Source organism: Coleofasciculus sp. E1-EBD-02 (assembly GCF_040218245.1).
In the GTDB taxonomy this organism is placed as follows: Bacteria; Cyanobacteriota; Cyanobacteriia; order Cyanobacteriales; family Coleofasciculaceae; genus Coleofasciculus.
On record NZ_JAVJQN010000037.1, the window covers coordinates 1 to 104676 of the forward strand.

The 104676-nt window shown below is 45.6% G+C and carries 90 protein-coding genes and 3 pseudogenes; 41 read left to right on the forward strand and 52 right to left on the reverse strand.

Translation table 11 applies throughout. From position 1 onward, the window contains the following. Both RIC07_RS06380 and RIC07_RS06385 read left to right on the forward strand, forming a co-directional pair. Positions 1 to 130: pseudogene (locus RIC07_RS06380) on the forward strand (IS607 family transposase); the annotation flags it as partial. Between the two features lie 10 nt (positions 131 to 140). After that, positions 141 to 1217, forward strand: coding sequence for an RNA-guided endonuclease InsQ/TnpB family protein (locus tag RIC07_RS06385; protein ID WP_446393866.1), 1077 nt, complete (start codon positions 141 to 143; stop codon positions 1215 to 1217). Between the two features lie 5 nt (positions 1218 to 1222). Here RIC07_RS06385 and RIC07_RS06390 read toward each other — a convergent pair whose 3' ends face one another. The 10 genes from RIC07_RS06390 to psbP form a co-directional block, all read right to left on the reverse strand. Beyond that, positions 1223 to 1885 carry a DUF928 domain-containing protein gene (locus RIC07_RS06390; RefSeq protein WP_446393792.1) on the reverse strand — a complete coding sequence of 221 codons (663 nt, stop codon included), beginning with the start codon at positions 1883 to 1885 and terminating at the stop codon, positions 1223 to 1225. Between the two features lie 124 nt (positions 1886 to 2009). Further along, positions 2010 to 4583, reverse strand: a complete 2574-nt coding sequence (locus RIC07_RS06395; protein ID WP_446393793.1) for a CHAT domain-containing protein — start codon at positions 4581 to 4583, stop codon at positions 2010 to 2012. Beyond that, on the reverse strand, positions 4552 to 4713 hold the full coding sequence (locus RIC07_RS06400; protein WP_446393794.1) for a hypothetical protein: 162 nt from the start codon (positions 4711 to 4713) through the stop codon (positions 4552 to 4554). Before RIC07_RS06400 ends, RIC07_RS06395 begins: the two co-directional genes overlap by 32 nt. A gap of 290 nt (positions 4714 to 5003) precedes the next feature. Beyond that, entirely contained in the window at positions 5004 to 7952 is a 2949-nt protein-coding gene (locus RIC07_RS06405; protein WP_446393795.1) for a two-partner secretion domain-containing protein, read from the reverse strand. 290 nt (positions 7953 to 8242) lie between these two features. Next, positions 8243 to 8995 carry a hypothetical protein gene (locus tag RIC07_RS06410; RefSeq protein ID WP_446393796.1) on the reverse strand — a complete coding sequence of 251 codons (753 nt, stop codon included), beginning with the start codon at positions 8993 to 8995 and terminating at the stop codon, positions 8243 to 8245. A 45-nt stretch (positions 8996 to 9040) separates the two neighbouring features. Next, a complete protein-coding gene (locus RIC07_RS06415; protein ID WP_446393797.1) occupies positions 9041 to 9841 on the reverse strand; it encodes a hypothetical protein in 801 nt (266 codons plus the stop codon). A gap of 261 nt (positions 9842 to 10102) precedes the next feature. Next, positions 10103 to 11593 carry a hypothetical protein gene (locus RIC07_RS06420; RefSeq protein ID WP_446393798.1) on the reverse strand — a complete coding sequence of 497 codons (1491 nt, stop codon included), beginning with the start codon at positions 11591 to 11593 and terminating at the stop codon, positions 10103 to 10105. Positions 11594 to 11664: 71 nt separating this feature from the next. After that, positions 11665 to 12090 (reverse strand): hypothetical protein, encoded by a 426-nt coding sequence (locus RIC07_RS06425; protein ID WP_446393799.1) that lies wholly within the window; start codon positions 12088 to 12090, stop codon positions 11665 to 11667. Positions 12091 to 12369: 279 nt separating this feature from the next. Then, entirely contained in the window at positions 12370 to 12954 is a 585-nt protein-coding gene (locus RIC07_RS06430) for a Maf family protein (RefSeq protein ID WP_446393800.1), read from the reverse strand. Between the two features lie 54 nt (positions 12955 to 13008). Further along, entirely contained in the window at positions 13009 to 13548 is a 540-nt protein-coding gene (gene psbP, locus RIC07_RS06435; protein WP_446376612.1) for a photosystem II reaction center PsbP, read from the reverse strand. A 405-nt stretch (positions 13549 to 13953) separates the two neighbouring features. On the opposite strand from psbP, the gene iscB reads away from it, so the two are divergent. Both iscB and RIC07_RS06445 read left to right on the forward strand, forming a co-directional pair. Next, positions 13954 to 15228, forward strand: coding sequence for an RNA-guided endonuclease IscB (gene iscB, locus RIC07_RS06440; RefSeq protein ID WP_446393801.1), 1275 nt, complete (start codon positions 13954 to 13956; stop codon positions 15226 to 15228). A gap of 81 nt (positions 15229 to 15309) precedes the next feature. Then, positions 15310 to 16116, forward strand: a complete 807-nt coding sequence (locus tag RIC07_RS06445; RefSeq protein WP_446393802.1) for a tetratricopeptide repeat protein — start codon at positions 15310 to 15312, stop codon at positions 16114 to 16116. A 131-nt stretch (positions 16117 to 16247) separates the two neighbouring features. Here RIC07_RS06445 and psb34 read toward each other — a convergent pair whose 3' ends face one another. The 6 genes from psb34 to RIC07_RS06475 form a co-directional block, all read right to left on the reverse strand. Beyond that, positions 16248 to 16427 (reverse strand): photosystem II assembly protein Psb34, encoded by a 180-nt coding sequence (gene psb34, locus RIC07_RS06450; RefSeq protein WP_446393803.1) that lies wholly within the window; start codon positions 16425 to 16427, stop codon positions 16248 to 16250. A 280-nt stretch (positions 16428 to 16707) separates the two neighbouring features. Beyond that, the gene (locus RIC07_RS06455) at positions 16708 to 17394 is read right to left on the reverse strand and encodes a Uma2 family endonuclease (protein WP_446393804.1); all 687 of its coding nucleotides are present in this window, start codon (positions 17392 to 17394) and stop codon (positions 16708 to 16710) included. A gap of 155 nt (positions 17395 to 17549) precedes the next feature. Next, positions 17550 to 19493: a glycine oxidase ThiO gene (gene thiO / locus RIC07_RS06460; protein WP_446393805.1), complete on the reverse strand. Its 1944-nt coding sequence runs from the start codon at positions 19491 to 19493 to the stop codon at positions 17550 to 17552. Between the two features lie 58 nt (positions 19494 to 19551). After that, positions 19552 to 19905 (reverse strand): hypothetical protein, encoded by a 354-nt coding sequence (locus RIC07_RS06465; RefSeq protein WP_446393806.1) that lies wholly within the window; start codon positions 19903 to 19905, stop codon positions 19552 to 19554. 559 nt (positions 19906 to 20464) lie between these two features. Next, a complete protein-coding gene (locus RIC07_RS06470) occupies positions 20465 to 20899 on the reverse strand; it encodes a DUF4079 domain-containing protein (RefSeq protein ID WP_446376602.1) in 435 nt (144 codons plus the stop codon). Between the two features lie 105 nt (positions 20900 to 21004). Then, positions 21005 to 21406, reverse strand: a complete 402-nt coding sequence (locus RIC07_RS06475) for a DUF1830 domain-containing protein (RefSeq protein WP_446393807.1) — start codon at positions 21404 to 21406, stop codon at positions 21005 to 21007. Positions 21407 to 21909: 503 nt separating this feature from the next. On the opposite strand from RIC07_RS06475, the gene RIC07_RS06480 reads away from it, so the two are divergent. From RIC07_RS06480 to RIC07_RS06500, 5 genes are all read left to right on the forward strand, one after another. Next, on the forward strand, positions 21910 to 23493 hold the full coding sequence (locus RIC07_RS06480; protein ID WP_446393808.1) for a photosystem II high light acclimation radical SAM protein: 1584 nt from the start codon (positions 21910 to 21912) through the stop codon (positions 23491 to 23493). Positions 23494 to 23662: 169 nt separating this feature from the next. Further along, positions 23663 to 25048, forward strand: coding sequence for a DICT sensory domain-containing protein (locus tag RIC07_RS06485; protein ID WP_446393809.1), 1386 nt, complete (start codon positions 23663 to 23665; stop codon positions 25046 to 25048). 24 nt (positions 25049 to 25072) lie between these two features. Continuing rightward, complete coding sequence (locus RIC07_RS06490; protein WP_446393810.1) at positions 25073 to 25711, forward strand: pentapeptide repeat-containing protein; 639 nt, start codon at positions 25073 to 25075, stop codon at positions 25709 to 25711. A 1031-nt stretch (positions 25712 to 26742) separates the two neighbouring features. Beyond that, positions 26743 to 27726 carry an RNA polymerase sigma factor, RpoD/SigA family gene (locus RIC07_RS06495; RefSeq protein WP_446393867.1) on the forward strand — a complete coding sequence of 328 codons (984 nt, stop codon included), beginning with the start codon at positions 26743 to 26745 and terminating at the stop codon, positions 27724 to 27726. Positions 27727 to 28309: 583 nt separating this feature from the next. Beyond that, positions 28310 to 28900 carry a hypothetical protein gene (locus RIC07_RS06500; RefSeq protein ID WP_446393811.1) on the forward strand — a complete coding sequence of 197 codons (591 nt, stop codon included), beginning with the start codon at positions 28310 to 28312 and terminating at the stop codon, positions 28898 to 28900. Between the two features lie 22 nt (positions 28901 to 28922). On the opposite strand, the gene RIC07_RS06505 is transcribed toward RIC07_RS06500, so the two are convergent. The 4 genes from RIC07_RS06505 to RIC07_RS06520 form a co-directional block, all read right to left on the reverse strand. Then, entirely contained in the window at positions 28923 to 29105 is a 183-nt protein-coding gene (locus tag RIC07_RS06505; RefSeq protein WP_446373289.1) for a hypothetical protein, read from the reverse strand. Between the two features lie 320 nt (positions 29106 to 29425). Then, a complete protein-coding gene (locus RIC07_RS06510) occupies positions 29426 to 31681 on the reverse strand; it encodes a sensor histidine kinase (protein ID WP_446393812.1) in 2256 nt (751 codons plus the stop codon). 128 nt (positions 31682 to 31809) lie between these two features. After that, a complete protein-coding gene (locus RIC07_RS06515) occupies positions 31810 to 31962 on the reverse strand; it encodes a hypothetical protein (protein WP_446393813.1) in 153 nt (50 codons plus the stop codon). A 68-nt stretch (positions 31963 to 32030) separates the two neighbouring features. Next, the gene (locus tag RIC07_RS06520; protein ID WP_446393814.1) at positions 32031 to 32642 is read right to left on the reverse strand and encodes a DUF3318 domain-containing protein; all 612 of its coding nucleotides are present in this window, start codon (positions 32640 to 32642) and stop codon (positions 32031 to 32033) included. 175 nt (positions 32643 to 32817) lie between these two features. On the opposite strand from RIC07_RS06520, the gene RIC07_RS06525 reads away from it, so the two are divergent. Together RIC07_RS06525 and RIC07_RS06530 are read left to right on the forward strand one after the other, a co-directional pair. Beyond that, positions 32818 to 33078 (forward strand): hypothetical protein, encoded by a 261-nt coding sequence (locus tag RIC07_RS06525; RefSeq protein ID WP_446393815.1) that lies wholly within the window; start codon positions 32818 to 32820, stop codon positions 33076 to 33078. Between the two features lie 57 nt (positions 33079 to 33135). Continuing rightward, positions 33136 to 33702, forward strand: a complete 567-nt coding sequence (locus tag RIC07_RS06530) for a DUF2808 domain-containing protein (protein ID WP_446393816.1) — start codon at positions 33136 to 33138, stop codon at positions 33700 to 33702. Positions 33703 to 34022: 320 nt separating this feature from the next. Here the strand turns inward: RIC07_RS06530 and RIC07_RS06535 are convergent, their stop codons facing one another. Continuing rightward, positions 34023 to 38219: a CHAT domain-containing protein gene (locus tag RIC07_RS06535; protein ID WP_446393817.1), complete on the reverse strand. Its 4197-nt coding sequence runs from the start codon at positions 38217 to 38219 to the stop codon at positions 34023 to 34025. Between the two features lie 870 nt (positions 38220 to 39089). Continuing rightward, complete coding sequence (locus RIC07_RS06540; RefSeq protein ID WP_446393818.1) at positions 39090 to 42314, reverse strand: CHAT domain-containing protein; 3225 nt, start codon at positions 42312 to 42314, stop codon at positions 39090 to 39092. 663 nt (positions 42315 to 42977) lie between these two features. On the opposite strand from RIC07_RS06540, the gene RIC07_RS06545 reads away from it, so the two are divergent. Beyond that, complete coding sequence (locus RIC07_RS06545; RefSeq protein ID WP_006104592.1) at positions 42978 to 43139, forward strand: ribbon-helix-helix domain-containing protein; 162 nt, start codon at positions 42978 to 42980, stop codon at positions 43137 to 43139. Positions 43140 to 43724: 585 nt separating this feature from the next. Here the strand turns inward: RIC07_RS06545 and RIC07_RS06550 are convergent. Further along, a complete protein-coding gene (locus RIC07_RS06550) occupies positions 43725 to 44168 on the reverse strand; it encodes a hypothetical protein (RefSeq protein ID WP_446393819.1) in 444 nt (147 codons plus the stop codon). Positions 44169 to 44414: 246 nt separating this feature from the next. On the opposite strand from RIC07_RS06550, the gene RIC07_RS06555 reads away from it, so the two are divergent. The 3 genes from RIC07_RS06555 (at position 44415) to RIC07_RS06565 (ending at position 48410) form a co-directional block, all read left to right on the forward strand. Then, positions 44415 to 46397, forward strand: coding sequence for a caspase family protein (locus tag RIC07_RS06555; RefSeq protein ID WP_446393820.1), 1983 nt, complete (start codon positions 44415 to 44417; stop codon positions 46395 to 46397). Positions 46398 to 46617: 220 nt separating this feature from the next. Beyond that, positions 46618 to 47340 (forward strand): Uma2 family endonuclease, encoded by a 723-nt coding sequence (locus RIC07_RS06560; protein WP_446393868.1) that lies wholly within the window; start codon positions 46618 to 46620, stop codon positions 47338 to 47340. Positions 47341 to 47639: 299 nt separating this feature from the next. Beyond that, positions 47640 to 48410: a sporulation protein gene (locus RIC07_RS06565; protein ID WP_446393821.1), complete on the forward strand. Its 771-nt coding sequence runs from the start codon at positions 47640 to 47642 to the stop codon at positions 48408 to 48410. A 115-nt stretch (positions 48411 to 48525) separates the two neighbouring features. Here the strand turns inward: RIC07_RS06565 and RIC07_RS06570 are convergent, their stop codons facing one another. The 3 genes from RIC07_RS06570 to RIC07_RS06580 all read right to left on the reverse strand — a co-directional run bounded on the left by RIC07_RS06570 (position 48526) and on the right by RIC07_RS06580 (position 55141). After that, positions 48526 to 50166: an amidase family protein gene (locus tag RIC07_RS06570; RefSeq protein WP_446393822.1), complete on the reverse strand. Its 1641-nt coding sequence runs from the start codon at positions 50164 to 50166 to the stop codon at positions 48526 to 48528. A gap of 170 nt (positions 50167 to 50336) precedes the next feature. Continuing rightward, positions 50337 to 51431, reverse strand: a complete 1095-nt coding sequence (locus tag RIC07_RS06575) for a hybrid sensor histidine kinase/response regulator (protein WP_446393823.1) — start codon at positions 51429 to 51431, stop codon at positions 50337 to 50339. Positions 51432 to 51490: 59 nt separating this feature from the next. Further along, positions 51491 to 55141 carry a PAS domain S-box protein gene (locus RIC07_RS06580; protein ID WP_446393824.1) on the reverse strand — a complete coding sequence of 1217 codons (3651 nt, stop codon included), beginning with the start codon at positions 55139 to 55141 and terminating at the stop codon, positions 51491 to 51493. Positions 55142 to 55224: 83 nt separating this feature from the next. Here RIC07_RS06580 and RIC07_RS06585 point away from each other — a divergent pair, with 83 nt between their 5' ends. The 4 genes from RIC07_RS06585 (at position 55225) to RIC07_RS06600 (ending at position 56982) form a co-directional block, all read left to right on the forward strand. Beyond that, the gene (locus tag RIC07_RS06585) at positions 55225 to 55587 is read left to right on the forward strand and encodes a hypothetical protein (RefSeq protein ID WP_446393825.1); all 363 of its coding nucleotides are present in this window, start codon (positions 55225 to 55227) and stop codon (positions 55585 to 55587) included. Positions 55588 to 55851: 264 nt separating this feature from the next. Further along, positions 55852 to 56043, forward strand: a complete 192-nt coding sequence (locus tag RIC07_RS06590) for a hypothetical protein (protein ID WP_446376545.1) — start codon at positions 55852 to 55854, stop codon at positions 56041 to 56043. Positions 56044 to 56051: 8 nt separating this feature from the next. After that, a complete protein-coding gene (locus tag RIC07_RS06595; RefSeq protein WP_446393826.1) occupies positions 56052 to 56525 on the forward strand; it encodes a hypothetical protein in 474 nt (157 codons plus the stop codon). A gap of 67 nt (positions 56526 to 56592) precedes the next feature. Beyond that, positions 56593 to 56982 carry a hypothetical protein gene (locus RIC07_RS06600; RefSeq protein WP_446393827.1) on the forward strand — a complete coding sequence of 130 codons (390 nt, stop codon included), beginning with the start codon at positions 56593 to 56595 and terminating at the stop codon, positions 56980 to 56982. A gap of 461 nt (positions 56983 to 57443) precedes the next feature. Here the strand turns inward: RIC07_RS06600 and RIC07_RS06605 are convergent, their stop codons facing one another. Together RIC07_RS06605 and RIC07_RS06610 are read right to left on the reverse strand one after the other, a co-directional pair. Beyond that, positions 57444 to 59885 (reverse strand): WD40 repeat domain-containing protein, encoded by a 2442-nt coding sequence (locus RIC07_RS06605; protein ID WP_446393828.1) that lies wholly within the window; start codon positions 59883 to 59885, stop codon positions 57444 to 57446. Positions 59886 to 60184: 299 nt separating this feature from the next. Then, positions 60185 to 61180, reverse strand: a complete 996-nt coding sequence (locus RIC07_RS06610) for a methyltransferase domain-containing protein (protein ID WP_446393829.1) — start codon at positions 61178 to 61180, stop codon at positions 60185 to 60187. 283 nt (positions 61181 to 61463) lie between these two features. On the opposite strand from RIC07_RS06610, the gene RIC07_RS06615 reads away from it, so the two are divergent. Next, complete coding sequence (locus RIC07_RS06615; RefSeq protein ID WP_446393830.1) at positions 61464 to 62003, forward strand: pentapeptide repeat-containing protein; 540 nt, start codon at positions 61464 to 61466, stop codon at positions 62001 to 62003. A 38-nt stretch (positions 62004 to 62041) separates the two neighbouring features. On the opposite strand, the gene RIC07_RS06620 is transcribed toward RIC07_RS06615, so the two are convergent. Both RIC07_RS06620 and RIC07_RS06625 read right to left on the reverse strand, forming a co-directional pair. After that, a complete protein-coding gene (locus RIC07_RS06620) occupies positions 62042 to 64699 on the reverse strand; it encodes a CHASE2 domain-containing protein (RefSeq protein WP_446393831.1) in 2658 nt (885 codons plus the stop codon). Positions 64700 to 65087: 388 nt separating this feature from the next. Next, positions 65088 to 65297, reverse strand: a complete 210-nt coding sequence (locus RIC07_RS06625) for a hypothetical protein (protein ID WP_044210115.1) — start codon at positions 65295 to 65297, stop codon at positions 65088 to 65090. A 277-nt stretch (positions 65298 to 65574) separates the two neighbouring features. Between RIC07_RS06625 and RIC07_RS06630 the strand changes: the two genes are divergently transcribed. The 7 genes from RIC07_RS06630 (at position 65575) to RIC07_RS06660 (ending at position 71761) form a co-directional block, all read left to right on the forward strand. Beyond that, a complete protein-coding gene (locus tag RIC07_RS06630) occupies positions 65575 to 67227 on the forward strand; it encodes an ABC transporter substrate-binding protein (RefSeq protein WP_446393832.1) in 1653 nt (550 codons plus the stop codon). Between the two features lie 80 nt (positions 67228 to 67307). Then, entirely contained in the window at positions 67308 to 67574 is a 267-nt protein-coding gene (locus RIC07_RS06635) for a BrnT family toxin (protein WP_446393869.1), read from the forward strand. A gap of 5 nt (positions 67575 to 67579) precedes the next feature. Beyond that, the gene (locus RIC07_RS06640; RefSeq protein ID WP_446393833.1) at positions 67580 to 67837 is read left to right on the forward strand and encodes a BrnA antitoxin family protein; all 258 of its coding nucleotides are present in this window, start codon (positions 67580 to 67582) and stop codon (positions 67835 to 67837) included. A gap of 228 nt (positions 67838 to 68065) precedes the next feature. Continuing rightward, the gene (locus RIC07_RS06645) at positions 68066 to 69091 is read left to right on the forward strand and encodes an ABC transporter permease (RefSeq protein ID WP_446393834.1); all 1026 of its coding nucleotides are present in this window, start codon (positions 68066 to 68068) and stop codon (positions 69089 to 69091) included. Positions 69092 to 69486: 395 nt separating this feature from the next. Beyond that, positions 69487 to 70521, forward strand: a complete 1035-nt coding sequence (locus RIC07_RS06650) for a PstS family phosphate ABC transporter substrate-binding protein (protein ID WP_446393870.1) — start codon at positions 69487 to 69489, stop codon at positions 70519 to 70521. Between the two features lie 98 nt (positions 70522 to 70619). Beyond that, complete coding sequence (locus RIC07_RS06655; protein ID WP_446393835.1) at positions 70620 to 70751, forward strand: hypothetical protein; 132 nt, start codon at positions 70620 to 70622, stop codon at positions 70749 to 70751. Between the two features lie 59 nt (positions 70752 to 70810). Next, positions 70811 to 71761, forward strand: a complete 951-nt coding sequence (locus tag RIC07_RS06660; RefSeq protein WP_446393836.1) for a phosphate ABC transporter substrate-binding protein — start codon at positions 70811 to 70813, stop codon at positions 71759 to 71761. 188 nt (positions 71762 to 71949) lie between these two features. Here the strand turns inward: RIC07_RS06660 and RIC07_RS06665 are convergent, their stop codons facing one another. The 3 genes from RIC07_RS06665 to RIC07_RS06675 all read right to left on the reverse strand — a co-directional run bounded on the left by RIC07_RS06665 (position 71950) and on the right by RIC07_RS06675 (position 75000). Then, a complete protein-coding gene (locus RIC07_RS06665) occupies positions 71950 to 73308 on the reverse strand; it encodes an AAA family ATPase (RefSeq protein ID WP_446393837.1) in 1359 nt (452 codons plus the stop codon). A gap of 397 nt (positions 73309 to 73705) precedes the next feature. Next, the gene (locus RIC07_RS06670) at positions 73706 to 74245 is read right to left on the reverse strand and encodes a Uma2 family endonuclease (RefSeq protein ID WP_446393838.1); all 540 of its coding nucleotides are present in this window, start codon (positions 74243 to 74245) and stop codon (positions 73706 to 73708) included. Positions 74246 to 74292: 47 nt separating this feature from the next. Further along, entirely contained in the window at positions 74293 to 75000 is a 708-nt protein-coding gene (locus RIC07_RS06675) for a Crp/Fnr family transcriptional regulator (protein ID WP_446375952.1), read from the reverse strand. A 110-nt stretch (positions 75001 to 75110) separates the two neighbouring features. Between RIC07_RS06675 and RIC07_RS06680 the strand changes: the two genes are divergently transcribed. Further along, the gene (locus RIC07_RS06680; RefSeq protein WP_446393839.1) at positions 75111 to 76190 is read left to right on the forward strand and encodes a DALR anticodon-binding domain-containing protein; all 1080 of its coding nucleotides are present in this window, start codon (positions 75111 to 75113) and stop codon (positions 76188 to 76190) included. Positions 76191 to 76452: 262 nt separating this feature from the next. Here RIC07_RS06680 and RIC07_RS06685 read toward each other — a convergent pair whose 3' ends face one another. The 3 genes from RIC07_RS06685 to csaB all read right to left on the reverse strand — a co-directional run bounded on the left by RIC07_RS06685 (position 76453) and on the right by csaB (position 79998). Beyond that, a complete protein-coding gene (locus tag RIC07_RS06685) occupies positions 76453 to 77304 on the reverse strand; it encodes a Cof-type HAD-IIB family hydrolase (protein ID WP_446393840.1) in 852 nt (283 codons plus the stop codon). Positions 77305 to 77322: 18 nt separating this feature from the next. Then, positions 77323 to 78666, reverse strand: a complete 1344-nt coding sequence (locus tag RIC07_RS06690; RefSeq protein WP_446393841.1) for a hypothetical protein — start codon at positions 78664 to 78666, stop codon at positions 77323 to 77325. A 279-nt stretch (positions 78667 to 78945) separates the two neighbouring features. After that, positions 78946 to 79998, reverse strand: coding sequence for a polysaccharide pyruvyl transferase CsaB (gene csaB, locus RIC07_RS06695; RefSeq protein WP_446393842.1), 1053 nt, complete (start codon positions 79996 to 79998; stop codon positions 78946 to 78948). A 160-nt stretch (positions 79999 to 80158) separates the two neighbouring features. Between csaB and RIC07_RS06700 the strand changes: the two genes are divergently transcribed. The 6 genes from RIC07_RS06700 to RIC07_RS06725 all read left to right on the forward strand — a co-directional run bounded on the left by RIC07_RS06700 (position 80159) and on the right by RIC07_RS06725 (position 85167). Then, entirely contained in the window at positions 80159 to 81076 is a 918-nt protein-coding gene (locus tag RIC07_RS06700) for a nucleotidyltransferase domain-containing protein (protein WP_446393843.1), read from the forward strand. Between the two features lie 77 nt (positions 81077 to 81153). After that, on the forward strand, positions 81154 to 82089 hold the full coding sequence (locus tag RIC07_RS06705; protein WP_446393844.1) for a C69 family dipeptidase: 936 nt from the start codon (positions 81154 to 81156) through the stop codon (positions 82087 to 82089). Positions 82090 to 82256: 167 nt separating this feature from the next. Beyond that, on the forward strand, positions 82257 to 82826 hold the full coding sequence (locus tag RIC07_RS06710; protein WP_446393845.1) for a hypothetical protein: 570 nt from the start codon (positions 82257 to 82259) through the stop codon (positions 82824 to 82826). Between the two features lie 31 nt (positions 82827 to 82857). Then, positions 82858 to 83607, forward strand: a complete 750-nt coding sequence (locus RIC07_RS06715; protein ID WP_446393846.1) for a nucleotidyltransferase domain-containing protein — start codon at positions 82858 to 82860, stop codon at positions 83605 to 83607. Positions 83608 to 83814: 207 nt separating this feature from the next. Then, a complete protein-coding gene (locus RIC07_RS06720) occupies positions 83815 to 84561 on the forward strand; it encodes a phosphatase PAP2 family protein (protein WP_446375954.1) in 747 nt (248 codons plus the stop codon). 150 nt (positions 84562 to 84711) lie between these two features. After that, the gene (locus RIC07_RS06725; protein ID WP_446393847.1) at positions 84712 to 85167 is read left to right on the forward strand and encodes an AAA family ATPase; all 456 of its coding nucleotides are present in this window, start codon (positions 84712 to 84714) and stop codon (positions 85165 to 85167) included. A gap of 203 nt (positions 85168 to 85370) precedes the next feature. Here the strand turns inward: RIC07_RS06725 and rpiA are convergent, their stop codons facing one another. After that, the gene (gene rpiA, locus RIC07_RS06730) at positions 85371 to 86081 is read right to left on the reverse strand and encodes a ribose-5-phosphate isomerase RpiA (RefSeq protein WP_446393848.1); all 711 of its coding nucleotides are present in this window, start codon (positions 86079 to 86081) and stop codon (positions 85371 to 85373) included. 276 nt (positions 86082 to 86357) lie between these two features. Then, positions 86358 to 86801, reverse strand: coding sequence for an RNA recognition motif domain-containing protein (locus tag RIC07_RS06735; RefSeq protein WP_446393849.1), 444 nt, complete (start codon positions 86799 to 86801; stop codon positions 86358 to 86360). A gap of 348 nt (positions 86802 to 87149) precedes the next feature. Here RIC07_RS06735 and RIC07_RS06740 point away from each other — a divergent pair, with 348 nt between their 5' ends. Beyond that, entirely contained in the window at positions 87150 to 87404 is a 255-nt protein-coding gene (locus RIC07_RS06740) for a hypothetical protein (RefSeq protein WP_446393850.1), read from the forward strand. 33 nt (positions 87405 to 87437) lie between these two features. On the opposite strand, the gene rsmG is transcribed toward RIC07_RS06740, so the two are convergent. Both rsmG and RIC07_RS06750 read right to left on the reverse strand, forming a co-directional pair. After that, a complete protein-coding gene (gene rsmG / locus RIC07_RS06745) occupies positions 87438 to 88127 on the reverse strand; it encodes a 16S rRNA (guanine(527)-N(7))-methyltransferase RsmG (protein ID WP_446393851.1) in 690 nt (229 codons plus the stop codon). 56 nt (positions 88128 to 88183) lie between these two features. Beyond that, on the reverse strand, positions 88184 to 88852 hold the full coding sequence (locus RIC07_RS06750) for an ABC transporter ATP-binding protein (RefSeq protein WP_446375966.1): 669 nt from the start codon (positions 88850 to 88852) through the stop codon (positions 88184 to 88186). Positions 88853 to 88980: 128 nt separating this feature from the next. Here RIC07_RS06750 and RIC07_RS06755 point away from each other — a divergent pair, with 128 nt between their 5' ends. After that, positions 88981 to 89907, forward strand: a complete 927-nt coding sequence (locus RIC07_RS06755; protein WP_446393852.1) for a Sll0314/Alr1548 family TPR repeat-containing protein — start codon at positions 88981 to 88983, stop codon at positions 89905 to 89907. 121 nt (positions 89908 to 90028) lie between these two features. Here RIC07_RS06755 and RIC07_RS06760 read toward each other — a convergent pair whose 3' ends face one another. Both RIC07_RS06760 and RIC07_RS06765 read right to left on the reverse strand, forming a co-directional pair. Then, positions 90029 to 90844 carry an SDR family oxidoreductase gene (locus RIC07_RS06760; protein ID WP_446393853.1) on the reverse strand — a complete coding sequence of 272 codons (816 nt, stop codon included), beginning with the start codon at positions 90842 to 90844 and terminating at the stop codon, positions 90029 to 90031. Positions 90845 to 90886: 42 nt separating this feature from the next. Beyond that, positions 90887 to 92278, reverse strand: coding sequence for a pentapeptide repeat-containing protein (locus tag RIC07_RS06765; RefSeq protein ID WP_446393854.1), 1392 nt, complete (start codon positions 92276 to 92278; stop codon positions 90887 to 90889). 162 nt (positions 92279 to 92440) lie between these two features. On the opposite strand from RIC07_RS06765, the gene RIC07_RS06770 reads away from it, so the two are divergent. Continuing rightward, the gene (locus RIC07_RS06770; protein WP_446393855.1) at positions 92441 to 92716 is read left to right on the forward strand and encodes a TRADD-N-associated membrane domain-containing protein; all 276 of its coding nucleotides are present in this window, start codon (positions 92441 to 92443) and stop codon (positions 92714 to 92716) included. Positions 92717 to 92945: 229 nt separating this feature from the next. On the opposite strand, the gene RIC07_RS06775 is transcribed toward RIC07_RS06770, so the two are convergent. After that, positions 92946 to 93407, reverse strand: coding sequence for a hypothetical protein (locus RIC07_RS06775; RefSeq protein ID WP_446393856.1), 462 nt, complete (start codon positions 93405 to 93407; stop codon positions 92946 to 92948). A 393-nt stretch (positions 93408 to 93800) separates the two neighbouring features. Here RIC07_RS06775 and RIC07_RS06780 point away from each other — a divergent pair, with 393 nt between their 5' ends. Further along, on the forward strand, positions 93801 to 94040 hold the full coding sequence (locus RIC07_RS06780; protein WP_446393857.1) for a helix-turn-helix transcriptional regulator: 240 nt from the start codon (positions 93801 to 93803) through the stop codon (positions 94038 to 94040). A 101-nt stretch (positions 94041 to 94141) separates the two neighbouring features. After that, positions 94142 to 94399 (forward strand): annotated as a pseudogene (locus tag RIC07_RS06785) (GNAT family N-acetyltransferase); the annotation flags it as partial. A gap of 502 nt (positions 94400 to 94901) precedes the next feature. Here RIC07_RS06785 and RIC07_RS06790 read toward each other — a convergent pair. Then, on the reverse strand, positions 94902 to 96659 hold the full coding sequence (locus tag RIC07_RS06790; RefSeq protein WP_446393858.1) for a peroxidase family protein: 1758 nt from the start codon (positions 96657 to 96659) through the stop codon (positions 94902 to 94904). 823 nt (positions 96660 to 97482) lie between these two features. Next, positions 97483 to 97638: a hypothetical protein gene (locus RIC07_RS06795; RefSeq protein ID WP_446393859.1), complete on the reverse strand. Its 156-nt coding sequence runs from the start codon at positions 97636 to 97638 to the stop codon at positions 97483 to 97485. On the opposite strand from RIC07_RS06795, the gene RIC07_RS06800 reads away from it, so the two are divergent. Next, positions 97624 to 98037, forward strand: a complete 414-nt coding sequence (locus RIC07_RS06800) for a hypothetical protein (RefSeq protein ID WP_446393860.1) — start codon at positions 97624 to 97626, stop codon at positions 98035 to 98037. The genes RIC07_RS06795 and RIC07_RS06800 overlap by 15 nt on opposite strands. A 102-nt stretch (positions 98038 to 98139) precedes the next feature. Here RIC07_RS06800 and rimM read toward each other — a convergent pair whose 3' ends face one another. The 7 genes from rimM to RIC07_RS06835 form a co-directional block, all read right to left on the reverse strand. After that, entirely contained in the window at positions 98140 to 98751 is a 612-nt protein-coding gene (rimM, locus tag RIC07_RS06805; RefSeq protein ID WP_446393861.1) for a ribosome maturation factor RimM, read from the reverse strand. Positions 98752 to 98965: 214 nt separating this feature from the next. Beyond that, on the reverse strand, positions 98966 to 100981 hold the full coding sequence (locus tag RIC07_RS06810) for a ribonuclease catalytic domain-containing protein (RefSeq protein WP_446393862.1): 2016 nt from the start codon (positions 100979 to 100981) through the stop codon (positions 98966 to 98968). Positions 100982 to 101287: 306 nt separating this feature from the next. Then, entirely contained in the window at positions 101288 to 101503 is a 216-nt protein-coding gene (gene rpsR / locus RIC07_RS06815) for a 30S ribosomal protein S18 (protein ID WP_006106620.1), read from the reverse strand. 64 nt (positions 101504 to 101567) lie between these two features. Next, entirely contained in the window at positions 101568 to 101762 is a 195-nt protein-coding gene (gene rpmG / locus RIC07_RS06820) for a 50S ribosomal protein L33 (RefSeq protein WP_446355835.1), read from the reverse strand. A gap of 54 nt (positions 101763 to 101816) precedes the next feature. Then, the gene (locus tag RIC07_RS06825) at positions 101817 to 102362 is read right to left on the reverse strand and encodes an RDD family protein (protein ID WP_446393863.1); all 546 of its coding nucleotides are present in this window, start codon (positions 102360 to 102362) and stop codon (positions 101817 to 101819) included. 295 nt (positions 102363 to 102657) lie between these two features. Further along, the gene (locus tag RIC07_RS06830; RefSeq protein ID WP_446393864.1) at positions 102658 to 103074 is read right to left on the reverse strand and encodes a hypothetical protein; all 417 of its coding nucleotides are present in this window, start codon (positions 103072 to 103074) and stop codon (positions 102658 to 102660) included. A gap of 509 nt (positions 103075 to 103583) precedes the next feature. After that, positions 103584 to 104225, reverse strand: a complete 642-nt coding sequence (locus tag RIC07_RS06835) for a hypothetical protein (RefSeq protein WP_446393865.1) — start codon at positions 104223 to 104225, stop codon at positions 103584 to 103586. A 20-nt stretch (positions 104226 to 104245) separates the two neighbouring features. Here RIC07_RS06835 and RIC07_RS06840 point away from each other — a divergent pair. Beyond that, positions 104246 to 104456 (forward strand): annotated as a pseudogene (locus RIC07_RS06840) (Uma2 family endonuclease); the annotation flags it as partial. Positions 104457 to 104676 lie beyond the last annotated feature (220 nt).

Genomic DNA, 104676 nt, shown 5'->3' on the forward strand with positions numbered 1-104676 from the left:
TGTATACTGTCCGCAATCAGAGCTTACCCAGGATTTACTCTCCATTGTCCATGTCTTCTCTTGCCGAATGCAGGACTGGAGAAAGTACGGTAAGAAAATCAAAGAAGATCCGAATCTACCTAAACCCTGAGCAGAGAAACCTGGTCAAAAGATGGATGGGAGTATCAAGGTTTGTTTTTAACAGAACTGTTGAATATTTGCAGCAACCCGACACTAAGGCTAACTGGAAGGCAATCAAGGGAGGGTTATTGAACTCATTGCCAGAGTGGTGTTCAAGTGTTCCCTATCAAATTAAGTCAATAGCTATTAAGGACGCTTGTGCAGCCGTAAGAGAAGCCAAGAAGAAATACAAGAAAACGGGGCAAGTCCAAAAAGTTAAGTTTCGTTCCCGTAAAGACAGAATTCAGTCTTGTTATATTCCTAAATCAGCCGTAACCAACTTAGGAATATACCACACAATATTGGGTAAGATACGCTACACAGAACAGTTACCCGATAATATTGGGGATTGTCGATTGGTGTTCCATCACGGTCAACACTACATCTGCGTTCCCCATGACGTGCCACGAATTAAATCCGAGAATCAAGGACGGGTCGTGGCACTAGATCCCGGTGTTCGGTCTTTCCTGACTCTGTTTACCGAAGATAGCTTTGGTTGGATAGGGACAGGAGATATTGGACGCATCCAACGACTCTGTTATTACCTTGATGATTTAATTTCCCGTATAACTAAAGCCAAAGCCAAACAACGTCGGAGATTAAAAAAGGCGGCTGACCGATTGAGGTTGAGAATTCGCCATTTAATTGACGAGATGCATCACAAAGTTGCTCGATTCTTAGTCGATAATTTTGATGTCATTTTGCTCCCGACGTTTGACGTATCTCAAATGGTGGTTAAGTCCACAAGAAAACTCAGATCTAAGTCAGTTAGGCAAATGTTGTCTTGGGCGCATTACCGCTTTGAGATGTTTCTGAAGCACAAAGCGTTTGAGGCAGGCAAAGTTGTAATTGATTGCAATGAAGCCTACACCAGTAAAACCGTAAGCTGGACAGGTGAAATCATTTCCAATCTCGGTGGAAAAAAAGTCATTATTGGTGGTGATGGATTTCGGATGGACAGGGACATCAATGGCGCTCGTGGGATTTTCCTGCGGGCTTTGGGAGATATCCCCTCTCTAAGAGCTTGTCTTTTAGAGTGCATTGTTAGCAAATGTTAGCAAAATTACATCGGTATAGTTAAGCTGATCTCCTCCAATCCCACGGATTGCATTAATTCCGTCCAACTGGTAGCCACGGCGGGATTATTGGGTTGGCTGCGCTGAAGTTCCACTAATATAGTGAGGGCATCGTACCAAAACCCTTCTTGGGCATAGAGGGACACTTTTTCTAAGGCAGTGACATTCTCTAACTGTTGCTGTAACGGGTTACTAATTGGGATATGTTCCACCCAACCGCCCACAACCCAGTCTTCCATGCGATCGCTCGGATTACAAACAAGGGCAACTGTCCAGTAGTAGGGCTGATCCGGCGCTAGAGAGGGTGCTGTATCCGGTAAGCCAACTCTAACCAAACCCGTTTGAGACACCGGAATACTCACCTGATAAATCCCGTTCATTTCCTCGTCAAACAGGCTAAATTCCATGGTTTGGGCAGTGGTTTGGGGGATAGACACGAAGAAATTGGGGCGATCGCTTTGAGATAACCCGATATGAGATCCGGGCGCTACAGCCGTCAAAGAACGCGAGTTTGCCGATGGATTGGCTAAACAGGTGAGCTGCACGGGACGAGAACCGCCGCCAACTGTACCGCCACGGGGCATATTCCTACCGGGAGGAGGGTTAAAGCTAACGGTAACCGGAGAATCTGCCCAAACTTTCGCTGTCATAAATGGCGCTACCACTACTGACAAGGATAAGAATACAGATATCATTCTCCAGGAGGATGTAGTCATCATTATAAATTTTGTAAGGGTTTTAAATCTAGTTTGACATATCAAGTTTTTTTCTGGACTAGAGCCAATTCCCGACCAAAATAAATGATGCCCAAAAGTAAGGATGACTTGACTCTGGTTGTTTGAGTAAATGCAGTTGAGCGCGTCTTACCGCTTCGGCTTTTGTGATGTTGGGAGTAAAAAGCTCTTTGTAGAACTGTTTCATAAACGTTGCGGTCGATTCATCATTAACCGTCCAAAGAGTCGCCAGGGTACTACGCGCCCCAGAACGCACCGCGACCCCTGCCAATCCCAACGCGGCTCGTGTATCTCCTTTCGCCGTTTGGCAAGCACTTAGGACTAAAAGTTCCAAGGGAGGCGAGTTCGATAATTCGCGGTTGGTTAATAATATATTTAATTGTTGAACATCCAACCGCCCATCCCAAGTAAGGATAAAGGTGTCTTCAGGTTTAGAGCTAAACTGACCATGAGTGGCGAGGTGAACAATGGAATAGGGTTGAGTTTTGACACGAGTTTCTAGCGCCTGAGTAGTGAACTGTTGATCCAGTAAAACGGTTGCTGAAACAGTGGCGTCAATGTCCTTAACTTCTTGCTTCACTCCCGGTAGAGGCGAAAAGTTGGGTTTTCCTTCACTTAAACCCCCCAGTAAGGCTTTAGACTGGCGTCTTGCCCAGGGTTCAGTTGTTAAAAGTTGTAAACTGGGCGCGATCGCAATTCGATACTGTTCAATTAAATACTGTTTCCCATCATGTAAAGCTGCCATCGGTAGATTCCGCAGGGAACCATCCAGAACAAACACTAATGTTTTAATTGACTGGCGATTTAAATCCTCGGCGGCGGGTTGTACCAACCAGCTATAAATTTCTTGGGCAATAGATAATCGTTCTTCGGCAAAAGATGTGCGTCTAAAGGATTGGCGCATTCGGTTAATTGCCTCATCGACTTGGGCTTGAGATAGATTTGTGCTGTAATGTTTCAATGATTGATCCGGTAGGGAAAGGATTACTTCCAAGCGAGAATTAGAACTATCCCGCAGGGAATCGGGTAGAATAATCGGATAAATAACAGCCGCCGTTGGATCGATGCGATCAATAGCTTCCGACTGAGTATCTAAGCAAGCTTCCCGAAAGAAATTAGCCAGTTCCGCCAATTGGAGAGATTCAATCGTGGTTCGCGCTTGTTTGAGGTTAGCTTGACTGACTTCTTCCGCTTTTCCGGGAATCGGTTGTAAAAGTAAATCCACCAATTCCCGATAAACGGGTTCAACCTGTTCCTGAAATGAAAACTGCACATCTGGGTTAATTGCCACTAAATCTTGGCGTAGGGATTGTAGGGTATTAACGGCTTCTGTGTACGAGGCGATCGCGCTGTTTATATCCCCAGTTTTAAACAGCAATTTTCCCATTTGCCACTGCCATTGATAGGCAATTTCCTCAGCATGAATTGCCTCGGTTAAACGGAGGGCTTTTTCCGTTAACTGTTTCGCCTCGTCCCACTGTTTTGTTTGCAAATAAACTTGTCCTAAACGACCCAAAGCATAAGATTCAGCACGAATATTTCCTAACTGTTTTGCCTGTTTTTGAGCCATTGCTAAGAGTTGAGCGGCTTTAGTAAAATCCTGAGAATTGAGTTTAACCAGACTATCAGCTAGTTCAATTTGAGCGTAAATAGTGGTTTGACTTGGCGGTAAATTCGCCAGTTGTGTTTGAATCAGGGAAACTAAGTTTTGAGCCTCTTGCAAGCGATTGAGTTGAACCAAAAGCTTAAGTTGATGGATTTGGGCTTGTAGCTGAACCGGACTATTTTGGGCGGCAACTTTTTGGTAATAGTCGAGTGCTATTTGAGGTAGCTGTTGAGCTTCGGCAAGATTTCCTAAACTCAGCCAAGCCACCTGAATATCCCCATCCGATTGCAGTTGTTGCGCTACAACTAAACCTTGTTCAAGAATATTTTGAGACGTGGCAAAATCGCCAGCAACGCGCAGCACGTTCCCCAAATTCAGTAGCCCAACCAGTTTAAGGTGGGAGTCAGCTTGGCGGCTCAGCGAAGCCTCAACTTGTTCTAACATTGTTCTGGCACGTAAATAAAACCCTAGGGCTTGTAAGGCTCTGGCTTGGTTGATTTGAGTGCCAATCTCACCCGTGGAATCGCCTAATTCTCGATAGAGCTTTTCCGCTTTTTTCCAAGTTTCCAGAGCCGTTGTATATTTTGCCTGGTTAAATTGTAGTTGTCCTTGATTGTTGAAAATTTGGGCAATGATAAATTGAGAAGATGGTGAGGTTTTATTTTTGATCAACGTCAAGGCTTGATTTATCGTAGCTTCCGCTTCCGGGAATTGTCCCAGTTGTTGATAAGCCAGTGCCAAATAACTGAGAATTAGTCCTTGATGCAGTTTATCCCCTTGAGACTCAAACTCAGAAGCGGCTTCTTTCCAAACATTGGCGGCGGCTGAATATTGTCCAGTTTGATAGAGGATTTGTCCCGTTTGGAGGTGAGAATCAGGTTGAGCTGCTATTATTTTTGGTGAAGGGAAGAAAACACGCGATCGCTCAACATCCATGTTAACCTTGTCGGTTGGATTTAGTATCTCAACCCCACTCTCACTTGTCGCGCCATGAACACCCACAGCCATCAGGAACCCAAGCAGCGTACAAAGAATGAATATAACTACTAGGTTTCTGGCAATTATTTTGTGCGGTAATCGTAATAAGTTCATGAGTGACTAAGTAGGAAAAATTCAAGTTAACAGTGAGAATTGTCATTTGTCATTTGTCATTTGTCATGATTTGAGTCCCGACACCCGCCCGACGCCCGACGCCCGGAGTTCAAACTCCGGGCTAATAGCTCAAGTCCACTAAAGTGGACTGAAACTTTTATCCAGTTGTCTTTAGATGAATTTCGCGTTTACTTGAGTTTAAACCAAAGGTGATTGGTGAGACTTGTACTTCAATTCAAGGCTTAATTAGGGTCTGCTGAATAAGTCTTGTGGTGGGGAGAGGCAATAGGGAATAGGCAATGGGCAATGGTTTCAACCCTATTAATTCAGCAAGGCTTAATTCTTAATAGCGTGATTTTCCTGACACGGTTGTGAATAGGAAGAATTAGAGGATATTTCCGCCGACGTTTCCGCCACCAATTCCATCGTTCCATCTGGCTGTGTTATCCAACCTGTAGCCTCAACCAAAGGAGTTTGAGTATTAAGTGTTGAGCTAACTTCCTCAGCTTCCCCAGCTTCCTCTGCTTCCCCAGCTTCCCCAGCTCCCCCAGCTCCCCCAGCTCCCCCAGCTTCCTCTGCTCCCCCAGCTTCCCCAGCTCCCCCAGCTCCCCCAGCTCCCCCACTTCCAGAAACTCGCCAATCAATCCAACCCGGAGCAGAATTCAACGCCTCACCCGGAGTTGGGGGTAATCCCCCTCGCCCAACCACAACCAAGCTATTATTTCGCGCTTGAGATGAACAAGTTTGAGCAATTTGATTACTAGAATCGGTAAGCGTTGTAGGTAACTCTGCTAATCCTTGGGCTGGATCAATTCCTCGGATATCAATTTGCACGGTTCCACTAAACTCAGCACCCAACTCCGAAGTCGCTGTAATATCACTGAATCGGGTTAATTTCTCGCGAAACTGAATACCGAAAATCCCTTGAGCGGTAACACTGACTCGACCACCAAATCCTTTTTCGGCATTAGCTGTAATGTCGCTATTTTCTTCAGGTACAGCAGCTAAAGTATCAGTATTAATCGTGATATTACCACCATCCGCATTACCTGCATCCGTACTAATTCGACTCCCACGACGCAACAAGATATTCTGCGCTTGCAGGTTAATATTTGCGCCTCCACCCGATGCTGTTGTGCCATCAATGCTGCTTTGATTATCAAGTGCGATCGCGTCGGCTAAAACATTAATATTTCCCGCCTGTCCCGAACCCAATGCTTGCAAATTCAGTGTTCCGCCCTTGTCCAGAGTTAATTCTCCCACATTCAGATTCAATGACCCTCCATTCGCCGTCGCATTCGGATTAATTACGCGAGATGCAATCCCTACAGAGGTTTGAATTTGACTGTTAAATTCATCTTGACCCTGATTGCCAATTACCTCGACGCGATCGGCATCAATGGTGATACTTCCAGCATCGCCTCTCCCTAATGATGCCGTAGTAATCACGCCTCCATCTCGGAGAGTGAGTACAGGCGTAGAAATCATCATACTCCCTCCCCGATTCGCCGCATTCGCATCAGCAGAAATGAAACTCGGACCCCGACTTCCATTTGCCAAGACTCCAGAAATTCCCTCGATTGTGACTGATTCAGTCGCCTTAACGGTTAAATTTCCTCCAGATCCCCCCGTTGTATTTAAAGGTTGGTTGCCAATCACTGCACCACTGGATAAACTAATGCCACTTCCTCCAGCAATCCTCAACCGTTTTGTGTCAATCGTAATATCTCCAGCTTGACCATTGATTCCGCCTGCGGTAGAACCAATTAAAGTAGCGACAGGACTACCATCAGGAGTACGCAGCACGTCTACCGATTCTGACGCTTTCAGGTAAATATCCCCCGATGCACCGCGATCGCGCGTCACGCTAATCAACGCCGCACCATCACGCACAGTTAAACGTTTTCCCTCAAAGGTAATATTTCCTCCTGTACCCGTACTGCCTGCAATTGTGCCACTGTTCATGACAGAACCAACTAAATCGAAAACCTCAGCACGGATCATTATATTTCCCGCGTTACCTGTACCCGACGTAGGACTACCAAAAACACCTCCATTCTCGACCAACAATTTACCTGTATCAATCGTGATGGTTCCAGCTTTTCCTATACCAGTTGTGCCAGTTATTAGCAAAATTTGGGGGTCAAACGGGTCGATCACGCCAAACTGTAAATACTGACCCACAAACAGTCGATAACGATCCGCTCCAATTCCCCTCATTTCTACGGAATCGGTAGCATGGATATTAACTGCACCACCTCTACCTTTTCCTAGTGTCAGTGTAGAAATTTGTGAGCCACCGTAAACCCGAAATGTTTTAGCGTTAATATCAATACTTTGACCGTCCCGATTTCCCAAGGTTAAGGCATAGATTTTACCCCCATTGAGACTGACCGTTTCGCCGCTAATCTCTACGCTGCCACCTCCCTCTCCCGTCGTATTAAGCATGGCTCCGTTTGATAGTTTAATCGTGCCGAAACTCGGACTATTTTCATAGTTTAAACGCAATCCCTCAGCCGTGGATGTCAACCCAACAAACCCAGCACTAGCAATGCTACCTAGGAGAATTTTTCCCTCATTCGCGGTTAAATTGCCCCCATTGAGGAAAATATCACCGCCAATTAAAGCTAATGTTTTACCGGGTTGTACGGCTAACCCAACGTTATCGGAAATAGGAATATCTTTGGCAGGAGTGGGCAGATTAGGTGATGCCAATGCCGTTGATTGATTGGTAATACTTTTAGGATTTGACCCAAACTGCAAGCCAATGGGAGTATTGATCGTCAGTAGGGGCGGTGCTTGGGGATTGGTGGCACTAAAAGAACTCCCATCCGCCAACTTAATACTATTCGCTGTTGAAGCAATAAACGAACCCCCGATATTTAACTGAGCATTATCGCCAAAAATAATTCCACTGGGATTAATCAGAAAGAGATTAGCATCAGAGTTAGCCTTGATTATGCCATCAATCGTGGAGATTTCTCCCCCGGTGACTCGCGTCAGGATAGTCTGTACATCCTGGACATTGTTAAAGTAAGCAGTTTGTCCGCTAGGGATTGAAAACTGCTCAAAACTGTGAAATAAATTACTCCCTGATGCCGTACCCCCTGTAATCGTGAAGGTATCGCCATTAGGAGTAACGACAGAATTATCGGGTAACGTTCCATCCGGCACGATTTGCGCTTGCACGCTCAAGCTGGATACCAAGCAACAAGACGTGACTGATGTCAGCGCCCAACAGGTACGGAGCGCGATCGCACCAAAATAAGTTGAATAAAACTTCATTGACTGTTTATCGGTTACATCTGAGGATTCGGTAGATTCACCTCAAACAAACCGATCATTCCTTTCAGGGGAATGAATAGGCTTAAAATGCTGTTCGTAGCGTCTATTATTATATCAAATCCACTTTGATAGCCGTCTTCTCTTTGCTGAAAATAAAAAACAACAGCCTCTAGGGATACTGTAGGTTAGCTTGAAGCATGAAACCCAACATCCACAACGCTTACAGAGAATAACACGATCCTTTCAACAAGATAGGGCGTGGGAAATGGAGAATGGTAACGCTAAGATCATCAAGAAGAAAACAATCGGGTTAAAAGTCGCTTAGCGAAACGCTTGGAGCCAGGTTTGGAAGATAGAAATCCGCCTAAAATTCGCCGGATAATCCATTGGTTTGCTGTTGGACGTAATAAATGAAGCAAGTGTCGAAATCCAAAGAAAAATAATCCAATCATTACCAAAGCAGCGATCAGCATGAAAGGGGTTTTCAGGAAAACTGGGATAAAGGGAATCACTAGCAGCATAGCAATCAGCAACGCCAATCCCAAAGCGAGTCCATTGATTAACCGAGTTAACGGCAAAAATGTACCCAAACGCAACTGACCCATGATTTGTTCAATTAACCAATAATGCGCCGCTGAAATCTGATGGGAAAACTTGGGACGTTCTAGACAATTGCGCTGGATTTGATGCATAATATCACCATCCATACCAATCACACTTCGCATTAGCGCCTCTTGGGAGTTTCCGCGCTGATAGTACGTACAAAACGTTAATCCCGATTGCCAACGGTTTTCGTCATCAATGAGAGCGTAATATCGCAAATCTGTGAGTAATTGGCGGGAAAGCTTCAAGGAATCCCCCATCTGTTGAGCCTGTTGAATCTGATGTAAAATTTCTTTATCTAACGTGAAGCGAACTCCGTGAAACAGAACCTGAGAGCGAGAAATGCGTTCTACCTCCACTTGAATACAAGAGGCGATCGCTAAATTCTGACGTGGAGAAAGCAGGTGAGACGGTGATGCTAAACGAGGATGCTGATTCATAAACGTCAAACCCTGTTTCCTTTGCCCTGCGTGCAGCGCTATACCTTATGACTTATGCAGTGTAGCTTTGATTAGACCAATAATAAACTCCAACAGTCCGCGCCATTGTCGTTCACTGGCGATTACTCCCTCTCGATGAATTTGCAAAATAACCTCTTTCTGGGGATGGTGAAACAGGGATTGATCATAACGGTTGATCACATCACCATCAAGTTGAATCACGGTTTGAGCGCAAATCGTATCCGTGGTGATCATCCGTTGAATCATCTCAACTTGATCGGGTTGTTGAGAGACTAAACGTAGCACCGTTTGATTCCGATCATCCAAAGCGGCTTTGAGTTCCGCCAGTTTACGCAACCCCCGTAAAAAACGACAGTTCCCTAACAGTCGTTGAATAGCAACAATTGTCTCTGGACTTTTCAGATCCAGGGGATTGGGGAGACGAGTGGGAGTACGCTCAAAGTCATGGGCGAAACTGGAGTTATCCTGCTCATACACCGTCGGATCATGAAGTTCCGAGGTTGGATCATTCAACAGTCCCCGATACTCCCGTTCTAGACTGGTGCGTAACTCCAAGTAGCGATCGCGTAATGACTCGTGGATACCTTGTTGTTCTAAATACCCTGGCGAAATCGGATAAATATCCCGGTAGGCTTCCCAGGCAATAAACTTATGACCACTAATATGATCCACCACTATCGTATTCACTTCCAGCGCCGTGAAGTCGATCAGTGTGTCACCTAACGACTGCAAGAAATGATTAATGTTTCGATTCACACCCGAATTATTGCCTCGGGTTTTAGAGACGGGTACATCTGAATGCTCTTGTCGATTGCGATTGGTCATCAACCCACACCTTTTTAGAACACCTGTTCAGTCATCCAATCATCTACCGAAATTTCCCAAAAATGGAAACCTTCGTGACTCAACATTCAATTGTATCGCTCTACGGAATCTCTCCCCCATCTCCCTCTGCTCCCCCATCTCCCCCAGCTCCCTCTGCTCCCCCAGCTCCCCCAGCTCCCCCATCTCCCTCTGCTCCCCCATCTCCCTCTGCTCCCCCAGCTCCCCCAGCTCCCTCTGCTCCCCCAGCTCCCCCTGCTTCCCCTAAGGTTCCTGATGTTTATCCTGAAAGGGGCTAGGAGGTGGAGGCGGTGGTGGTTCTCCTTGCTGCGTTGATTTGGGTTTCTTCTCCCAATTCTCCTCCTCTGGATGGCTTAGGGGATCAAAATCATCTAGGGAAAATTCGTCCAAGGAGAGTTCCTCGAATTCATAATCCGGCTCATTCACATTTTCGGCGGCTTGGTTTTGATCCCCCAACAAATCCATGGGATCACTTGATGATTCTGAATTCAGTTCTTTTTCCTCAGACTCTTCGGGTAAAGCACCTAAGCCTTCCAGGGGATCGCTAGTAGACTCAGACGTTTGGCTTTCACCCAAGTCTGACCATTCAATCTCACTATCAACCTCAGTTAAATCAGAATAGGGTTCAAGTTCCTCAACGGCAAATTCATCCCAGTCTTCCTGAATATTTAACGCTGAGGGGGACTCCTCAACAGGTGGAGGGGCGGCGAAGGGGTCAAAGTCTTCTACTAAGTCACCCCAGTCTTCATCCTTATCCATCTGGGCAAAAGAGCGATCGCCTAATTCTGGTTCATCTACTACCCAGTCATCCCAGTCGGTATCGTCGTCAGTATCCTGGTTTAGTTCTTCTAAGGAGTCCAAACTGGGCATTTTTTTAGCCGATTCCGGTTCCCTCGGTTTGGGTTCAATGTCTGTCTGGGGTGGGATATCCGGTTCAGCCGAGGGGGGTGACTTCAATTCCTCAAGTTCCAATGTTCCCCAGTCTTCGTTGAGAACTTGCCAGTCTTCCTCATCTAACTCCGCTTCGTGGCGATCCGATAGCGGTTCTGGTTCTGCTTCAATGAATTCATCTCTCGCATCCTCCTCAGGGATTGAGGACTCTTCATCCTCTAGCGGTGGGGGTGGAGGAGGGGGTAATGACTCAAGCAAATCTAGCACCGAGTCATCCTCATCTTCCTCATCTTCTTCCTCTTGTTCCTCCCAAGCTGTTGTCTCTGGCGAGGGAGTCGATTCAGGAGATACCTGTTCCTGAATATCCGGAGTCGTCAAATCTGGCGTTTGGGCGGTCAATTCGGCGGCGGCTACTCCCGCATCCGATGAGGTGGCTGTCTCTTGCGGGGGAATGGATAAGGGCGGGTATTCTATCTCACTCAACCCTGTCTTGTGATGTTGCAGCGCGATTAAAATCTCAAATAGCTTTTGCAAACTTTTAAGATTATTCTCAACAAGCTGATTGCCTTGCGCCACCTGATCTAAATGAAAGGGGAGGAGATCTCGATAGGGACCATTGCCAATAAACTGATCCCCAATCTCATTCGCGATCGCTCCCTCAATCGTATTAATTTGAGTCCGCAGGCGATAACCGGGTTGGGCGGCTGTTTCGGCGTGTTCCTCAGCATCAGCAGCCACCCAGGTGGTAATTTTCAACTGAACGGCTTCCGCTAAAGCCCCAGCAAACGCTTCTTGAACCTTGCCTGCTTTGAGTTGTTGCCTAAAATCCTCACTCGACGCCATAATAAACTCACCTGAATTTGGGCGATAACCAATACAGAAACTGCCAGATTTGTCAACCTCTATCTTCAAGATTAGGGTAAATTATCCTGACTCGAAGGCGACAGAGCTGGATTGCTCTCCCGAAGTTGCTGCTGGGTTGACTGTTGGGGTTGATATTGCACGCGAGTCAACACGGTAAAGAGTTGTTGCAAGTTTTCCAGATTATTCTGGATAATCTGGCGTCCTTCCTGAACTTGCTGGGTATGAAATTGGCGTAGTTCCGTGTAGGGACCATTACCGATAAATTGAGATCCTACCTCATTATCGATGGAGCCTTCTACAATATTAATCCGGGTACGCATACAGGAATTAGCCGCAGGCTTCTCTGTTTGGGGCGAATTGGCGGAAGCCACCCAGGTGGTAATTTCCAACTCCACCGATTCCGACAAGGCTAGGGTAAAGGCATCGCCAATGTTCCCTGCCTTTAGTTTCTGTTTAAAATCTTCGCTGGTTGTCATAGATCCGCTCCAGCTATATCAGCTTAACAATAGACTCAAAGTGCTTTGACTATAACAAACTTCCGCCTCACCTGAACAAATTTTCTCACAAGGGAACAGGGAATGGGAAGCTGGGGGAGATAGGAGAGATGAGAGAGATGGGGAAGATGAGGGAGTCATGTTCCAGACGTACTAGAGCGTGTCTGTCTGTAGGGGCGGGTTTCACTACTATCTTGTCCTTTACACCTATAAGTAACTAAACCCGCCCCGAGCAAATGACAAATGACAAATGACAAATGATTACCAAAAGTCTGTCACCTCATAACCCAGCTCACGCAGCATCTGATACAACAGGGGTAAACTGAGACCAATAACATTACTATGACAACCGTCTAGTTTTTCGACAAATAAGCCGCCCCGCCCTTCCAGCGCAAAGCAACCCGCACACTTAAGTGGTTCGCCTGTAGCCACATACGCTTCAATCGCGCGATCGCTAACATTGGCAAAGTAGACTCGTGTTATCCCACAACGGATAATTGTTTTGTCCTGTAATAAGTCAATTAAGGCATGACCCGTATAGAGTTCGCCCACTCTACCCCGCATCATTTGCCACCGGGCGATCGCCTCTTGGGGATTGGCGGGTTTCCCGTGGATCTCACCCTGAATGCTTAACACTGAATCACAGCCTAACACTAGCGCATCGCTAAATTTAGGCGCAACGGTTTGGGCTTTGTGTAATGCTAACGTCTTGACCAACTCTATCGGATCAGTAACCTTAACCTGAGATTCATCAAAATCACTCTGACAAACGATGGGTTCAATGCCAACATTGTGCAATAAACGGCGGCGTGCTGGCGAAGCGGAGGCTAAAACGAATTTTGTCATTCGTCATTTGTCCTTTGTCATTCGTTACATTTATCTTGACAAATAACCCCTAATCTAGTAAACGTTAAACGAACTAACGACTTGGGTAAACAAGTCTTGCACTTTATCCCAACGTTCTTCAGTGGTTGAAGCATTCAAGGTATAGAGTTTGTCATGACTGATCACGGCTGTGGCTAGGTCATGCCGATTTTGACTGGGAAGTTTGACACTATATTCAAGAAGATAATAGGTTTTGTCTCCCGTATCGCGAGCTTTGGCATCAACTAATTCAACTTGACGATTGGAATTCGCCGCCGAAAGCACATTTTGCTGGAGTTGGTAACCGACTTCCCCAGGCGTTCCTAAATCGGTGAGGGTTGTATTCTCTGGAACGGGGTTAATCACCACGCTGACATTTTCGGTTGGCTCGATCAAATCCCGAAATACAACATCAGGTCCATCAGTGACTTTAATCGGCACCCAACCATTCGGATAGAGAAACTCATAACCGTCAGCCGTATCGACATAGCTTTTCAGTCCACTAACGCCGACAGTGCAGCCATGCAGACTTAAGCTGAATACTAGCAGCAAAATGGCGGCAATGGTCTTGAGCATCTTTTTATCCTTTGAATTGGTGCATTCTTATTGTCTCATCTTCCGGGTACACTAATGATCAAGTATCGGTCATGTTGGCTTGGACAGGGTTAAAGTTAACGAGGAACCACTTTGGGACGGTTTACGTCGCCAGAGTGTAAAACTCTCACGCTAACCGTTCTGAAAAACCTATGCAGAACTATGCAAAACTATGCATATCTGTACATGCGTCGGAACGTGCAGACTAAGATTCACCGCAGTCTACGTTAGACGGGTCACGACACCTTGATATAAACGCCAGTATCAGGCTCTGTCGAATTCAGTTAAGCAATCAGTGAACAGGTTTATAGCTGTAGTGCTGAATTCGTAAAAAGCCTATCTAACATTGTCGAGGCAAACTTTACTTAGTAATAAGGTTGACAGAAGATGTCAAATTACGTTTTTCTCATTGACGCAAACAAGAAACCACTTAATCCAATTCATCCGGCACAAGCCAGGAAGTTATTGGACGCGGGAAAAACCGCCGTATATCGGTGCTATCCGTTCACATTGATTCTTAAACGAGTCGTTGAAAATTCGGTAGTTCATCCGCTTACTCTCAAGATTGATCCGGGTTCAAAAGTTACAGGTATTTCGCTGGTGAGTGACCGAAACGAGGTGATTTTTGCAATGGAATTAGAGCATCGGGGTCAGCAGATTAAGTCAGCCCTCTTATCTCGTCAGGCTCTCAGGAGAGGACGCAGAAACCGGAAGACTCGCTACCGCCAAGCACGGTTTCTTAACCGAAAACGTCCTCAAGGATGGTTGCCACCGAGTTTAATGCACCGAGTTTTAACTACTGAAACTTGGGTAAAGAGGTTGTGTAAATTGGCGCCGATTGGTGAAATCAGACAAGAGTTAGTCCGGTTTGACACTCAAAAAATAGATAACCCCCTTATCTGTGGCACAGAGTACCAACAGGGAACTCTTTTCGGTTATGAAGTTCGGGAATATTTACTAGCTAAATGGGACAGAAAGTGTGCTTACTGTGAGACAGAGAATGTCCCTTTACAGGTTGAGCATATCCACCCTAAAGCCCAGGGAGGAAGCAACCGAATTTCTAATCTGTGTCTGGCTTGTGAAAGGTGCAATATAAAGAAAGGGACAAAACCCATTGAGCAATTCCTCTTTGAAAAACCCGACTTACTTAAGCGAATATTAGCTCAAACCAAACAACCTCATCTAGATACAGCCGCTGTTAATTCTACCCGATGGACGCTGTTTGAGAGCCTCAAGAAAATGGGTTTACCCGTTAGTAGTGGTACAGGTGGACAGACTAAATACAACCGGATTCGATTGGGACTGCCAAAAGAACATTGGCTAGATGCTGCTTGCGTCGGCATAACCGAGACGCTTCATGTGCTGACCAAGCGAATCCTGAAAGTCAAAGCAACCGGGATGGGTGGGCGGCAACGCTGTCAAACCAATAAATTTGGCTATCCGGTCAAGACACGTCCACTACGTCCCATTTTTGGGTTCTGCACAGGTGACATTGTACGTGCCGTGGTTCCCAAAGGTAAGTACAAAGGGACTTTCACTGCTAGGGTTTGCCCGATGTCAGATGGTCGTGGCGAGTTCGTTATTGACAAAAAAAGGAGGTCAATCCGATTGGATTACTGCACACCGATTCACCGTAAAGACGGCTATAGCTATGCATTTTGACCACAATTGCCTAGATATGGAGAGAAATAAAATTACAGTTTCCAACCCTCTTAACCTTAAACCGAAAAACCACAACTAACGATGAACTCAACCTATCGCATACTGACCATTTTTGGATTAATGACTGTCCTGACGGGATTCTCCGAAGCGGTTCACGCCCAACAGCCAATCAGGGTTGTGCAAGAAGCCTCGTCAGAGAAGTTAACAGCCGTGGAACTGTATAACCAAGGCGTCGATAAATTGGAAAAGGGTGATTATGCTGGTGCGATTTCTGACTTCGCCGATGCATTACAACTGAATCCCGAAGATGCGGATACCTACTATAATCGCGGCTACGCTTATCATAGTCTGGGTAATTACGACGCTGCCATTTATGACTATACCCAAGCCATTGAGTTAAATCCCGATTTCAGTCAAGCCTATAGTAACCGAGGCTATACCCATTTTGTGCGCCGGGATTATCAAAAAGCGATCGCGGATTTCACTAAGGCGATCGAAATTAACCCGGAAAATGACACGGCGTATATTAGTCGCGGGAATGTTTACGACGAGTTCGGCAATTCTGAAGCGGCTCTCGACGATTACGCCAAAGCCCTGGAAATCAACCCCGAAAATGCTCGCCTTTATTATAATCGGGGGCTAACCCGCAATCGCTTAGAACAATATGAAGACGCGATCGCTGATTATACTAAATCAATTGAACTCCAACCCACCTTTGCTGAAGCGTATTACAATCGGGGGCTGACTCAATTCCAATTGGAGAACATTGAAGCAGCGACGGCTGATTTGCAGAAAGCGGCTGAACTTTTCCAAGAGCAAGGCAGATTAGACAGTCATCAAACTGTTATGAATGCGTTGCAAGCGATGCAAGGGGAAGCAAACCCCTGACCCTACTGATTTTGGCTTTTTAGGCTAAATCGAACTAATGTTTCGCGTAATCCTTGATCAGATTTCACTTCATTGTTAGTCCAAAATCGCTGGATTAACAGGGGTGTTCCCGATTTAGGGATTCGCAGAACTTAGCTAACGCTTGATACAGAGACAGCGACGAACATTAATCCACTAACTAAAACTAGAGCCGCAATTCCCAGAAATACATAGTTACGTTGCTCGGTTTTGGTTGGTGGTTCTGCTTGGTAAACTTTCGGTTCACGGGCAAAGTTATTTAAACGTCCGCCTTCTTCTGTGGTATATGGCATGAATGATAACCTTCTTTACTTATCTTATATAATCTTAACATCCTCACCGTAAAAATACTCACTTGTTTGGATAAAAAATTGTTATATTCGCTAAAACCATTCTGCACGTCAAGTTGTAGTATGCAAATTAGTACGACAATCGGATGTAGTAATTGCGTATTACAGCATGAATTACGGGCAGTAACTGTAACTTATTGTGCTACATTTTGAAGTGCGGAGTCTGGGCTAGAAACATCTGCTTCACAGGGAAAGCGATCGCACTAAAGGCGGTTGGGTATGATTATTGGTTGGCTAATTTCTGGACAAATGCCGCGTGTTCAGGAGACTGCCAACCCGCTTGCAAAACTGTTAGTACTTGTGGCATATTCCCCGCTAATAACTCAGCAACGGCTAACCACAACCCAGGAAAAACTTGACTTCGGATAATTCCATCGTTATCAGCCGATAATTCCAGATACTCGCCTTGTTCCAGATAGAACCAGCTTAATTGGCGATCAAGAACTTGCCAGACGATATATTCTTTGACTCCATTGCGGCGATATGCCTGTTTTTTAGTATGGAGATCAATGGCAACGCTACTGGCAGCAATTTCGACAATTAACTCTGGCGCTCCTTCGATATAATCATCATCACTTAGCTGTGTTTGACCACCGGCTTCTGGATTGATCAACAGAACTACATCGGGTTGAGGTTCGTTATCGAGATCTAAACGAACGCTTGGGTTGTCTCCCATGGAAATATTTGGCGTCATGGCGGCATAAGTTCCGAGCCAAGTAATAATTTGACCATGAGGTTCACCGTGGCTCTTAAAGCGTAAGGCAGCAGCCATGTAGACAATTCCTTCAATCAATTCCGCTTTTTTCAGATGGGGCATGGCATTGTAGCGACGCTCAAATTCATAACGGGTGAGCTTGTCGCCATTTGCCAAAGGGGGAGTGGTCAAATGCGGTAAGGGTACTTTTACCATGACGATTAGACTTGGGATGATCCTCTAGTAATCCTAGCGAATTAGGAACTAACTGGAAGCCTTTTCATCTCTTGGCAAAGATGTAACGGATACAAACTTAGGAATTTCCAAGTTATCCTTCCAAAGGACGAATGACAAAGGACAAATGACAAAACTTAATTAATCGTCCCCGTCAACGGTGAACTCGCACTGGCATAACTTTTAATCGGAATCCGTCCCGCCAGAAAAGCTAAACGCCCCGCTTCAGTCGCCATACCCATCGCTTTCCCCATCGCCACCGGATTTTTGGCTAGCGCGATCGCACTATTCACAAGTAAAGCATCTGCCCCCATCTCCATAGCTTGCGCCGCTTCACTGGGCGATCCAATCCCCGCATCTACGACTACAGGAATTCCCGCTTCTTCGATAATAATTTGAATATTTGCCGCCGTTTTAATCCCCTGTCCTGAACCAATCGGAGAACCCAAGGGCATCACGGTGACACACCCCACCTCTTCCAATCGTTTAGCTAACATGGGGTCAGCATTAATATACGGCAGTACAGCAAACCCCTCTTTCACCAGTTTCTCGGCTGCTTCCAAAGTACCAATCGGGTCAGGTAATAAATATTTCGCGTCGGGAATCACTTCCAACTTGACAAAATTATTATCCTCTTGTCCTAATAACTTTGCCATTTCCCGTCCTAACCGCGCCACCCGCACGGCTTCCTCTGCGGTTTTACAGCCTGCGGTATTGGGTAACATCCAGATTTTTGTCCAATCCAGCGCTTCTGCCAATCCTTCATGACCCGGGGCTTTGGTTTGCACCCGCCGCACAGCTACGGTAACAATCTGACTCCCACTCGCCGCAATACCCTGTTGCATTTGTTCAATGGTGCTATATTTCCCTGTACCGGTCATCAGCCGGGAGTGAAATGTTCGACCCGCAATGATTAACGGGTCAGTTGTCGCTGGTTCTGTAACCGAGGTGGTTTGGGGAGATACGGGCGTAATCGGAGAACTGATCATTAAATTTGAGGAGGATTGATGATAAAAGCGATCGTATCGAAAATAGTCTAATAGCGGATCAACAGTTTGTGTTTCCATCCAGTCTGCCAATAACTGGGCGGTTATCGGGGCGAGGAGAATACCGTTGCGGTAATGTCCAGTCGCTAGAGTTAGATTTTCACAAGGACTAACGCCGAGGATCGGACATTCATCTGGGGTGGCGGGTCGAAATCCCCACCAGCATTCCCGAATAGACCAATCCTGTAGGGATGGATATAACCGTATTGCCCGTGATAGTAAGGTGTGAATTCCTGCTGGCGTATTATCCGATTGCCATCCCACATCCTCACTGGTGGCACCAATCAGTAATCGCCCATCTCGACGTGGAACTAAGTAGGTATCGGGTCCATACAACACCCGTTGCAGGGGTAAGGGCTGATGGGGATTGGCTGGTATTTGTACCGACAGCATCTGACCCTTTTTCGGATAAACGGGTACAGGTAACAGTTGGTTAGACCAAGCCCCCGTTGCTAAGACATAATGGTCAGCCTGAAATTCACCAATCGAGGTTCTGACGCTACAAACGCGACGATTTTGCTGCTCAATTGCCTCAACGGTTACGCCTTCACGCAGGTCAATCCCTATTTCTTGAGCCGCTAATCGCAGGGCTTGCGCCAAGGCGCGGTTATCGACTTGCCCATCTTCGGGATACCACCAACCGCCAATCACATCTGCCCCTAAACCCGGTTGATATAGATGAATTGCCTGTTTATCTAACCAATTGCCAGCCTCAGGATGAGACGCTGAAACCTCTTCATAAACTGGGGCAAGAATCCCACAGGGCAAATATCCTGTCGCCACACCCGTAAGCTGTTCCAGTTTGGTACACCATTGGGAATAGAGCGATCGCGATCGCCCACATAATTCCCGCATCGGACTTTCGGGAATGGCTTCTGCATGAGGGGCTAACATCCCAGCGGCAGCTAGAGTCGCTGCTTCTTTAAAATTGCGGGTTAATACCGTGACTGTTGCCCCCCGCCACTTCAACTCTAGGGCGAGTGCCAAACCAATCACGCCACCGCCCACAATTAAAATATCACTGGAAAAGTTCATTATGAAGATAAAAATGGAGACGCGCCCTAGCCAGTCCGTACAGATTTAGTCAATCACCTTACCAGAGAGCCGTAATCGGTTCGGACTCCTCAGTCGCTTCACCCGCGCCTGTATCCGCTTGACCCACTGTGGTTTGAGGGGCTTGAGCTGTACCCTGATTAGTTTGGGCTTGATCGACGGTTCCAATCGTCGCCGGAGCCTGAGCCGTTGGCTGAGTTCCTGTTGCTGCTTGAGGTTGTTGTGTTGCCCCTTGGTCGGTTGCCGTGTCTGGAACTGACTCAATGATTTGGTTCGCTGTGCGGTTTTCACCCCCAAAGAGTCCTCCCAAAAACGGAAGGGATACGCCCTGCCAACCTAAAGCTGCTCCGACTACAACGGCAGCAATGATCACTAATCCAATTAATTTGTTCATAGTTTGTTTCCCTGTAAACTCTACAGGACTTATGTCCCACCTATCATATTAGTTAGATAGTTTTTGTACTGGCTTTTTTACTCGACTGACACCCTCTCCAGCTAAACGTTGTCTACTGTGGCAACCTTCTCAGGAGATTATATAGCGCTATGCGCTGGGCAATAGGCAATGGGCAACACCTCGGACTTCGGCGTGAGCGCGGCAACTGAGCCTGTCGAAGTTCAGTCGAACGCTTACCTCGGCTTCGCTCGGTAACACGCTCGGTGTGTCATAGGCAATAGTGAAGAAAAACGCTTACCTTACAAGGGATTGAGCAATTTGATGTTTTCTTCATTTGTCCTAACGAGAGTGCGTAGTGCTATATCTAGCCAAGTGAGCGACCTACATCACATCAGAGATCCTAATGTAGGGCTTCTTGCCGGATAAGCTAACGCTTTCCCAATTATATCGCTCCCTCTGCTCCCTCTGCTCCCTCTGCTCCCTCTGCTCCCCCTGCTCCCTCTGCTCCCCCTGCTCCCCCTGCTCCCCCTGCTCCCCCTGCTCCCTCTGCTCCCCCTGCTCACAAATATTTCTGCACCACCTGCCATCCGGAATAGGACACCCAGGCAAATCCGACAAATAAAGCAATATTGGTTCCCAGATGAACTGCCCGCGCCCAAGGGTGTTGGGGGCTAATCTGGGTGGAACTTGCGGCGGACACCGCAACCAAAGCTACAACAGCTAATCCGGCAATCAAGTGTCCCGAATGTCCGAGATTGCCATAATGACCGATAGTACCCACTACACCAATTCCCAGGAGCAGCAAGACCAAACTGACCATTACCCATCCGATGATGTAGTGTAAAGGTCGCAACCATTTTGGTTTGGGGTGTTGAGAGCGCCGTTTCGTGAACAGAACACTGCCCGTCACCGCCAACAGACTATAAGCCGCGAGGGACAAACCCATTGACCAAGCGGCTATTTTCCACAACCAGATAAAGTCGGGCAGATTCACAACTTGATGCCTCAAATTTAGTCTGTTTACTGCCCCAATCGTAACGTAAGAGGTTGCTCAGTTGAACAACCCCCTTAATCTTTATTTTTTAATTGCTTTTGTTATTTAGTGAGCTGTTGCCACAGCTAAACGCGCTTGGCTGGCTGGGCTATGACTAATTGTTTTTTCACTGGGCTTATTTTCACTGGGCTTATTATCATCAGTCGGTGGTACAACGGCTTTAGCGTCAGAAGACGGCGCCGGATTACCGTCTTGAGCGATAAGCAAGCGAGTACAGGGTATGGTATCCGAGAGAATCGCACTTGCCATCATCCCGGTGTGAATCTCTAATAGCGCCTGGGGTAGGGCTTCAAAGACTAAGCGCTGTCCTGGAAAAACCACGCGCTCAAAATACCAATTGGGAATATTTGTAATCCGAGCAATTTGAATCTGGCTCGTGGCGTTTACATAGCAACAGACAATGTGAGTTTGATTATCAGAGGGTAGGGGATCAAGTATCTGAGTCATAACTGCTGAGTGAGGTACTAAATGAATTCTGTTTGTTATTACTTCACCTAACTTAGCACTTGTGATCCCTTCCCTGTTGTAAACCCGACTACCAATTGTGCGGCTTTTTCGCCAATCGCGTCCCAGCGATCGCCGCTAAATGGCTAATTTGTCCCATCCCTAGGGATGAGAACTTCTACATAAAGTTAAGACCCTCAATTTGAACGCCTTAGGTAATATGGCTTAGACTACCTCGCTCAGACTCTCAACGATGAACCCCACGAAAAAAAATAGCATACGCTTGAGGTCAGAACCCAATCTTGTTAAAGTAAAGTTAAGTTATGTGAAAAAGAAATCCAATATTCTGAGAAAGCTGGGCTGGGGCTGTGTTCTTCTCTCCCGGTCGGTGGGGACTTAAACGTCTGCGTACACCGGGTTTTCATCCAAGTTGGGTTGGAGATTTACCCAGTTCAACCGAGCCAACCCTGTTCATAAAAGCCGATTTACCCCAGATAAAATTTATAATGTCACCAAAAATTCTTTATGTGCGCCTCCCCTGCAACCCGATTTTCCCGATTGGTGTTGTCTATCTAGCCGATCACGTTCACAAACTCTTCCCAGAGGTAGAACAGCGCATCTTTGACTTAGGCACTGTACCTCCCCTGGATTTTTCGCGATCGCTCGACGCCTGTATTGACGAATTCCAACCGACACTGTTGGTATTCTCTTGGCGCGATATTCAAATCTATGCGCCAGTTGGCGGTAGAGGGGGGAACCCCTTGCAAAATGCCTTCGAGTTTTACTACGCCAGTAACCCATTTGTCAAGTTACGCGGGGCGATCGGGGGATTACGCCTAGCCGCCGCGTACTATACTGAACTGTGGCGTAATTTAGGATTGATTCGTCGGGGACTTAAACGCGCCCGTACTTACAACCCAGAGGCACGGGTGATGGTTGGCGGCGGTGCAGTTAGCGTATTTTATGAACAACTGAAGACTAAATTACCCAACGGGACAATTGTCTCCGTTGGTGAAGGTGAAACCCTACTGGAGAAACTTCTGCGGGGTGAATCCTTTGCCGATGAGCGCTGTTATGTCGTGGGTGAAACGCAGCCGCGCGATCGCATGATTCATGAACGCCCAACTCCCCTAGAAAAAACTGCCTGTAATTACGACTATATCCAAAGCATCTGGTCGGCGTTTGATTATTATTTTCAAGAGAGCGACTTTTATATTGGGGTGCAAACTAAACGGGGTTGTCCCCACAACTGCTGCTACTGTATCTACACCGTCGTCGAAGGTAAACAAGTACGGATCAATCCCGCTGATGAAGTGGTTGCCGAAATGCGCCAGCTTTATGACCGAGGTATCCGCAACTTCTGGTTTACCGATGCTCAGTTTATCCCCGCCCGGAAGTTTATCGACGATGCGGTGGAACTGTTGCAGAAAATTCTTGATTCTGGGATGACAGACATTCACTGGGCGGCATACATTCGGGCAGATAATCTCACCCCCCAATTATGTGACTTGATGGTGAAAACCGGGATGAACTACTTTGAAATCGGCATTACCAGTGGTTCCCAGGAATTAGTTCGCAAGATGCGAATGGGGTACAACCTTCGCACCGTGCTGCAAAATTGTCGGGATTTGAAAGCAGCGGGATTTAATGACTTGGTTTCGGTCAACTATTCCTTTAATGTAATAGATGAGCGACCAGACACCATTCGCCAAACCATTGCCTATCACCGGGAGTTAGAGCGAATCTTTGGTGCTGACAAGGTGGAACCCGCGATCTTCTTTATCGGATTACAACCCCATACTCATTTGGAAGCTTATGCCTTTGAGAACGACATTCTCGAAAAAGACTATGATCCAATGAGTTTAATGCCTTGGACAGCGAAAAAGCTACTCTGGAATCCCGAACCCCTAGGCTCTTTCTTTGGCGAGGTTTGTCTGCAAGCGTGGCGGCAAAATCCCGATGATTTTGGTCGCGAAGTGATGAAAATTTTAGAGGAACGTTTGGGCTGTGCGGATTTAGAGGAGGCATTAGCGGCTCCGATTGAAGTTTCAGCTAAGACGCCGCCTAAACAACTGGTTACATCGGGGTAGTTGATTCTATCCGTTTATCGCCAACTCGAACAGCTTGGAGAAATTCAACCCTAAAATGTATCATAATTAACATAAAATAATCGGTTAAAATTCTCCCCTGCTCCCAGACGCGCCATGGCACGTCTCTACACACCCACTTTCCCCTGAACCCCTCAGACAAGGTTTGATCATGCTGCAAGGTTCGATATTACAAAAGTTAGACACAGCTCATCGCGGCGGTAAGCGACCGCTTAATTTTGGTGTTTATCACAAAAACACCCTGATTGCCCTGTGTCATGCCTTGGAAGACTTCATCTTAGAGTCAGAAGGAAAACCTCTGCTAATTGCAGCATTTCAGCAGGGGAAATGGTATATGCAAGAGGCAGAACGCTATGGCGATTTAGCCCAACAGTCGTCTGAAGTGGTAATTCTGGCGACAGCGGAGACTGGTTTTGGGGAACATCCCACCAGCCAACGTTCTAATGTGAGACTATTGAACTTGGATGCTTCTGATCCAGTGGCTCAAGAATGGCATTTGATTATTATGTCAGAGACATACACAGCAATGGTCTTATGTCAAGAGTTATCTGCCGAGGATTACGGCAGCAAAGGACAACCGACAGATGATCGGGAGCGCAAGTTTTATGGGTTCTGGACATTTGAGCCGGAATTGGTTCGGGAAACAGTCGATTTAGCGATCGCCCACATTGGCGGTTACGATCAACAGTTACAACAGCGCCTAACCGACCAAGCACAACAGATCACGGCTGCCTTCGGTAGCAAAAAACGCGATGATATTGGGCAGGTTGTGTCTCGCGTCGTCGATTATCTGGAAAGCTTTGAACAAGAATTACATCAAACTGAGGATGAGCCACTTCAGAACTTGCCCCGTTCCGAGCAAGACTTAGATAATAATCTAGTGTCTAATAAGGTGCAGGCATTTTTGCGGATGGCACAGCTCATCGATCAAGCTGATGTAACCAATCCCATGGCAGCGGCGGAAGTGGCAACCCTGTGTGAAGCGATGGGTCAATTGCTCGATTTACCTGCATGGCAAATCAAACGGCTGCGATTAGCGGGATTGCTGCATCGTCTGGCGCCGTTACAAGCCGTAGATGATGACCTAGAACCAGCAAAATCCACAGTGCAGCAACAGGCGGTTTCTCAACAAGAGACGATGCCCAAATCCTCGGTTTTGCGTGTCATGCCCCAATTACAGGCAATTGCTCACATTATCACCCACCAAAGCGAACATTGGGATGGCTCCGGACAACCGGATGGTTTGGCGTATGATGCGATTCCCTTGGAATCGAGAATTTTAGCACTGATTACCACATTTCAACAGCGGGTGAAGGTTTATCAATCCCAAGAGGCTCCTTTGGCAAAAGCACTCGACGACTGTCAGGCGTCAGCGGGTACAGTATTTGACCCAAAACTGCTTGAGGCTCTAGAACTACTGGTGATGGGAATGCAACAGGGTATGAGTTTACAGGCAAATCAACCTAAAATAGCCGCAGGGATGTGGTTGCTTGATTCCCATTCCCCTCAGGAAGCCCAATCAAATGTTTCGTCTTAAGGTTTAAGTCACGCAGGAAAATTGATGGAAATCGAAGCAATTCGCGCAGGAAAAATCAAGCAGCTCTCAGGTGCTAATCTAGACGACGAAGATTTGTCGGGGAGCCAACTGGAACAGATTAATTTGGCAGGCGCTAGTCTGGTGGGTACGAATTTGTCGAGAGCGAATCTCAACGGTGCTCGTCTTGATGGCGCTAAACTGCTGTGCGCTCAATTGGTGTCGGCTGATGTGCGGGCAAATTGTTTGGGCGCTAATCTGATGCAAGCCAACTTAACTGGGGCGGATTTGCGCGGGAGCAATCTCCGAGGCGCGAATTTAATGGGGGCGAATTTGACACAGGTATCCTTTGCTGGTGCGTTTTTGAGTGGCGCGAATCTCATGGGTGTCAACCTCCAGGGCGTCGATTTTCGAGGCGCTGATCTGCGGGGGGCGAATCTCAACAGTGCTAATCTGAAGGGGGCGGATTTATCGCAAGCGGATTTACAAGGTGCTAGCTTGTGTGACGCCAATTTTGAGGAAGCGGATTTGCGCGGGGCGAATCTGGGAGGGGCAAATTTAACGGGAGCGAATTTGCTTTGTGCTGAACTCGATGAGGTCAATGTAAATGGTGCGACGTTAGAGCGGGCTTGTGTGGTGGGAACGTCTCTGGAACGTAGTTCCTAGGGTGTTGCCTGAGCATCGTGAGTTATTGTTCTTAGAACAAAAGCAATACAAAGGACAAAGAACAAAGAAGCAGCAAATGATAATATTCTGACATAGAGGCTTGGATTTAGGCTTCACTCCTGCTATGATTCATGATTATCGAGTTGCGCCCAAAAAACTCTTCCATCTCGACAGGGTGGAAGAAAATTTGGTATTGGATAAATGGGGAGAATAGGGAAAAAGGGTTAATGAACCTGATATAGCGCTACGCGCTAGGCTTTCTTGCAATAGGCAACACCTCGGCTTACTTCGGCTTCGCTCGGTAACACGCTCGGTGTGTCTTATGGAATAGTGAAGAAAAACACTGACTCATCAAGGGATTGAGGGATTTAAATTTTTCTTCTTTTCTCCTAACCTTAGAGCCTAGTGCTATAAAATTAGGGACGTTTCATCTCCTGGGAATCTGTCCTGGCTCACCTCCTCACCTCGTCAACCGTCCTCGTTAACGAAAAAGGCATCGTGCCAGACTAGGGGGTTGGGAGGATATCTATCCCCAAATCAGTTCGGTTATTTCCCCGATTAAACTCTATCCGTTTCTCGGTGTTTTAGGCGATGATAGTAACTAGGAGAGAATGCCAACCTGTTGAACCCTGTCGGTGTCAGGAGGAAAAGTAGCAGATGCCACAGCCGGATGATTTTTCCGAAATGTTGAACCTTTACCTCTTTACCGTCGTCTAAAGGTGTAATACTATAGAGTTAAGGCAAACTCATAATGACTTCGCATTCGCCTTGTTCCTAGCCCAGAGTTAGTAAGCTAGGAAACGCCGCAGAATCAACGAAGAGACAATTAACTGAGTCAATCGCTTTAACTCCTGATCTACGGTTCGATCTCCTGCCCAACTCAATACAGGTAGGAGTCTATACATCTTTTAGTAGATGTAAACAACCGCTTCGCGCACGTATCCTCAAGGTGAGAGATGGCTATAGCTTTTGCTTTTGAGGTCAAAATCCGCGACAGATTTATTGCTCGTTTACGGAGTCACTACTCACAGATGCCCACTGTTAACACCAAACCCAAAACGACCAAGCCCACATTTTCGGCAGATATGGTTCGCACCTATCTGCATGAAATCGGTCGCGTGCCACTACTGACCCATGAGCAAGAAATTGTCTATGGTAAGCAAGTGCAGCAGATGATGCCGCTCTTGGAGGCAAAAGAAGCCTTAGCGGAAACCTTAGAGCGCGAACCGACGATGCAGGAGTGGGCAGATCACGTTGATTTAGAGGAATCAGCCCTTAAGAAAATTATAAACCAGGGAACGCGAGCTAAGCGTAAAATGATTGAAGCGAATCTGCGCCTAGTGGTAGCGATCGCGAAAAAGTATCAGAAGCGTAACATGGAATTCCTGGATTTGATTCAGGAAGGCACCCTGGGATTAGAGCGAGGCGTGGAGAAATTTGATCCCACGCGAGGGTATAAGTTCTCTACTTATGCGTACTGGTGGATTCGTCAAGCCATCACCCGCGCGATCGCCCAACAAGCCCGTGCGATTCGGTTACCGATTCACATTACCGAAAAGCTGAATAAGATCAAAAAGGTTCAACGGGAACTGTCTCAGAGATTGGGGCGTAACGCCACACCAACTGAGATTGGTCAAGAGTTGGAGTTAGAACCTGCCCAAATTCGCGAATATTTGAGCATCGCTCGTCAACCCGTATCCTTAGATGTGCGAGTTGGGGATAACCAAGATACTGAATTATCTGATCTGTTGGAAGATAGTGGACCAACTCCGGTTCATTACACCACCCAGGAATCCCTGCGCCAAGATTTAGATAATCTCCTGGCAGAATTAACCCCCCAACAACGGGAAGTCTTAGCACTGCGCTTTGGCTTAGAAGATGGGAATGAACTATCTCTGGCAAAAGTCGGACAGAGACTCAATCTCAGTCGCGAACGAGTACGCCAGTTAGAACATCAAGCCTTAGCCCAACTCAGACGACGCCATGCTACGGTGCGGGAATACATCGCCAGTTAGTTGGTTTGTAGTTGCGCTTTAGCGCCCTAAACGTTGGCATCCCCTACGACAACTTTAGCCAAGAACTAAAGTTCTGGCTCAAAGCTTAAACCCGTTAAAACGGGTTCAGAGGCTGTTTGTGAAGGTTCAAGTTGGCGACATTCCATCGAAGTGGTAGCACAATTCGCTACCACTTTTTTTGTAAAAAAATATTAAGTTTTTAGGCAATCCCCAGACTAGCGATTGAAGATCCTGAAAATACTGCGTCCGTAGAAAAACATTCTGCTGGGTGAGTTAACTTTCATTCCTTCGAGGGAATCGCCACTGAAGGATCATCCCTTATTGTTTAACTAGAGAGAGGTGAATACTTCAATCCAATTACAAACCCACGTAATTTTGCCCGTGCGAACTGTGACGGTTGAGAAACCGGATAAAGGCAGCGCAAACCAGAGACAGGTTCACGGTTAGATAGAAAGTAAGGATGCCTGCTAACGTCTACTTTAGCTTAAATCTACTTTAACAAATTAGGGCGGCTACCAACTGTGTACTAAAATTCCAGGTTTTTAAAGGGTGTTTCGATATTATTTTAAAGGAGGTAACCACGGTGATTAGCCGATTCATTGAGTTTTTCCAGTCCCAACGTCAACCGTCTTTTTCTTGGCGTTTACCCCTAACCGGGTTCCTGCTCACAGTCGGACTCACAATGAATGTCTCCAGTAGACCCATCGCCGTCGCTCAACAACTCAAGCAAGCCGTGGACTCTACAGGGGAAACGAATCCATCTACTGTATCCGCTTCAGTCACTTCAATCCCAGATGGCACATACCTTTACGGTCAATCGTCTCAACCGAATCAGATTGGTCAAGAATATATTGTGTTTCAAGCCAATGAAGGACAGCTAGTTGGGGCGCTTTACTTACCTCAATCTGAATTTAGCTGTTTTCATGGCACTCTAGAATCTAAACAGATGAATCTCCGAGTTGTCAACCCCTACGATCAAACAGCTTTAGCTCATACTATTGAGAATCAGCAAGAAACTGCGGTGGCGGCGGCGGGGAGCCAACTTAATCTCGATCGCACTTACGAATCCTTAACCTATCCCTACACCGTTAAGCTTGATCAGTATCAACCTGTGGGTCAACTGAGTGAGAATGATCAGCGGATGTTGAATATCTGTCGGGAAAACTTGCTCTGACAAAGGACAAATGACGGCATTATTAACATCCTACCTCTAATCCCTCTGGCGGTTGGGAATAGAAGGCTTGTTCCTCTGCGGCTGTGGGTGAGTTCGTAAATTGTTCGATTTGAGTCAATAAGGTTTTCGCTTCTAGATCACCATTGTCGGTTCGGTGTTTGAGGTAGAGCTTTAGTTCATTGACTAGGGCAGTGGGGATATTCATGGTTAAACTCCAATGAAAACGCTATATTCCATTTTGGATGATGAATGATCATATGATCATGAGAGGTTGCTGTACCATGCCACTACATTAATGCAGCCAGCCCGATTTAGAGGCAGGGCGGGTTTTGTACTCCAGTTGGAGGAAACCATGACAATTAATCCCTAAACCCGCCCCTACAAATTCATGATGGTGCAGAAGGCTCCAAGGGGGCTGGGGTTAGATGTTGCGACTTTGCCAACAGGAGCATTTAGGCGATCGCGCACTTTAGCTTAATTTATAAGATTTTATCATCACCATTAGTACGGGAGAGCCTGCCCACCTTACACAATACCCACGTTACCCCTATAGAAAGGAAGCGAAAAGTTAAAGGTTGATCCTTCGGTTGGCACACTGGTAACACTAATTTGTCCCCCGTGAGCATTAATAATTTGCCGACATAAATATAAGCCTAAACCAATTCCGGTTAAGTGTTGAGAGTGCAATCCCCGAACATAAAGCTTAAACAGCCGATCGCACTGCTGTTTGCTCATCCCTACCCCATTATCCGCGATCGCACAATGAAGCATATCCCTCTCAACCCTTACTGTCAGCGTAATCTTCACCCCCGGTAGATTGTGTTTAAGGGCATTCGTCAATAGATGATGAAACACACACCGCAGTTGAGTCGGATCAGCTTTAACCGGGGGTAAAGTTTTGGGAATAACCGTCGTTAATTGAGCGTGGTTACTGCTGAATAACGGCTGCAAATCAGCCAGGATTTGGCTGAGGAGTTCATTTAAGCATAAAGGTTGACAGTGGAGTTCTATTTTCCGCCCTTGGTTAAAATGGTCTTCAGATAAGGCATTAATCAACGTCAATTGGCGATCGCTATTTTCAATCAGCCGATCCAGAATTCGGCGTGGCAGGGCAACGGTTTCACCAGGGCTGTTTTGGGTTCCCTTCAACATCAGAATTAAGCCCATCATTGATGTTCGTAGATCATGAGATACCGCTTGTAAAAACACATCTTTGAGTTCGTAAAGCCGTTGCAATTCCTGCATTTTCTCCTCAAGTTGAACGGTACGTTCCGCCACTTGACTTTCCAGGTTACTATTAAGCCCTTGGACTTGTTGGTACAGTTGAGCTTGTTGAATGGCAATAGTGACTTGAACCGCTAATCGTCTTAACCAATCCACCTCAAAGGATTGCCAATGACGGGAATGGTGGCATTGATGGACTGCCAAGAGTCCAAATAGTTGATCATCGAGAATTAATGGAATTGCCAGGGTAGCTTTAATCTGGTAGCACCGATAAAAGTCTTTGAGATAGGGCGTTACATTAACCCGCTCTGTATTATCCCGGATTAAAATTTGACGCTGGGCAAATAATTCTTGGGTTTCCTGTAACAGTTTCTCTGAGGCTTTCCATCCCAACAGAGATTTATAAGCAGAGGCAACAGATTCGGCAGCAATTTTACTGTGGTTATTTTCATCTAGATAACTGATATAGACACGATCTGCCTGTAATAATTGCCGCACTTCCACAACAGTGGTTTGCAAAATCTGGTCTAAATCCAAGGATTGACGAATCCGCAGGGCAATCTCGGCTAACAAGCGATCGCGTTCTAAGGTAGCCCGAAGTCGATGTTCTGCCTGTTGACGCTCTGACATGGCGGCGGCTAAAACTAAAGCGGTTATTGTTACCACTGCCATAAACGTTTGTAGCAGTAGAATTGCCCCTAGAGTACTTCCCGTTTTCACCACAAAGGGTCCGATCCCCTGGAGGACACCGCCAATTGCCATTCCCGAAACGATTAAACTGGCAAGAACCGCACCCCACACCCGAAATCGCAGCGCCGCCCAAACGACAAAGGGAAAGGGTAAATATTCCAGGGGATAGTCGGAGAGAGCAAAGGTAGTTCGAGACTGGAAAACTAGCCAACTCAATACCCCCAGTAGACTCCAGCACAGGACGGCTTCTAAAATCTGTTGAGGTAGATAATTTGGCGGAAAAATTCGCTGAGGAGAGTCCTGAACCATTAATAGCAGTAAGGGGGTAAACACTAAGATTCCCATACTGTCTCCTAACCAAAGCGTTCCCCAATTTAGTCCAAATTGATGCCACGGAATAAAATTTACCCAGCAATTCACTAGCGTACTAATCGTGGCATTAATTGAGGGGGCAATGATCGCGCCGAAGATAATTAGAACATAAGCATCCTTAAGGCATTCTAACGTCGGGTTAAAATTTAGGCGACGTAATCCCATCGCACCGACAACAGCTTGTAACGTGCAGCCGATTACCGAACCCAGAGACACCAAAAATGAGGCTCCCAGAGACAGATTGAGCCAAAATGCACCAATCGCCACACCAACCCACAGCCGTTTTCCCTGCAAAAAAAGGGCAGCCAGAGCAATCCCCGCACTGGGCCACACTGGAGACGCCTCAGCGCCCAATCCCAGCCAAGACAAGGTAAACTGAGCGCTACCCATATAAGCGATCGCCACTAGAGCAACTGTAATCAGGTATCGCCAGAAACGCTGCGGATTCCCAGGAAATATGGACAAAATTAAATCTTCACCGTAACTAATATTCAAGATTTCATGACTCAAAACAATCAGCTTCCATCAACAGGATGCCCAAGGTTATCAAAACTTAACATCCCCTAGGTGGGTGAGTGTTGAGTTGTAGGGGCGGGTTTAGGGACTAATATTGATTGTTATCTCTAGCTTGGCGGCAAAACCCGCCCCAACCATAAGACGAATAACGAATGACTTAGCTTGCTTGGCGCTTCGCGAGTACAACGTAAGCTGTTTTCTTCCCCTGCTCCCCCAGCTCCCCCAGCTTCCCTAGCTCCCCCAGCTTCCAGACGTGCCATGGCACGTCTCTACATTGCTCCCCCAGCTTCCCCAGCTTCCCCTCACCACAACACTTATTCAGCAACGCCTAACTATTCTGTCTCACACTCTCCGGAACCCCCACAGGAGAAATACCCGCGATCGCCCGCAAGTTTTGAGAGCGAATTAATTCGGTAAAGTTTAAACTCAGTCGCCCTTCCATCTCAGCCACGGATTCAATCGCCGCTAATAGATGCTGTGCCGCTTCTGTTTCGGTATAGCCACGCCGCAAAGCAACGTTGAGCGCATCGGTATCCGCATCTAAGTGAGTTTGGCAACTGCGAGAACCCCGCCAAATTTGACTCCCCGCGATCGCACTCAATCCCGTCGCCACGACAACACCCACCGCATCGCCTTGCACAAATTCCACCATTCCCCCTAACAATCCGGCAATGACAACGCCTTGATATAAATCGGGCTTAAACCACCTGATATTCAGCAACCAACTCACGGTACTCAGGAGCAGCATATCCCGTTGCGCTCTGGGTAAGCGACGCCACAGATCAAAGTTAATATAGATTGGACGATCTCTCGACCAAGGCATCGGGAAAGGAGTTTCAATCACCGCCGTCTGTTGCGGTTTACTGATAATTTTGGTCAGCATTCGCCCAGAGGCGGGCATTAGATCACGCAAGCGGCGAATTTCTGGCTCTGGATTCATCAGCCGAGGGACTCAAACTTATAGGATTTATAGGATAAAGTTAAAACACCTATTGTCCCAACTATCTCATGCTTACCTGAAAATACAAAACGCCTGGGCAGGTAAACCCGTAAAATAGGCACAGGAGATAGTCAAGACCAGACTCTCCCCTCTAGCTACCACCCAGCGATAGACTATGGACGCTTTTACCCCATTTCCACCGCCATGGACAAAATCAGCCACTCATGCCTTAGAGTTCTGCTGTCCCACCTGTCATGCTTCTTCGATGGAAGCCCAACGGGTTTGGATTAATCGACAATCGCCAGTCCTGACTGAAGATTATCGTAAAAAGTGGCAAGAGTTCTATCAATGCCAGTGTGGTAAAGTGTGGTGGGCTTGGAGTAGCGATCGCCCTCCCTCGGAATTGACGAACCACGATCAACCCCCAGATTTGTAATGTCGAATACCATAAACAGTAAGTAGCCCATGGCAGTAGCTGGGCAAACATGGAGTTATGCGTGTTTCCACTGTATTAGCCCTAACCCTAAGTACAGCGAGTCTCTGGGGAATGCCAATTGCCCCGATTCATGCTGTACAGCAAGCCGATGGTACCGTTTCCTTTGAAAAATCACCGCGCTTGATTAATGTGTTCACCACGTTTGACCATGTGGGAGTATGGGGGGCTAAATATTATTTCACCCTAGAACTTCCAGAGAATGCGGGTGAACCCTTACAGAAGGTGACGATTAGTCAACGGGAAGGAAGCGAAACTATTCGTTTTCGACTTGATGATACTCTAGCCTTTACCGGAACCGCTCGAAATAAAGGCGAACAATTGCCGTTACAATCGGTGACCAGAGATGATGAAACAAAAACGGTTTCTGTTAGTTTTGCCGAACCGATTTCTCCAGGAACCACCTTTACCATTGGTATTCAGCCACGGCGTAATCCCTATTGGGGTGGAGTTTATTTATTTGGTGTCACCGCTTTTCCGGCAGGAGAAAAACCCTATGGATTATATCTTGGTGTGGGACGGTTGCACTTCTATCGACGAACCTCTTGTCGATGGGGATTCTGCTAGATAGGAGGTGCTGGGAAAGCTGGAGAAGCTGGGGGAGTCATGTTCCAGACGTGATGACACAAGCATCTGTCTGTAGGGGCGGGTTTAGGGACTAATATTGATTGTTATCCCTAGCTTGGCTGCAAAACCCGCCCCGACCAAATGACGAATGACGAATGACGAATGACAAATGACGAATGACGAATGACAAATGACGAATGACAAATGACGAATGACAAATGACGAATGACAAATGACGAATGACGAATGACAAATGACGAATGACAAATGACGAATGACAAATGACGAATGACAAATGACGAATGACAAATGACAACAAATTACCAAGGACTACCAACCATAGTGAACGCACTCCAGTAATAAGGATGTTCAAAGTTGCCATCTCCTAATCTGGCTAATTCAGGAGGTAACGGAACTGACTTATCACCTGCAATCAGTTGACCCCCTTCAATATAAACTTGTCCCTGCAACATTGCCAGTTGAGTTTGTCGCAGTGCTTCTGCTTTAATCGGGGCTTGTTTAAAGGTTTGATAGAGTTGGGTCATTAATCCTAATGTTCCCTCATCACTGACATACCATAAACTTCCTACGGCTGATTTTGCGCCCGATTGAACCGCTAATCCAGCAAACCCTAATTCGGCTTCCTCATTCCCCAAAGCGGTACGACAAGCACTGAGAACTAAAAGTTCGACGGGGGGATTATTCCAATCTAATTGAGGTAATTGATTGAGTCGCAGCTTCCTGTCCCAAAGTTGGATATAGGAGTTATTCGGTTCTCCCGATTGGAAATTAGCATGAGTGGCTAAGTGGATAATACCAAAAGGTTGCTGTTGACGTTGTTCTTTGAGATTTTCTAGAGTAAACGTCTCGTTAAGAAAAGATTTCCCTTGCCACAGCGATTGGGTAATAGCTGATAATTCTACCGGAACAGCAGGTAAAGGTTTTTGATCCGTAAATTGTGCGGCTCCCATTGCTAAAACATCCAGGTTTTCAATGGGGGCGTAGTTCGGATTAACTAGGCTTAAACTCGGCATTAAACCAACACTGTATTTCTCAATCAAAAACTGTTGACCATCGTAAAGAGCCGCTATAGGAACAGAGCGTAAGCCATAGTCTACTAGGAAGGTGACGTTTTCGATACCGAGGGCTTGCAGTTCATCGTCCATGGGAGCCACTAGCCAATCATAAAGTTGTTTTCCCGGAGCAATGTAGCCTTTACGACTGCGAACATTGGTGACTTCTAAGCGAAACTGATCCGCAACGTTGAGAACTTGTTGGCGAGTAATTTCTGGGATTCGTTTGCGAATGGGTAATCCATTAGCTGTAACCAGGAGTAATTCTAATTGATCTTCAGGATTGCGGGTTTTGGTAGGAGAAGTTTGGCTTGAAGATGATGGATTTTCCGCCTGATTAGAAAGCTCTTGCGGGACAAAACTGATATAAAGCAATGCTGGTTTAACTCCTGTAGTTTTCTCGATGTTGCCGAGAATATCTCGGCTTTGGGCGAGAGTAACTAAGGGAATATCAGTGGGTAAGCCTAAATAGTCTACAAATTGCTGGGTAAAGTTTTCCTCTGAGGCGTCAACGGATTGGAGGGATGAGTCAGAAGCACCTGATGATGAGGCTTCGCTGGATGAGTTGTTAGCGGGGGTGGATGAATTGCTATTCGCTTCATTAGATGGGGTTTCAGCGGAGACAGATGGATTACTATTGGTTTCCCTAGGACTAGGATTAGTTGAGTTAATTGGTTGAGTTGTTGGTTCAGAGAGAGTCGTATCGCTGGGATTACTCAGATTATCTTCTGGGTTAAGGGAAGTTCTATCCTCAGGATTTTCTAGATTATCTTCTGGGTTAAGGGAGGTTGTATCTCCAGGATTTTCTAGATTATCTTCTGGGTTAAGGGAAGTTCTATCCTCAGAATTTTCTAGATTATCTTCTGGGTTAAGGGAAGTTGTATCCTCAGAATTTTCTAGATTATCTTCTGGGTTAAGGGAGGTTGTATCCTCAGAATTCTCTAGATTATCTTCTGGGTTAAGGGAAGTTGTATCCTCAGAATTCTCTAGATTATCTTCTGGGTTAAGGGAGGTTGTATCCTCAGAATTCTCTAGATTATCTTCTGGGGTAAGGGAGGTTGTATCCTCAGGATTTTCTAGATTATCTTCTGGGTTAAGGGAAGTTGTATCCTCAGAATTCTCTAGATTATCTTCTGGCTTAAGGGAGGTTGTATCCTCAGGATTCTCTAGATTATCTTCTGGGTTAATGGTATTAGTCTCGTTTGAGTTATCTTGATTACCTTCTGGGTTAATGGGAGTTCTGGCGTAAGTGATAATTGGGATTTTTTCTCCAGAAATAGGTTGCTCCAGATCAATCAGTAGCTCTGCGTCCCTATCAACAATGGTATTAACTTGTAGTATGTCTATGATTAGGTTATTATTTGGCAGAGAAATTGGGGGAGTTGTCCCTGGATTTGTACCGGGGGTTGTCCCTGGATTTATCCCTGGATCAGTGATAACTGTATTGGGGCTGCTAGTAAATTGACCTTGAGAGCCAGGAGGTTGGGCATTTTGATTGATAGATCCATGGGTAATGTTACCCCCAGCAACTAAGGCAATACTACCAGAATCACCCTCTCCAAACTCACCTGTATCTATACTACCCGCGAGAATATTACCCCCAGAGATCAAGTCAATAGAACCTGAATTCCCTTGGCTTTGATCGCTGGTTGAAACATCGCCAATTGTGATATTACCAAACGTCGCAAATAACTCGACAGAACCTGAATCTCCATCACTCTGATCGCTTGTATTAATATTACCTTTGATAGTAATATTGCCAGAAGCATGCAGTCTGACTAAACCCCCATTACCCAGTCCCTGATCGCTAGTGGATATACTGCCCGTCGTAATATCACCAGAAGCCTGCATTATTACAGGACCAGCACCGCCTGAGTTTTGTTGATTCGTATTTGATGTATCGACATTGTTGACATTAATATTTCCGGGCGATGAAGTGACTCCTGTCGAGGTAAAAGCTGTCTGTCCTGGAATATTAGGAGAATTGGTTAATGAGTTCAATCCCGCCCGCAATATTAAAGCCGGAGAACTGGTCAAAATTGCAATATCAGGATCGGAACCGACTAAAGAACCATCGGATTGCTCTGGTCCGGTAATTTTGATATTGTTACCAGTAATACTACCAGTAGACTCTATTTTAAGGGCTACACCCGTATAATTACCGAATGTGACATCACCATTGGAACTAATAATCGGATCAAAATAACTAAAAAAGTTACCCGAATTACCTGCTAAATTCAGCAGCGAGAAATGTCCCCCACTGGTAAAATGAGCATCGCCTGAAATATCCCCATCACTGACTAAGCTGAGATTACCGCCACTTTGAAACGGAGTTTGGGGATGATTTAATGCCAAGATATCAATGGTATTATTCCCTTGAATATAAAGATTGTCCCCAGCTTGGGCGAGGAAGGGATTAGTCACACTATCTCGCACGCGCACCGTATCTTGTGCCAATAAATTTAAGTCACCTGTGGTTTGTAACTGACTTTCAACTAAGGTTAGGTTATGCTGTGCAGATAAGGTTGCTGTCTCAGCAATAACGTTTTTGGCAACAATATCTCCAGATTCAATCGGAATCTTAGAGGCTGAGATTTCTGCTGTTCCACTGCTATTGAATCCAACGTCTGGAACATCAACCGAACCTGTCAGCAATTCCGGTAAAGATAGGGGAGTAATCGATGTTTCTGTTGCCGGAACTTCTAAACTCAGCAAATGTCCAGGTTGACTGAGGCGGATTGTACTTTCACCAGGAACAGTGGTAATGGTAATCTGTCCGTTAGGGGCTTCTATGTTCCCTGTACTCACCACTGTACCGCCAACTAAGCTTAAATCTTTGCCAACCTCAAGATTACCCCCATTGACAATCGCCCCAGGGTTGGATGTGTTAAACGTAAAAGCGTCTGGCTGACCGACAAGAGAGGTATAATCATTAGACGCGATCGCACTAAACCAATTCTCCCCAAACCCAATCCCTGTCGCTGTTGTTGCGGTAAAGGATGCAGGTACATCTAACCGGGCATTTTGACCAAACACAATCCCAGCCGGATTCATCAAAAATAGATTGGAATTACCTCCCGTTACCTGAATTAATCCATTAATTAACGAAGCATTTCCCCCAGTTACACGGGATAAAATAGTTTGTATGTCAGGATTCGTTATAAAATTAGCTGTCTGGTTTGCGTCTAAACCAAACTCACTAAAACTGTGGAAAAGATTAGCACCATCTCCAGAGGTTTGACCACCAGTAATCGTGAATTTATTTCCACTAGCGCCTACTTGAGTATTTGTTCCATCATTCGCTGGCACAACGGGTTGAGCCTCAACGCCAGTGGAAAAGAATCCTAAAACTAACGTTCCTAGTAAAATACGATTGACTTTACGATTTTCAGTTAGCCAAGTTAATAACTTGGTCAGATGCCATCTTTCCTTAGTTAACCCCACAGCTATTTTCCTCTGATTCATGGGTCGCCGCTTGATCAATCAAGCTCAATTGAGTTGGTTAAATTATGATTTATATTGAAATATAAATCGAGTCAAAACATACGTCTTATTCAATAGCTTAAAAACTGTTTATGAAATTAATGCAGTGCGATTTTATTTTGTTCAATTACTTAGTCTAAATTAGAGATTATGAATAACAAGCAATAACTTGTCTCACTTCTTATCTATTTATTCAATATCTGCAACCCCGGTGCTGATCAATGTAATTCACCATTCAATCCTTACGATTGATTTCCGGATAATTCTTCAGCAGCATCAATAATTTAATCTATGCCTTATTTTTAGGATAGCATCGTATATTGTATAGTTGCTAAACTTCATTAAAACTTCATTGACAGATTGTCCAAAGTGTAGATTGTGTAAATCAACTGAACTATGTTAAGTTCTGTGAATATGCCTCAAACCCTTATATAAATGTAGTGGGCTGACACAGCTAAAATTGTGGAATAGATTTGACGTTTAAACCGGGCGCAAGCCTTGCGCCCCTACAATTCTAATCCACCAAATAAGGTGTGCCACGCCAGTAGCTTGCTTCTCGCTTCGCGAGAATAGCATTTTTATTTGAGATGTGGAAATCACGATGGTAGACAAAGGCAACAGGCAAAACCTCGACCCTTTGACAAGCTCAGGATATCGCTTACCTCGACTTACTTCGACTTCGCTCAGTAACACGCTCGGTAACACGCTCGGTGTGTCTTATGGAACAGGCAACAGGAAGAAAGAGTTCCAGGTATTTTAAGTATGATTAGAAACTAGCGTTGGATTTCATGAATGATTTAAAATGCTATATGACAAATGACGAATGACCAATTACCAGGGACTACCAATCATTGTGAACGCACTCCAGTAATAAGGATGTTCAAAGGTTTGATCTCTTAACCTAGCAAGTTCCCGTGGTAAAGATATCATGTCCTGAGTGGTAATCAGTTTTCCATCTTGTGTATAAACTTGCCCGTTGAGCATAGCTAGTTGAGCTTGGCGCATAGCTTCTGCCTTAATTGGAGCTTGTTTGAGCTGCTGATAAAATTCAGTTATCAACCCCAAGGTTCCTTGATCACTCACATACCACAAACTCCCCACCGCCGACTTAACTCCCGCTTTAACAGCTAACCCAGCAAAGCCTAATTCCGCTTCCTCATTCCCCAATGCCGTGCGACAAGAGCTTAGCACCAATAACTCTACCGTTGGCTTGTTTAAGCCTAACTCAGATAGTTGATTAAGTCGTAGTTTACTATCCCAAAATTGGATATAGGAGTTACTCAGATCTCCTGGCACGAAATCAGCATGAGTTGCCAGATGAATCATGCCATAAGGCTGACGGTTTTGCTGTTGTTTTAGGTTATTCACTGTGAATGATTCATTGAGAAACGATTTTCCCTGCCATATATCCTGGGTGATTTCTGATAACTCTACTGGCACAGCTGGTAATGGTTGTTTATCGGTAAATTGCGAGGCTCCCATTGCCAGAACTTCCATGTTGGTAACAGGCTCATAACGGGTATCAGTGAGGCTAAGACTCGGCATTAAACCAACACTGTACTTTTCGATGAGAAACTGTTCACCATCATAGAGTGCCGCCACTGGAACGGAACGCAAGTTAGTATCGAGAAGGAAAATGAGATTTTCGATCCCTTGACCTTGAAACTCATCTTCCAACGGCTTCACCAACCAGTTGTAGAGTTGTTGTCCCGGCACAATATAACCTTTTTGGCTACGGACATTGGTGACTTGCAAACGAAATTCATTAGCAACTTTCAGGACTTGCTCACGGGTTACTCCTTCTACTTCTTTACGAATTGGGGTTCCTTGAGCAGTTACCAGCAGTATTTCTAACTGATCTTGAGGACTTGGAGTTGGGAAGGGTACATTTGTTTCCCCATCAGTAGCAATCGTTTGGGGGGCAAAACCGACATAGATGAGTGCGGGTTTAGCTCCCGTTGATTTTTCAGTATTAGCGAGAATTTCCCGGCTTTCTGCTAGGGTTCTCAGGGAAATATCTCCAGGTAGCTCTAAATATTCCTCGAATTGTCGCGTGAATTTTTCTTCAAACTCAGCCACAGAATCCGTTTGAGTTGAATCTATCGGCGGGTTTGTTTCGGATTGCTCTTGGGTTGTAGTAGATTGGTTGTTGTCTGTTTCAGCTACAGGATTTGTTTGAGTTGAATTTGCAGAACTGTTTGTGTTGGATTGCTCTTGGGTTGTAGTAGATTGATTGCTGCCTATCTCACCGACAGGATTTGTTTGAGTGGAATTGACGGGACTATTTGTTTCGGATGGCTCTTGGGTTGCAGTAGATTGATTGCTGCCTATCTCACCGACAGGATTTGTTTGAGTGGAATTGACGGGACTATTTGTTTCGGATGGCTCTTGGGTTGTAGTAGATTGGTTGTTGTCCGTTTCACCGACAGGATTTGTTTGAGTGGAATTGACAGGACTATTTGTGTTGGATGGCTCTTGGGTTGCAGTAGGTTGATTGCTGCCAGTTGGGGATTGATTCCCCTCATTAGCAGTCGTTGGGGTACTCGTGCCTAAGTCTTCACTATCTGAAACTGTAGTCGGAGTAGCATTTTCATCAACGGTTAAAACACTATCGGGAGTAGAGTTTTGATTAGGAAGTATATCCTTTAAAGGGAATTCATCAATTATCGATCTTTGATAGATTAGAACTTGAGGTGAATTCGGCTCTTTTTGAGCGTCGATGTTATCATCATCGTCGATGTCATTATCCATATCATCATTGTTGATATCATCATCATCGTCGATGCCATCATCCATATCATCATCGTTGTTATTGATAGGCTCAATGGTCGTACCTAGATTGTCGGCTTCCACAAAACCTGTTTCGGTTGTAGTCTCTCCTGGTGTTGTTAAATTAATAGCACCCTCACCCGCACCTTGATTACCCTGACCTGGATTACCTGTATGAGTAGCATCTATAGTGCCATGGTAGATACTACCTTGAGCAGACAACGTTACATTTCCAGAATCACCTTGACCCACGGCTGTTGCAGTAATATCGCCAACCGTAAGATTGCTTTGAGCAGATAATACGACGGAACCAGCATCATCTCTGCCAGTAACGGATGTGTCGATATTCCCGACATTGATATCTCCATTTTTGATGGGAATACCATTTTGAGTTGGAATGCTAGAACCCACTCGTGTTACTTGTCCATCACTATCCACTTCTAGACCAGAAATTTGACCACTACCTGTCAATAACTGCGGTAAAGTTAGGGGAGTAAGGGGTACAGAAGCCGATGGCTGAACCTCTAAACTCAGCACATTTCCGGGCTGACTAATCCGCAGTATCCTCTCTCCAGGAACAGTGGCAATGGTAATCTCTGCTTCGGGTGCTTCCAAATTGTCAGTGCTAACTACGGTGCCACCGAATAAGTTTAAGCTTTGTGCCTCTTCTAATTCTAACCCCGCGTTGACAATGGCTCCTGGTGTCTGAGATGTTGAAAAGGCAAAGGCGTTAGGTTCTCCAACTAAAGCCGTATAGTCATTTGACCCGATCGCATTAAACCAATTATCTCCAATGCCAATTCCCGTAGCGGTTGTAGCCGTAAAGGATGCCGGAACATTAAGTCGGGCATTTTGACCGAAGACAATACCGGCGGGATTCATTAAAAATAGATTTGGATTTCCCCCTGTCACTTCCAGCAACCCATTAATTATTGAAGGATTACCACTCGTTACACGGGCAAAAATATTTTGGATATTTGAGTCAGGACTAAAAGTTGCGGTTTGGTTCGCCTCTAAACCAAATTCGCTGAAGCTATGAAAAAGGTTGGTTCCATCCCCAGAGCCAGAGATTTGTCCCTCAGTGATCTCAAACTCGTTGCCATTGCGTGTGACCACCGTTCCCGTCCCATCTGACGCGGGAACAACCGATTGAGCCAGTCCCCCCGTTGGTAAACCCGCTAAGAGTAACGTCAACAGTAGATAGTGGTTTCGTTTACTTTTTTTCTTGGTCATGGTGAATAGATTGGCAACCACCAACCAGCAATTGATCAATACTTTTGTGTTCATCTTGTATGTCATTGGTTGTCGCCGATTATCGGGTCAGGACTCCTCAGAATAAATGACGATTTTGAAGCTATTTAGTTTCCTGGCTTTTAGCGATTTTAAGGGTGGTTTACTGAATTTTTATGCTTCATTAAATCTTAATAAATTCTAGTTTTTGTAAAGTTAACGCTTTGGCATTAAAATACAATATCCTTTTTTTTTAGTCTTCCTTAAAAATATTATAAATAATTGTCAGACTTATGGGACATTTAAGGTATACCCCATTGGGGTTAATTTCTCCTGTGGAGATCTGGACAGTTTGGCAGCATGTCAGGCTACAGCCTCACCCCCAGCTCCTCTCCATCCTCCTTCCGTCCCCCTTGTCGATCCCCCTTCCGTTCCCCTTCAAAAGGGGGAGACCACAGGATGCTTCGTTTGTTGCACGGGGGAGACCAGAGGATGCGGGAGCTTTTTGTTATGTGGGGAAGCCATAAGATGCTTCGCTTTTGTGGCATGGGGGTGGAAGAGGAAAACGCTCTCCGGAGGGTGGGTACAAAGCCCAAACGCTGACCAACTTGGCTTGTTAGTGTAAAGTGTACTATTTTAATGTATAACAGATTTAGATTGAGCAATAAACAGTGAAAAACTATATACTGGAATATGTTGAAGCATTAAAATTTAGGGCTGATGAAACTCAAAGGGCGGGTCACTGCTTATCTACCGGAAGAAATCCAGAGAGCCTTGGAACAGTGGGCAGAGGAAGAAAGTAGGTCACTGAGTAGCCTAGCGACCTACTTGTTAACTCAGGCTGTCAAAGAGCGTCAACAACAACAAAACCAGTCGAATTAGGGCTTGCTGAATACGTGTTGCTGGTTTAGGGAAGGGAACAGGCAATAGGCAACAGTTTCAATCCCTGTGTCAGGAAGATTTTGCGACCACTGAGGCACATAATGCCAAGATGTAGAGTATCTAGAGTATCTAGAGTATCTAGGAACTAAAACCTTGGACTTGTTTAGCCAAAAAATGCTTGAAAGGTTTATCTGGTATGCTTTCTACATTCATGCAGCTAGCCCGACTTATCAGCCAATTGGCGTAAAAGATTAAGAAGTTTTGCTGAGGCGGGAACCCATCCTCAGAGGACACAATTTGATATAGGGACAAATCAGAACCTTAATGCTTTAAGGGCTTGGGCAATTTGAGGAACCAGCACGCTACCTCAAATATTATGCACAAGCCCTCTCTCTATTTAAGTGGGTGGACACAATTAAAGTTAACGGTTGAGATTAGGGAACTCTTAACAGGGAACACCTCGGCTTACCTCGACTTCGCTCGGCAACACGCTCGGTAACACGCTCGGTGTGTCACAGGGAATAGTAAGGGTTTTAGGGCAATTTACAAAACTTAATACAGTACCGTTTTCTTTTGTCCGACTACTTACTGATTCGGCTCAGACTCGGCTGGCGGGTTAAACCCTGATGGCTGGCTAAAGTCTAGCAGGGATTGAGTCCCCGGAAAATAAGTTGCCCAAAACGAAACAATAGGACGCCGTTTCCAGTTTTGACGACTCACGTCTAGCAACAAAATCGGAGCGATCGCGTTATTATGTTGTCCAATAATGGTCACAGCAACATCAGTGACCAATATATCACCATCGAAACTGCGTTGGGCGGCGGCTCTAGCAATGGCTTCAGCGCGGCGGAGAAAGTTAGAATAACTTTCCTCAGGTTGACTGATGAGAGATACTTCCACTCGTGCGGTGTAAGCTTGAGCCATCTCAGGAGCGATCGCGGCTGTGATCAGCCAACTGATACTGGTACAACCGACCAACATCCATAAACCGAGCGGCGCAATTTGTTTTCGGGCAATTGACTGGATCATTGGGGTAGACGACGGGTTATGAAACAGAGATTTTAACAGCAGACGTTTCCTCAGATAACCCCTGAAGGGCAGATTGTTGTTAAATCTCCCCGTTGGAGACGATTTCAGGGTTATCCTGACGGACAGGTAGCGGAGACTATAAAATGATTTTGTCTGTAATGTCTTGATCAAGACTGAACCGTTAGTCCGACAAGACGATGGCAACACTGATCAAGTTCCAGCCGCCAACGTCGAAACCCAAAACCCATGGCAAATTACGCTTGCGTTGCAATTGGCATTAATCGCTATCAGTTTTTACCGCCCTTAAACTACGGACAGGCGGATGCTCAAGCCTTGTGGCAGTTTCTGGTGCAGCAGGGGAATGGGTCATCCCAGGATTATTTAGTATTAACTGACCATTCACCTCTGATTGATCGTCAATCCACCTATCCCAATCAGGACAATATTTGGCGCTGGCTGGACGCGACTCGCCAACCCTCCCCAACGAATGGCAAAACGTCCCCATCAAAGTCTTGGCGGTGGTTCTTTTTCAGTGGTTATGGAGTCTGTTGGCAACAAGCTGATTATCTCATGCCTATTGATGGGAATCCCCAGGATATTCCTCGTACCGGGATACCGATGCGATCGCTCCTTAGTTCGCTTCAGCCTCAAGGGGATGAAAATCTGCTGGTTTTACTGGATATTAACCGATCGCCAGGACTGCAAGCCGGGGAATCGGTGGGTGCGGAAACCGTGGAATTAGCCCGTCAGATGGGAATTACGCTGATCATGTCCAGTCAGCTTGGGCAATTTTCCCACGAAGCGACGGCGTTGCGGAATGGTTTGTTTAGCGCCGCCTTACTGGAAGCCCTGCGCTACTATCAAACCGATCTAACCCTGGCAAACTTGGAGCAGTATTTAGGCGATCGCTTACCGGAGTTAAGTCAACATCACTGGCGACCGATACAGACGCCTTTAATTATTATTCCTTCTGAAGCCACCCGACAACAACTCATTTTACCTATCTCTGGGTCTACTTCCATCGAAGAGACAACGGCGACACCAATAGCCTCAACCTTAACATCGGGGGATCAGACCAATGGCAAGTCAGCCTATCAAGACGCCTCTACTGATAACGGGAATGGCGCAACCGCCCCTGTCTCCAAGTATGCCGTTGCCATACCGGACAAACAATCGACGCACTCGTTAACACCTAGGGATAGGGATGTCGATGAACAGTCCAACTCAGCAACTTCCGACTCAGCAACCGCTTTGGTGAAGATACCTGATTTTGTGTCCGACAACGATAGTCAAGAGGATCAGACATGGAAACAATGGCTGCTGCAAGGGGGTGGACTGATACTGGTTTTGGTGCTAATGCTAATCACTCTCAAGATTCTTAACCGTCAAACTGCGACAAGTCCCCAGATTATTCAGCCTGTCACCGAAACCCAACCCACAGCCGATGAAGAGACGGAGGGGTCAGTGACTCAAAGTCCCGTCGCTGATCAGACTAGCTCTGCACCTGAAGCCACTGGTTCACCGCTTCCCCCCTCACCCGTGGAGAATCAGCGTATTGCACCTGTGTCTGAGGATAAACCCCAGGAACAAGCCCCCACCTCACCATCGCCCTCTGATCCGGAATCCATGGAAGCGAACCAACGGATTTTGGCACAAGCTAAGGGTAGAATCCAACCCAATCAAGCCTCCCTCTTCAGTCAAGCGATCGCCCAAGCCCAGAAAATTCAACCCGGTGAACCTCTTTACCAGGAAGCGCAACAGGATATCCAGCGCTGGAGTCAGGTGATTCTTGACTTAGCTGAAGGGCGGGCGAAACAAGGCAATTTTGCATCTGCGATCGCGGCGGCAAAATTAGTTCCGTCTACCAATCCCTCAATTTATAATCGGGCGCAGTCGGCGATTAAAACCTGGCAGACTCAAGCGAAACAGCAGCAGCAAAACCAAGCAATTATTCAAGCGGCTAAACAGCAACTGCGACGGAATCAAGCCTCGTCTTATAATCGGGCAATTAATACTTTAAGTAAAATTTCCCCAGGTCAACCGGGTTATGCTCAAGCGCAACAGTTAATTGATCAATGGAGTCGCCAGATTTATCTAATCGCCAATTCTCGTGCATGGCGGGGTCAGTTGTCACTGGCGATAAAAACCGCCGCCTTAGTTCCGCCCGATACTCCCTCATACCCAGCCGCGCAGCAGGCGATCGCTCGATGGCAGAAGGATCAACAGTAAGGAGGTGGGAAACATGACAGTTAACGGTGAAGATTGTCATCTGTCATCTGTCATTGGTCATTTGTGAGGGTTTGAGGACTATAGCAATCCTAAATAGGTTGTGAAAAATCCAAAGAGAGAAAAAAGCTTTGAAACTCTTTCCCATTGCCCATTGCCCATTGCCTATTCCCTATTCCCTCTCCCCACCACCAGACTTATTCAGCAGACCCTAATTATCCCCATGACTTCTACCGTTCCCTCACCCAACACAACTTTCCCCGACCATACTCAACTCCCCGAATCCGATGGTTCCTTTGTGAAAAATTTTCAAGAACATCCCCAAAGTATTCTCTTAACTGATTCCATAGAACCTGTGCTTCAACAACGCCATGCCAACGGGCGTTATTGCATCGGTCAAGATTGCGGGATTTATTGGCGGATAACCGAACCACCTGAACGGGGTGCAGAAGCACCGGATTGGTTTTATGTCCCAAATGTGCCGCCAACGCTTAATGGTCAAATGCGGCGTTCCTACGTTCTTTGGCAAGAGTTAATTCCTCCATTTATTGTCTTAGAATTTGCCTCAGGAAATGGCTCAGAGGAACGGGATAAAACACCTCTGTTTCGAGAAGAGGGGGATATGCAAAAACCCGGTAAATTCTGGATATACGAACAAGTTATTCGTCCTGCTTTTTACGGCATTTATGAAGTCAGCCGCGCCAGGATTGAAGTCTATCACTTAATCGAAGGTCAGTATCAGTTAATGACTACCAATGAACGTGGTCATTACGCGATCGCACCTTTAGGAGTAGAATTAGGAATTTGGCAGGGACAGTATCAAAATGTCGAATTACCGTGGTTGCGCTGGTGGGATGACCAAGGTAATCTTCTGTTGACAGGGCGCGAACGATCAGAACGGTTAGCCGCACAGTTAAGAGCGGCTGGGATTAAACCTGAAGTTTAGGTGGTAAGTAGGTTGGTGGAAATAAACTCAACCATGTTAAGTTATGTTAACAAGCCTCAAACCCTTACAAATGACGAATGACGAATGACGAATGACGATCCCTACCGTTAACTTTAATTGTCCCCACCTACTTAGATGGTTTAAGCTGTTCGGCATTTAAACATTAATATCAATTATGGCGAAATCGTTGGTGTGCGAGCATCTTGCTCGCTACTAATACCCAATTGAAATGTATGACAGCTTACCTAAACGAAAGTGATATAATAGAGTATTATCATTATAAAAACCATATCAGAATCATGTTTAAAAAATTTCTCGCCAGAGTAGGAATTGGTGCCGCCACCGTTGATACTCGCCTATCAGTAGCGTCTTTGGTTCCGGGTGAAATGCTCCATGGAGAGGTTCATATTACAGGTGGAGAGTCTGACCAAGAGATTGATGATATTTACCTCTATGTTGAGACGGAATACAAACGGGAATATGAGGATACAACAACGACAGAAACCTGCGAATTAGTCAAGTATTGTCTGAGTGAGCGCTTTGACTTACATCCTCAAGAAACCAAAGTTATTCCCTTTTCCTTCCCACTTCCTTATGAAACACCATTGACGCTGGGACATCAACCTGTTTATGTGCGAACTGGGTTGGATATTTCCATGGCAGTTGATCCGAAAGACACTGATTATATAGAGGTGCGCCCCCATCCCTTAATGCAATTGGTGCTGGAAGCTTGTCAAAATCTAGGGTTTCAACTTCGTAAAGTCGATTGTGAGTATAATCCTTATTTAGGTGGAAACGTTCCCTTTGTCCAAGAGTTTGAATTTCGACCGATTGGACAGTATCAGGGACAGTTGGATGAACTGGAAATCGTGTTTTCACTCCAATCAGACGACTTGTTAGATGTTTTCCTGGAAATTGATAAACGGGCGCGAGGTTTTGGGGGGTTTTTACAAGAAGCCTTTGATATGGATGAACGCTATGCCCGTGTGCAAATTTCATCGGATTATCTGACCAGTCCGCTAACGGATATTGAGGCGATTTTAGATAGTACAATTCAAGGTTACTTATAGTTAGAGTCGGCTGAATAAGTTTTGGGGTGAGGGGAGAGAACAGGGAACAAGGAACAGTTTCACCCCCGTTTTTGGGGGAGATTTGGCAATCGCGGAGGCTCATCTTCTTTTGGCATCAATAATCAAAAGTTTCACCGGATAAGGAAGGTGTATTTGTTGGAGGGCGTCGAAACTGGGTCGCTTGTTCATAAGCGTAAGCAAATCCCAGCAATTCTTGCTCAGTATAAGGAGCGCCAAAAAAGGTCAATCCTAGCGGTAATCCCTGCTCAGTAAAGCCCATCGGTACAGAAATTCCTGGGAAACCAGAGACGTTGGCTAAATACCCTGGTGTATAGGGATCGTCTACATTGCACTGGTAAGTGGGATCATTTTGGATCGTGTACAAAGGACTAGCCGGACAAAGCATCGTCGGAAAAACGATCGCATTAAGCCTTTGAGCTTGCATAATGCCCAAAATCTCTTGACGGACTTTGGGAAACTCAAAATGGATGATACTGAGGTATTCAATATCAGCTAATTCTCGATGTTCTAGCGATTCCTTAAAGCCGTGAATGCGACCGGGATTTAATGCCTGCATTGAATTAGCAATCCGATTAGACAAGCTCAAAGAAATCATGCTCTCTAAGTTGTCGGGAAACGAAGGGTTAAGAGTCTTAAGGTAGTTTTCAATCTGCGGTTCAAATTCCGCCGCCGTCACCTGCTTCATTAAAGACCAAAGATTTTCGAGCTGGGGTGAAAAGTCTACAACCTCCACCGTTGCACCGAGTTCCCTCAGCTTGGCAACCGCCGCCTTGGTTAAGGCGTCTACTTCTGGGTTTCCCCCTTGGAAATCAATAGCCACTCCAATTCGAGCGCCGTTCAAAGCATCTGCCTTGAGAAATGGGGTGTAATCCTGGTGTGATTTTTCCTCACTCTCTAAAGTACGGTAATCATTGGTATCAACGCCTGCCATAATGCCAAGAGCGATCGCGGCATCTTTCACCGTTCGCGCCATTGATCCGGCTGTATCGAAGGAAAGGGTAAGAGGTACAATGCCATCCCGACTGACTAACCCTTGAGTCGGTTTGATACCTACAATACCAGTGACTGATGCGGGGGCGCGAATCGAACCGGATGTATCCGTTCCCGTTGCTAACATCGCGAAGTTAGCCGCGATCGCCGCAGCACTACCAGCACTTGAGCCGGAAGAATTGCGACTCAAGTTATAGGGATTTAAGGTTAACCCGCCCAAAGAACTATACCCAAGCCAGCCATCCGATGAAGCGAACTCGCTCATGTTGGCTTTGGCGAGAATGATCGCCCCCGCCTGACGTAGCTTCTGGACTGTAAAAGCATCGTCTGGTGGCACAGATCCTTTGAGCAAAACCGAGCCTGCCGTAGTCGGCATACCGGCTGTATCATAGTTATCTTTGAGGATGATCGGGATTCCGTGTAACGGGCTACGCTTGCCTTTCTCTTGCCGCTCTCGATCGAGATCTTTTGCCTCAGCCAGTGCATTGGAATTGATCGAAATTAGCGCATTAATCTCAGCATTTTTATCCTCATAAGCTTGGATGCGGTTTAGATAGAGTTGCACCAATTGTTCAGACGTCAAGTCCCCACGATCAAACGCTTGGTTAACATCCGATACCGTTGCTTCTCTCAGTCGGAAGGTTTCAGCTATTGCCGATAGGGGAAACCCGCTGAAGCCAACGACTGACAAAACAGCAATGGCTTGATGCGTGAGTTTTGATAAGTTAGACTGGCGTTTTTTCATTCATTGTCTGTTTTTATCTCGCTAAATAGTACCATATAAAAACACAAACCTTTATTGGTCAACGTACAATCCATTCAAAAACGGCTTGATCAGATGGCTGTGTTATCTTACCCTTTTCTCCCCTTGTAGAGACGTTGCATGCAACGTCTCTACAGTGGGGTAGTCAATCCTCATTCCCCAGCTAAACTTACATGCACCGTTGTTTCCTTTCCTGGACTACTGTCAATGGTTAACTCTCCTCCATGTAATTGAGCTAAACGCTGGGCGATCGCTAACCCTAATCCTGACCCTTGTTGTTCATAGAGTTTGCGCTCAAACTGCATGTAGGCTCCCAGATTGGCGATTTGCTCCGATGTCATCCCCCGTCCCTGATCAGTAATGGTGAGAATGACCCGATTTTGCTCGACGCGATCGCAGATGCTAACGGCGGTTCCAGGTGGGGAAAATTTAAACGCATTATCAATCAGTTCTTCAATCAATTTCCGCAGATTCGCTTCTGACATATAAATCTTGGTTCCTTGCAGATTTAACTCTAAATCTGCTTCTCGATCAACTTGTTTGGCTTTTTGATGAACGACCTCAAAAATTAGGGGTTGACTGTCCGTTTTGACCTCACGACTCTGTAGTGCCTGAAGCCGTGCTGGATCATTTGCCATTAATTCCAGTTCGGCATAGAGTAAGAAGTTCTTTGTCAGCCGATATAACCGTTGACTGGATGTGTGAATATCTTGTAATATTTCTAGGGCTTCATCTCGGTCAATATCATCGTATTCATTAATAAAGAAACTGGATGAGGCGATGATTCCATTTAGGGGTGTATATAACTCATGGGGGAGGGAATGGCAGATTTGACCGCGCAACTCATCTAACTTCTTTTGGGATTGTCGTTCTAGAACGCCTTGTTTCTCAAATCGCGCCGCGATCGCTCTCAGTAACGCTTCTCTAGTAAAGGGTTTACTTAAATAATCATCTGCACCAGATTCCATCCCCTGACGCAGATCAGCTTTGGCGGATTTAGCGGTAAGAAAAATAAACGGAATGGCTTCGGTGGAAAGATTTTGGCGTAGCTGTGTTAACACCCCATATCCATCCACTTCTGGCATCATAATGTCACAGATAATTAAATCCGGTCGTTGCTGTTGCGCCAACTGGATGCCTGTTTTACCATTTTCTGCCAAAAGTACCTCAAAATCTTCGGCTGATAACAGTTCATAAATGTTCTCTCTAATCCCTTCTTCGTCTTCAATAATTAAAATTGTATTCATACATTTTACCTCAGTTCAGTTGCTTTTTTATGGAATCATCCGACTTCAATAACCAATAATTAAAGACCAATCACTACTGTAAACGTTGTCCCGACACCAAGTTTGCTCTCCAAGCTAATTGTACCTCCATGTCTATCTACAGCTTTTTTGACAATCGATAGTCCCAAGCCTGTCCCGGAAATATTTCCTACATTGGTGCCGCGATGGAATGATTCAAAGAGCCGTTGTTGGTCGGTTTCAGAAATGCCGATGCCTTGGTCTTTGACGCGGAAAATTAATTCGTTGTGGCGACAAGTGAGTTCCAGACAAACCGGACGCTCAATCGGTGAATACTTCAGCGCATTTGATAATAAATTACCCAGGATATGGCGCAGTAATTTCTCATCAAGGGAAACGGGTGTCAATTGCCCCTGATGAGTAAAGCACAGAGAATGTCGGTGACCGATTCCCTGTTGAAACTCCTCAACCAACTGTTGACAAAATTGTCGTACATCCATCTGAGCTGGGTTAAAGTCTAATTTTCCAGCTTCGGCTTTACCTAATAAGAGGATATCATTCAGCATCTGAGTGATATGATGGACATTGGATTGAATTCGCTCAAAATGAATCTGTTTTTTCTCTTCCGTGAACTTAGAAGAATAATATTTAAGTAATTCGGTAGAACTGAGGATTGTGGTTAAAGGTGTGCGAAACTCATGGGAGGTCATGGAAATAAACCGGGATTTGAGTTCATTGAGTTCCTGTTCCCGTGCTAAAGCTTGACGAATTTCCTGTTCGGCTTGCTTATACTCGGTGATATCTTCCGCAATCCCCACAATCCGGTAAACTTGTCCAGAGGCATCATAAACCGGAAACGCGCGATCGCGAATCCAACGCTGTTCACCTCCAGGCTGGATAATCCGATAGTCTTCGTGATACTCTCCCCTACCCTGTTTGGCAAACGCCGCCATCACCCGTTCTCGATCCTCTGGATGAATCGTTTCGACAAAGGATAAAGGATTGTCATAAATACTTTGGCAACTGCGACCCCAGATTTGTTGATAGGCTGGACTAACATATATCATCTGGGACTTTGCCACATCGGTAATCCAGAACACCTCATGAATATTCTCCGCAAGCTGGCGAAACCGTTGTTCACTCTCTTGTAGCGCCGCCTCGGTGCGCTTGCGATCGCGAATATCTTCGATCACACCGACAAAATAGTCCAATTCCCCGGTAGACTTCCGCACCAATGAACCCGTGAGATTCACCCAAACAATTGAGCCGTCTTTGCGAATGTAGCGCTTCTCCATGGAGAATGTCTTAATCTCACCCGCTAATAATTGGTTAACATAGTGTTTATCGGTATCAACGTCATCGGGGTGGGTAATATCCACAAAGGTTTTTGTCAACAATTCATCCAGCGTATATCCGACAATATCGCAAAAGGTTTGATTCACCCGCAAAAAGCGATCGTCCCATCCGGTATGGGTAATTCCCACCGTCACCTGTTCAAAGGTTGAGCGGAATCGTTCTTCGCTAGTTCGCAGCGCCGCTTCCGTTTGCTGACGTTGGGTAATATCGCGACAGATACAAATAAAATCCCCATCTGGGGTTAACGTTAGAGACACTTCCTCAGCAAACGTACTCCCATTTCGACGTAGCGCCACAGCTTCACCGCGCCAATAGCCCTGTTGCTGCAAAATGGGAAAAATATCGCGTTCAAATCGAATGATTTCCTCTGGAGGATACAGATGTCGCCAAGACTTCCCCAGCAACGCTTCCGAGGTATTATATCCAAACAGTTGAACGTGGGCGGGGTTGAGATACGTATACTCCCCCTTAGCGTTAAGAATCGCAATTCCTTCTGTGGTGGCTTCAATCGCTGCTAACTTTTGTCGCAATTGGGTTTCTACCTGTTGACGTTCGGCAATTTCATGCTGTAATTTTTGATTACTTTGCTGCAATTGAGCCGTGCGTTCTTCAACCCGGCGTTCTAGTTCTTGTTTCGCCTGTTGTAGTTCTAATTCCACTCGTTTACGTTGGATGAGTTCCATTTGCACCTGCTCAAATAGGCTAGCTTGTTGAATCGCAATTCCTACCTGTACCGCTAACTGTTGCAGTAACTCAATTTCTGACGTTTGCCACTGTCTAGGTGCATGACACTGTTGAGCCGTCAGCAGTCCCCATAATTCATCGTCTTTAATGATAGGAACCACTAAGTTGGCGCGAACTTGTAAGCTGGCTAAAAGTTCAACATGACAAGGGGTGAGTCCAGCGGTATAAATATCGGCTGTGGCTTGGATACGACCGTTTTTGTAAGACTCAACACTTGTTTTTTCAAAGCAGGGATCATGGACAACCACGCCAGACAGGGACTCCCATTTAGCACCCACCGATTCTACCATTACTGTACCACTCCAGTCGGAGTGAAATCGATAAATTAGTACCCGGTCAACTTGAAGCCATTCTCGTACTTCTTGCAGGGTGGTTTTGAGAATGTCTTCAAGGTGCAGAGATTGACGAATTCGCGACGATATGCTGTAAAGCAGGTGTTCCTTGGCTGAGTGTTGAGTGTTGAGTGTTGACCCTTCGCGACTCTCGTATGGAACCTGGTTTGTAGGGGCGGGTTTAGGAATTTTCTTTTCGCTATTGATAGTATCGTTTGTACAAAACCCGCCCTGACTGAGTGTTAACTGGGTATCAGTTTGAGGAGTTAGTTCAGCGTTAGCCGGAGAAATAGAGGGCAAAATTGGATTGAGAAACGAGAAGGTTTTGCCATTCAGGTTTATCGCCCGCAACAAGCTGTTCTGGTCAATCATCCCCTGCCATTCTCCCTGATTTCCTAAGACAACCAATTGCTGGGTGTGCCACTGTTGCATCCGTTGATAAGCTGTACCTAAAAAATCATCAGGACGAATGCTAAACCACGGCGAACTCATCACCGTTTGGGCATCAAGCTGTTGAAAATCTAAGGGTAATGTTTGAAACTGAACAATATCGTCGGCTGTAACAATCCCCATGGGAATAGGGGATTGACGAAACGATAACGAATAGGAAACGTCTAAATCTGTAACCGTCTCTCCTGTTTCCTGTTCCCTCTGTCGAACAATCACCACGTAACCAACACCATGAGTTGCCATCAACTGAGCTAACTTTTGCACGGGTGCTGTAGGAGGCGCACAAATCACCTGATTTGTCATCACTTCAGCAACCGAATGTAACCCCATTACATCCGTCATTTGTAGGAGGTGGCGCATTCTATGGGGAGTGACAATTCCCAACAGATAACCACTTTTATTGAGTATGGGTAGATGATGAATACCATGTTGCTGGAACAAGTTGAGGATGATTGTTACATCTTGACAGTCTGATGCGTTTAGAGTGACTAATTTCCGAGTCATCACATCAGCCGCCGTCAGTGCGTCTAAATTCATATCCAACGCGGCTAACCGGACAAAATCTTGCTCTGTCAACAAACCCAGCAGTTGCATTCCCTGCATGACTAAAACACAACTGGTTCTCGCCTGCTTCATCAAACGCCAATCGGGTAAGGGATGATAACTCTCGGTAGATGTGTTTGATAAACAGATGGTGCAATCACATCCAGCTTCTTGAGCCATCAGACGGATAACCTCACTCAAGGTTGTCTCTGGTGCAACACTCAAGGGATAGGGATCAATTACCGCCTCTAACGGTAATGACGAGAGGGAGAGGTCTAGGAGTGACATGGCAAACTTCAGAAGTGTAACGATAGAGGAGTCTGGGGTCTTATCTTTTATCAAACGTCAAGTCAACTGGATTTGACATCCGTATGTTTACGGACTCTGAGAACCCGATTGTCCTCATTCACCGTATTTTTTCTGAGGGTTTGTCATTGGTCATTGGTCATTGGTCATTGGTCATTGGTCATTGGTCATTGGTCATTGGTCATTGGTCATTGGTCATTGGTCATTGGTCATTGGTCATTGGTCATTGGTCATTGGTCATTTGTCATTGGTCATTGGTCATTGGTCATTGGTCATTGGTCATTGGTCATTGGTCATTTGTCATTGGTCATTGGTCATTTGTCATTTGTCATTGGTCATTTGTCATTTGTCATTTGTCATTTGTCGTTTTCACCTCTGCACCTCTGCACTCCTGCTCTCTTGCTTTCTTGTATAGCACTACGCACTAAGGTTAGGACATAAAAGAAAAATTCAAATCGCTTGACCCTGAGCGACTTGTACCTAGCGTGTTACCGAGCGTGTTGCCGAGCGAAGCCGAGGTAAGTCGAGGTAAGCCGAGGTGTTGCCTATTGCCTATTCCCTGGCGCGTAAGCGCTATATGTCCGAGTAATTGCGGAATCAGCGAATTATCAGCCCTATTTTTTTGTGTAATTTCCCGGAGGAAAAATAAGCCAAATATCTCTAGGATTGATTTAGAGTCAAGGTGATGTTTTATGCGGGTTCATCAACATTCTATTTTATTGGCAGAGGTGAAGCAACTGGTTGAACAACTTCCGCTGGAAGACAAGGCTCAATTAGTTGAAAATTTGTTAACTGGAACTGACTCACCAGCGATTTTGGGGTGCTTGGATTTATCGAATTTATTTTTTGCGATCGCGAGTTGGATTGCTACACGAGAACTATAAGCCGAACCATGAGTAAGACCCCTTTTTCAGACCCCTTTTTTGCCCAAATTCCTGCGGAAACACTCCAGACATTCACACCAGAACAGTTAGAGGCAATTAAATATGCCTTTAGTCCCCGCCCTTGGAAAACGCATCCGGTTGATATCCGCTTAACTTTACCGATTCCTGGATGCCGCTTTTATCTCGTTTTGTTAGGCGGACGAGAATCTCGCTCTCCTCAACGGCGGCGTGCTGAACGTTCTCAATTTCCGCTATGGACGCCTGCCAATATTGTATTGATTACGGCTTTTTTTTCGTTATTGCTAACCTCCACCTATGCCTCAGTTTCAGTCTTCTTCGCTTCCTTCAAATCCTTCCGTCTTCCCACCACGGCTTATCCTGCCAGTCTGCCGTGGATTACTAATTCAGAACAATGCCAAAAAACCAATAGAACCTGGTCAGAGGGGCAATGTTGGGACAGTGACCACAATCCTCTATTTTAACCCATTTTTTGTATTTTATTTTAAATAAATTTGTTTTCGCAACTCGATTAAGCCAAACTTGCATTGTATGAAACCGTCAAAACCAGATCCATTCATTGAACAATTTTTCGCTCGAATTCCCGCGAAAACGGCGGCAACGTTTAATCCGACTCAACTGGAAATACTCAAACAAACCTTCGGGAGTCGTGCATCGAAAAAACATACTGTTGATTTGCGGTTATCGATGCCATTTCCCCAAGGAGGCTTTTACTGGGTGCTATTGATGGGGAGGGAAAAACGTGGTCGCGATCGCCTTCAGCAAGAGCGTCGTAAACATCCCCTCTGGACTGTTGCCAATGGTTTAGTAATTTCCGGATTTTTATTGATGATTGCCACAGCTTTACTCGGTACAGTTTTTATTCTGGAAGAGCAGGCAGACATTCAGATCAACTCGGAGGTTAACAACGTTGTCAAATAATAAATCCACGTAGGGGCGCACTGACGTGCGCCCGATTTAACCGTGCCATCTATTCCGTAATTTTAGGAGTTGTAGGTTTGGTTTCGACTTCGCTAAACCCAACAAAATTCAGGATTATTGTTTGAACTATTGATTAAATAATATCTTGTCCATTTAACATCGGTGGGTTACGGCGGAGCGTTCATTAAATGGTTATCAATTACGTTTAAATTCCCGCCTAACCCACCCTACTTTTTTTGATGTGTGTCGGTTGGCTTGACGTAGGAAAACCAACAAAATTCAGGATTATTATCTGAACTATTGATTGAATAATATCTTGTTCATTTAACATCGGTAGGTTACGGCGGAGCGTTGATTAAATGATTATCGCTTCGGTTTAAAACCCGCCTAACCCACCCTACGTTTTTTCGCTCTAATGAACACTGTTGTACCCCTACAGGTAGCGCCCCTGTTCAAAACTTTTATAGGGGACGCCATAATTTAATCGTCTTATCCTCACTCCCACTAGCAAGGAGTCCATCAGCACCAATGGCAAGGGCGTATACTGGGGCGGTATGATCCTCAAGGGTTTGCATGAGTTCTCCCCGATGCAGATGCCAAACCTTAATTGTCTTGTCCTCACTCCCACTAATCAGATATTCACCATCTGGACTTAGCGCGATCGCGTACACCGCTCCTGTATGATCGGTTAATGTAGTCAGGAGTTTCCCCGTCTCAAAATCCCATAACTTAATCGTCTTATCCTCACTCCCACTGACAATCGTTTGCCCATCGGGACTAATCGCCACCACCCTGACACTGGCTTTATGTCCACTCAGCGTCCGCAGTAGTTCTCCTGTTGCCAATTTCCATATCTTAACCGTCTTATCCCCACTTCCACTGACTAAACTTTGACTATCGGGACTAATCGCCAAGGAATACACCCATTCTTTATGCCCAAATAGCGTGCGGAAGGGTTCTCCTGTGTTTAAGTTCCATAACTTAATTTTGTGGGAACCACTCGCTAGGGTGTGATTATCCGGACTAATTGCTAGGGAATGAATCTGCTTGCGATGTCCCGAAAGCGTCCACAGCAGTTTACCCTGATGTAGATTCCAGACTTTAATATAACTGCGATTTTTTGACTGATCGCTACTGGCTAAAATCTGCCCATCGCGACTAAGGGTAAGGGTTAAAACGCCACCCGAATGCCCATTTAATTGCTGAATAGGTGTCGAATTCAGGCTGATAATATCCCAAATCTTAATCGTACTGTCACCCCCACAACTTAACAGGGTACGTCCATGGGGATGAATCGCGATCGCGCTTACTTTGCCACTGAGTCCCGTGAACGTGGAGGTTAAGCCCAGATTAGCAAACGTCTGCGACTGTTGACGGGATGCGATCGCCTCTAGCAATTCCTGGACTTGATTTGCCCCCTGTTCATCGCCCACGGCGGCTAAACAGGATTGCAGCATCTGGCAATAGTTGTAATCCTGTTGGGTTAATACCAATCGCATTGCTTCAAATGCCTGTAAGCCTTCTCGATGCGGCTGTTTCCGTTGTTGCAGCCACGCTTTCAGAGACGATTTAATCTGTATTGTTGCCCAGGATTTATCGGGTAAACAGGTTAAACTCTGTGCCAGTTTTAAACTCAGTTCCGGTTCCCAGTAAGGGCGTTCACTAACCAGAGACTGTAACACCTCTTGATAAATTGAAAGAGTGGTTTGCATCACCACTTGGACTAAATTCGGATCAGAGACTTCCGCAATTAATGGCGGTAATAATTCCGGCAAAAGCGGCGGTACATCCGAGTGAACCAGATGGTGAATATCCGCCACCCAGCCCGCCACTAAACAGTGACAGGTGCTTAAAAACTGGCAAAAGTTGTCCCAATCGCGGCGGTTCACTTTATAGGGAAAAATCAATTCACCCGGATCAATTCCGGCTTGCTGTAATTCTTCGGCTTCTTCTAAATAGGCTAAATTAATCGCATTGTCGCCGCCTTTGGCATTAATATCTTCAATACTCTTTCCCAATGCCAGGAGTTTATCTCGCGTGGTTTTCCATTTCAATGCTCTGGATCTTGTTGATTCATAGATAAAATCTCGATAGGAAAACTTACATAACGTTGAATAGCAATAACTGTCTTGCCCCAATCCCCAATAAGCGAGGCGAAAAATCAGAAAATCGCCATCAATTTCCGACTCTAAAATTAAGGTAGGTTCAGATTTTAATAAACTAAAAAGCGCCTTAATACTCGATTCACTATGAAACCGCTTACTCTCCCACGCCCCGCCTAAAAATTCAGTGGGTCTCACTTGAGAATGCAGGGGATAATGTTGACTTAAGAATTCTCGCAATCGTTGCGCCAAACCCAGTTCAATTTCTGGCACTTCTGAGTTCATCTCCCCAAACCGTTCAAACTGAACCTGAGGAGGGGCAATAAAAATTCGTAGCGGAATCGGGCGATTGGGGCGATGCGGTTCGAGGAGTTGGGAGGGGAACAGGCGCAGGGGCCAATGATCGAGGATTTTATGGACTTCCGGTAACTGGAGGGTGGTTTCCCGTTGATAGGCGGCGAGTTTGAATAGGGTTTGGCGATGTTCGGCGACGAGTTGCTGCTGAAGGGCTTTCTGTTGCTGGAAGCGCTGCTGTTCTAGGTGATCCGTGTCATCTACGGTTTGCGCGATCGCGTTGATCACATCTGGCAGTTTATTGGCAAAATGTTGCCCCATTGCCACCAGTTTTTCCCCTTGAGGGACTTCATCGACCCCTTGATAGGGTAAGATAAGAGGTTTGGGTTCAGATGTTGGTTTTTCGTTTAAGGGTATACCATTAAATTGATTGGTCGTTTTCAGATAGACCAGGGTCTTAAAAACAGGGACAGCCCATTGCAGAAGTAATTTTAACCACGGCTCCATAACAATTATATCTAGAGGCAACATTAACCTGAATAGTCAGGACTTACGCTTGCTGTACCGTTGAACCACTATCTGTAGGGAACATACTGTACCTCTACTCCAGGCTTATTCGAGTCATATCGGGATCGATCCAGTTTTCACAAAATCTAAGGATAGCAGGGATAGGTCATATCCCCATGTCAAGAAAAACACGATCAGCACAGCAGAAGCCAAATAAACCTTATACCACCGAGGTACACAGACAGATCCCCGACTTCTGGGAGAAGTCGGGGATCTTGCTTAGAGTCAAATTTGATTCATTACCGTTCTGTCGCCACAGCTTGAGTTGAGACGGTTTCGGTTAAATTGGCTGGAGAATTGGCTCGAATAGCGCGAAACATGCCAAATCGACAAAGCCCAGAACCGAAGGCTAGCCGCATCAATAAAATAGTCGGCACTTCTCGCACAGACTTGATAAAACCTGATAGACCAAACTGTAGCCATCCCTGCGGTCGAATGATGCCTTGCCAGATAGTATCAAGCCAAGATGGAAGCGTTTCCTCTGTCCAATCTGCCGTTGCTACACTACCCTCAACCAGTCCGGTTTCCTGCAACCGTTCCGAAAACCCTTCTATACTGGAAAACGCTGGATGAGACCACTGATCCAAAAGTTGCTGCATCACCGGACGCTCCCAAAAATTAAGTGGTTTCTGGCGATCATCCCGTTGATTCCAGTCAGCAACAACCAGAATACCACCAGGCTTGAGTACCCGCATTAATTCTTTGGCAAAAAGAGCTTTATCGGGAATATGAGGACCCACTTCAATTGACCAAACCACATCAAAACTGGCATCTGGGAAAGACATTGCCATGGCATCATTGACTAAAAACGTCGCATCTAAGTCCTTTGGCGTTAACTCTTGAGCGCGTTTTATTTGTTGGGGACTGATGCTAATTCCGGTTACAGCAAACCCGTAATCCCGTGCTAAAATACGACTGCTGCCGCCGATGCCACACCCCACATCTAAAACACTCGTTCCTGGGGATAATTTATCGAGTCCTCCCCAACGCACCATTTCATGCACAAAATCTGATTTTGCGGCTAAAAAATCCTTGGGTTGAGGCGGTGAGCCATAATGCCCTAAGTGGATATGTTCGCCCCAGTAAAACTCTAAAATACCATCTTCTGTCCATTGGTCATAAGAATTGACCACCGATTCAGAGGATTGATAGCGGCGACCCGTAACGAGATAGAGTAGGATCGCGATCGCGAAGAGTCCTAGTAGAAGTCCCAGAACGGGAAAAACGAAATTCATACAAGTAAAACCCTCAAATTGTTGACCCTGTTAATAATTTAGTGCAAGCTCGCACTACGAGAATTTTGTCATTATTGACATTAAGGTGTTAAATGCCGAACAGCTTCAGGCTAATGGGTAGTAGCCATCCTACGGTATATCAAGGATTTCGGCGATCCCAAGCGCTAGCTTGTTGATGGTGTCCTAGTTATTAAAAATAAGATTTATTAATTCCCAAACAAGTAAATTACCCTACTTTTATAATGCGAGTATTATTTTATCAAAAATAATTGTTTTTTTAATCATGCCAGATAAAAACCATGTAAGCATTTTACGGCAAGGTACTGACGTTTGGAATTGTTGGCGCTTCCAAAATCCTCTCATCCAACCAGATCTCACTCAAGCAATCTTTCGAGGAAAATTCTCTGGGGTTAACCTCAGTAGTGCATTCCTCGGTCAACTTGACTTCGGTGAAAGTGATCTAAGTGCAGCAAATTTTTCTCAAGCATACCTTAATTGGGCACAACTGAGAAAGACAAAACTGATTGGGGCATCTTTTTATTCTACATCCTTAGTTGGAGCTAATTTGCGTGATGCCGATCTAACGGGAGCCGACTTGCGTCATGCTGACCTTCGCTATGCTGACCTCTGCTATGCTAACCTGAGTGGAGCTAACCTTTCCCAAGCCTCTTTGCTTGACTGCAAAGTCCATAAGACTGATTTTAGTCAAGCTATATTAGAGGATACAAAGATGGAAAAATCTTTAAGAGATTTCTTGCATAAGGATAAGATTATTGATGAATTGTTGCTAAAATACTTTACAGAAAATGTTGCTATAGACTAACTCTAGCTTGTTAAATAAGTCTTTTGATGGCGGCAGTGTTAGGTTGTAGAGGGTAAATTGTCATCTTCCCCTTGTTTCTGACAAGCATCTAAATAAATTTGAGCGACTTGATCAACGGGATTAATCTGTAAACACTCTTGAAAAATTTGGGCGGCTTCTTTAAATGAACGAGTACTATACAGAAATAAAGCCTTCTCAAAATCAGGCTTTGTCATTAACTTTACCGAGCGCAGTTCTGGTGGATCTGCCTCAAATATTTCAAAAACAGAGACCATTTCCCGTTTGCCCTTAACCTGAACTTGACCGATGATCCGAAAGGCATATTCAACCGGATGATTTAGCTGTAAAAATGTGTGATGAGAAATTAATAAGGATACCCCATACTCTTTGGTAAGCTGTTCTAATCGAGCGGCTAAATTGACCGCATCACTAATCACTGTACCATCCATGCGATTATGTCCGCCCACGGTTCCCAGCATCAGCGAACCCGTGTTAATCCCAATCCCAATCTGAATCGGGGGACGATCTGGGCGTCGCCGCGTTTTATTATAATCAGTCAACCGATTTAACATATCAATTCCGGCGCGAACCGCATCATCAGCACTACCGTTAAATAGCGCCATAATCGCATCACCGATATATTTATCAATAAAGCCATCATGTTCGACAATAGCGGGTTCCATGCGCGACAGATAGGCATTGATAAATTTAAAATTATCCTCTAAACTCATCCGTTCCGAGAGAGTGGTGAAAGAACGAATGTCCGAAAATAAAATCGACATTTCCTTCTGCACCGCTTCGCCGAGTTTGACATCGACAATACTTTTCTTGTCAAGTAATTTCAGGAAATTTTCCGGGACAAAACGTTCATAAGCCTGATTCAGTTGCAGGAGTTGAGCCGTGAAATCCTTGCGTTCAATTTCAGCTTTTTTGCGTTCAGTAATATCTTGAAACGCCGCGATCGCAAAGGTGACTTTGCCCCCTTCATCAAAAATCGGGATACCCCAGGCTTCAATAGGAATAATTTGATCGCCTTGGTGAATTTCAATGTCATCAGCCGTGGCGCTTTCTCCCATTAACGCTTGCACGACGGGCAATAATTCCGCCGGATAGAGTTGTTCAGTGCCAGCAATATAAAATTGATAGACCTCAGCAAATTGTTCAGCAAAGGTATCCGGAACCACACCTTTACCCATTAACTGTTGCGCCCGTTGATTCAGGTAATAGGTTTTTCCGGTTGCATCTAATACCGCTACCCCAACCGGAACCGCTTCCAAAAATTGGGCTAATCGGCGTTCACTTTCCCGTGCGGCTTCTTCGGCTTGTTGATGTAACTCCTCCTCAATCGCATCGGAATGAGCCGTGGTGGTTTCGAGTAAAATTTCTAAGTCAGCATTATAGCGCTGTAGTTCCCAGGTTTGGTAAAGCGCGATCGCCATTGATGATCCGATCAACGCCACCAGCGGCGAAACCACGGGTAACCACCAGTTAACGAGAAACGCCCCATAACTGCCAACCACCAGGATACTACCCATAAAGAACGTGCCGAAACCGACAACCATCCATCGGGGAAAAATCCTATCCGCAAATTGGTTCGCTTGTTGGAGTTTCCAACTTCCTCCCGCACCAATAAAAGACCAGACGACAATCCATAACCACTCGACTGGATCAATCCAAATTGTCAGCCAAGACAGTTGGTTTATTCTATCAATGAAGGGAATTAAAGGGCGTCCATCAATCGCCTTAATTAAAGGGCGTCCCGCCATCGCCCCACTAATGATCTGACTAGCGATATTGGCATGAATAATCACGCCCGGTGTTTGCTGACGCGAACCGATGGTATTTTGACTATAGGGTGTAAAAAATAAGTCGTTAGCACTTTGTCCGGTAGCGCCAATCAGAACAATGCGATCGCGCATCAAATCTGGTGGTATCCGATTCTCTAAAATATCAGCAATGGATACAGTTTGGAAGTTCTCTCTCGGTCCGCGATAGTTTAATAGGATCTGATAGCCACCCACATCAGCATTAACATAGCCCCCCTCATTCCCCGTCAATGGCACAAATTCCGCCTTACCCAACTGCAAATGACTCTTGGCTTCATCCGTCATTTGCAGGGTAATCCCTTCGGCTTCTAGATACATTAACGCCAGCTTTACCCCTAATCCCAAGTAGATGGACTCATCGTCTAGTTGCACAGACAGCAATCCGCGACGAACTTTGCCATCCGCATCCAAGACTAAATCAGCCATCGCCACTTGATCCAGTTGTTTTAGGGTTGGCGATGGTGCAACTGTCTCTCCGACAACTTTTTCCACACCAATCAGATTTGGTGTAGACTTAAATACCTCGACTAATTCCTGATGACCCGGTTCGACTGGCAAATCACGGTATAAATCCACGCCAATCGCCCTAGGCTGTTGGGCGTTTATTTTTCTAAGTAACTGTGCTAAGACCTGATCAGGAATGGGCCACGTTCCAATCTGGGTAATATCAGACTCATCAATGGTTACTACCAGAATCCGGGGATCAACAGCTTCTTGGGGACGCTGCTGAAAAAATTGGTCAAGTGTTGCCCATTCGAGAAGCTGAAACGAACCCGTCCAAGCCGTAGCGATCACCAATCCGGCGACAGTGGGGGCAGTGATCAGTACCCCTTGCCATTGAGAAATATTCTGCTTGAGCTTTTGCCACATTTAGGATGAGCAATCAAAATTAACATGAGTAGTCCCCTGATTGCTATGGCGAATCATTCTCTATTCCTTACTGTAGCTCAACTCAAGCTGAATCGTGGCTCAAGCAGTTTGACTCAACCCCATAGATTTAAATTCCCACTAAACTAGCCGAAATTTGATAGACCGTAGTGGCGTGGCACAGCTAAAATAGGGTTTTGTTTGTAGTAAGCACGAAGAGTGCTATAACGCTTAGCTGGAGAGGGCTGAAGCCCTCACTACGAACCAATTCTAATCCATCAATTAAGGTGTGCCACGCCAGTAGGGTGGGCATTGCCCATCAGCCTCAAGTCAGCAACATTCAGCTTAAATTCAGTTGAATCGTGGCTCAAGCAGTTTGACTTAACCTAACCTAGTAACTATCTTCGCTGCCTACGGTATGCAGCGCTAAATCGTTATTAGCGCGGTTGAGTCGATCCGCGATCGCGGATCGAAGTTTCAGCGTGATCGATGGCGTAGCCAATACCTCTTGGGCTTGTTCTCGGTAGATAGCACTGGTTACCGGATCAACTTGGTCAATTTTCTGTAAATTTGAAAATACTGTATCCGCAGAAATGGTCATGAGCTTTAACCCTTTCATCAAATATAATTACGATCTTGACTTAAGTATCGAACGGATGGCAATAGGTGAATGATTAAAATAAAACAAAAATTATTCGACACCCAACAAGGAGTTATCGCAACCCTCAACGCCTCACGCCAACGCTTTCAAGCCTGTCGAGAAGCGAATCAAGTGTTGTAAATCGTCTTCAAACCCTTACTGTTCCCTGTTCCCTGTTCCCTGTTCCCTGTTCCCTAATCTCAACCGTTAACTTTAATTGTATCCACCTACTTACATTATGAAATTTCCCTTATCTCGTCAGAAACGGCAGATTATTCAATTTCTCGGTTTATTCTGCTGCTGTTGTATCCTGATTATTAGTTGTGGTGGGCAAAATACACCCACCGATAATGCTGTAAGTTCCGTCACTAGCATCACTAGCCCTGAACGCATCGCTGTGGGTTCTGTTGCCAAACCCCGAACCCTTGATCCGGCTGATGCCTATGAAGTGGCGATTAGCGATATTATTACCAGCTTAGGCGATCGCCTCTATACCTACGAGGGGGATACAGATACGCTTATTCCTCAACTGGCGACAGAACTCCCGCAAGTCAGTGATGATGGGTTAACCTACACGATTCCTGTGCGTCAGGGCGTTACATTCCATGATGGCACACCTTTTAACGCAGACGCCATGGCATTTTCCTTGAGGCGGTTTAGTGAAAACGGGGGTAAACCTTCCGCCCTACTTTCTAACATCATGGAATCCGTAGAAGCCACAGGGGAATACGAACTCACAATTAAGCTAAAAAACGCCTTTGCTCCCTTCCCTTACCTACTAGCCTTTCCTGGATTAAGTGCAGTTTCGCCTCAAGCTTATGAAATTGGGCAAGGCAAATTTAAACCCAATGATTTTGTGGGAACAGGTCCCTATAAACTGGTTTCCTTTGAGCCAAATTTAGTCAAAGTGGATGTATTTGAGGACTATTGGGGAGAAAAACCACCCAATCAAGGCATTGACTTTCAGTTTCTCAGCAGTCCCGCTAACTTGTATAATTCCTTTACCACAGGTGCCGTTGATATTGCCTATCGTGACTTAGGTGCTGATCAAATTCTCAGTCTCAAAGAGGATGCTGAATCGAAAGGGTATCAGGTGCTAGAAAAGCCCAGCAGTCGCGTAGACTACATGGTGCTAAATGTCAAGCAGAAACCCTTAGATCAGGTAGAAGTCCGACAAGCGATCGCGGCGTTAGTGGATCGTCAGTTAATCATTGATCGCGTCTATCGGGGTCAAGCGGAACCCGCTTACAGTATTATACCCGACACTTTTGCCACCAGCAAACCTGTATTTAAGGAACCGTATGGGGATGGTAATGTGGAAAAGGCAAAAGAACTTTTAACCGAGGCAGGGTTTTCTGCTGAAAATCCGTTTGTATTGGAAATTTGGTATAGTTCAGATAGCCCGCAGCGCCAACAAATTGTTACGCTTCTCAAGGAATATGCCGAGCAAAAAATGGAGGGTTTGATGCAAGTTCAACCGCAAGCTGTTGAATCTGCTACCCTCTTTGGTAATATTCCCAAAGGCATTTATCCCAGCTATTTAGTCGCTTGGTTTCCTGATTTTGGCGATGCAGATAATTACATCAGTCCCTTTTTCAGTTGTACGAAAGGATCAGCGGAAACGGGATGTCAGGAAGGGGCGAGTCAAAGCCAAGGTTTCTTCTATTACAGTGAGAAAATGAACCAACTCATTGAGGCTCAACGAAAGGAACAAGATCCCCAGGCGCGACAAGAACTATTTGAGCAAATTCAAGAGCTAATTGCTCAAGATGTACCGTTAGTTCCTTTGTTGCAGAAAAAAGAATTTGCGTTTGCTCAAGACAACTTACAGAACGTAGAAATTAACCCAATTATTGGTGTCTCGTTTTGGCAAGTTGATAAAAGCGCTTAAGCCTGTCATCTTAGCGCCGTGATTTCGACCGGATAAACTGGTTCAGACGGTTATGTGCAGATGTGCATATTATAATTGAGATGGTTTACCAGTGGAATCGGGACAAGGCAACAGCCAATCTTCGTAAACATGGCATCGACTTTGCTGATGCAGTATCTGTTTTCTCGGATGCTCTGGCAATTTCCATTCTAGACGAGCGGTTTGATGAAGAACGATTCGTCACAATTGGGATGGATGCTTTTGGCAGAATATTGGTAGTTGTCTACACGCTGCGGGATGATGAGATTCGGATTATTTCTGCCCGAAAAGCAACTCGGCAAGAACGACAGCAGTATGAGGAGGGATAATCGTCATGGATGCAGAATATGACTTTAGTCAAGGAAAACGGGGTGCGATTGACCCAACATCATTAGGCAAAACCCGCATCACAATCCGGCTAGATAATGAAATTCTCGCGTGGTTTCGTGAGCAAGTTCATAATGCAGGTGGAGGAAACTACCAAACCTTGATTAATGAAGCCTTACGCCAGCATATTCAGCAAAACCGCCAATCTTTGGAGGACACCTTACGCAAAGTTGTGCGTGAAGAACTTGAGCGTATTGAACGTTGATATCAAATCCGCTTAAGAAATCCCCCTTTATCTTTTGGATACCTGTTCCGTTAGTTTAGCACACTAAGTACGGAAGACCCCTACTGTGTAACACAACTACAATTGTGGATTAGATTTGTCAATTTTATGGGCGCAAAGCTTTGCGCCCCTACAGGTTGTGGATGTTGGGTTTAACATGCACCCAACGATAAACCTGTGTTAATCCTACTCGCCATAATTTGAATTCCGATGTCTCGTTCTCGTGCTTTACTCTACTATGTCATCGCCCGGTTGCTTCTGGCACCGTTAATGATGTGGACGATTGTTACTATCGTATTTTTACTCCTCCGCGCTACGCCAGGAGATCCCATTGATGCGGTCATTGGTAATCGTGCGCCTGAAAGTGTAAAAGCCGAATTTCGGGAACGGTTGGGATTAAATCAACCGCTACCCGTACAGTATGTGAATTATTTATCCAGTTTACTCCGCCTGGATTTAGGCAGTTCAATTAGTGACCAAGGACGAGACGTTTTGCAAGTAATTCAGCAGTATTTCCCCGCGACGGCAGAAGTAGCGGTATGTAGTATGATTGTCGCGATAACGGTAGGAATTAGTGTGGGTATTTTTTCCGCCTCTCGTCCGGGTACTGTTTTTGATTTAGGGGGACGACTATTCGGAATTATTACCTACGCCTTACCGATATTTTGGGCAGGAATGATTGTACAATTAATCTTTGCCGTACAGTTAGGATGGTTTCCCCTGGGTGGACGATTTCCGGCATCAGTAACTCCGCCCACAGGATTCACTGGACTGTATACGGTTGATAGTCTGTTGAACGGTAATTTCAACCAATTTTTGACGGCGTTATATTATTTAACTCTACCCTCGTTAACCTTAGGAATTCTCCTAAGTGGAATTTTTGAGCGTATTGTCCGGGTGAATCTCAAGCAAACGCTGAAGGCTGATTATGTGGAAGCCGCACGCGCTAGAGGGATTCAGGAACGGACGATTCTGCTGCATCATGCGTTGAAAAATGCGTTGATTCCGGTGATTACGGTAATGGGACTTACGTTTGCATCGTTGCTAGGGGGTGCGGTGTTAACAGAAGTGACCTTTTCTTGGCCCGGATTAGCCAATCGATTATATGAAGCGATTCAGTTACGAGATTACCCGACGGTGCAGGGAATTATGGTGTTTTTTGGGGGGATTGTGGTGATAGCGAGTATTGCGATTGATATCATCAATGCCTTAATTGACCCCCGTATTCGCTATTGATTGTTCATTGTTTAATAACCCCCGCCACGGCGATTAAAATCGCTGCTACACAAACAAAGCCACGGCGATTGAAATCGCTGCTACACAAACAAAGTCCGCCTGCGCGGACTGGGTTATAACGGGGGTAGCGTTCCCCGGATTTGGTATGACTTTGGCAGGTTGGGTTTTGACTTCGCTCAACCTAAGAGGTTCCAGCTAACGTTTGTTGGGTCTCGTACCTCGACCCAACCTACTTCAATTTATATCTGACTGACTCCAAAACCAGATGGCGAGTTGACTATATTGGCTTAGGAAAGCTAGAGGGATAAGGGAGACAAGGGGGATGGGAAAAAACTTGACGATTGCCAGGTAAGCTAGAGGTAATTGGTGATTTGGCGACTGGAACTCGCGATCGCATGTCTCAGAAAAACGAAACGACTGTATTAGTGTTAGCCTTGCTGATTACCCTCGGTTTAGTCGGGGGCGGAGTTTGGTGGTTTAGCCGTGAGTCTGACTTAATCAACACAAACCGCCAGGTCAATCGTCAATCACCCGAATCATCCCCACAGGCTAAAACCTTTGCCCAAGTGCAAGGTGTACCCGAAGGACTCTTCAGCTATGGAGGTAGCACCACTTGGGCGCCCATCCGTGAAGTCGTAGACCCTGCGATTCAAACCGTGTGGCCCCAATTCCGATTGCGTTACACTGATCCGACAACAGGCGCACCGGGTTCAGGTACAGGGATTAAGATGCTGTTAAATAACCAACTGGCATTTTCCCAATCCTCGCGCCCACTCAAACAAGATGAATATGACCAAGCCCAGCAACGCGGCTTTACTCTCAAAGAAATTCCTGTCGCTATTGATGGTATCGCCGTTGCGGTTAATCCTGACCTGCAAATTCCGGGTTTGACGATTAGTCAGCTAAAAGATATTTATACGGGTAAGATTACCAACTGGAATCAAGTCGGGGGTGCTGATTTACCGATTATCCCTTATTCCAGACGCCCAGAAGAAGGCGGTACAATTGAGTTTTTTGTGGACAATATTTTAGAGGGAGAAGAGTTTGGAACGACTGTTGAGTTTATCCCGACCACGACTCAAGCCCTGAGAGCGTTAGCGGATAATCCTGGCGGCATTTATTACGCCTCTGCACCTGAAGTTGTGCCTCAATGTACAATAAAATCTTTACCGATTGGACGTAAGCCTGATGAACTGGTTTCTCCTTACCAGGAACCTTTTGTGGCGCTTTCCCAATGTCCCGGACAGCGCAATCAGCTTAATAAGCAGGCGTTTCAATCGGGAAGTTATCCGATTACTCGTCGATTATTTGTGATTGTTAAACAAAATGGTCAAGTTGATGAACAAGCTGGAGAAGCGTATGCGCGATTGTTACTTACAAATCAGGGTCAGGACTTAATTAGCCAAGCTGGATTCGTCAGTTTGCGCTGAGTTGAGCAGGGGAAGCAGAGGGAGCAGGGGGAGCAGGGGGAGCAGAGGGAGCAGGGGAAGCAGAGGGAGCAGGGGAAGCAGAGGGAGCAGGGGGAGCAGTGGGAGCAGTGGGAGCAGGGAGAGATGAGGGAGATGAGGGAGCAGGGAGAGATGAGGGAGATGAGGGAGATGAGGGAAATGGGGAAGATGGGGAAGAAGATTCCCAATCGACAATGAACCATGAACCATGAACAATCAACAAATGACAAATGACAAATGACAAATGACAAATGACGAATGACTATTAATTATGTCACAGAAGAATGAAACAGGAACACTTATTGCTGCGCTGGTCATTACAGTTGTTATATTAGCGGGTGGTTTTTGGTGGTTTACCCGTCAATCGGGGATGAATTTAGGAGGATTGATGGGAGGTGAGAATAATTCTACTCAAAATCCATCCCCACCCACTCAACCGACTAATCCGGGAACGCCAGCCGCGAATCCAAATAGTGCTTTTGCACCGCCTCAAGCTGTCCCTAGTGGCACAATTGTTCGGATAGCAGGTTCGACAAGTATGGTGCAAATTAATCAAGCCTTGAAACAAAGTTTTGAACAGCAGTTTCAAGGTACAACGGTGGAAGCCCAAGCTGGGGGTTCAGATCAGGGGATTCGGACACTGTTAACCGGAGGTACAGATATTGCGGCGATTTCTCGTCCTCTGACATCCAAAGAACAGTCCCAAGGCTTAGTGGCTGTACCCGTAACGAAAGATGCGATCGCGATCGTGGTGGGTGGGGAAAATCTCTTTCAACGAGGCTTAACTCAGGCGGAAGTTCAGCAAATTTTTCAGGGACAAATTACCGATTGGTCTCAAGTCGGGGGTGATTCAGCACCGATTCGGGTGATTAATCGCCCCCCAGTTAGCGGAACTCGTCAGGCGTTTCAAGAGTTGGTACTTAATGGGGGGCAATTTGGGACAACACCTAATATTGAGACAATGCAGCAAGATGCAACGACTCCGATTTTGCGACAATTGGGAAGTGATGGAATTAGTTATGCTACGTATGCACAGGTTGCAGATCAACAAACGGTGCGAATTGTACCTGTGGATGGGTTAACTCCAGAAGCGGCGACTTATCCCTATCAACGAGAACTTTATTACGTCTACAAAGAACCTGTAACTCCGCAGGTGCAAGCCTTTCTGGGTTATGTCGGTTCACCCCAAGGACAAAGTGCGATCGCGGCGACTAACCAGTGATACCAAATCCGGGTTAGCCACCCCCTTTATAAGCTAGTCCGCGCAGGCGGACTTTGTTTGTGTAGCTGCGACTTCTAGTCGCCAGGGCAAAAAAGGGGTTTCTTGCCTTATCTTGGTTCTATCCCTTTGATTTGAATACTGCCACTGATTAGAAATTATCTTTGACTGCGCTGACTTTCTCAGATATCTCATTTGGATGGATCAAAGTTATAGGCGTTTCCGATTTCTAGATATTCAGTAATCAACTCCTGTTGGCGATTTATGTCGCTAGTTGAGTGAATTAATCGCTGTAGTTCCAGAAATCGTTCCCATTTTTGTAGTCCTTGTTTTCCGTAGATGCTGCGTACATGAAAATCTTTAATTAACAAATCATTGGGGTCATCTCCAATCGGAGTAACGCCCGGTGTAGCGGTGACAAACCCTTGCTCATCAAAATCTAGGTGGATTCGCTCATAAGGTTCAAACTGAGCGGCGATAATTGGATTATGGGTAGCGACAAAGAACTGTGTGTTTTGGATAATTGAGAGATATTGCTCAATTAGGTCATAAAGCAGATCCGGATATAAACTATTTTCGGGTTCATCAACCAATAGAAAACCTCGTTCTATATGACGTTGGAAGTACAATGTTTTAATATGCCCTAACTTGAATATATAGTTGCGAATCCCACTACTGAGGCTGTTGTAGGGTAAGGCTTGCCCGGAACTTTTAACTTTCACATACGCCTGAAGATTTTCGTTGAGTTGTACAGGAATTTCTGCTTCTTCAATATCGAAGAATAGTCCTGGCTTGTCTAGTATTTGATTCCATAAGTTACCAATTTCTTGGAGAATATCCGGATGATTTTTTTTAAATTCCGCCTCAACCTCTTCAATCGTTTTCTTTTTATTGTCAGGTTTCTTTAAATGAGCTAGGTAATCACTCTCCCGTTTTTTAACCAGATAAATTAATAGTTTCCAAAACTCTCCGGCATTTTCCATAGAGATAAACTGATAAACTGGAAAATTTTGGAATAGCTTTAAAGCTTCGTCAAGTGTTGTTACAGGTAAATCTCCTTTCTGTAAAAGCAATGACCGATCGGCTGGTACATGAATAATTAAATCTTTCTTGTTGGTAAACGAGGGAACGGGCTGGCTGGAAATGTAGTGTTGTCCGCAGAAGTCCGGTGGTACGGTTTTTTGAGTTGGATCAGTGACAAACCGATGCCATTCGTCAGTCTGTTCGACATCAGCATTATAGTAGACTATTGGAGCACCATACCAACCAGAACCGCTATAGGGAGGATGGCAAGCAAAAAAATCTCCAGACGAGGCAGAAAATTTTACAGCAAACAATGGCATATTTTTCAGTGGCTGTGGCTTTTTTTCATGACCATTAAACTTATTTACTGAGTTGATTATTTTCTCCAAAATTGTTGTTTTTCCGGTTCCATTCGTACCAATCAAGCATATTTTATCTAGGGGTTTACCTGTCTTGGGGTTTACCAAATCCAACTGGAAATTATTGAACTGTTGAAAGCCCTTGATGATTATTTTACTTATTTTCATGGACTGGTTCTCAGGTTTAGGTTTGCAGGAATGTATAAAATTTGTCGTCAATCACTACATAAGTGGGTGGACACAATTAAAGTTAACGGTCGAGATTAGGGAACAGGGAACAGGGAACAGGGAACAGTAAGGGTTTGAGTGTGATTTACAAAACTTGATATAGTACCGTTTTCTTTTGTCCGACTACATAATGATCTTATTCAAGCTTGTAGTGACGTGGCATACCTTATTTGATGAATTAACCATTAGCCCCAAAATTGTAGGGGCGCAGGTTGTGCGCGTTCAATGGTAAAATCGATTCCATCATTTTAGCTGTGTCACGCTAGTGGTAAGGGATATCGGCTTTTATGGCGCTAAAGCGCAACTACGAGCGCAACTACGAGCGCAACTACGAACTTTAGGCTAACAATTCATCGACGGCTATGCTAAACCCGGTTAGCACAACCTGGGTACTCACTATGTCACCGGAACGAAATGCTAATGTCTGATTCTGAGTGATCACTAAAATCCAACGAGTCTCCGGAAATACTAACCACACTTCTTCACACCCTGACTCTAAATACTCCGTCGCTTTGGCAAATAAGTCCTCGGCTGTATCTGTCGGTGAGGCAATTTCGGCAATCAGAGGGGGGCTTTGGGGTAATACAGCTACATCACTATATTGATCCAACAATTGGGATGTTAAATAAGATACATCTGGACGACGCCCCTGACGCAATGTGCGACAAGGAAGTTCGACGTAAGGTTCACCGCCTTGTCCCGACTCGCTGATGTAATTTCCCCAGTAACCATCTAACCTCGATTGAATTCGACTATGTTTTATTGTTATTCCCGTTTTTTCAATTAATTGCCCATTTACCCACTCTGTATGATCGGGAGGATTAGCTATAAAGTCGTCTAGAGAAAAATTATCAGTTACATTCGTGGCTATGACCATAGCTATATCCTCAACTCTTTAGTTTTGATACGATAACAAAGCATCGATTAGCTGGATTTTGAACCATCGGAATCAAAATCATAAGATTGCATGGGTAAGCAAATTAAATTATCCCCGTAGGTGCTAATCAATCCCTTCTTACGTAATTTTCCCATTAAGCGAGTTACAGTGACGCGAGTCGCACCAATCGCACTACCAATTTGCCCGTGAGTTAAAGGAAATGGCAAACAGTAACCATCGGGTGTCGGTTCGCCAAATTCTTCAATGATTAGAGTGAGTAATCCGAACAGGCGATCAATAGTTTTGCGTTGTCCTAATGTGCTTAACCATAGGAGTTTACGCTGATGTTGATAGTGGAACGCATTAAAAACCTCACGCCGGAAGTGGGGCCAATTGTCTAGCTCATGCCAATACATCCAGAGAACTGAGGTTTGGTCAATATGAGAGTAGGCGGACAGAGTAAAGGGCGATTGGACGACAATTTCAAACGGTTGACCTGCACTGACAAATCCTAAAAAGGCTTCTTCTAAAATTGGGGGTAATGATCCGTCTGTTGAGTCATGGGAACTCAGTTGAGTGGTACCCATTAGGCGTACTGTGCCTCGCTGCACGAGATACAGCAACCCTGAACGAGTGGGAATTCGCTCATCTTTGCTAAACGTTCGATCGCGGTAGTGTTCCTGCGCCCAATCCAGAATCCGTTGCCAGGTTAAGAATGGTCGGGATGGGTCTGAGGTTGAGGGTTGGAAATTCATAGATCGATTAGGATGGAGATCCCATTTGTCTCTCAGTGTACATGGAGTTTAAAGTAGCTAAAAATACATCTAACTACCGAATTTTTACGGTAAAGTCGTTCAGTAAAGATGTGAGTATAAAATCTCAGTTGCAACGACAGCTTTGGCAGGCAATTGGCAGAATCAACACCTTACCCATAGCGGCTCAGTTTACACCGAATACTGTACCTTTACACCGTATCTCTATTTCTAATTATGTATGCTATCGGTCAGCGATCGCACTTAAGTTATCTTCGGCTTGGCAACAGACTCCCTTAGACATCGCTGATCAGCTTACCGAAGCTTTGCTAACGCTTTCTCAAGAGTCTGCTGACGCGATTGGTATCAATTTTACCGTTGAAGTATTGCCTCCGGGCTGGATTCTTTTGGGACTTGGCGATCGCGCTTTGGCTACTTACTTACAAGAATGCTTTAAAATACCCTATTTTCCATCAGTGTTCCCAAATGACTTAAACGAGAAATTTCACCCAAAAGAAGGAAGAGGAAACCGAGAAAACTCTCAACACAATCAGCCGGATTCTGATCAGCTTTTTCCCATTCAATATGTTCATGCTCGTTGCTGTTCGCTTTTACACTTGGCTGACGAACAGGGATTGATTGAGATCACCGATACAGGAGGGGGGGAAGATGTGGGAGATGGGGAAGATAGGGGAGCTGGGGGAGATGGGGGAGCTGGGGAAGCTGGGGGAGATGGGGGAGATGGGGAAGCTGGGGGAGCTGGGGGAGCTGGGGGAGATGGGGGAGCTGGGGAAGCTGGGGAAGATAAGGAGGAATTGTTTTCAGTCACCACTCACCAATCCCCAATTACGATCATGTCCCCAAATCCAATTCCTTGGCTCCAGGATACAGGAGACTCCGATAGGGAGTCGGTACGCCTACGTACAAACCATCCTGCTGAATGGGATTTGATTGTCCAGCTTTTCGATCTGTTAGATGTGATGAGTGCTTCCGATTGTCAGCGTTGGGTTAAACAAGGATTGGCTGTCAGTGAGGCTTATGAGCAATTTTACAAATCCTGCCGAATTTGGGGAGAGGTGAAGATTCATGATTTGCCCTTGGCTCAGGCGAGATTGGGGTTAATCGGGGTTACGCAGGTGGTGTTGCGATCGCTCCTGGAAAAATTGGGTGTATCTGCTCCTAGAGCGTTGTAGGTGCTGGGGGAGCTGGGGAATCTGGGGGAGCCAATGTAGAGACGTGCCATGGCACGTCTGGGAGCTGGGGGAGATGAAGAATTGGGTATAGGTGAAAGGAAAGGTTTTTTTATTCTAGGAGCATAGAAAAACAACTTTTCTTACGAGGCGTGACATTTTCTACTTATTCCGGTATGATTCTGAATGTGTGAGGAGCGAACCAGCGAGGGAACCGAGACGAAACACGGACAGTCGTCGGTTCCCTTTCTGATCGAGCTAAATTTTATAGAATGAGCGCTTCAAGGGCTGTGGCTACGCCATCTTGTTCAACAGAGGGCGCCACCCACTGCGCGATCGCCTGAACTTCTAGAGGCGCATTGCCCATGGCGACGCCAAACCCGGCATAGTCTAACATTTCGATATCGTTAAAGTTATCGCCAATTGCCATAATATTTTTGGCAGATAGTCCCAGCACGTCTTCGGCTAGGTAGCGCACGGCTTCTCCTTTGTTGACGAGGGGATTGGTTGCTTCAAAGAAGGTGGCGACTGATTTAGTCAGGTAAAGTTCAGCAGGGGTGTACTTCTGACGCAATCGGCTGAATAATTGGTCGATAACCGTTGTATCCTGACAGAGGGCTAATACCTTGGTGGGTTCGTTGGTGAGTACCTGACGCAAGTCACCTACTGATAGGGGTTGAATATCCGCCCGTTGAGCATAGCGCTGGGTTTCGGGGGTCATTTCCCGGACATACAATTGATCATTGATATAGAAATGAACCGAAAGCTGCGATCGCAGCATGTCACTCTCAAAATAATCCAATAATTGTTCAGCCCTAGCACGGGAGACGGATAAATGGCGGTGAATTGTCTCTGTGCCGGGATCTTGAATCCAGGCGCCTTGATACGCCAGAATCGGTAGGGTAGAACCGATATCCCGATGGAAGCGTAAGGCAGAACAGTACATGCGCCCGGTTGCGATCGCCACTTGAATTCCCTTTGCTTGTACCCGACGAATGGCTTGCTTTACAGGTTCTGTAATCGTGTTGGATTCACCCGCGATCGTGCCATCAATATCCAGAACCAGTAATTTAATGTCCAGGCTATATCGCTCTTGAGGCTTTAAGGATTGGGACATTTGTTTTATAGTGTTTATTTATACCGGGCGATACCGGGGAAAACTCGGTAACTCAATTGATGACAATGACTTAATTTTTTTCGGGCGTCGTAGGGGATAAACCACAGGTGAGGGCCAATTGGGTTGGGGGAGAGTCACCTCATTCTCTTCATTCCATTCATCTTCCGATTGTTCAGTCTCTGATGTCTCTGCTGAGGAGAATCCGGATTCATCAACCGTTTCGGCGTCAGTTCCAGCTTCGAGCATCCACGGGTTTGGCTCCTGAGTTAAATCGTATGCCACTTCTGATAATCCTGAAGCTTGCGCCAGGGAGTTCATTTCCGCCAGAAGTTGTCGCTCGGCTTCTAACTCCGCCGCCGTACTGCCTGAAATCGGAGTAACAGTTGAGTCGGTTGGCGTTGTTGATGGGTAAGACTCCGAGGGTTCAGTAACGTCCTCGATATCAGTAGACGTCGCCAATAATGAATCAAGCTGGAGGGGACGATTCCAGAGAGGTTCGGTATCCATTGAGGATTCGTCGGCGAGGAAATCCTGTTGAGCGGACCAAGGTTGGATGGGTTGGGCTTTGGGAACAACACCGCCTGCATCTCGTTTTGGGCGGCTAGGTTGGGCTTCACTTATCTGACGATTCGGCATTTCCAGACATTTTTCCAGGGCGACTTTGAATTGTAAGGTTTGCTGTTGTTGTCGGTGTAAGCGGGTTTTCAGTTCTCGACAGGTATTGGCAGATTGCACTAATTGATGGGATTGTTCGTTATTCCGTTGCTGGGTGAGGGCGCATTCCCGTTCTAGTTGGGCGACTCGTTCTTGAGAGCTTTGTAATTGCTCGGATAAGGTTTCAATCAGAATTTGCTGACGAGTGGCGGCTTGATGGGAGGATTCTAGAGTATGGAAGAGACGAGTTAATTGCTCTTGCAGCGTGTTAAGTTCCTCGCCTTGGCGGACAATCAGACTATCCTGCTCTTGCGATCGCACCATCTCGGCGTTTAAGGCATCCTGTTTTTCACTCAGGGCGTTCTGTAGTTGGGCAATTTGTTCCAGCAAGCGGCGATTGCGCTGGCGCATTTTTTGGGCAAGGGCAAACCAATCGGCGTCTTTGTTGCGAGATTCTGCCAGGGTGGGGAGTGATTCAGGATAGCTTGTTTCTGCCTCAACATTGAGTGTGGAGTCTGACTCGACGGTTTGGTCGATTTCCACATCCGGCTGGGGTTCATCCTCATTCATGTCAGCTATCTGAAACAGGTTGATCAGCGTCTGAGATGCAGGATTCTCTTGCTCATCGGGGTTGGGTTCAGCACTCTCATCTGTCCATTCACTGGACTCCGGGAGAGGCTCTTTATTGGGGGTGTCAGAATCACTCATAGCTCTTCATCCAGAGGGTCACAAATCAACCTAATTATGAATTAGGGGTTATAAATTTTAAGTTGTTATTGATATAAACCAGTATCTTGTGTTTTAAGTCTAGGTATAGATCGGAGTCAGGGTGAGTTAATATTCCCTTGTTTGTGACTCCTTTCCAAAGTAAGGCATAAAACTCGCCAGATTACAAATTGTGCTGGGAGAATTTAAGAACCGCCGAAGACGAGTGATAAGAGCATCGGCATAAATTCCCTCCGCTCCTCCGCTCCTCCGCCTTCTTCATCACTCCTTGACGAGGATATCGACCAACAAAGCTTGATGCATCAACGCCCGATCCATTAAGGATTGGATTTGATCGCGGCTGTTGGGATTACCATTGGCATAGTAATCGATCCAGGTATGCGCGATCGCGTTTGGGTCATCGGGTATATCGGTTAACGTCCATCCCGGCAAGTCGAGTTCTGCCATGAGGGAATCAACCTTCGGATCATAGCTTAGGGCAAAACAGCGACAGTCGTGGGCTGCTGCCATAATCAGACTGTGGTAGCGCATCCCAATTGCCATTTCTACTCCCCGAAACAATCCTTTTAATTGTTGGGGTTCATCGAGCTGAAAAATCTGATGGGTATCCGGAAGCTGGGAGGCAATGGATTGGGCGATGCTCAGATCTTGAGATGCCTGAAATGGCACAAGTAGTATACAGGTTTTGGTGGCTCTTTGAAAGGCGATCAGAGCCTGGGTAAGGTTGGCGAGACGCTCTTGGGTAAGATGGGGGTGCGATCGCAAGGTGACGGCGACTCTCGGTGCCGGCAAATCCCATAAGCCGGGGACTGGGATTGAGTCTAATGCCCAAACTGGATCAGGGGCAACCTGAAACGGAACTTGCCAATCAGCTAGGAGGGCGGCTGAGGCGCGATCGCGGACACTGACGCCTGTACACCCCTGAAAACATTGTCGTGCCATCCAGCGCGTTAGAGGACGCTGCAAGGGACCAATTCCCTGCGCCCAGGCAATGGTTTTTAAGCCCTGCTGTTGAGCTAATCCCATTAAACCACTGTAGTACACTGGACTCATGGCACTGGTGGCATCTTGGATTAAACTGCCACCTCCCCAGATAAAACTATCGGCTTGGTTAAAGGCTTGCAAGACGCGGAACGCCGAGGTGCGATCGCAGGTTTCTACCCCATAGCGTTTACGTGTTTGGTTCGGATTACCTGAAAGCACCAGTGGTGTTATCGATTTAGGCAGCATTTGTAGCAACGACGCCAGTAACGCCTCATCACCCCCATTGCCTTTGCCATAATATCCGCATACTATTGCCCGTTTCTGCCCCATGCCCTGATTTGTGATCGGTGTTTGGTATCAGTTTAGGACAATCCGCGATCGCTGTGTCAAAGGCAGATCGCAGACGGTTCTCAGAAAAATCCTTGTCCTGTGAGCATCTTGCTCACTACCTATACTCAATTTAAATGCATGACAGCGTATAGAGTGATCCATGAATCCTAACTTAATCCTGCCCGTTGGTACACAAATTGTCAGTCGTGTCGAGGTAAAAAATTCTGCCAATGAACCCTTATGTGTAAGCGGTGCTGTTGGTGTTATCGTCAAATCGCCAACTGATAATTCCCATGCGTATCGTATCCGTTTACCGAACAACGTTGAAATCACCCTAAATCGACAGGAATTTAGTATCCGTAAACATTTTCAAAGCGAAGGATTACAGCAAGCCGCCGATAGCCTGAGTGATTACAATTTATATGAGTATGTCATCTATCGTTGTATTGTCGGGTCTAGGGCGTTTGGGTTAGATCAGGAAACCTCAGATATTGACCGTCGCGGGATTTACTTACCCCCGGCTGAGATTCACTGGTCACTTTACGGCATTCCCGAACAATTAGAAAATCAGGAAAACCAGGAATGTTATTGGGAACTCCAAAAGTTTTTAATCTTAGCGCTTAAAGCCAATCCCAATGTTTTAGAATGCTTGTATACACCCTTAATCGAGACAGCCACCCCCATCGCCAAAGATCTGCTAGATCAGCGAGAAATGTTTCTCTCGAAATTAGTCTATCAAACCTACAACGGTTATGTCATGTCCCAATTCAAAAAAATGGAGCAAGATCTCCGCACCAAAGGAAAAATTCGCTTAAAACACGCCATGCATCTGATCCGGTTGTTATTATCAGGGATTACCATCCTCAAAGACGGCTTTGTTCCGGTTAAAGTTGAGGACTATCGACAACAATTGCTAGCGATTCGCCAGGGAGACATGGCATGGGAGGAAGTAAACGCTTGGCGGTTAGCGTTGCATCATCAGTTTGATCAAGCATTGAGAAAAACATCATTACCCGAACGTCCGGATTATGAAAAAGCCAACACCTTCTTAATAAAAGCACGGCGGAGCCGCTCGTAGTTGCGCTTGTAGAGACGTAGCATGCTACGTCTCTACACCACTAACCTATTTAGAAAAACAAATTGCAAATAAACCTCATGTGTGATACATTTGTTGCCTTACCCAACTCAACAGTCAACGGCGATATCATTTTCGGCAAAAATAGCGATCGCCCCCAGGGTGAAATTCAAGATGTTGTCGTCATTCCCGCCAAAAACTACAACTCAAACACGACAGTTGAATGCACTTATATTTCAATTCCCCAAGTCAACAAAACCCTAGCCGTAATCCTCTCCAAACCCCGATGGATGTGGGGTGCAGAAATGGGAGCAAATGAATGTGGCGTTGTAATTGGCAATGAAGCCGTTTGGACAGTTGAACCCTATAAAACCAAAGGTTTGCTGGGCATGGATTTAGTCCGCTTAGGCTTAGAACGCGGCAAAACAGCGTTAGATGCGCTTTATGTAATTACCTCACTGCTAAAAGAATATGGACAAGGAGGAAATTGTGCCGAAAACTTTGCTATGAATTATCATAACTCATTTATTTTAGCAGACTACCAAGACGCCTGGGTATTAGAAACCGCCGGCGAGTATTGGGTAGCTGAACGAGTACAACAAGGAACCCGCTCAATTTCTAATAATCTCAGTATTCGGAATTCAGGTAATTTGCGCCATCCAGAGATAATTAACTATGCGGTGAATCGGGGATGGTGTACTGGAGACGATGATTTTGATTTCGCCAGCATTTTTTCGGAAGGAGGATATTCAGAATCCCTATCCATTGATTCCAGAGAAGGGCGAGTCAGACATTTATGTCAAGTTAATCAAGGCAAATTTTCGATTCAGACAGCACAATCAATTTTACGAGAACACAAGGGGAATATTTGTATGCACGGTGCGTTTGAAAGTGCCGGAAGTCAAGTTTCGTCTCTGTCGCCAGATGGCTGTAAACACTGGTTTATTGAACAGCCATTTCCCTGTCAGCAAACTTATCAACAAAAGCGTTTTTTAGTCGATTCAGTGTCGGTATAGTAAGATTTTACAGAATAACCAGACAAATAATGCTAAATTGCCGTACAGCTTATACTCAACACGATAAGGAGTAAAAAAAATTGATGATAGGATTATTCTCGATAAGCTGTTGCTTGTTGTCTTCTTGGAAATTCGGTTTTTTGTCAAAATTATATCCCTCCAACCCTATGTCACAAAATCCCAAGTTCGAGCTAATCTTAAGTAAATTTAAATCCCTATCCGGAACTTCATTTATGATGGCTCCGCTTCAAAGTGAACCTCAAAAACAAAGTGGATTTTCTAAAATAGGGTATCAAAGCAATACGCATAATTACATTTTTTTTAACAAAGAAACAGTTACATTTACTAAGCTATTACCCACCAACGACTACTTAATTAAGCAAACAACTCAATTGACTGAAACGGGTGTAGTTGAGAACGCACCGTATGGAGTAAAACCGGAACTCAGATGTGACGAAAAGTCTCAGACAATTAGATGGTTGTTGTATTTAGTTGTCAACCAATATACTAACAGTGATAAACAACTCTCCCCTAAGGATATTACCAATCTGGCGATGTCTGATGTGAGTGGTAAAAATTATACAGAATTGATTCCAGGAATTCAGATCATTCTCGGTCTTACCCTGAAAAACGCACAGCAACTTATTGTCATCTACCGAAAAGACAACCAAAATCAAGTTAGCATAATTGACCTGTTGAAGCGAGAGGTAACATTGACTCAGGATATATTAATTTGAATGAAAGCTTCAATAGTAATAAAGATTAGGTATGAGAAACTATTTACTTGACGCTCTTATCGAACAGCCGTATCCGCTATTATTTGTCACCATTAGCGGGGCGCATTTATACGGCTTTCCCTCACCCGATTCGGATTACGATTTGCGCGGCAGTCACATTTTACCAATACAAGACGTCGTTGGACTAGAAACTGGACGTGAGACAATTGAAGTTGCCGAAATTCGAGATAAATTAGAACTAGATTTAGTCACTCACGATATCAAAAAGTTCTTTTCTCTGCTTCTAAAAAAGAATGGATATGTCTTAGAGCAATTGTACTCTCCCCTAATTGTTCATACCACTCCAGAACATCAAGAATTAAAAGCGATCGCGAAAGGGTGCATCACCCGTCACCACAGCCATCACTACTTGGGTTTTGCCCGAACTCAATGGCGACTGTTTGGCAAAGAATGTCCGCGTCGTATTAAGCCTTTGCTTTATGTCTATCGGGTTTTACTCACGGGTATTCATTTAATGAAAACGGGTGAAGTGGAAGCCAATTTGCTCAAATTGAATGAAGAATTGGGATTATCCTATATTTCCGATTTAATTACCCAGAAATTAACCAGTGCGGAAAAATCTCCGATAGAAGAGGGAGATTTAGGATTTTATCGGGGAGAATACGAACGGCTGTATGAGGAATTAGAACAAGCAAGTCAGTCGAGTGAACTACCCGCCACACCATCAGCAAAAGAGGCGTTGAATGACATGCTGATTCGGTTACGCTTAAATTATCTTTGACATCCACTAATACCACTGAGGTTGAGAGATGATGTCTTGGGAAAGGGCAGGTTTTGTTGACTAGTTATCGGTGATATCCTAATTAAATGGCTAAACCTGCCCCTACACTATTACTTATTTTAGGAAAAGCAGGTTTGATTGAGCAGTTATTGGTGATACTCTAATTGAATGATTAATATAACTTCTTTATAAGATAGGAAATGAACGGTGTTCAAGGAAAAATTAAGCCAAATCATTGCATCTATCATCCAGATTTGGCGATCGCAAGCAAATAAGCCTCTATTCTGGAAGCTGGCTATTATCCCGATTTTAGGGGTAATCCTCACAGTTGCGGGGCTTTGGGTGTTTCTAGAAATTGCAGATGAGGTATTAGAAGATCAAACCCAGGCAATTGACAAAACGCTCATGTTGCTGGTAGAACGACTCCATTCGCCGCTGCTAGATTGGGTGATGCGGGGGGCTTCGATTATTGGCGGAACCGTGGTTGTTACTCTAATTTGTCTAATTTTAGGGGCAATATTTTGGGCGCGACAACAGCGCGTTTATTTTACCGCTTTAGCGATTACTGCTATTGGCGGAACCGGATTAAACCTGTTAATTAAACAGTTATTTGACCGTCAACGCCCTCAACTCTGGGAAATGACTAGGAGTGAACCCAATACCTCCAGTTTCCCTAGTGGTCATGCCATGTTATCACTGGTTATCTACGGTTTTATTGCCTATTTGCTAGCCCGCCACTTTCGCCGTTGGCGGTGGTGGATTGTTAGTCTACTTATTGCCTTGATTGCTTTAATTGGCTTCAGTCGGCTTTATCTGGGTATTCATTGGCCCACAGATATTGTCGCTGGACAAGCGGCAGGATTAACCTGGCTGATGGCTTGTTTGTTAAACCTTGAGGTTTACCGATACTATCACCAACACCGTAAAAAATCACCGCCGTCACTCTCATCCTAATTTAAAGACAATGGTACGCTCAATAATTTTATATCACCGAAATCCTTGATATACCTTAGCCAGTAGAGTGGGCATTGCCCACCAGCCAAAATTTCAGTACCCTTCAATTTAAGGGTTATGGAGTTGTCGCCGCAATAAAGCAAAACCACTATGGAAGCGGTTATCTTAATCGGAATTCAGGCGTCAGGGAAATCATCATTTTGCCGCGATCGCTTTTATAATAGTCATATCCGGATTAACTTGGATATGCTCAAAACTCGGCATCGGGAAGCGATTCTGGTTCAAGCTTGTCTCAATGCTCAACAGCGGTTTGTTGTGGATAACACGAATCCGACTCCGGCAGATAGGGCGCGTTATATCCTACCTGCGAAGGACAAGAGATTTCGGGTGGTGGGGTATTATTTTCAATCGGTTGTAGAGGATTGTAAGCGACGGAATGCTCAACGCCAAGGCAAACAGGTGATTCCTGTACCAGGAATTTTAGCAACGCATAAAAAGCTGATTTTACCGCGCTGGGATGAAGGGTTTGATGCGCTTTATTATGTGAAAATGGGGGCAAATTATTCGTTTATCGTCAAAGAGTGGAATCAATACAGCAAGGGATAGCAATAGTCAACTTGTGTTACAGCAGATTTGGACGTTCGGTCAAAATTATTATATGCCGTGAAAAGTCAGATATATTAACCCAACTTAACCATACTACTAAATTACAGTTCCTCGCTTGGTGGGCAAGAGCAACGAACTATAACATCAGCATTTCAATGTTTATAGTCTTGCCCACCCTACAATCCAACTAAATGGATAACCGATTACATCTCGCGTACTAGCGGTTTACCATCTTTCACTTCACCGACTAGCACCACATTAGCCACACCGACAAATAAACCATTCTCTAAAACACCAGGAATATTATTAATCGTCTTTTCTAATTCACCTGGGTTATCCATAGAATCAAAGGTAACATCAATCACCATATTGCCCTGATCGGTTACCACGGGTCCCGCTTTCTTGACCCCCATCCGTAATTCCGGTTTGCCCCCCAATTTCTCGATCGCCCGCATCACCGGGGCATACGCCATAGGAATCACTTCTACTGGCAGTTTAAACGTGGAACCCAGCCGCTCAACTAGCTTACCACTATCAACTACCACAATAAATTGATTGGCGAGAGAATCTACCACTTTCTCACGAGTATGGGCGGCACCACCACCTTTAATCAAATTCTTTTGCGGATCAACTTCATCTGCACCATCAATGGCAACATCAATATGATCCACCGCATCTAAGCTAGTTAAGGGAATACCATGCTCTTTAGCTAACACTTCTGCCTGAAATGAGGTGGGAATTCCCTTGATATCTTTCAGATCACCTTTTTTGATGCGATCGCCGATATACTGAATCGCATACGCCGTGGTTGAGCCTGTACCTAAGCCAACAATTGTCCCGGATTGCACCCGTTCAGCCGCTGCTTTACCGACTTCTTGCTTCATCACCTTAACGGGGTCAGTTTCTGCACTCATACTAAAATGTCCTTCTTGGTTATGAATTACTGGGGATGGGGCTTATGTCATCGTTGGGTTAACGATGCCCAGATTTCAGAATGTCACCCCAGAAGTAAGGGTATCATTGTCGGTCGGTCTTTAGCGATCATCATTGCCTGAAAGTTGGCAACAAAGACGGACACGGCAAATTGGCAGCAGAAAACACTGCGTTTACCGTGTCCTACGGTTAGCGCGGGTTGTCTAACTTTGTCGCTAGACGAGTTCAGTGGGTTTGGCTTTTGATTTAGAGCAACTCTAGGAATTATTCGGTTGCGCCGATAAAAGTTCCTTGAGTTTTGCCAAATCATCCGCCCACCGGGGGTCAGGTTGAACTGAACCCGAATCGGGTGTTGGAGTATTCCGTTTGGATTTTTTACCCCCTCCCCGACGTCCAGAGGCACTACCACCACCCCCAGATGGGCGAGATTCCTCCTCATTGGAACTTTTTGACTTGGGCTGGGCTTTTTCGATTTTCAAGGCGCTGTCTTTAAAGACGTGACCGTTGAATTTCTCAATAATTTGCTCAGCCAACTCATCATTGGGAACGGTGACAAAACCAAATCCGCGACATTTCCCCGTTTTGCGATCTTTAATCACTTTGGTGGAAACCGATGGACTGGCTTCGGCAAAAATGGCTTGCAGTTCATCGCGATCAACGGGTTCTTTTGGCAGGTTGCCAACGTAAAGACGAACGGACATGAAGGATACCTCCAGATGTGATTGAAATTTAAATCCATGAGCATACACCAGCAATTGGATTGAAACAGGATAGAGAAAAGGAATGAACGATTTCTACGTCCAGATAATTTTCCACTGATCCTGACCAACCTCAACAGCACAGACTGATGTAGTAAAATCAAACTCTTTTGACCATTTACACGGTTTAGCTACGACCCCTTTGTGAACTCCGGGTCGTCATATCAGGTTTGAAGCTAATGCTTTGGCTCGTAACTCTAATTATTACAGAATATTTACACTATTGTTAACCTAACACGAGTTGCCGCAGGCAAGCTAGTATATCAGAAAGATTGGGGTCTTTTACCAGATGTGAGTGATTTAGCCGCTTGTCAATGCGGTGAAGCTGGGAAAGCTGGGGAAGCTGGGGAAGCTGGGGAAGCTGGGGAAGCTGGGGAAGCTGGGGAAGCTGGGGAAGCTGGGGAAGCTGGGGAAGCTGGGGGAGCTGGGGAAGCTGGGGAAGCTGGGGAAGCTGGGAGAGAAGAAATTACAGCACTTTTCAGGTTTATGGAATACAAAATTATAGCTACTTGCCTCTCTGCTCAATTAGGGTCTGTAGTATACTAATTTGAAAACCGCTGTAAATGAGGACTTGAGGATTTATCCGAGCAGTATGGGGACTCGTAAGTACAAACAGTGGCGGATGCTATGGGATAGGGGTGTGGTAAAGGATTCAACCGATGCGATCGCGCCGCCTAATGGTTCAACCTTCCCCTTCAACTCATCGGTTTGATCGTCACTCCAATGTCCTCGATACAAAATCCCTAACCCTCCCGGCTTCAGGAAGGGTAACGCATAGTCCGCACAAGCCGATGCCGAACCCACAGCCCGAACCAGGGCGATGTCATAGTGTTGGTGATGCTGACGGTGTTGTCCAACTTTTTCCGCCCGACCCAGTACAGTTGTAGCATTAGGGATGGCTAACTGGGGAATCAGGGAATCGAGAAAGGTAATTTTCTTGCGTGTCGAATCGAGTAATGTTACCGAACTTGAGGGAAGTGCGATCGCGACAGGCAATCCCGGAAATCCTGCACCCGTACCAATATCAATAATATTGAGCGGTTTCTCATCCTCTGACAACAACGAAGCCACACCTCGCAGTGAATCCCATAAATGCTTCTCCCAAAAATCATCCGGTTGGGTGATGCGGGTTAAATTCAACTGGCGATTCCCTGCCAAAATTTCAGCATACAGGCGCTGAAACTGCCGTTGCTGACTCTCGGTAGGTTGCCAATTTAAGGTTTCTTGCCAAACCTCAACCATTTTCGGGAGCAATTGTTGATCGTTCATTAGTATCATGTCCACGAAGGACGAATGACAAAGGACGAATGACTAATGACTAATGACTAATGACTCGTAACCGCCGCCTTTTGTCCCAGACTCGTCGGGTCAACCGAGTTCAGTTCACCCTGTTGGATTGTCCAACAGGAGTCAGCAATTTGCAACAACTCCCCTGCATCGTGAGTCACCACCAGTAATGTCCAATGGGACTTAAGTTTTAGGAGCAAACTGGCTAACTGGCGGCGCATTGACCAATCCAGTCCCGCCGTTGGTTCGTCTAACATCAATACTGTCGGTTGGCGAATTAACTGAACCGCTAAGGCTAAACGGCGTTGTTGACCACCACTGAGCGCATGAGGAGACGTATACAGAGAAATATCACCCAGTCCAACTTCGCTTAAGGCTTCCTGAACCCGTTCTGAACCCAATTCTGGGTGTCCCATTCGCAATTCCTCCAGCACCGTACTCCCACAAAAATGGCGTTCGGGAAACTGAAACACCAATCCGGCGAGTTGTTGCAAGTGATCAGGAGTTAATCCTTGTTCACCCCAGAATATATCCCCCGATGTGGCTTGAGCTAAACCTGCCAGAATTTCCAATAAGGTAGTTTTACCCGACCCACTCCGACCGATAATCAGTCCGAGTTGTTGCGGTGCCAGGGTTAGAGTCAGACCTTTTAAGATAGCGGTGGGAGTAGCGGGCGGGTGATAGGTGATATTTTTGAGATAAAGCATCCAAATCCGTTGAGCAAAAAGATGGTCGGATCTTCTTCATTGTGGCATCGATTGTCTGAGGATTGCGGACGGAACCTCCAATTCCCGCCAACGTCGAACGTTAACAGACATTAGTGGTAGTGAAGACGATGAATTATTGGTTGGCAACCCCGCGACGAACTGTAAACGCCTTAGCTGGTGCAGCCATTATGGTTGTCAGTTGCTGGGTGACTCCGAGTTTAGCAGGTGATCCCTTTCGTCCCAGTAATCCCCGCAATATTGGCGATAATACGGAAGCGGCATTTGAATCGATTTTCAAACAGGGTGATTATCAAGCCGCCAAGGACTACCTCCAGCAAGCTGAAGCGAGTGAGGGAACTGATCCGCTAATCTATGCCATGCTAGCCGCGATCGCGTACACTGAGCGAGAGTTAGAAACCCTAAATAATTACGCCACAAAAACCCGAACCACGGCTGAACAATTGATCACATCTGATCCACTACGGGGCAATCTTTACACCGCCGTCGGTCACTTTTTAGAAGGAACCTATAACTTTGAGAAAGAAGGTCCAGTTAGAGCGCTGAGTAAACTCCAGAAAGTCTTTCAATATTTAGACGCCGCCAAAGATATTGATAGCACTGATCCAGAGTTAAACTTACTCACGGGTCACATGGATTTGATGTTAGCCGTTAATGTTCCCTTTGCTGACCCGGCTGATGCCATTAACAAGTTAGAAACTCATGGTTATCCCAAGTATCTGGCGTATCGGGGGATAGCTGTAGCTTACCGAGATTTGAAAAAATATAATCAGGCAATGGATTATGTCGAACGCGCTTTGGCAATGACGCCAGATAATCCCGAAGTCTTATACCTGAAAGCCCAAATTTTAGTGCATCAAGATCAACCTGAAGCAGCCCTAGATTACTTTAAAAAAGCGTTAGAAAAACGGAAACAACTTCCCAATTATTCGACAGGTCAAATTGTCTACGAACAGTGTAAAGCGCAAGAAGAGGTTGATAATATCGATCGGGATTGTCGAGCGGAACGAAATCGCGCCAGAGTTGGTAATTACTGAGGAGAAGCTGGGGGAGCTGGCTTGTAGTAAGCACTTTAGTGCTATAACGCCTAGCTGGAGTTGGCTCAGGTTCCCTCACTACGAACCCAATCTATTCCACAATTTTAGCTGTGTCAGTCCACTACTTACTTGCCTGACGCTGTGATTTGATGGCTTTAGCTGTCATCCAATCAACCCATGCTGGTGCAATTAATTTTAACCATAACCCTAAACGCCCTTTGGGAGTCATAACTAATTCTCGCCGACGCTGTACCATCGCCTGAAGAATCTGGTTCACGCAGTCTTCTACAGACATGGCTTGGTGCGATTCATCCTGCAAACTGGCTTGTATTGGTGTACCGTCTCCACCTAAGACGCGATCGCGAATTGTTGTCGCCACAAATCCCGGTGAAACCACCAACACATCTACCCCCGTCTCCTGTAATTCAATCCGTAGGGTATCAAAAAAGCCTTGCATGGCGTGTTTACTGGCGACATAACCACTACGAGTGGGAACCCCATGTTTACCACAGAGGGAGGAAATGGCGACTAATAACCCTTTAGAAGCTTTCAAATAGGGTAAGGCATAGTGAGTACAATACACTGCACCCAAATAGTTCACCCGCATAATCTGCTCAAATAACGACAAATCCGTTACTGTGTCAAAGGTTGCATACATAGAGATTCCCGCATTATTCACCAATCCGGCGATCGCACCAAATCGACTCACTCCCTGTTCGATCAACTGTTGACAGGCTTCTGGGTTCGTGACATCTGTTGGAACCGCGATCGCTTGACCCCCAGCTTTTAAGCAATCGTCAGCCGTTTTCATCAGCGCCGCCTGATTTCGTGCAGCTAGGACTAAAATGCTCCCTTGTTTGGCGAGTTTAATCGCTAACGCTTGTCCAATTCCAGCCGAGGCTCCGGTAATAATAAAGGTTTTATTGGTTAATGTCATTAACTCCAAATGCTAAAGTTACTGAAAAACTCTACTTTTAAGTCAGCGACGGCTCAAAACCCCAGAGCGATCGCCTGGAGAGTCCTCAAAGATAGCTCCGCGTCGTTTCAAGTCAAGTTTCATTTCTTCAGTAAGCCCTAGATTTTTTTCAAACTGAGCCTTATTTACCTTGGCACGCCTCAGGTTGGCTCCACTCAGATCAGCACCACTCAGGTTAGCACGCCTCAGGTTGGCACGCCTCAGGTTAGCACGCCTCAGGTTGGCACTACTCAGGTCAGCACTACTCAGGTTGGCATTACTTAGGTTGACGCTACTCAGGTCGGCATTACTTAGGTTGACGCTACTCAGGTCGGCACTACTCAGGTCGGCACGCCTCAGGTCGGCTCCACTCAGGTTTGTATCACTTAGGTTGACACTACTCAGGTCGGCACTACTCAGGTCGGCACTACTCAGGTTGGCACGCCTCAGGTTGGCACGCCTCAGTTTGGCTCCACTCAGGTTTGCATCTCTCAGGTTTGCATCTCTCAGGTTTGCATCTCTCAGGTTTGCATCTCTCAGGTTGGCTCCACTCAAGTCGGCTCCCCTCAAGTCGGCTCCACTCAAGTCAGCTCCCCTCAAGTCGGCTCCCCTCAAGTCGGCTCCCCTCAAGTCGGCTCCACTCAAGTCGGCTCCACTCAAGTCGGCTCCCCTCAAGTCGGCATCGCTTAAGTCGGCATCGCTTAAGTCGGCATCACTCAGGTTTCGATTCTTAACCTCTCGCCTGACAATATCTTCAACTAAACGCCACTTATCGTTTTCGTCATCCTCTGAGCTTTCACTCAAAACTTGAATATCCTCAACCGGAAAACCGTTTAATTCCTTGATTTCTCCTAATTGAAAATTTAATAAAAGTTTTTCGATATCCTCTTGAGAACCTTCGACGACTAATTTAATACTGCCTGCTTGAATATCAATTATTTTAATAGTATGTCCCGAATAGGTCTTGAGAGCTAATTCTAGAAGTTTAAGATTAGGGGCTGAATTGATATCCCCTTCTAAGGTAATAACCACCTTAGTTTCTTGACTGTCCTTGTCTAGAACGGTTACTTGACGCCTAAGCCTTTGCATCGGTTCATCCCCCTTAATCCCCTCATTCGACTCCGAACGGCTGCAATCAGACGTCTTTAGACGAGCAGATGTTTCATCTCCTGAAATCTCCGCAGTTTCTTCCCAATCCAAGGTCAATTCTTTACAGATTTTCTTAAAGGTATCAACCTGAATAGGTTGACGATTAAAAAATTTTGTAACTGAACTTCGTGATAAAAACCGAGATTTGGCAAAATTTGTTTTTGTTTCAAAGCCTAGACGGATCAAGGCTTTCTCTGCCTTCTCTACCCCTTGGGGAGATGCGCGAATAGTTATCTTCCTCTTTTTGGAGCGGCTATTATCTGTCATAGTCTGGGGAAACTCAAGAAGCGATCGCTTACTCCATCACAACTGGGGCATAGGACAATCATAGAGAAATCACAAGTGATTGGCAATTCAATCATTGTGTAGTCTGGGTTTCAGGGATTTAGAGCCATATTAGAACTATGAAGTTTAGGCACAACGAAACCGATGAATGACAACCTAACCCCCAACTCTGACTCCACCCTCGAATTGATTATTGCCCAAGAACGATTACGCCAAGCCCGTCAGAGTTTTAACCTGGCTCTTATGACAAGCACAACCTGTATTCTAATCAGTTTTGCGGGAGTTGGTCTTGTCTTTCTGGGCAAAGCAAATGAGGGGACTATCACCGCGACTGGGGGTCTGGCATCGACTGGCTATTGTCTCAAGCTCTCAAAAGATGCCAATGATAGACTCGATCAGCTCAATGGGCGGGTAAGATAGCTAAAAAGGAGACAGGGGGTAGGGTTTCGGGTGTTGGGTGTGGGGAAACAGAAGGTGGTTGACTCTTCAAGCTACCTGTAGGGGCACTATCTGTAGGGACACAACATATCGTGTCCCTACTGGACTGACACAGCTAAAATTGTGGAATAGATTTGACGTTTAAACTGGGCGCAAGCCTTGCGCCCCTACAATTCTAATCTACCATTTTAGGTGTGCCACGACACTACGTTCAGATTTCCCCTTTTGGGGAAACATCAAACAGAAGTTCAAATTCTGCGTTGGGAATGAAGCGGTTGAGAACTCTCAAATAATCTTGGGCATCTTGGCGGTTGTAGAATCTAGCGATTGTGTAGCGTTGAGCGTTGGGGAGAAGGCGGACAATTGCCCAAGGACGGGTCAAGTCTACAGATGAGGGAATAGGTTGATTTGTCAGTTCTCTACCTCGGATAATATTGAGGATGCTTTGGATGAGACGCCAAAGGATGCTACGTGCTGGGGTGGTGTCGTTGGGGAGTAAATCCCAGTCGCCCACAGGTGCAGGTAGCCAAGTCAGGAGGTGGGAGTAGCCGTCTTTGTGGATTTTCCAGGATAAGCGGCGGGGTTGCTTCAGACATTGATAATTGTGCTGTCGCAGCAAGGCACACAATTTCTCACCTTCGACTTGAAGGCGTAGCCAGTCAGAATGTTTCATGGAGTTTCCTCGTTCTGTTAATTGATATATGAACCCTAGTGACTGCACTCAGAACACGCAGTTGCTTCTTGGTCAAGACAGCAATATCTTGCGTGACTCGTAAAGTGTCTGTTACTTTTGATTGGCTTATAGGTAATCTATTAATGGACAAGACAGTGATTGCCTAGAAGCGTGAGTCGCGTACTAGGCGTACAGCACTTTTTGTTGCAGTCAAACCATTCTCTGGAGTAGAGACGCGCCACGGCGCGTCTCTACATTGGGGGAATGATGGCTTTTTAGGTCACGTACCTTTTTTGGTGCTTATCTCCCTAAAGCGGTTTAGGGTTGATAGCGATTATCCTAAACCAATTTAGGAAAAATCTCAAGCTATTTAGCTAAATTAATTCAGTAAACATGGCGAAAAAGCCTTTGTCGTCCCTCAAAAAGCTCAGAATGCTTCAAAACCTTACCCAGCAAGAACTTGCAGATGTATTGGGTGTAACCCAAGACACTGTGGCAAATTGGGAAAGAGGCAGGGCTGTACCGAGGTTAACCGTTTCCCAATTTAAAACCTTGCTGGCTGTGTTAAAGGTGACACCAGAAGAACTTCCCGATGACTTCGGTCCAGCAGAATCGCCGTTAGAGGAGAATTAGCATCACCGCGCTTTCCATGATTTGCCCCCAAGGGAGCGATCGCACTGTTTGTCGTCGGTGTTGTCTTTGCCATAAGACAGTGGTAATTCCGTGATGAGTCCACATCTGATTATGAGATTGGTTGGCATTTTCGCCGAGTGAGTTGGGGGAAGGGATATGCGACAGAAGCCGCACGCGGTATAATTGCCTATGGATTTAATACCTTGCAACTGCCTGTTTTATATGCTGTGGTACATCCAGATAATAAACGGTCAATTCGGGTTACTCAGCGATTAGGGATGACACCAATGGGATTGACTAATCGGTATTATGGCGTACAACTTTTACTGTTTAAACTCGAAAGCATATCCCTGATTTAAGCTCTGACTTAAAATATTCTTAAGCTAAAGGAAAATCTGTTAAAACTTACATCTTGCAACCATTAAATAGTTGTAGTTGTAGGTTGTGTTGACGCAAGGAAACCCAACAGAATCTAGGGCTAAGGTTCCCTTACTACAAACCTAATCCAATGCATCAATTTAGGGGGATCACGCCGCCATCATGGTTTAGGCGATAGCCATAAACAACCAAAGCCTTAGTCAATGGTGCGTTACGCTTCGCTAACACACCCTACTGGTTTATCACACCTTAATTGATGGATTAGAATTAGTTCGTAGTGAGGGCTTCAGCCCTCTCGATCTAAGCGTTATAGCACTAAAGTGCTTACTACAAACAAAACCCTATTTTAGCTGTGCCACGCCACTACTAACATGACTACAAACCCAATCTAATTAGGCGTGTCATTGGTTTCTTTTTACAGCACTTTCTGGGCTGATGCGTCTTTATAGGGCGCACGTCTGTGCGCCCCTACCGGATGAATCGCTAGATTGATTGGGAATGTCCTTGGTTGGTAGATTGGCGCTGATGCCATTGTCCCAACGTTCCGCCAAAAACCCCAATTAAAAACAATCCGAATAGTGCGGAAGGTTCTGGCACATTTTTGGCGATAATAAACGCATGATCCTGAATTGTCGTAATATCCGTATTGCGAACAATAATATCCGAAAGCGTCGTATCGCCAATATCCGGTCTCAAATTCAGGAGATCCTGATCAGCCAGATAAAAGAAGCGATCGCCATCCTGTAAACGCTGGAATTGATCGGAGATAATCACATTGAACAATTCGCCAACCATCCCACCGTTATAGGCGTCTTCAGCTATTCCCCCAATCCACAAATCGACTAAATCAACGTTATCTTGACCCTCGGTTGTGCCGTAAATATCTCGGAAGCGCTGGGCAATTTCGGCGTCGGATGTAATTTGATCGAAACTGGTATATCCGCCTAACCCCAACGCCTGACGCGCTTCATTATAACTGGGAAGTCCGTGATCTCGTCCCCGTTGAATATTTACAGCAGCTAAATCCAGTCCGCCGTTTCCAGCAGGGAAGAGGAAATTGCGAACATCATCGACTACAAATGCATCGATGGTTTGGGCTTTCTGAGAAGCTAATCCTAACAGCAAGGAATTAATCCCATTCTCGGTAATTTCTTGAGGTTTAAAAAAGCTGTCTCTCAATGAAATACTCCCCGCCGATGTGCCATCATTATTGATCCGTTGCAGTTCTGGAGATAACATTGTATGACCGACTCGATAGGCGGCGGTCGAGAATTCGTTACTGATACTGGGGTTTACCGTTTCATCGTAGCCACTATAGGGATCAATTGCCCCTTCACCCAAAAGTAAAGGCAGAAACTCATTGTAAGTAATTGCCTGAATTTGGGCACCGACAATCCGGCGGGTGGTTTGATAGATATAGTCATCTACAGAAAGTCCCGCATCAGCCGCTTTTTCGGGAGTTGTTGGATCTGCGGCAATTTCATCAGCTAATCGATTGTGTTCCCGGACAAAAAGCGTGTGAACCGCCGTTAAGCCAATCTGTTCATTTGCCCGCACATCTCCAGCGATAAATAAATCATCAGCATCAACGCCAAAGGGATTGGCATTATGCAAATTTGCAGTATTAAAGGGTAACAGATTCCCGGCACTGGTTTTCAGTTTTCCACCTTCTCCAGAACGTAAAAAATTCGCCCGTTCTAAGTCTGATCCATAGACACTCGACCCATCAATATAAGCCGTAATCGCGTTAACTTGTTGGCGGGGATTATTAATATCTGTACCCGTTCCTGGTGCGGCGGCATTTCTGCGGAAGGGGATAATTGATCCAGGTGGAAAGATTGGATCATCATTGGGAACGGGGATGGGTAAAAATTCTGCACCCGCAGGCGGATCAGTCAAGTCGAGATCATGATCTACAAATTGTCCCCATTGCCATAGCCAATCACTAGCGTGGAAAGGATTGGGGAGTGATTCAGATTGAGAGGCGATCGCGTTACTAATAGCACGAGGGTTGGGGCGATTCATACCCGCAGGCGTGGAAATTCCGTCACTGTAATCGGGTTCGAGGAGGCGAATCAGTTCAATTTCGGCTTCACCCCAAGTTGGATTATCCCGGTTATTGTTTGACCCATCAATCGACCTAAATTCTATAGCTTGGGCGGGTAGGGATACAGCAAATCCTAATGTAGCAAAACTGGTTAGGGTGAGAAGCGTTTGACGGATTTTGTGAGCAGTCATCATGGTTAAATTACACCTTGATAGTTATGAACGAACTGAAAAAATCTGGCTCTGAAAGTACCTGAAGGTATCAACTTGCAAAATTCAGTTCTACTTATTACTCACGATTAACCCACTAATTTTATGCAATAGGCGAATATTTGTTACATCTTTTTACAAAAACAGCTAGGTTTTACCTGTCTTTAGCAAACAAGGGTGGAAGATTATCAAAACTTTACCAAATCTTCATGAAACACTGTAACGAGTTCATAAATTCTTATAGTTCTATGAATTAAGCTTAAGAAAATAGAATTTACCTTCCCTGAGATTTAAATATCTTAGTTTGAGCAGTAATTGTGAACGGGTCTTCCGGGTTTAGTGTGCTAAACTATCAGTTTTAATGAGTCATAAAGATTACCAAACAAGAACTGTAGCCTTTAAGCGTCTTAAAACAAATTGAAATCCATGTAAAAATTATTAAAGCTATTGCTGTCCAACGTTCTGGCAAATCCAACTAACAATTTAGCACACTAACTACGGAAGATCCAAAAATCATACCGCATCCAGTCAATTCCGCAATATCCAATTCTATGACCCAGAATTAGCGGTAACGGCGAATGGGATAACCGATACCTACGCCCTGGATTCCTATGCGGGGAATCAAGATAAAAGAGCTAAAGTCAACTTTTCTGAGGATAGCAGCGAAGTACAACTTGAGGGAAATGGTTGGAAGAAGTTAGGACTTGATTACACGATTACCGCCGATACTATCTTAGAGTTTGACTTCAAGAGTACAGCCGAAGGGGAAATTCAAGGCATTGGCTTTGATACCGATGATAGTCTCAGTTCAAACCAGTTCTTCAAACTCTACGGTACTCAATCCTGGGGCATCAAAGATTTCAATAATTACAGTGATACGGCTGGGGAATGGCAATCCTATCAAATCCGGGTTGGCGATTTCTTTACGGGTCAGATGAATTACTTGGTATTGGGAAATGACCATGATGTAAAAAATCCCAATGCAGCAAGTCAGTTCCGTAATATTCAAGTTTACGAACAGAGTGCAACAGACGAGATTACCGGGACTGATCCCAGTGTCGGAGAGGTAGATACTCTCACCGGAACTGCCAATGTCGATACCTTTATCTTAGGAGATGGAACAGGGGCATTATACGCCGAAAATAGGGTGGATGATTACGCCTTGATTATGGACTTTGACGTCAGTCAAGATATGATTCAACTGGCTGGAAATGCGGCTGACTATCAGTTAATGGTAACCTCTGGCAGTTTACCAGAAGGAACGGGAACCTACCAGGATTTGGGAACATCCGATGAATTAATCGGTATTGTTGATAACGTTTCTTCTCTCAGTTTAGAGAGTTCCACCTTTAGTTTCGTTTAATTAGGGCTTACTTGTCATGGGCAATGGTTTTAACCCCTTCTTCCAAGCTGCCTCTTCAACGAAGTAAAAGACAGTCATTGACAGAAATATTCAGTACAAAAATCATAGCAAACCCTGAGGCGGTGTAATCTCAATCCGACCATTTTCAAGGTCTACTACTGGGACAATTTCATCAACAAAAGGAATCAAAACTGTTACTGGCTTGGATGGTTTTTTCCTAGCTTTCCGTTGCTTACTAATTCGGTTCGGGAGGGGCGCTTCCGGTTTAGCTGGGGTTGGTTCAGGTTGCTGGTGGAGTTTAACTTCTAAAAGCATGTTCCCCGCCGGAATCACATTCACCACGATACCGACAGCTTCTCCAGTTAACTGGTTGAAAACCTCTAAATCCAGCACATCTAGGACATGATATTCATTCTCCCCCAATTCCGGGCGATCGCTCTCTGGGACTACCAGCGTTGCACCCCGCAAGGTTTCGGCTTTTTCCCGGTTGTCCACGCCAGCCAGTTTCACGACATAGATTCCTTTACCTGGAACGTAACGCCCCCCTAATAATTCCACAGGTTGCGGTTGGCTATCACCGGATTGCTTTAACCAACGTTGTCCCGATTTCTCGAAGCGTTCGGGAAAATCCGAATTGGGATAGACGCGCAGTTCTCCTTTTAATCCTTGAGGAGCTACAATTATACCAATTTCTAGCCAGTCGTCATTTGTCATTCGTCATTTGTCATTTGTCATTTGTCATTTGTCATTCGTCATTTGTCATTTGTCATTCGTCATTTGTTATTTGTTGAAGATGACTTGCACTCTATCGGGGCGGGTTTAAAGATCTCTGGGTGAAAAGCGTCCCGTTAATCGTAAAACCCGCCACTACAATGGACATCTCCCTCATCTCCCTCATCTTCCCTATCTCCCCCATCTCCCCCATCTTCTAGGTAGCAGCAGGTTCAACCGCCTGATCCATCAGTTCCCGAAACTGAATCACATCTTGACGAGGATCAGCATGAGTTACTTGCACATCTAAGCGATCGCCTAATCTTACCGTTCGCTTAAACCGCATCACCAACTCTAACCCTAAATCTTCTAACAGAATCAAGCCCAAGTTGTCGTGTTCGCGTAACCAACGCAGCATTAACGCTTGCCACACTTGATCCGGGTGACGCCGTAAATATTCCAATCCCCAATAGCGATTGGTTTGGCGTTCCACCATCGCAGCTTCTGAGGCGGCTGTGGTGACACCCTGCATGGTTTCTTGCAGGTATTCCGCTGAAAAGGGTAAGGGATCACCGCGCAAGTGGGCTTTTAGTTGAAAATGATTCAGCAAATCCGTATAACGACGGATAGGAGAAGTGACTTGGGTATAAGTTTCCAAACCCAAACCCGCATGACGCAGGGGAGTAATACTCATTTCACTGCGAGGCATACAGCGCCGCATGGCACAGAAGCGCACTGGACCAGGCGGTAATACCAGCAGTTCTTCATCAGAGGGAAGTTCCGGCTGGGGTTGTCCACGAAAGGGGAGGGGAATTTGATGGCTTTGACCATAGCGTCCAGCGACTTCCCCGGCTAGAATCATCATTTCTGCGACCATTAGCCGCGCTTGGGAATCCTCTAAAACCTGAATAATGATCTCATCTTGATCACGGACTTTTATCACCGCCTCTGGCATGTGGATACTAATCGCACCCTGACTTGACCGCCATTCTTGACGACGCTTTGCCCATTTCGCGATCGCGGCGATTTCCGGTTCTGCCCTCACTCCCAGTTCCAACATTTCATCCACATCTTCGTAGGTGAGGCGATAGGTGGGTTTAATCAGACTAGGGTGAATCTTGTACTCTTGAACACTGCCATCTTCATCGAGGATTACCCCGAAACTTAGTGTTGGGCAAACTTGACCCTCCACCAAACTCATCGGACCCGTTGCCAGTTCAGCGGGAAACATGGAAATCATCCCCGTCGGCAAATAGAGTGTCGTACTGCGCCGTCGGGCTTCTCGATCCAGTTCGTCGTCGGGTCTGACTAAGCGGGTTGGATCAGCAATATGAATCCACAGACGCTCTTTTCCATCGTCGAGTTGTTCTAAACTCAACCCATCGTCGATTTCTGAGGTACTCTCGTCATCAACGGTGTATACCTTCAAATGAGTTAAGTCTAAGCGGTCTTGATCAGGGTCGGGAGGTGGAGAATCCAAGTATTGTTGCACCAAGTCAAGCACCTCACGACGAAAGTGAACAGGGTAAGATGAGCGCCGCAAAAACAGATTCTCGTGAGGAGTCCATAAGCCTAAGTCTACCAACAGATCGAACGCTGCTTGGGGAGTTTGCGGGCGATCCAGAGTAGCTAGTATATCTTGGGCTGCACGAGAGGTATTTTCCGGATAAAGGACAAACCGTTCTAGGAGTTCAAAGCGAGTGCGATCGCTCTCTTGCCACTCTACCGCTTCACCATTGAGTTTCTGCTGAGTGCGGGTTAAAAATTCTTCTTGCTCTCGCTGCTTCGATTCTGCGGCTAGTTGCTGATGTTTAATTTCAGCCACTTTTGTAGCTGGACGCGGTTCATAGCTATCGGCTTTTTGTTTAAAGTAGAGTTTATCGTCCGATAGCAAGCAGTGAGCCGCATAACATAGGGGTGTACTTTGGTCAGAAAATAAAAGCTGTGCCATTTCCGCACAGGTTACCGCTTTTCCCTCTTCCACCAGCAATTCCCATGCCACTTCGAGGCTGGATGGATCGAGATAGGGTTCGACTTGGCTGAGAAAGTCAGGAATTTCTGAGACGTCAAATGTACCATCCTGGACTTCGTAGGTAACTTGCCGGGGATGAAGCGTGTGAGATTGACCCTGTTCGTCGATAACCGTCCAGCGTGTTTTGCCATCTGGACGGTCTACAATCGCTAGATGACGATCGCCTTGCACACGAAATTCGATAAGTGTTCCTTTTTCCACCAGCTTTGCTAATCCCGGTCGTTTATCTTTAGTTTTTCACTAATCCGGCGATAGGTTTCCCACGCTGCAATTTTTTATTCAGCGTGGGATAAATCGCCAGTAATGCCCCTATAAAGTGGCATTGCATCCAAATTGGATGTGGTGTTCCTCGCCAGAGTTATCACACTCTAAATCTAGTCTAACGGGTGATGGGATGATACCAAAATCATTAGACGGGGTATCAAAGGATTCAATCATTTGATACCACCGTTTAGTCAGATATCGATTATCTCACCACTCCTCACTCTGAGCTTGTGTTGAGCCGCATCATCCCTCTTTATTGACGAAAGGCAATAATGCTAAAAGGCGAGCGCGTTTAATCGATCGGGTCAATGCCCGTTGTTGTTGAGACGTTAGACCTGTAATCCGACGTGGCAGAATTTTACCGCGTTCGGTAATGAATTTGCGGAGTAATTCCACATCCTTGTAGTCAATGGGTTCTCCCGGCTTGATTGGAGAAAGGCGTTTGCGAAAGTAGGTCATGGGCAGTTCTTAGGGGTTTGTGGTCATCAATTTCAGTTTAGGATGCATTGCCATTGTGACATGGCTATTTAATTTCTTTATGCACCGTATGCTTATTGCAATGAGTGCAGAACTTTTTCAGTTCTAGCCGCCCTGTGGTATTGCGGCGGTTTTTCATAGTGGTGTAGCGAGAGACACCATTTGTGCGCTTGTCTGGGTTCGTGCGACACTCTGTACATTCTAAGGTTATAACCAGTCGAACACCTTTCTTACTTGCCATAGTCTTACGTCTAGTAAATTAAATGAGGGCGTGAGTGAATTTAAACACAATCTCTTATTTTTGCATACGACGCCGGATTTGGGCAACCCATCGCTTTAGACGCAGATCCAGAGAGAACCCACGACGGGTTGGAATCACCAGGGTTTGGGCAATGCGATCGTGAAACGCTTGCTGTTTTTCCGGTTCCGATAAAGCGATGCCACAATCTACCCCTAATGGTGCAATTAACAGCAGCATGGAGAGCAGCATGGAGATGCCATTCGCCAAAACGTTGAAGCCAAACATAGCTAAGAGCGCACAGACACCCAGAATGCCTTCTCGTTTGGTTAGTGTCAATAGCCCTGGAAGTTTGCCGTATTTGGCATCCAGCACTTTCATATCCAATGCCCAGCGTCCTAAACTCTGACCCTGATTGCTCGATACCAATACGACCCGCATCCCTAACCACAGTGCCATAAACACGAACACTTGCAAAAAAGGATTTCCACCCGCCATCGAACTAACCAGCCAAACAGCGACAAAATCAATGAGGAAGGCATAGAACCGTCGCTCTATTGGCACTTGAGGAAAGCGCTTGTGTATTGGTTCAAGTTCATACATGGTTAGGGTTAAGTTTAGGGCTGATGCAATCTTTATTGATTTTAGCGGATTTTGCGAAGTGCAATCGTTAGGTCAAAAGCAAGCTACGTCATTTGTCATTCGTCATTTGTCATTCGTCATTTGTCATTTGTCATTCGTCATTCGTTTATGTAAGGGTTTGAGGTCTCCTCACATAGTTTAATATAGTTAAGTTTGTTTCCACTAACCTACTTAAATTCGGATCAACTAATTCCTGTTTTTTTAACTTAACTTTACCCTAATACACTAATGAATAAAATTAAGATTAGACTTCCTGCTAAGGTTCAATTTTCTGACGCAATCGTCTAATTATACTGGCACGACTAATGATTGTCGCTATGCCATCATCAATTTGCACAAATACTTTGCCTGAAAAAATATTACGCAAAGCCGGACGTTGATACACCACAAAATTATCGATTTCTGACTTAGGTTCAAATCCCATATCAGACAAGGTTGTATTTAAGGTTTTAGTAAAGGCTTTTTTGTTCTTAAACTCTAGAGAAAAAGTCACGCTGCGATTGAAGTAAGCCCCCACTAATCCGGCGACTAAACCGAGTGTAATACCGTAACGATACGGAAGGGGTTGAGTTAAACTTAGACCTAGCACTTGCGAGGCTAAGACAGCCACAACCAGGGTCATCCCTGTAAAATAATAATAGAACGTCGCCCAAAAACCAGGACCAAGCTGCATATACTAACCTCTATCAATTCAAATCAGGATACAATTATTTATCACAGGTTTCAGATTGTCAAGATTTAGACGATACACTAGGCGAGTATAATAGTCGCGTATTTAATTCCGGGCGTACATCTGAGCCTTATCGTTTAAGTCATGGCAAAGGGTTGAATTAGATGCACTTGAGTATTCATACTAATTACACCATAAGTTTATTGCTATTGTCTTTTGCCGTCGTTGATCGCAGGATTTTTATAAGTATAAATGCGGTCTAAATGATCTGTAAAATTAAATTTTCAGTCTGTTGTCGAATTAATTACGTTGCATTGAGCCAAGGCATTTGCAATATTACTCCCTTTAGCAAAAGTCCGGTAACCACTCGATAAACCCGATAAATACTGTTAACATAATTCTGCCACATCCATTCCAAACATTCCTGTTGCCGATAGAATCAATGTCGTCCACAGATAAGTTCTTGCTAGAGACGCGATCGCAGTATCCGCCTTGAAATCTAGTAAGTTCTCTCAGTTACCCATGAATGCTCGATAGCGGCTCCAGTACCGATCGACAGCGATCTCCAGCTCTCCGAATGGAAAATCCGCGCCGTGGGTTTCTTGGAGAGTGACAAAAAAGTCGAGAATCGCGCCACCTTCGGCGGGGGTAAGACTATCGACGCGCTCGTGGAAAATGGCTAGTGGAGTACCGGAATCGAACCATTCGAGCTGCTGCTTACGGAGTAGCTCGGTCATGTCGTTCGGTAAACCGAGACCAGACGGGAGCCTAGTAGCTCGATCAAGCGTTTCTACAACGTCTGTACGAGAGGGTTTGGTAAGTGCGCCTACGAGTTCGGAGACGAAGACGCTCACAGATGCATAGGACTCCAGAGAAGCGTGCAGGAAGGCTGGTAGGAAGTACCGGAATGCCTCCGGAGCGAGCATCCAGAGGTTGCCTTCGACCTCGGTTCGGAGATCGTACACCGAGAGTTCCATTGGCGTATTCGTAGCCAGGAGTTCACGCAGGCGATCGCCATCGTAGCTCACCGTCGGTCGCAAGATCTGAGTAGCTAGGGGTCGGGGGCGTGAGGCGAACGCATTGAAGAAGCGCTCTTTGAGGTGCTTGTCAGGAGGGATTTGCATATCATTACGTGGTGGTTGAGTATGGTGCAACGCGATTCTCCTACGGAGACGCTTCGCGATCGCCTGATGCGTCTTAGATTAAAACAGAACGGTGGAATGCTCTGACTGAGGAGGAAAAAGCATCCTTTGCGCCGATTTGTCCTGATGCGTGTGATTGAGTTACGCTCGGCGAGTGATACTTTAAGTAGTTTGAAAACGAAGATGCAGGAATACATAGAGAATGGTGTATCTCTAGGCTGGTTGATTGACAGCCAAAATCGCACTACATAACCTCAGACGCGCGAGGACTTTGAGCAGCTTTAACTTCTCATCTAAGACTTATTCTTGTTCTTGTTTTTTTCAATTAAGTCTACAATACATATCTAAATCTATACCTGCACTCAGTTCACTAGCCTTATGTATAATTTGCTGATTAAAACTAATGGCAGGTACGTGGCTATAAGCATAAACTACACAACAAATAAGTGCTTCGTACTGATAA

What these genes read in the sequence shown, in the direction of transcription:
- rpsR (WP_006106620.1), bottom strand. Translation starts at nt 101,503, where the DNA reads ATGACCTACTTTCGCAAACGCCTTTCTCCAATCAAGCCGGGAGAACCC.
- RIC07_RS06590 (WP_446376545.1), top strand. Translation starts at nt 55,852, where the DNA reads ATGCGGGTTCATCAACATTCTATTTTATTGGCAGAGGTGAAGCAACTG.
- RIC07_RS06550 (WP_446393819.1), bottom strand. Translation starts at nt 44,168, where the DNA reads ATGATCCAGTCAATTGCCCGAAAACAAATTGCGCCGCTCGGTTTATGG.
- rimM (WP_446393861.1), bottom strand. Translation starts at nt 98,751, where the DNA reads ATGACAAATGACGACTGGCTAGAAATTGGTATAATTGTAGCTCCTCAA.
- RIC07_RS06520 (WP_446393814.1), bottom strand. Translation starts at nt 32,642, where the DNA reads ATGAATCCAGAGCCAGAAATTCGCCGCTTGCGTGATCTAATGCCCGCC.
- RIC07_RS06465 (WP_446393806.1), bottom strand. Translation starts at nt 19,905, where the DNA reads ATGAACAAATTAATTGGATTAGTGATCATTGCTGCCGTTGTAGTCGGA.
- rpmG (WP_446355835.1), bottom strand. Translation starts at nt 101,762, where the DNA reads ATGGCAAGTAAGAAAGGTGTTCGACTGGTTATAACCTTAGAATGTACA.
- RIC07_RS06830 (WP_446393864.1), bottom strand. Translation starts at nt 103,074, where the DNA reads ATGCAGCTTGGTCCTGGTTTTTGGGCGACGTTCTATTATTATTTTACA.
- RIC07_RS06525 (WP_446393815.1), top strand. Translation starts at nt 32,818, where the DNA reads ATGGACGCTTTTACCCCATTTCCACCGCCATGGACAAAATCAGCCACT.
- RIC07_RS06790 (WP_446393858.1), bottom strand. Translation starts at nt 96,659, where the DNA reads ATGATGACTGCTCACAAAATCCGTCAAACGCTTCTCACCCTAACCAGT.
- rsmG (WP_446393851.1), bottom strand. Translation starts at nt 88,127, where the DNA reads ATGAACGATCAACAATTGCTCCCGAAAATGGTTGAGGTTTGGCAAGAA.
- RIC07_RS06480 (WP_446393808.1), top strand. Translation starts at nt 21,910, where the DNA reads ATGTCACCAAAAATTCTTTATGTGCGCCTCCCCTGCAACCCGATTTTC.
- RIC07_RS06705 (WP_446393844.1), top strand. Translation starts at nt 81,154, where the DNA reads ATGTGTGATACATTTGTTGCCTTACCCAACTCAACAGTCAACGGCGAT.
- RIC07_RS06600 (WP_446393827.1), top strand. Translation starts at nt 56,593, where the DNA reads ATGAAACCGTCAAAACCAGATCCATTCATTGAACAATTTTTCGCTCGA.
- RIC07_RS06700 (WP_446393843.1), top strand. Translation starts at nt 80,159, where the DNA reads ATGAATCCTAACTTAATCCTGCCCGTTGGTACACAAATTGTCAGTCGT.
- RIC07_RS06420 (WP_446393798.1), bottom strand. Translation starts at nt 11,593, where the DNA reads ATGGCGTCGAGTGAGGATTTTAGGCAACAACTCAAAGCAGGCAAGGTT.
- RIC07_RS06630 (WP_446393832.1), top strand. Translation starts at nt 65,575, where the DNA reads ATGAAATTTCCCTTATCTCGTCAGAAACGGCAGATTATTCAATTTCTC.
- RIC07_RS06665 (WP_446393837.1), bottom strand. Translation starts at nt 73,308, where the DNA reads ATGAAAATAAGTAAAATAATCATCAAGGGCTTTCAACAGTTCAATAAT.
- RIC07_RS06400 (WP_446393794.1), bottom strand. Translation starts at nt 4,713, where the DNA reads ATGACAATTCTCACTGTTAACTTGAATTTTTCCTACTTAGTCACTCAT.
- RIC07_RS06570 (WP_446393822.1), bottom strand. Translation starts at nt 50,166, where the DNA reads ATGAAAAAACGCCAGTCTAACTTATCAAAACTCACGCATCAAGCCATT.
- RIC07_RS06635 (WP_446393869.1), top strand. Translation starts at nt 67,308, where the DNA reads ATGGTTTACCAGTGGAATCGGGACAAGGCAACAGCCAATCTTCGTAAA.
- RIC07_RS06765 (WP_446393854.1), bottom strand. Translation starts at nt 92,278, where the DNA reads ATGACAGATAATAGCCGCTCCAAAAAGAGGAAGATAACTATTCGCGCA.
- RIC07_RS06770 (WP_446393855.1), top strand. Translation starts at nt 92,441, where the DNA reads ATGAATGACAACCTAACCCCCAACTCTGACTCCACCCTCGAATTGATT.
- RIC07_RS06660 (WP_446393836.1), top strand. Translation starts at nt 70,811, where the DNA reads ATGTCACAGAAGAATGAAACAGGAACACTTATTGCTGCGCTGGTCATT.
- RIC07_RS06490 (WP_446393810.1), top strand. Translation starts at nt 25,073, where the DNA reads ATGGAAATCGAAGCAATTCGCGCAGGAAAAATCAAGCAGCTCTCAGGT.
- RIC07_RS06780 (WP_446393857.1), top strand. Translation starts at nt 93,801, where the DNA reads ATGGCGAAAAAGCCTTTGTCGTCCCTCAAAAAGCTCAGAATGCTTCAA.
- rpiA (WP_446393848.1), bottom strand. Translation starts at nt 86,081, where the DNA reads ATGAGTGCAGAAACTGACCCCGTTAAGGTGATGAAGCAAGAAGTCGGT.
- csaB (WP_446393842.1), bottom strand. Translation starts at nt 79,998, where the DNA reads ATGGGGCAGAAACGGGCAATAGTATGCGGATATTATGGCAAAGGCAAT.
- RIC07_RS06750 (WP_446375966.1), bottom strand. Translation starts at nt 88,852, where the DNA reads ATGCTTTATCTCAAAAATATCACCTATCACCCGCCCGCTACTCCCACC.
- RIC07_RS06565 (WP_446393821.1), top strand. Translation starts at nt 47,640, where the DNA reads ATGTTTAAAAAATTTCTCGCCAGAGTAGGAATTGGTGCCGCCACCGTT.
- RIC07_RS06620 (WP_446393831.1), bottom strand. Translation starts at nt 64,699, where the DNA reads ATGTGGCAAAAGCTCAAGCAGAATATTTCTCAATGGCAAGGGGTACTG.
- RIC07_RS06645 (WP_446393834.1), top strand. Translation starts at nt 68,066, where the DNA reads ATGTCTCGTTCTCGTGCTTTACTCTACTATGTCATCGCCCGGTTGCTT.
- RIC07_RS06430 (WP_446393800.1), bottom strand. Translation starts at nt 12,954, where the DNA reads ATGACAAAATTCGTTTTAGCCTCCGCTTCGCCAGCACGCCGCCGTTTA.
- RIC07_RS06455 (WP_446393804.1), bottom strand. Translation starts at nt 17,394, where the DNA reads ATGGTAAAAGTACCCTTACCGCATTTGACCACTCCCCCTTTGGCAAAT.
- RIC07_RS06515 (WP_446393813.1), bottom strand. Translation starts at nt 31,962, where the DNA reads ATGGCACGTCTGGAAGCTGGGGGAGCTAGGGAAGCTGGGGGAGCTGGG.
- RIC07_RS06395 (WP_446393793.1), bottom strand. Translation starts at nt 4,583, where the DNA reads ATGGCTGTGGGTGTTCATGGCGCGACAAGTGAGAGTGGGGTTGAGATA.
- iscB (WP_446393801.1), top strand. Translation starts at nt 13,954, where the DNA reads ATGTCAAATTACGTTTTTCTCATTGACGCAAACAAGAAACCACTTAAT.
- RIC07_RS06610 (WP_446393829.1), bottom strand. Translation starts at nt 61,180, where the DNA reads ATGAATTTCGTTTTTCCCGTTCTGGGACTTCTACTAGGACTCTTCGCG.
- RIC07_RS06650 (WP_446393870.1), top strand. Translation starts at nt 69,487, where the DNA reads ATGTCTCAGAAAAACGAAACGACTGTATTAGTGTTAGCCTTGCTGATT.
- psb34 (WP_446393803.1), bottom strand. Translation starts at nt 16,427, where the DNA reads ATGCCATATACCACAGAAGAAGGCGGACGTTTAAATAACTTTGCCCGT.
- RIC07_RS06575 (WP_446393823.1), bottom strand. Translation starts at nt 51,431, where the DNA reads ATGAATACAATTTTAATTATTGAAGACGAAGAAGGGATTAGAGAGAAC.
- RIC07_RS06690 (WP_446393841.1), bottom strand. Translation starts at nt 78,666, where the DNA reads ATGAGTGATTCTGACACCCCCAATAAAGAGCCTCTCCCGGAGTCCAGT.
- RIC07_RS06540 (WP_446393818.1), bottom strand. Translation starts at nt 42,314, where the DNA reads ATGAACACAAAAGTATTGATCAATTGCTGGTTGGTGGTTGCCAATCTA.
- thiO (WP_446393805.1), bottom strand. Translation starts at nt 19,493, where the DNA reads ATGAACTTTTCCAGTGATATTTTAATTGTGGGCGGTGGCGTGATTGGT.
- RIC07_RS06425 (WP_446393799.1), bottom strand. Translation starts at nt 12,090, where the DNA reads ATGACAACCAGCGAAGATTTTAAACAGAAACTAAAGGCAGGGAACATT.
- RIC07_RS06595 (WP_446393826.1), top strand. Translation starts at nt 56,052, where the DNA reads ATGAGTAAGACCCCTTTTTCAGACCCCTTTTTTGCCCAAATTCCTGCG.
- RIC07_RS06605 (WP_446393828.1), bottom strand. Translation starts at nt 59,885, where the DNA reads ATGGAGCCGTGGTTAAAATTACTTCTGCAATGGGCTGTCCCTGTTTTT.
- RIC07_RS06640 (WP_446393833.1), top strand. Translation starts at nt 67,580, where the DNA reads ATGGATGCAGAATATGACTTTAGTCAAGGAAAACGGGGTGCGATTGAC.
- RIC07_RS06545 (WP_006104592.1), top strand. Translation starts at nt 42,978, where the DNA reads ATGAAACTCAAAGGGCGGGTCACTGCTTATCTACCGGAAGAAATCCAG.
- RIC07_RS06670 (WP_446393838.1), bottom strand. Translation starts at nt 74,245, where the DNA reads ATGGTCATAGCCACGAATGTAACTGATAATTTTTCTCTAGACGACTTT.
- RIC07_RS06715 (WP_446393846.1), top strand. Translation starts at nt 82,858, where the DNA reads ATGAGAAACTATTTACTTGACGCTCTTATCGAACAGCCGTATCCGCTA.
- RIC07_RS06615 (WP_446393830.1), top strand. Translation starts at nt 61,464, where the DNA reads ATGCCAGATAAAAACCATGTAAGCATTTTACGGCAAGGTACTGACGTT.
- RIC07_RS06725 (WP_446393847.1), top strand. Translation starts at nt 84,712, where the DNA reads ATGGAAGCGGTTATCTTAATCGGAATTCAGGCGTCAGGGAAATCATCA.
- RIC07_RS06555 (WP_446393820.1), top strand. Translation starts at nt 44,415, where the DNA reads ATGGCAAATTACGCTTGCGTTGCAATTGGCATTAATCGCTATCAGTTT.
- RIC07_RS06760 (WP_446393853.1), bottom strand. Translation starts at nt 90,844, where the DNA reads ATGACATTAACCAATAAAACCTTTATTATTACCGGAGCCTCGGCTGGA.
- RIC07_RS06795 (WP_446393859.1), bottom strand. Translation starts at nt 97,638, where the DNA reads ATGGTCATTTCCCAATACCAAGTAATTCATCTGACCCGTAAAGAAATC.
- RIC07_RS06475 (WP_446393807.1), bottom strand. Translation starts at nt 21,406, where the DNA reads ATGACTCAGATACTTGATCCCCTACCCTCTGATAATCAAACTCACATT.
- RIC07_RS06825 (WP_446393863.1), bottom strand. Translation starts at nt 102,362, where the DNA reads ATGTATGAACTTGAACCAATACACAAGCGCTTTCCTCAAGTGCCAATA.
- RIC07_RS06710 (WP_446393845.1), top strand. Translation starts at nt 82,257, where the DNA reads ATGTCACAAAATCCCAAGTTCGAGCTAATCTTAAGTAAATTTAAATCC.
- RIC07_RS06530 (WP_446393816.1), top strand. Translation starts at nt 33,136, where the DNA reads ATGCGTGTTTCCACTGTATTAGCCCTAACCCTAAGTACAGCGAGTCTC.
- RIC07_RS06585 (WP_446393825.1), top strand. Translation starts at nt 55,225, where the DNA reads ATGTTTACGGACTCTGAGAACCCGATTGTCCTCATTCACCGTATTTTT.
- RIC07_RS06625 (WP_044210115.1), bottom strand. Translation starts at nt 65,297, where the DNA reads ATGACCATTTCTGCGGATACAGTATTTTCAAATTTACAGAAAATTGAC.
- RIC07_RS06685 (WP_446393840.1), bottom strand. Translation starts at nt 77,304, where the DNA reads ATGTCCCAATCCTTAAAGCCTCAAGAGCGATATAGCCTGGACATTAAA.
- RIC07_RS06580 (WP_446393824.1), bottom strand. Translation starts at nt 55,141, where the DNA reads ATGTCACTCCTAGACCTCTCCCTCTCGTCATTACCGTTAGAGGCGGTA.
- RIC07_RS06775 (WP_446393856.1), bottom strand. Translation starts at nt 93,407, where the DNA reads ATGAAACATTCTGACTGGCTACGCCTTCAAGTCGAAGGTGAGAAATTG.
- RIC07_RS06735 (WP_446393849.1), bottom strand. Translation starts at nt 86,801, where the DNA reads ATGTCCGTTCGTCTTTACGTTGGCAACCTGCCAAAAGAACCCGTTGAT.
- RIC07_RS06390 (WP_446393792.1), bottom strand. Translation starts at nt 1,885, where the DNA reads ATGACAGCGAAAGTTTGGGCAGATTCTCCGGTTACCGTTAGCTTTAAC.
- RIC07_RS06495 (WP_446393867.1), top strand. Translation starts at nt 26,743, where the DNA reads ATGCCCACTGTTAACACCAAACCCAAAACGACCAAGCCCACATTTTCG.
- RIC07_RS06505 (WP_446373289.1), bottom strand. Translation starts at nt 29,105, where the DNA reads ATGAATATCCCCACTGCCCTAGTCAATGAACTAAAGCTCTACCTCAAA.
- RIC07_RS06445 (WP_446393802.1), top strand. Translation starts at nt 15,310, where the DNA reads ATGAACTCAACCTATCGCATACTGACCATTTTTGGATTAATGACTGTC.
- RIC07_RS06410 (WP_446393796.1), bottom strand. Translation starts at nt 8,995, where the DNA reads ATGAATCAGCATCCTCGTTTAGCATCACCGTCTCACCTGCTTTCTCCA.
- RIC07_RS06560 (WP_446393868.1), top strand. Translation starts at nt 46,618, where the DNA reads ATGACTTCTACCGTTCCCTCACCCAACACAACTTTCCCCGACCATACT.
- RIC07_RS06415 (WP_446393797.1), bottom strand. Translation starts at nt 9,841, where the DNA reads ATGACCAATCGCAATCGACAAGAGCATTCAGATGTACCCGTCTCTAAA.
- RIC07_RS06675 (WP_446375952.1), bottom strand. Translation starts at nt 75,000, where the DNA reads ATGAATTTCCAACCCTCAACCTCAGACCCATCCCGACCATTCTTAACC.
- psbP (WP_446376612.1), bottom strand. Translation starts at nt 13,548, where the DNA reads ATGCTCAAGACCATTGCCGCCATTTTGCTGCTAGTATTCAGCTTAAGT.
- RIC07_RS06485 (WP_446393809.1), top strand. Translation starts at nt 23,663, where the DNA reads ATGCTGCAAGGTTCGATATTACAAAAGTTAGACACAGCTCATCGCGGC.
- RIC07_RS06405 (WP_446393795.1), bottom strand. Translation starts at nt 7,952, where the DNA reads ATGAAGTTTTATTCAACTTATTTTGGTGCGATCGCGCTCCGTACCTGT.
- RIC07_RS06755 (WP_446393852.1), top strand. Translation starts at nt 88,981, where the DNA reads ATGAATTATTGGTTGGCAACCCCGCGACGAACTGTAAACGCCTTAGCT.